This window comes from Neptunomonas sp. CHC150 (assembly GCF_030397555.1).
In the GTDB taxonomy this organism is placed as follows: Bacteria; Pseudomonadota; Gammaproteobacteria; order Pseudomonadales; family Balneatricaceae; genus Neptunomonas; species Neptunomonas phycophila.
Map to the genome: position 1 here is coordinate 1 of NZ_JAPNXU010000012.1, position 115,343 is coordinate 115,343.

The 115,343-nt window shown below is 45.5% G+C and carries 108 protein-coding genes (1 of these 108 running past the window's edge); 63 read left to right on the forward strand and 45 right to left on the reverse strand.

All coding sequences use genetic code 11. The features are described from left to right. Positions 1-47: 47 nt before the first annotated feature. From OW491_RS15860 to OW491_RS15880, 5 genes are all read left to right on the forward strand, one after another. Positions 48-1,379, forward strand: a complete 1,332-nt coding sequence (locus tag OW491_RS15860) for a TonB-dependent receptor (protein WP_290036889.1) — start codon at positions 48-50, stop codon at positions 1,377-1,379. Positions 1,380-1,533: 154 nt separating this feature from the next. After that, positions 1,534-2,100, forward strand: a complete 567-nt coding sequence (gene yeiP / locus OW491_RS15865) for an elongation factor P-like protein YeiP (protein ID WP_290036890.1) — start codon at positions 1,534-1,536, stop codon at positions 2,098-2,100. Positions 2,101-2,357: 257 nt separating this feature from the next. Continuing rightward, positions 2,358-3,719: an SPFH domain-containing protein gene (locus OW491_RS15870; protein WP_075172876.1), complete on the forward strand. Its 1,362-nt coding sequence runs from the start codon at positions 2,358-2,360 to the stop codon at positions 3,717-3,719. Positions 3,720-3,764: 45 nt separating this feature from the next. Beyond that, positions 3,765-4,520 (forward strand): 16S rRNA pseudouridine(516) synthase, encoded by a 756-nt coding sequence (locus OW491_RS15875; protein WP_354669564.1) that lies wholly within the window; start codon positions 3,765-3,767, stop codon positions 4,518-4,520. 98 nt (positions 4,521-4,618) lie between these two features. Beyond that, positions 4,619-5,188 (forward strand): 1-acyl-sn-glycerol-3-phosphate acyltransferase, encoded by a 570-nt coding sequence (locus OW491_RS15880; RefSeq protein WP_075172874.1) that lies wholly within the window; start codon positions 4,619-4,621, stop codon positions 5,186-5,188. 103 nt (positions 5,189-5,291) lie between these two features. Here OW491_RS15880 and OW491_RS15885 read toward each other — a convergent pair whose 3' ends face one another. Next, positions 5,292-6,665 carry a TIGR00366 family protein gene (locus OW491_RS15885; RefSeq protein WP_075172873.1) on the reverse strand — a complete coding sequence of 458 codons (1,374 nt, stop codon included), beginning with the start codon at positions 6,663-6,665 and terminating at the stop codon, positions 5,292-5,294. 215 nt (positions 6,666-6,880) lie between these two features. Continuing rightward, the gene (locus OW491_RS15890) at positions 6,881-8,095 is read right to left on the reverse strand and encodes an aspartate aminotransferase family protein (protein ID WP_290036893.1); all 1,215 of its coding nucleotides are present in this window, start codon (positions 8,093-8,095) and stop codon (positions 6,881-6,883) included. Positions 8,096-8,370: 275 nt separating this feature from the next. Between OW491_RS15890 and OW491_RS15895 the strand changes: the two genes are divergently transcribed. Then, the gene (locus OW491_RS15895; RefSeq protein ID WP_178969146.1) at positions 8,371-9,402 is read left to right on the forward strand and encodes a GlxA family transcriptional regulator; all 1,032 of its coding nucleotides are present in this window, start codon (positions 8,371-8,373) and stop codon (positions 9,400-9,402) included. Here OW491_RS15895 and OW491_RS15900 read toward each other — a convergent pair. Genes OW491_RS15900 through OW491_RS15910 form a run of 3 tightly spaced genes read right to left on the reverse strand, consistent with a single transcriptional unit; the run spans position 9,399 to position 11,282 of the window. Beyond that, a complete protein-coding gene (locus OW491_RS15900) occupies positions 9,399-9,911 on the reverse strand; it encodes a DNA-deoxyinosine glycosylase (protein ID WP_075172870.1) in 513 nt (170 codons plus the stop codon). The two genes, OW491_RS15895 and OW491_RS15900, sit on opposite strands and share 4 nt — an antisense overlap. Before the next feature lie 23 nt (positions 9,912-9,934). Continuing rightward, complete coding sequence (locus OW491_RS15905) at positions 9,935-10,309, reverse strand: hypothetical protein (protein WP_075178482.1); 375 nt, start codon at positions 10,307-10,309, stop codon at positions 9,935-9,937. Beyond that, positions 10,281-11,282: an ATP/GTP-binding protein gene (locus tag OW491_RS15910; protein ID WP_075178481.1), complete on the reverse strand. Its 1,002-nt coding sequence runs from the start codon at positions 11,280-11,282 to the stop codon at positions 10,281-10,283. Before OW491_RS15910 ends, OW491_RS15905 begins: the two co-directional genes overlap by 29 nt. A gap of 272 nt (positions 11,283-11,554) precedes the next feature. Between OW491_RS15910 and OW491_RS15915 the strand changes: the two genes are divergently transcribed. Then, positions 11,555-11,920 carry a VOC family protein gene (locus tag OW491_RS15915; protein WP_338128099.1) on the forward strand — a complete coding sequence of 122 codons (366 nt, stop codon included), beginning with the start codon at positions 11,555-11,557 and terminating at the stop codon, positions 11,918-11,920. Positions 11,921-11,949: 29 nt separating this feature from the next. Here OW491_RS15915 and OW491_RS15920 read toward each other — a convergent pair whose 3' ends face one another. Together OW491_RS15920 and OW491_RS15925 are read right to left on the reverse strand one after the other, a co-directional pair. Continuing rightward, positions 11,950-12,663 (reverse strand): response regulator transcription factor, encoded by a 714-nt coding sequence (locus OW491_RS15920; protein WP_290036898.1) that lies wholly within the window; start codon positions 12,661-12,663, stop codon positions 11,950-11,952. 21 nt (positions 12,664-12,684) lie between these two features. After that, positions 12,685-15,522: a cache domain-containing protein gene (locus tag OW491_RS15925; protein ID WP_290036900.1), complete on the reverse strand. Its 2,838-nt coding sequence runs from the start codon at positions 15,520-15,522 to the stop codon at positions 12,685-12,687. Positions 15,523-15,774: 252 nt separating this feature from the next. Here OW491_RS15925 and OW491_RS15930 point away from each other — a divergent pair, with 252 nt between their 5' ends. Both OW491_RS15930 and OW491_RS15935 read left to right on the forward strand, forming a co-directional pair. After that, positions 15,775-17,406, forward strand: a complete 1,632-nt coding sequence (locus tag OW491_RS15930; protein WP_290037166.1) for an acyl-CoA synthetase — start codon at positions 15,775-15,777, stop codon at positions 17,404-17,406. A gap of 242 nt (positions 17,407-17,648) precedes the next feature. Next, positions 17,649-19,043 carry a solute carrier family 23 protein gene (locus tag OW491_RS15935; RefSeq protein WP_075172863.1) on the forward strand — a complete coding sequence of 465 codons (1,395 nt, stop codon included), beginning with the start codon at positions 17,649-17,651 and terminating at the stop codon, positions 19,041-19,043. Positions 19,044-19,095: 52 nt separating this feature from the next. Here the strand turns inward: OW491_RS15935 and OW491_RS15940 are convergent, their stop codons facing one another. Then, positions 19,096-20,109: an AraC family transcriptional regulator gene (locus OW491_RS15940; RefSeq protein ID WP_290036902.1), complete on the reverse strand. Its 1,014-nt coding sequence runs from the start codon at positions 20,107-20,109 to the stop codon at positions 19,096-19,098. Between the two features lie 325 nt (positions 20,110-20,434). On the opposite strand from OW491_RS15940, the gene fadB reads away from it, so the two are divergent. From fadB to OW491_RS15965, 5 genes are all read left to right on the forward strand, one after another. Further along, complete coding sequence (gene fadB / locus OW491_RS15945) at positions 20,435-22,567, forward strand: fatty acid oxidation complex subunit alpha FadB (protein WP_290036904.1); 2,133 nt, start codon at positions 20,435-20,437, stop codon at positions 22,565-22,567. A gap of 82 nt (positions 22,568-22,649) precedes the next feature. Further along, a complete protein-coding gene (locus OW491_RS15950; RefSeq protein WP_178969142.1) occupies positions 22,650-24,428 on the forward strand; it encodes an acyl-CoA dehydrogenase C-terminal domain-containing protein in 1,779 nt (592 codons plus the stop codon). 58 nt (positions 24,429-24,486) lie between these two features. Continuing rightward, on the forward strand, positions 24,487-25,236 hold the full coding sequence (locus tag OW491_RS15955) for an electron transfer flavoprotein subunit beta/FixA family protein (RefSeq protein WP_290036906.1): 750 nt from the start codon (positions 24,487-24,489) through the stop codon (positions 25,234-25,236). Beyond that, positions 25,236-26,165 (forward strand): FAD-binding protein, encoded by a 930-nt coding sequence (locus OW491_RS15960; protein ID WP_290036907.1) that lies wholly within the window; start codon positions 25,236-25,238, stop codon positions 26,163-26,165. Before OW491_RS15955 ends, OW491_RS15960 begins: the two co-directional genes overlap by 1 nt. A gap of 22 nt (positions 26,166-26,187) precedes the next feature. After that, positions 26,188-27,843 carry an electron transfer flavoprotein-ubiquinone oxidoreductase gene (locus OW491_RS15965; RefSeq protein WP_290036909.1) on the forward strand — a complete coding sequence of 552 codons (1,656 nt, stop codon included), beginning with the start codon at positions 26,188-26,190 and terminating at the stop codon, positions 27,841-27,843. Between the two features lie 52 nt (positions 27,844-27,895). On the opposite strand, the gene OW491_RS15970 is transcribed toward OW491_RS15965, so the two are convergent. Then, positions 27,896-28,795, reverse strand: a complete 900-nt coding sequence (locus tag OW491_RS15970; protein WP_215152377.1) for an AraC family transcriptional regulator — start codon at positions 28,793-28,795, stop codon at positions 27,896-27,898. 188 nt (positions 28,796-28,983) lie between these two features. On the opposite strand from OW491_RS15970, the gene OW491_RS15975 reads away from it, so the two are divergent. The 9 genes from OW491_RS15975 (at position 28,984) to OW491_RS16015 (ending at position 39,473) form a co-directional block, all read left to right on the forward strand. After that, positions 28,984-30,477 carry a CoA-acylating methylmalonate-semialdehyde dehydrogenase gene (locus OW491_RS15975; protein WP_290036911.1) on the forward strand — a complete coding sequence of 498 codons (1,494 nt, stop codon included), beginning with the start codon at positions 28,984-28,986 and terminating at the stop codon, positions 30,475-30,477. Positions 30,478-30,594: 117 nt separating this feature from the next. Further along, positions 30,595-31,752 (forward strand): acyl-CoA dehydrogenase family protein, encoded by a 1,158-nt coding sequence (locus tag OW491_RS15980; protein ID WP_075178471.1) that lies wholly within the window; start codon positions 30,595-30,597, stop codon positions 31,750-31,752. Between the two features lie 53 nt (positions 31,753-31,805). Then, positions 31,806-32,582: an enoyl-CoA hydratase gene (locus OW491_RS15985; protein WP_290037167.1), complete on the forward strand. Its 777-nt coding sequence runs from the start codon at positions 31,806-31,808 to the stop codon at positions 32,580-32,582. A 20-nt stretch (positions 32,583-32,602) separates the two neighbouring features. Further along, positions 32,603-33,703 carry an enoyl-CoA hydratase/isomerase family protein gene (locus OW491_RS15990; RefSeq protein WP_290036913.1) on the forward strand — a complete coding sequence of 367 codons (1,101 nt, stop codon included), beginning with the start codon at positions 32,603-32,605 and terminating at the stop codon, positions 33,701-33,703. Between the two features lie 39 nt (positions 33,704-33,742). After that, entirely contained in the window at positions 33,743-34,663 is a 921-nt protein-coding gene (gene mmsB / locus OW491_RS15995; RefSeq protein WP_290036914.1) for a 3-hydroxyisobutyrate dehydrogenase, read from the forward strand. 109 nt (positions 34,664-34,772) lie between these two features. Beyond that, the gene (locus OW491_RS16000; protein WP_290036915.1) at positions 34,773-36,668 is read left to right on the forward strand and encodes an AMP-binding protein; all 1,896 of its coding nucleotides are present in this window, start codon (positions 34,773-34,775) and stop codon (positions 36,666-36,668) included. Positions 36,669-36,961: 293 nt separating this feature from the next. Beyond that, on the forward strand, positions 36,962-37,267 hold the full coding sequence (locus OW491_RS16005) for a metalloregulator ArsR/SmtB family transcription factor (RefSeq protein WP_139303157.1): 306 nt from the start codon (positions 36,962-36,964) through the stop codon (positions 37,265-37,267). An 84-nt stretch (positions 37,268-37,351) separates the two neighbouring features. After that, positions 37,352-38,416 carry an alkene reductase gene (locus OW491_RS16010; protein ID WP_290036918.1) on the forward strand — a complete coding sequence of 355 codons (1,065 nt, stop codon included), beginning with the start codon at positions 37,352-37,354 and terminating at the stop codon, positions 38,414-38,416. A 133-nt stretch (positions 38,417-38,549) separates the two neighbouring features. Beyond that, a complete protein-coding gene (locus OW491_RS16015; RefSeq protein WP_290036919.1) occupies positions 38,550-39,473 on the forward strand; it encodes a pseudouridine synthase in 924 nt (307 codons plus the stop codon). 5 nt (positions 39,474-39,478) lie between these two features. Here the strand turns inward: OW491_RS16015 and OW491_RS16020 are convergent, their stop codons facing one another. The 6 genes from OW491_RS16020 to gatC all read right to left on the reverse strand — a co-directional run bounded on the left by OW491_RS16020 (position 39,479) and on the right by gatC (position 45,742). Beyond that, positions 39,479-39,898, reverse strand: a complete 420-nt coding sequence (locus tag OW491_RS16020) for a DUF6691 family protein (protein WP_290036921.1) — start codon at positions 39,896-39,898, stop codon at positions 39,479-39,481. Positions 39,899-39,907: 9 nt separating this feature from the next. Beyond that, the gene (locus tag OW491_RS16025; protein WP_290036923.1) at positions 39,908-40,429 is read right to left on the reverse strand and encodes a YeeE/YedE thiosulfate transporter family protein; all 522 of its coding nucleotides are present in this window, start codon (positions 40,427-40,429) and stop codon (positions 39,908-39,910) included. A gap of 154 nt (positions 40,430-40,583) precedes the next feature. After that, complete coding sequence (locus OW491_RS16030) at positions 40,584-42,326, reverse strand: sensor domain-containing diguanylate cyclase (RefSeq protein ID WP_290036924.1); 1,743 nt, start codon at positions 42,324-42,326, stop codon at positions 40,584-40,586. A 180-nt stretch (positions 42,327-42,506) separates the two neighbouring features. After that, the gene (gene gatB, locus OW491_RS16035; RefSeq protein WP_290036925.1) at positions 42,507-43,958 is read right to left on the reverse strand and encodes an Asp-tRNA(Asn)/Glu-tRNA(Gln) amidotransferase subunit GatB; all 1,452 of its coding nucleotides are present in this window, start codon (positions 43,956-43,958) and stop codon (positions 42,507-42,509) included. Positions 43,959-43,969: 11 nt separating this feature from the next. Further along, complete coding sequence (gatA, locus tag OW491_RS16040; RefSeq protein WP_290036927.1) at positions 43,970-45,421, reverse strand: Asp-tRNA(Asn)/Glu-tRNA(Gln) amidotransferase subunit GatA; 1,452 nt, start codon at positions 45,419-45,421, stop codon at positions 43,970-43,972. Positions 45,422-45,454: 33 nt separating this feature from the next. Beyond that, positions 45,455-45,742: an Asp-tRNA(Asn)/Glu-tRNA(Gln) amidotransferase subunit GatC gene (gene gatC / locus OW491_RS16045; protein ID WP_075172842.1), complete on the reverse strand. Its 288-nt coding sequence runs from the start codon at positions 45,740-45,742 to the stop codon at positions 45,455-45,457. Between the two features lie 145 nt (positions 45,743-45,887). Between gatC and OW491_RS16050 the strand changes: the two genes are divergently transcribed. Genes OW491_RS16050 through OW491_RS16075 form a run of 6 tightly spaced genes read left to right on the forward strand, consistent with a single transcriptional unit; the run spans position 45,888 to position 54,462 of the window. Further along, positions 45,888-46,925: a rod shape-determining protein gene (locus OW491_RS16050; RefSeq protein WP_075172841.1), complete on the forward strand. Its 1,038-nt coding sequence runs from the start codon at positions 45,888-45,890 to the stop codon at positions 46,923-46,925. 57 nt (positions 46,926-46,982) lie between these two features. Continuing rightward, entirely contained in the window at positions 46,983-47,882 is a 900-nt protein-coding gene (mreC, locus tag OW491_RS16055) for a rod shape-determining protein MreC (RefSeq protein WP_075172840.1), read from the forward strand. Continuing rightward, entirely contained in the window at positions 47,875-48,363 is a 489-nt protein-coding gene (gene mreD, locus OW491_RS16060; RefSeq protein WP_075172839.1) for a rod shape-determining protein MreD, read from the forward strand. Before mreC ends, mreD begins: the two co-directional genes overlap by 8 nt. Positions 48,364-48,375: 12 nt before the next feature. Further along, positions 48,376-48,957, forward strand: a complete 582-nt coding sequence (locus OW491_RS16065; protein WP_290036928.1) for a Maf family protein — start codon at positions 48,376-48,378, stop codon at positions 48,955-48,957. Between the two features lie 37 nt (positions 48,958-48,994). Beyond that, positions 48,995-50,461: a ribonuclease G gene (rng, locus tag OW491_RS16070; RefSeq protein ID WP_178969792.1), complete on the forward strand. Its 1,467-nt coding sequence runs from the start codon at positions 48,995-48,997 to the stop codon at positions 50,459-50,461. A gap of 23 nt (positions 50,462-50,484) precedes the next feature. After that, a complete protein-coding gene (locus OW491_RS16075) occupies positions 50,485-54,462 on the forward strand; it encodes a YhdP family protein (protein ID WP_290036930.1) in 3,978 nt (1,325 codons plus the stop codon). Between the two features lie 5 nt (positions 54,463-54,467). On the opposite strand, the gene yjgA is transcribed toward OW491_RS16075, so the two are convergent. From yjgA to OW491_RS16140, 13 genes are all read right to left on the reverse strand, one after another. Further along, a complete protein-coding gene (yjgA, locus tag OW491_RS16080) occupies positions 54,468-54,995 on the reverse strand; it encodes a ribosome biogenesis factor YjgA (protein ID WP_290036932.1) in 528 nt (175 codons plus the stop codon). Between the two features lie 4 nt (positions 54,996-54,999). After that, positions 55,000-56,352, reverse strand: coding sequence for a magnesium transporter (gene mgtE, locus OW491_RS16085; protein ID WP_075172834.1), 1,353 nt, complete (start codon positions 56,350-56,352; stop codon positions 55,000-55,002). A 112-nt stretch (positions 56,353-56,464) separates the two neighbouring features. After that, positions 56,465-56,734, reverse strand: a complete 270-nt coding sequence (locus tag OW491_RS16090; RefSeq protein WP_075172833.1) for an HPr family phosphocarrier protein — start codon at positions 56,732-56,734, stop codon at positions 56,465-56,467. Between the two features lie 28 nt (positions 56,735-56,762). Beyond that, positions 56,763-57,617, reverse strand: a complete 855-nt coding sequence (gene rapZ / locus OW491_RS16095) for an RNase adapter RapZ (protein ID WP_075172832.1) — start codon at positions 57,615-57,617, stop codon at positions 56,763-56,765. 34 nt (positions 57,618-57,651) lie between these two features. Next, complete coding sequence (gene ptsN / locus OW491_RS16100) at positions 57,652-58,110, reverse strand: PTS IIA-like nitrogen regulatory protein PtsN (protein WP_290036936.1); 459 nt, start codon at positions 58,108-58,110, stop codon at positions 57,652-57,654. A gap of 25 nt (positions 58,111-58,135) precedes the next feature. Beyond that, positions 58,136-58,426: a ribosome hibernation promoting factor gene (hpf, locus tag OW491_RS16105; RefSeq protein ID WP_075172830.1), complete on the reverse strand. Its 291-nt coding sequence runs from the start codon at positions 58,424-58,426 to the stop codon at positions 58,136-58,138. Positions 58,427-58,471: 45 nt separating this feature from the next. Next, positions 58,472-60,007: an RNA polymerase factor sigma-54 gene (locus OW491_RS16110; RefSeq protein WP_075172829.1), complete on the reverse strand. Its 1,536-nt coding sequence runs from the start codon at positions 60,005-60,007 to the stop codon at positions 58,472-58,474. 37 nt (positions 60,008-60,044) lie between these two features. Then, entirely contained in the window at positions 60,045-60,779 is a 735-nt protein-coding gene (gene lptB / locus OW491_RS16115; RefSeq protein WP_075173548.1) for an LPS export ABC transporter ATP-binding protein, read from the reverse strand. A 4-nt stretch (positions 60,780-60,783) separates the two neighbouring features. Beyond that, the gene (lptA, locus tag OW491_RS16120) at positions 60,784-61,287 is read right to left on the reverse strand and encodes a lipopolysaccharide transport periplasmic protein LptA (protein ID WP_075178456.1); all 504 of its coding nucleotides are present in this window, start codon (positions 61,285-61,287) and stop codon (positions 60,784-60,786) included. Continuing rightward, positions 61,274-61,846 (reverse strand): LPS export ABC transporter periplasmic protein LptC, encoded by a 573-nt coding sequence (gene lptC / locus OW491_RS16125; protein ID WP_075172827.1) that lies wholly within the window; start codon positions 61,844-61,846, stop codon positions 61,274-61,276. The genes lptA and lptC overlap by 14 nt, the downstream gene beginning before the upstream one ends. Continuing rightward, on the reverse strand, positions 61,846-62,382 hold the full coding sequence (locus tag OW491_RS16130) for an HAD hydrolase family protein (protein WP_290036938.1): 537 nt from the start codon (positions 62,380-62,382) through the stop codon (positions 61,846-61,848). Before OW491_RS16130 ends, lptC begins: the two co-directional genes overlap by 1 nt. After that, positions 62,382-63,356 carry a KpsF/GutQ family sugar-phosphate isomerase gene (locus tag OW491_RS16135; protein ID WP_075178454.1) on the reverse strand — a complete coding sequence of 325 codons (975 nt, stop codon included), beginning with the start codon at positions 63,354-63,356 and terminating at the stop codon, positions 62,382-62,384. The genes OW491_RS16130 and OW491_RS16135 overlap by 1 nt, the downstream gene beginning before the upstream one ends. A 31-nt stretch (positions 63,357-63,387) precedes the next feature. Beyond that, on the reverse strand, positions 63,388-64,329 hold the full coding sequence (locus OW491_RS16140) for a calcium/sodium antiporter (protein WP_075178453.1): 942 nt from the start codon (positions 64,327-64,329) through the stop codon (positions 63,388-63,390). A gap of 167 nt (positions 64,330-64,496) precedes the next feature. On the opposite strand from OW491_RS16140, the gene OW491_RS16145 reads away from it, so the two are divergent. The 9 genes from OW491_RS16145 (at position 64,497) to hisD (ending at position 71,166) form a co-directional block, all read left to right on the forward strand. Then, complete coding sequence (locus OW491_RS16145) at positions 64,497-65,321, forward strand: ATP-binding cassette domain-containing protein (RefSeq protein WP_075172823.1); 825 nt, start codon at positions 64,497-64,499, stop codon at positions 65,319-65,321. Then, positions 65,318-66,121 (forward strand): lipid asymmetry maintenance ABC transporter permease subunit MlaE, encoded by an 804-nt coding sequence (gene mlaE, locus OW491_RS16150; protein ID WP_246283248.1) that lies wholly within the window; start codon positions 65,318-65,320, stop codon positions 66,119-66,121. Before OW491_RS16145 ends, mlaE begins: the two co-directional genes overlap by 4 nt. Positions 66,122-66,123: 2 nt before the next feature. Next, complete coding sequence (mlaD, locus tag OW491_RS16155) at positions 66,124-66,585, forward strand: outer membrane lipid asymmetry maintenance protein MlaD (protein ID WP_075172822.1); 462 nt, start codon at positions 66,124-66,126, stop codon at positions 66,583-66,585. Positions 66,586-66,599: 14 nt separating this feature from the next. After that, positions 66,600-67,229: an ABC transporter substrate-binding protein gene (locus OW491_RS16160; protein WP_290036939.1), complete on the forward strand. Its 630-nt coding sequence runs from the start codon at positions 66,600-66,602 to the stop codon at positions 67,227-67,229. A gap of 3 nt (positions 67,230-67,232) precedes the next feature. After that, positions 67,233-67,559: an STAS domain-containing protein gene (locus OW491_RS16165; RefSeq protein WP_075172820.1), complete on the forward strand. Its 327-nt coding sequence runs from the start codon at positions 67,233-67,235 to the stop codon at positions 67,557-67,559. Positions 67,560-67,631: 72 nt separating this feature from the next. Next, a complete protein-coding gene (locus OW491_RS16170) occupies positions 67,632-67,874 on the forward strand; it encodes a BolA family protein (protein WP_075172819.1) in 243 nt (80 codons plus the stop codon). Between the two features lie 39 nt (positions 67,875-67,913). Continuing rightward, on the forward strand, positions 67,914-69,176 hold the full coding sequence (gene murA / locus OW491_RS16175) for a UDP-N-acetylglucosamine 1-carboxyvinyltransferase (RefSeq protein WP_075172818.1): 1,263 nt from the start codon (positions 67,914-67,916) through the stop codon (positions 69,174-69,176). A 32-nt stretch (positions 69,177-69,208) separates the two neighbouring features. Continuing rightward, positions 69,209-69,862, forward strand: coding sequence for an ATP phosphoribosyltransferase (hisG, locus tag OW491_RS16180; RefSeq protein WP_075173546.1), 654 nt, complete (start codon positions 69,209-69,211; stop codon positions 69,860-69,862). Further along, complete coding sequence (hisD, locus tag OW491_RS16185) at positions 69,859-71,166, forward strand: histidinol dehydrogenase (protein ID WP_290036943.1); 1,308 nt, start codon at positions 69,859-69,861, stop codon at positions 71,164-71,166. The genes hisG and hisD overlap by 4 nt, the downstream gene beginning before the upstream one ends. A gap of 114 nt (positions 71,167-71,280) precedes the next feature. Here the strand turns inward: hisD and OW491_RS16190 are convergent, their stop codons facing one another. Next, positions 71,281-72,438: a Do family serine endopeptidase gene (locus tag OW491_RS16190; protein WP_075172816.1), complete on the reverse strand. Its 1,158-nt coding sequence runs from the start codon at positions 72,436-72,438 to the stop codon at positions 71,281-71,283. An 88-nt stretch (positions 72,439-72,526) separates the two neighbouring features. Here OW491_RS16190 and OW491_RS16195 point away from each other — a divergent pair, with 88 nt between their 5' ends. Then, positions 72,527-73,288: a Nif3-like dinuclear metal center hexameric protein gene (locus OW491_RS16195; protein ID WP_178969122.1), complete on the forward strand. Its 762-nt coding sequence runs from the start codon at positions 72,527-72,529 to the stop codon at positions 73,286-73,288. A gap of 118 nt (positions 73,289-73,406) precedes the next feature. Here the strand turns inward: OW491_RS16195 and OW491_RS16200 are convergent, their stop codons facing one another. Together OW491_RS16200 and OW491_RS16205 are read right to left on the reverse strand one after the other, a co-directional pair. Further along, complete coding sequence (locus OW491_RS16200; protein ID WP_290036946.1) at positions 73,407-73,931, reverse strand: DUF1043 family protein; 525 nt, start codon at positions 73,929-73,931, stop codon at positions 73,407-73,409. A 90-nt stretch (positions 73,932-74,021) separates the two neighbouring features. Continuing rightward, positions 74,022-74,768: a FadR/GntR family transcriptional regulator gene (locus OW491_RS16205; protein WP_246283247.1), complete on the reverse strand. Its 747-nt coding sequence runs from the start codon at positions 74,766-74,768 to the stop codon at positions 74,022-74,024. Between the two features lie 189 nt (positions 74,769-74,957). Between OW491_RS16205 and OW491_RS16210 the strand changes: the two genes are divergently transcribed. The 3 genes from OW491_RS16210 (at position 74,958) to OW491_RS16220 (ending at position 77,989) form a co-directional block, all read left to right on the forward strand. Then, the gene (locus tag OW491_RS16210; protein WP_290036947.1) at positions 74,958-75,944 is read left to right on the forward strand and encodes an MDR family oxidoreductase; all 987 of its coding nucleotides are present in this window, start codon (positions 74,958-74,960) and stop codon (positions 75,942-75,944) included. A gap of 88 nt (positions 75,945-76,032) precedes the next feature. Continuing rightward, positions 76,033-76,926 carry a cobalamin-binding protein gene (locus OW491_RS16215; protein ID WP_290036949.1) on the forward strand — a complete coding sequence of 298 codons (894 nt, stop codon included), beginning with the start codon at positions 76,033-76,035 and terminating at the stop codon, positions 76,924-76,926. 364 nt (positions 76,927-77,290) lie between these two features. Beyond that, the gene (locus OW491_RS16220) at positions 77,291-77,989 is read left to right on the forward strand and encodes a choice-of-anchor E domain-containing protein (protein WP_075172811.1); all 699 of its coding nucleotides are present in this window, start codon (positions 77,291-77,293) and stop codon (positions 77,987-77,989) included. 67 nt (positions 77,990-78,056) lie between these two features. On the opposite strand, the gene OW491_RS16225 is transcribed toward OW491_RS16220, so the two are convergent. Both OW491_RS16225 and OW491_RS16230 read right to left on the reverse strand, forming a co-directional pair. Continuing rightward, complete coding sequence (locus OW491_RS16225; protein ID WP_290036950.1) at positions 78,057-78,620, reverse strand: cob(I)yrinic acid a,c-diamide adenosyltransferase; 564 nt, start codon at positions 78,618-78,620, stop codon at positions 78,057-78,059. A 13-nt stretch (positions 78,621-78,633) separates the two neighbouring features. After that, complete coding sequence (locus OW491_RS16230; RefSeq protein ID WP_290036951.1) at positions 78,634-79,548, reverse strand: 2-dehydropantoate 2-reductase; 915 nt, start codon at positions 79,546-79,548, stop codon at positions 78,634-78,636. A gap of 114 nt (positions 79,549-79,662) precedes the next feature. On the opposite strand from OW491_RS16230, the gene OW491_RS16235 reads away from it, so the two are divergent. Then, positions 79,663-80,145, forward strand: a complete 483-nt coding sequence (locus OW491_RS16235) for a YajQ family cyclic di-GMP-binding protein (RefSeq protein ID WP_075178449.1) — start codon at positions 79,663-79,665, stop codon at positions 80,143-80,145. A gap of 246 nt (positions 80,146-80,391) precedes the next feature. On the opposite strand, the gene OW491_RS16240 is transcribed toward OW491_RS16235, so the two are convergent. Together OW491_RS16240 and OW491_RS16245 are read right to left on the reverse strand one after the other, a co-directional pair. After that, positions 80,392-80,562 (reverse strand): hypothetical protein, encoded by a 171-nt coding sequence (locus tag OW491_RS16240; RefSeq protein ID WP_170870342.1) that lies wholly within the window; start codon positions 80,560-80,562, stop codon positions 80,392-80,394. Positions 80,563-80,754: 192 nt separating this feature from the next. Beyond that, the gene (locus tag OW491_RS16245) at positions 80,755-80,976 is read right to left on the reverse strand and encodes a hypothetical protein (RefSeq protein WP_075172807.1); all 222 of its coding nucleotides are present in this window, start codon (positions 80,974-80,976) and stop codon (positions 80,755-80,757) included. A gap of 159 nt (positions 80,977-81,135) precedes the next feature. Here OW491_RS16245 and OW491_RS16250 point away from each other — a divergent pair, with 159 nt between their 5' ends. Next, the gene (locus OW491_RS16250) at positions 81,136-82,398 is read left to right on the forward strand and encodes an AmpG family muropeptide MFS transporter (RefSeq protein WP_075172806.1); all 1,263 of its coding nucleotides are present in this window, start codon (positions 81,136-81,138) and stop codon (positions 82,396-82,398) included. 74 nt (positions 82,399-82,472) lie between these two features. Here the strand turns inward: OW491_RS16250 and OW491_RS16255 are convergent, their stop codons facing one another. Next, positions 82,473-83,234, reverse strand: coding sequence for an SDR family oxidoreductase (locus OW491_RS16255; protein ID WP_215152347.1), 762 nt, complete (start codon positions 83,232-83,234; stop codon positions 82,473-82,475). A gap of 269 nt (positions 83,235-83,503) precedes the next feature. Here OW491_RS16255 and OW491_RS16260 point away from each other — a divergent pair, with 269 nt between their 5' ends. The 3 genes from OW491_RS16260 (at position 83,504) to groL (ending at position 86,144) form a co-directional block, all read left to right on the forward strand. Next, a complete protein-coding gene (locus tag OW491_RS16260) occupies positions 83,504-83,998 on the forward strand; it encodes an FxsA family protein (RefSeq protein ID WP_290036953.1) in 495 nt (164 codons plus the stop codon). Positions 83,999-84,140: 142 nt separating this feature from the next. After that, positions 84,141-84,434: a co-chaperone GroES gene (locus tag OW491_RS16265; RefSeq protein WP_075172803.1), complete on the forward strand. Its 294-nt coding sequence runs from the start codon at positions 84,141-84,143 to the stop codon at positions 84,432-84,434. A 63-nt stretch (positions 84,435-84,497) separates the two neighbouring features. Continuing rightward, positions 84,498-86,144 (forward strand): chaperonin GroEL, encoded by a 1,647-nt coding sequence (gene groL / locus OW491_RS16270; RefSeq protein WP_075172802.1) that lies wholly within the window; start codon positions 84,498-84,500, stop codon positions 86,142-86,144. 109 nt (positions 86,145-86,253) lie between these two features. Here groL and OW491_RS16275 read toward each other — a convergent pair whose 3' ends face one another. Continuing rightward, a complete protein-coding gene (locus OW491_RS16275) occupies positions 86,254-86,745 on the reverse strand; it encodes a MarR family transcriptional regulator (RefSeq protein ID WP_075172801.1) in 492 nt (163 codons plus the stop codon). Positions 86,746-86,964: 219 nt separating this feature from the next. On the opposite strand from OW491_RS16275, the gene OW491_RS16280 reads away from it, so the two are divergent. From OW491_RS16280 to yegQ, 14 genes are all read left to right on the forward strand, one after another. Next, the gene (locus OW491_RS16280; protein ID WP_290036956.1) at positions 86,965-88,038 is read left to right on the forward strand and encodes an aromatic ring-hydroxylating dioxygenase subunit alpha; all 1,074 of its coding nucleotides are present in this window, start codon (positions 86,965-86,967) and stop codon (positions 88,036-88,038) included. A gap of 60 nt (positions 88,039-88,098) precedes the next feature. Continuing rightward, complete coding sequence (locus tag OW491_RS16285) at positions 88,099-89,112, forward strand: TRAP transporter substrate-binding protein (protein ID WP_075172799.1); 1,014 nt, start codon at positions 88,099-88,101, stop codon at positions 89,110-89,112. Positions 89,113-89,286: 174 nt separating this feature from the next. Next, a complete protein-coding gene (locus OW491_RS16290) occupies positions 89,287-89,712 on the forward strand; it encodes a VOC family protein (protein ID WP_290036957.1) in 426 nt (141 codons plus the stop codon). Between the two features lie 165 nt (positions 89,713-89,877). Further along, positions 89,878-91,431 (forward strand): ABC transporter substrate-binding protein, encoded by a 1,554-nt coding sequence (locus OW491_RS16295; RefSeq protein WP_075172797.1) that lies wholly within the window; start codon positions 89,878-89,880, stop codon positions 91,429-91,431. Between the two features lie 88 nt (positions 91,432-91,519). Then, entirely contained in the window at positions 91,520-92,503 is a 984-nt protein-coding gene (locus tag OW491_RS16300; protein ID WP_290036959.1) for an ABC transporter permease, read from the forward strand. Next, positions 92,496-93,449: an ABC transporter permease gene (locus OW491_RS16305; protein ID WP_290036960.1), complete on the forward strand. Its 954-nt coding sequence runs from the start codon at positions 92,496-92,498 to the stop codon at positions 93,447-93,449. Before OW491_RS16300 ends, OW491_RS16305 begins: the two co-directional genes overlap by 8 nt. A 4-nt stretch (positions 93,450-93,453) precedes the next feature. Further along, the gene (locus OW491_RS16310) at positions 93,454-94,452 is read left to right on the forward strand and encodes an ABC transporter ATP-binding protein (protein ID WP_075172794.1); all 999 of its coding nucleotides are present in this window, start codon (positions 93,454-93,456) and stop codon (positions 94,450-94,452) included. Next, on the forward strand, positions 94,449-95,522 hold the full coding sequence (locus OW491_RS16315; RefSeq protein WP_290036961.1) for an oligopeptide/dipeptide ABC transporter ATP-binding protein: 1,074 nt from the start codon (positions 94,449-94,451) through the stop codon (positions 95,520-95,522). Before OW491_RS16310 ends, OW491_RS16315 begins: the two co-directional genes overlap by 4 nt. A 49-nt stretch (positions 95,523-95,571) precedes the next feature. Further along, positions 95,572-96,711 (forward strand): M14-type cytosolic carboxypeptidase, encoded by a 1,140-nt coding sequence (locus OW491_RS16320; protein WP_290036962.1) that lies wholly within the window; start codon positions 95,572-95,574, stop codon positions 96,709-96,711. Positions 96,712-96,748: 37 nt separating this feature from the next. Then, positions 96,749-97,681, forward strand: a complete 933-nt coding sequence (locus OW491_RS16325) for a LysR family transcriptional regulator (RefSeq protein ID WP_075172792.1) — start codon at positions 96,749-96,751, stop codon at positions 97,679-97,681. 38 nt (positions 97,682-97,719) lie between these two features. Continuing rightward, on the forward strand, positions 97,720-99,102 hold the full coding sequence (pepQ, locus tag OW491_RS16330; RefSeq protein WP_290036963.1) for a Xaa-Pro dipeptidase: 1,383 nt from the start codon (positions 97,720-97,722) through the stop codon (positions 99,100-99,102). 119 nt (positions 99,103-99,221) lie between these two features. Next, positions 99,222-100,286 (forward strand): hypothetical protein, encoded by a 1,065-nt coding sequence (locus tag OW491_RS16335; RefSeq protein WP_290036964.1) that lies wholly within the window; start codon positions 99,222-99,224, stop codon positions 100,284-100,286. Positions 100,287-100,380: 94 nt separating this feature from the next. Continuing rightward, entirely contained in the window at positions 100,381-100,941 is a 561-nt protein-coding gene (thpR, locus tag OW491_RS16340; RefSeq protein ID WP_075172789.1) for an RNA 2',3'-cyclic phosphodiesterase, read from the forward strand. Positions 100,942-100,992: 51 nt separating this feature from the next. Further along, positions 100,993-102,345, forward strand: a complete 1,353-nt coding sequence (yegQ, locus tag OW491_RS16345; protein ID WP_277252332.1) for a tRNA 5-hydroxyuridine modification protein YegQ — start codon at positions 100,993-100,995, stop codon at positions 102,343-102,345. A 14-nt stretch (positions 102,346-102,359) separates the two neighbouring features. Here yegQ and OW491_RS16350 read toward each other — a convergent pair whose 3' ends face one another. Next, positions 102,360-103,496, reverse strand: coding sequence for a GAK system CofD-like protein (locus tag OW491_RS16350; RefSeq protein WP_290036967.1), 1,137 nt, complete (start codon positions 103,494-103,496; stop codon positions 102,360-102,362). Between the two features lie 510 nt (positions 103,497-104,006). Between OW491_RS16350 and OW491_RS16355 the strand changes: the two genes are divergently transcribed. Next, entirely contained in the window at positions 104,007-105,515 is a 1,509-nt protein-coding gene (locus OW491_RS16355; RefSeq protein ID WP_075172786.1) for a fumarate hydratase, read from the forward strand. A gap of 93 nt (positions 105,516-105,608) precedes the next feature. Here the strand turns inward: OW491_RS16355 and OW491_RS16360 are convergent, their stop codons facing one another. The 4 genes from OW491_RS16360 to OW491_RS16375 form a co-directional block, all read right to left on the reverse strand. After that, positions 105,609-107,252, reverse strand: a complete 1,644-nt coding sequence (locus OW491_RS16360; RefSeq protein WP_290036968.1) for a CHASE2 domain-containing protein — start codon at positions 107,250-107,252, stop codon at positions 105,609-105,611. A gap of 4 nt (positions 107,253-107,256) precedes the next feature. After that, positions 107,257-108,909, reverse strand: a complete 1,653-nt coding sequence (locus OW491_RS16365; RefSeq protein ID WP_290036969.1) for a FecR domain-containing protein — start codon at positions 108,907-108,909, stop codon at positions 107,257-107,259. An 85-nt stretch (positions 108,910-108,994) separates the two neighbouring features. Then, positions 108,995-110,038 (reverse strand): GTP-binding protein, encoded by a 1,044-nt coding sequence (locus OW491_RS16370; RefSeq protein WP_290036971.1) that lies wholly within the window; start codon positions 110,036-110,038, stop codon positions 108,995-108,997. A 225-nt stretch (positions 110,039-110,263) separates the two neighbouring features. After that, positions 110,264-110,587: a hypothetical protein gene (locus OW491_RS16375; RefSeq protein WP_075172782.1), complete on the reverse strand. Its 324-nt coding sequence runs from the start codon at positions 110,585-110,587 to the stop codon at positions 110,264-110,266. 163 nt (positions 110,588-110,750) lie between these two features. Here OW491_RS16375 and OW491_RS16380 point away from each other — a divergent pair, with 163 nt between their 5' ends. Further along, positions 110,751-111,203, forward strand: a complete 453-nt coding sequence (locus OW491_RS16380) for a flavodoxin domain-containing protein (RefSeq protein ID WP_075172781.1) — start codon at positions 110,751-110,753, stop codon at positions 111,201-111,203. A 1-nt stretch (position 111,204) separates the two neighbouring features. Here the strand turns inward: OW491_RS16380 and OW491_RS16385 are convergent, their stop codons facing one another. From OW491_RS16385 to OW491_RS16395, 3 genes are all read right to left on the reverse strand, one after another. After that, the gene (locus OW491_RS16385) at positions 111,205-113,895 is read right to left on the reverse strand and encodes an EAL domain-containing protein (protein WP_290036972.1); all 2,691 of its coding nucleotides are present in this window, start codon (positions 113,893-113,895) and stop codon (positions 111,205-111,207) included. A gap of 67 nt (positions 113,896-113,962) precedes the next feature. Then, a complete protein-coding gene (gene nfsA / locus OW491_RS16390) occupies positions 113,963-114,700 on the reverse strand; it encodes an oxygen-insensitive NADPH nitroreductase (RefSeq protein ID WP_290036973.1) in 738 nt (245 codons plus the stop codon). Between the two features lie 20 nt (positions 114,701-114,720). Further along, positions 114,721-115,343 carry the 3' portion of an alpha-ketoglutarate-dependent dioxygenase AlkB gene (locus OW491_RS16395; RefSeq protein WP_249263596.1) on the reverse strand. It continues 52 nt past the right edge of the window, so only the last 623 of its 675 coding nucleotides appear in the window; its start codon lies beyond the right edge, outside the window; the stop codon is at positions 114,721-114,723.

The window sequence follows — 115,343 nt, forward strand, 5'->3', positions numbered from 1 at the left end:
GTGTATAAGAGACAGACGATCAACAGCGCAATAATGCAAACAGCCCTATGTGGGGGGCGTTACCATTAACGTATGATGATGGTAGCTACACCGATTATGATGCGTCTACTTCCACAGCGGCGGATTGGTCATACTGGGATACAAAGAAAGAAACCTATTTTGCCCAGTGGCAGCACTCATTTGATAACGGGTGGGAAGCGACGGCAAGCGTAGATCACACGTCCACCAAGCAAGACTCAAAGTTGTTTTATGTCTATGGCTCACCCGTTGCGGGCAGCGATCCGGAAGTAGGGCTTCTCGCGTACCCATCCGCTTATGAGCAAGACTTATCGGTCACCCAGTTCAATGTCAATGCGACAGGCCCTTACACCTTAGCCGGGCGGGAGCATTTGTTAGCCATAGGCGCAACGGCGGCGCGAATGAAAAATAGCCAGTTATCTGGATATGGGTCACGTTTGGGGTATCCCGTTCCAGATTTGAATACATGGGATGGCTCTTTTGAAGAGCCAGATATTTATGGTAACGGGACTAGCGGCGGCACGTTTAATGACCGCTTGCGCAGCACGTACGTAGCGACTCGTATTGATGCTACCGATGCGTTAAATCTCTTTTTAGGGGGAAGCTACACAACGGTTAATACAAAAGGTGACTCGTATGGTAGTGAGCGAGATCGCGATGCATCGGAGGTGGTTCCGTATTTAGGCGCGATGTACAACCTAACCGATGATGTGGGTGTGTATGCGAGCTATACCGGTATATTTAATCCCCAAAATAAGCTGGGTACGGATAATGAATTACTCGATCCAGTAGAAGGTAAGGCGTATGAAGTAGGTGTTAAGGCCAGCTTGTTTGATGATCAGTTACTAGCGACCGCCGCTGTTTTTTACGCTGATCAGGATAACGTAGCCGGCAGTTCGACGGTCGGAGGAAACGGCCAAACTGTTTATACTACCGACGACACCAACTCACGGGGTATTGAGCTGGAAGTTTCTGGCCAACCGACCCCACGGATTAATCTCCTCGCCGGTTTTACACATGTTGATATAGTGGAATCAGGTACGAATGACAAAGTTCGCCTGTTCGAACCACGAAATGTGTTGCGTGTCAGCGGTACTTATCAAGTTCCCGGTGTTGATCAGCTTAAAGTAGGGGGTAGTGTGCGTTGGCAGAGTAAAACAACGACTGACTCCGAACTTTATACGCAAGATGCTTATACACTGGTCGACCTAATGGCGAGTTATGAATTTAATGATAATTGGACGTTGTCTGGCAAAATTAACAACCTTACCGACGAGCGTTATATTAACTCGTTGTATTGGGAGCAAGGGTTCTATGGTGAGCCTCGTAACGCCACTGTTACCCTGACATGGAACTATTAAGTAGTGTTTAGCTATTAGCCATTCAGCAATTTATTAGCCCGCTCTATGCGGGCTTTTTGTGTGTAAAAATAAACACGATGCTGAGTAAATAAGCGTTGTTTGTTAAATCACAGCTCGCATAGAATAGCTTCTTTTCTTGGTTGGAAGCAGGATCATGCCTAAAGCATCAGAGCTTAAAAAAGGCCACGTCGTTGAGATCAACGGCACCTTGTATGTCGTTCAAAAAATAGATGTGCACAGCCCGTCATCTCGTGGTGCACAAACACTCTATAAAGTGCGTTTCAATCAAGTGCCTCATGGTGGGAAGTACGAGGAGACCTTCATCGGAACAGATATGATTAAACAGGCGTCACTGGAACGTCGTTTAGTCTCCTACCTCTACCGTGAAGATGATCTACTGACGTTTATGGATCAGGAAGATTACAGTCAATACAGCTTGAATGAAGTGACCATTACTGACGAAATCGATTTTATTAGCGATGGTATGACAGGCATATTAGTTTTGCTGGTAGATGGTAACCCCATTGGAATCGAGCTGCCCAATACGGTTGTTATGGACGTTGTTGAGTGCATGCCGGGCATGCAATCGGCCAGTGCTACGGGGCGTACTAAACCGGCTAAATGTAGCAATGGCTATGAACTGCAGGTGCCGGAATACACAAAAGAGGGCGATAAAATTAAAGTGAATACCGAAACGGGTAAGTTTATTAGCCGTGCTTAAACTAGCTTATATAAGCTCTTCTTTTTGATGGCTAGGTAAAGGGTGCAACACCTTTGTTTGAGTTAGGTGTTGCCTCTTTATTTTAGGTAGTTCCATCATTCTTTACGCTAAACTGACGAAAACTATGTTTTAGCTTTTTCTTTTAAAAAGCAATAAGTTACTATGCATTAAATGCCTGTATGCCGTCATAAAACTATCTTGATTTTTTGTTAGCATCGCGTGTTTTAATTTTAATCTGAAGGAAATAAGGAAGTTACATGTCTGATGCTCACACACTATTGAAATCTAGTAGCGGCTTAATAGCTAAAGCGGTAGTTGGTGTTATTGTTATTCTCGCGCTGGTTTACGTTATGTCTAAGTCTTTCTTTTATGCAGAGCCGGGTTATATCTACCATGTGCGGACGGTGACAGGGAGTGAGGCTGTAGTCACTGAGGTAGGTTATAAATTTTACCCTTTTGGTCGCTATAACTCTTGGAAGCGAGCGATGACAGTTCAAGCGTCATCTGGGTCGAGTGTTAACGCTATTCGAGCTGAGAAAGACTCCGATAACGAATCCGCGAGCCTTCCTCCACTGAGTATAATGTTTTTAGATCAGGTGGATGCACATGCGGAAGCCACGGTGCGTTTTTCGATTCCTTCAGATGAAGTTTCATTTTTAAAACTAGCGCATGAATACCGTTCGCCAGAAAACTTATTGCGTACGGCTTTACTGCCCGCTTTTAAAGAGACACTGCAAGCAAATGCGTCTTTGATGGCGGCAGAAGAGTACTACGCTGGTGGCCGGACGGAGTTTAACTCTGAGTTCGAAAACCAAATGAGCAACGGTATTTTTCTTGTAAAACGTGAAGAGGTTTCAGTGCGTTCAACCCGCTCTGCTTCGGGTTCTGCTAATGCGGCGCTAGGCACCGAGCAAGAACAATACGGTGAAGATTCAAAAACGGTCTTTCTTGTGAATAAGGTGATAGGTCCAGATGGCCAGCCTCGTCGTAAATCACAACGCTTTACTGATTTTGGAATAACGGTTGTTTCGGCTTTAGTGACGGACATGAAACCAAACCAGAAATTTATTGAGCGGATGCAGCTTAAACAAAAAGCTTCGGCTGACCGTGCAATAGCCCGTGAACAACGTGTTCAAGAGGAAGAACAGAGACTGTTGGCAATCGCGCGTGGTGAACGTGAAGTGGCTGAGCGTCAAGCCAAGGCGAAAGTTGAGCAAATCCAAAAAACGACAGAAGCAGAAACGGATAAGCAGTTAGCAATCACCGGAGCTGAGAAGCTAAAAGCAGAAGCTGCCATATCTAAAGAAACGGCCGAAATTAACTTAGAAAAAGCCCGTGTAGAAGCTGAAACACGCCGCACGCTAGCCGATGCAGAAGCTTATCAAAAAGAAGTGATTCTTCAGGCCGATAACGCGTTGGCCCAAAAGTTAGAAGCCGAGGTGCAAATTCAGCGCTTATGGGCAGAAGCGTTTGCTAAACGTAATGTGCCAACAAATGTATTTGGCGGCGGAAATGGCGGTGCACCTGTGGGTAACGATGCTGAAACTAAAGCGTTCATGCAAATGTTGACCTTGGATGCAGCTAAACGCTTAAACTACGACCGTGAAGTAACCAAATAAGTCAGTAGTGAGCCTTATCGGATACGCTTAGGTGTCCGATAAGGTTTGTTTAACCTAGACTACTTACTTGTTATGACATCAAAAAAGTCCCGCCTAGATCGGTTTCTTAGCCGTCATTTATCCGTTAAACGCTCAGACATTCGCTTAGTGTTAGCGCAAAAGCGCGTGAGTGTTGATGGAGTTATTGCCACCGATATGCAGCAACCTATTGATCAGTTCTCGCGTATAGAGCTGGACGGTAACTTACTGCAAGCACAACAGGCTTGTTATGTAATGATGCATAAGCCGGTAGGTGTCGTCAGTGCCACAAAGGATGATATCCACAAAACTGTACTTGACCTACTCCGTTTAGAGCACCCTGAGCAGAGTTGGGATGATGTCCATATTGTCGGGCGATTGGATCTTAATTCGTCAGGCTTGTTGCTGTTGACCAACCATGGTGATTGGTCGCGTAAAATGATGTCTCCGGATCATAAGGTTACCAAGGTTTATGACGTGACATTGGGTAACCCAGTAGATATAGAACGCTATCGTGAAGCCTTTAAGCAAGGGATGCATTTTGCTTACGAGGACATAGTTACGTTACCTGCCGAGCTGGAACAAATATCTGAATATGTTGTTCGTGTTTGCTTAGTCGAGGGGAGATATCATCAAATTAAACGAATGTTTGGACGCTTTCGTAACCCTGTTATAAAACTGCATCGTATCTCTATTGGTTCGATTCATCTCGACAGAACGCTCTTGCCGGGGCAAAGTCGCCTGTTAACCGATGACGAAGTTAACGCTATTACGCTTAAGTAGTTGTTTTGCTGCCCTAATTGTCGCCTATCCCACATACAGCACGTATTTAAGTCTATAATGCCATTTTTTACGCCGGTTTCCGGTTTTAGGGTTTGGTAATGTTTACATTCTTTTGTCGTTTATGTTTTAAGTTACAGGGGTGGAAAATTGTAGGGGCGCCGCCTGCGGATATATCGCGCTCAGTAATGATTGGCGCACCACATACCAGCAATTGGGACTTTATTTTTACCATGGCTGCCGCTGATATTTTAAATGTGCCACCTCCGCGGTTTACGATAAAACAGGAGTGGATGCGTTTTCCATTCAATTTATTGCTTGGCCCGATGGGTGCGATTCCTATTAATCGCTCTGCACGCAACGACGGCGAGAAAAGGCCTAACATGGTTGGCCAAATGGTAGAGTATATCGAGAAGTCTGATGAGATTACGGTGCTTGTTACACCTGAGGCGACGCGGGCAGCGGTGACTCGCTGGCGTACGGGTTTTTATCAGGTTGCGCTGCAAGCTAACGTACCTATTTTGCTAGGTTATTTGGATTATAAAAAGCGCGAGGCAGGGGTAGGCGGGGTAATTTATCCCAGTGGTAATATCGAGGAAGATTTGCGTAAAATTTGGGATTTTTACAACACAGTGACTCCCAAATTTCCCGAATGCTACACCAAGATGTGAGTGTATTTGCTTACTTTTTGAACAATAACTGATCAAAACAAAGAGGGGGCAATAGGCCCCCTCTTTGTTTGTTATTGGAACGTTTAGTGAGCTTACAGTGCGTTTAGAACACCAGTAAACCTATGGAAATAATTACTCCTGATCCAATTAAAGCCATAACGCAATAGCCCATGACATCTTTTGCTCCCAGGCCTGCAATCGCTAAGGCTGGTAAAGCCCAAAATGGCTGAATCATATTAGTCCACGCATCGCCCCAGGCAATAGCCATCGCTGTTTTGGCTGCATCCACACCCAGTGCTTCACCTGCAGGCATCATAACTGGCGCTTGAACGGCCCATTGTCCACCACCAGAAGGAACGAAGAAGTTAACAATCCCTGCACTTAAAAACGTGAATAGTGGGAATGTTGTTTCGTTAGAAATAGAGACAAACATCTCGGAGATAGCTCCCGCTAGCGATATGCCTGAGTCTCCTGTGGCCGTCATCATTCCCATAATACCGGCGTAAAACGGAAACTGAAGCAAGATGCCCGCGCAGTTGCGAGCGCCTTCGGATACCGAGTTTAATAAGCTTTTAGGCGTGCCATGCAGCAATATAGCGGTAAATAAAAATGTGAAGTTTACAATATTGAGGTTGAGCGCAAACCCGTTTTCTACAAAATAGTAAATAATGTAAGCGTAGCCCAAAATACCCAGCAGCAAAGACAACAAGCGGCTGTTTTCTAAGCGTTCGGCTGGCGTCATATGCTCCTTTTTAGGCGCTTCTTGGTTTTGCTCTTGTAAGAGTGATGGGTCAATAGTGATGGTATCTTGAGGTGCTGGATGCATTAAGCGGTTTAACAATGGAATTGCCACAAACATAGCCGCTAAAATGGCTAAGTTCATGGTAGAAAATAGTGTTTCTGAAGTAGGAATTGCCGCTGTTACGGCGCCGTTAGTTACGGTTTCTATGTTGGTGCCACTAGCAATGGCTAGCGGGATAGAACCGGATAAACCTGCATGCCAGAATAGAAATCCACTGTAGGCGGCCGCAATTAATAATCGATAGTCCACTCCTCTCACTTTAGCGGCTAATTCACGTGCAAAAATAGCACCGATAACTAAGCCAAATCCCCAGTTAATCCAGCAGGCAATTGCACTAATTGCGGTTACCAGCAAGATTGCTTGTCCAGGTGTTTTGGCGACACCAGCCAGCATCGATAACTTGCTTTTGAAAACAGGAGCGCTGGCCATTGCGTGGCCGGTTACGACAACCATCGCCATTTGCATAGAAAAGGTGAGTAAGCTCCAAAAACCGCCAGCCCATGCATTAACCACCTGCATAGGACCTTGGCCTGTACTGGGCATGACAAGGATGAAAACAACCAAGGTAAGTATGGCTGCGAATATAAATGGGTCGGGTAGGTAGCGTTGAATGATGGTAACGAAAAACTGGCTCATGCGTTGCAGAGCTGATCGTTGTTCAGCAACTGTATCCATTGTTTTTTCCTGAGGTATTATGATTATTGTAGGATTACTGACTTGGCAGTCAGAAGTTTAGGGTTTTGAGTATATCAACCCGCCCCACGTTAGGGTGGGAAGTTATTGTTTCCTATTGGAAACAATGTTTTTCCAGTGGTGAGGGCAGTGTTAATAGACTTATACCTCATAAAAAAGGGAAGCGTTATGCTTCCCTTAGTTCATTGCTGAGGCATTTAAGCGGCTAATACTTTACTAATAGCGCGCTCTAGGGCTGCCATGCCCGCTTTAACGTCATCATCTGGGATGATGAGCGACGGAGCCATCCTAAGAACATTAGGGCCTGCAACCAAAATCATCAGGCCTTCTTCACGGGCAGCGGCTAAAAATTGTTGTCCTTTACCGTGCCATTCTTCAATCAACTCAGCGCCCAATAGCAAACCTTTACCGCGCACTTCTCTAAAAATGTGATGTTTCGCATTAATGGCTTCTAGCTCGGATTTAAAGAGAGCGCTTTTGGCTTCTACTTGACCGAGCACATCAGGCGAGTTGATTAGATCGACCACTGTTTCAGCGACGGCGCAGCCCAAAGGGTTGCCGCCATAGGTACTGCCGTGTGTACCAAATACAAAACTGGCAGCTACTTTATCCGTCGTTAACATCGCGCCGATGGGGAACCCGTTACCCAGCGCTTTGGCAGTCGTTAGGATATCGGGCGTCACGCTCAGGTTCATGTACTCATAAAAAGCGCCGGTGCGGCCAACTCCGGTTTGGATTTCATCAAAAATGAGCAGTGCATTATATTGATCGCATAGCTCTCTAACCGCTTGTGCAAAACCTGGTGCCGCCGGGATAACGCCACCTTCACCTAAAATAGGCTCCATTACTACCGCACAAGTTTTATCAGAGATAGCGGCTTTGAGTGAATCAATATTGTTGTACTCAACATGGCTTACGCCTGCTGGAACGGGCTCAAAACCTTCGCGGTATTTTGGTTGCCCGCCAACGGTTACGGTAAATAAGGTGCGGCCGTGAAATGATTGTTTAAACGAGATGATTTCGTACTTATCATCTCCAAAATGATCGTGACCGTACTTGCGCGCTAATTTGAAAGCGGCTTCATTGGCTTCTGCACCGGAGTTGCTAAAGAAAACTTTGTCGGCAAATGTAATATCCGTCAGCTTTTTGGCCAAGCGAAGTGCTGGCTCGTTAGTAAAGATATTACTTAAATGCCACAGCTCATCAGCTTGAGTTTTTAGCGCATCTACAACGGCCGGGTGGTTGTGACCCAATGCGGTGACAGCAATCCCCCCCGTGAAATCGACATACTCATTGCCGGCTTGATCCCATACTCGTGAACCGCGTCCGCGAACTGGCACCATCTGTTGAGGGTTATAGTTGGGGACCATCACCTGATCGAATAAGGCGCGTGTGACGGGTTCTTTATGCATGGGGTGTTCCTCATTTCAGCGGATAAAAAAGGGTATCCGTGACCCAGTGATATAAAAAAGGTGCAAGCTTGTTTTGGCTACTTGAACCTCGTTCTTGTTTTCTATTATCAGTATCGACAAAAAATCAGCGGATAAACAGAGTGTTAATTTCTTTAGGGCGACCTGAAGTTACGCTAAGCTGACATTTAGAAACTAGTTGGGAGTATCGCTTGCTGTTGCAAAGTATGCTGGCGAAAACATCGACCAAGAATAGTGTAGAGATGTATGGTTAAGCAATGGTGAAATCTTTAGAAAAACAAAAAAAATGGATACCAAAACGCTTTGGCTTTTTGCTATTACCTAACTTTTCGTTGATTGCCTTTTCCTCAGCGATTGAGCCGTTACGAATGGCCAATTGGGTGAGTGGTGAAGAGTTATATGAAACTGTACTGATTAGCCACGATGGTGAAGCGGTAGCGAGTAGTTTTGGTGTACAAACGCTAGTTAACTGTAGCCTAGCTAATTTGCCTATGTTAGATGCCGTATTTGTCTGTGGAGCAAGTCCTATCGCGCGTACTGGTAATGAAGCCGTTATTGGTTGGTTGCGACGCCAAGGCATTGGGCCAATGGGGATAGGAGGCATTGGTACGGGCTCTTATATTTTGGCATGTGCCGGATTATTGAAGAATACGCGCGCCACTATTCATTGGTGGGATTTGGCGAGCCTGCGAGAAGAGTTCCCTAGCACGCATGTGACGAATAACCTCTACGAGATAGATAAAAACCGATACACCTGTAGTGGTGGTACAGCGGCAATGGATATGATGTTGTTCTTAATAGGTAAAGAGCACGGCATGGATTTAGCGGCGAGTGTCTCTGAGCAATTTGTCTGTGAGCGAATCCGTACATCTGAAGATCCGCAACGCATACCTTTAAAGGCGCGTATTGGCGCTAGCCAGCCCAAATTGATAGAGGCGGTTACGCTCATGGAAATGAACATAGAAGAGCCTCTGAGTACTGATGATTTAGCCCATCATGTAGGATTATCGCGCCGTCATTTAGAGCGCCTGTTTAAGAAGCACTTACAAACAGTACCTTCCAAACACTATCTAGAATTGCGTTTGGAGCATGCCCGGCAGCTGCTGCGGCAAAGTGATAAAACCATTTTGCAAATTGGTCTAGCATGTGGCTTTACCAGCGCGTCGTATTTTAGTACTGCGTACCGTAATCATTACGGGTTAACCCCGCGGGAAGAACGTAAACGCGAAATCGATGATCCGGCGGCCCACAGCCCATTGTACCAAGGTGACTCTGTGTTAATGCGCTAAGGTTTAGCGTTTAAGATGACCGACCATGCCTTGAGCTTAGCCTCAAAATTTAATGAGGCATGGGCAGGGCTGGTTGAAGGGAGTGTGTAGAATTGAAATGGCTCATTCTCGAGTAGTGCACTGTGGTGTCGTTTAAATAGCTTGGCGGCCGCTTGTCCGTTAAACGCTATAGCGTTAATACTGGGGTATTGGGCCAGTAAAGCCTGTATAGGGTTTGCAATTACACTGTTTTGTTTGATGTTGCTATCCAAGCTGCCCGGGCGAACACATTCTTGCGCAACATCCCACAGGGCTACACCTGCTGCATTGAGCTGGCTGAGCTTTTCTTGGTAGGGGGCATGGCTGTCTAATTGATAGAGGTGCGTCATGATAGGCCAAAAAGCATTTCGTGGATGCGCGTAGTAGGCGTGCTCTTGCAGTGACTTTACCCCAGGAATGGAGCCTAGTATTAGTAAATGCGGATCATCGCCTATGGCAGCGTCAAAGCTTTGTATAGCGGTTTCATTCATCGCGGGTTTTTACCAAGACGGCTTTAGTTTGCGGGCTTTAGCTTATCGGAAGCTTGAGTTAGTTTCGCTATCATTTTAGTGAACAGTGGACGGGATTCTCGTAAAACGCGCTGGGCTTTATGAATCTCGGAACGTTCTGGAAGCAACGCAATGAAAAGTGACGTGTCGTTAACTCGGTAGCACATGAGGCGATAATGACCAATTTGAATATGTGCTTCATCGTAATCAGGATTGGTTTTAGTCGCTTGTTTAAAAATAAGCGTAAAAGCTTGATGCCCAAGTTTTAGGTAGAGCAGTTTGTCTTTAGGAAAGCTAGAAGCAATGGGCTTGGTGCCAGAGAATAGAACGCTGCACTCGCTACCAGAGAGCTTATCCAGCTTGGTCAGAATCTGAGACATTATCACTCCACTGAAGTAAATCTACGGCTTGTTGGCGTATTTGTTGATGTGTCATATTCGCGTTGGCGAGCAGCCCAAGGGATTGATCATGTTCTATAAACAACGCCAGTGTGTCTTGTTTGTAACCGAACAAGGAAATATTACCAATGGCCGGTAATTGTGGCGCTTTTTTGCTAACAGTATCCGCTAAGGCCTTAAGCGTTTTGAAAAGCTCGTGTTGCTCCATATTGCTGAGAGAGTGGTCAATCGTTTGGCTGTTGGCATCAAAATGCAATGCACCTAATATGCCGCGTGATTTGGTGGCTGCTTCAACAATAGACATCTTAGGGACAGGACGACTTTTACGTAACCACTCAAATTGAGGTGAATTTGGGTCTGGATTGCGCTTTTTAAATTCATTCATCGCAACACGGTGTGAAACATCACTCCAATTAACGCTGTCAGCATCATGCATCATGGCAGAGTTGATAATATCCAGCACATGCATTGATTTACGTGCATCAATAAAAATTGTAGGTGCCAGCATGCCGCGCGCTTTTAAATGGTTTTGGTAATCTTCAAGACGAGTTGTCTCATCAAGGTCTGAGCGTGTCACTGCGACCACAAAGTTACGGCCGATGATGTAATCCCAAAACTCATCTAAGTAGAAATCCAAGTCTTTAAGCGGGTAATTACGGGTGTTGTCGACAAGCAAAATAACTGCTGATGCATCTTTTGCAAGATCACTGACCATTAAGTCCCACATGAACTTAAAGCGCTCTTGCCCGGGAGTACCGTATAGATGAAGGCTGGTATCGTCGTTTAACGTTAGTTTGCCGTAGTCCATACCGACAGTGGTCGTACGTTTACGTTTAATTGTAGAGTCCGATACCTTGGTATCAGTGTCAACGACATCAATTTCGCTGATACTGCGTATGGCGGTTGTTTTGCCTGACCCGGGGGAACCTATAAATAGTGCTTTATAAGATTTCATTAACATCCTTATTAAAGAGGGTCTAGAAACTCACTAAATGGTAATCCAGAATGATGGCATTATCGAGAGGCGCCATTAATCATCACTGAATTATATATCTATACAGTCTCTCTATTAATACATTTTCTGCGAAATACTTCGAAAATTGTAAAATGGATAGGTAATAGTACATATTTTTAAATGTATGCTGTCTTTTTACTGCTTAGAAATCCCAAGTTACTTGGGTGTAGAACATAACCAATAAAAAGGAAAAAATGATGTTCAGTCACATAATGGTAGGTGTCAATGATATGCAGGCATCAAGAGATTTCTATGATGCGGTGCTTGCAACCATGGGCCACGCACCCGGAGTAATGGATGATAAAGGACGATGTCTTTACATTACAGATACCGGTATTTTTGCGCTTACAAAGCCTATTAATGGTGAGCCTGCTTTCCATGGTAACGGCTGTACCATTGGTTTTGCGGCAGCTAGCCCGGAGATAGCGGACAAATGGCATGAGGTCGGTCTTGCTAATGGTGGGACCACATGTGAAAACCCACCGGGTAAACGCGAAAGCGGTTTAGGCGATCTTTACTTAGCGTATTTGCGTGACCCCGCTGGAAATAAATTGTGCGCGTTGCATTTGTTGGGGTAGGTTAACTCCATAGTGGGGTGAGAGCTCCACTATGCTTGCCAACTCACTTCGCACGTCAGGATATAGCCTGCTCCATAGATAGTTTTGATGAGCGTAGGATGTTTAGGGTCTGTTTCAACCTTCTTTCGTAAGCGTGACATTCTTACGTCGATACTGCGGTCAAATGGGTCGGCAAAGCCGTGGAGTAATTGGTCACGGGACAGAACTTGCCGAGGGGCTTGCAGCAATCGATTGAGTAGGGTGGCTTCGGCCGAGGAAAGCTCATAAGAAAGAGTTTGTGTTTGGTGGTATAAAGTCAGTGTGTTTGGGTCGTATACCCAATCGGCAAACTGTGCTTTTCGGTCTTTATTGCCGGAATGGCTAACATGGTTAATGTGTTCTAGACGGCGAAACAGGCTGTTAACCCGAGCTACCAACTCTCTTGGTTCAAAAGGCTTTGCTAAATAATCGTCAGCACCAAACTCTAATCCCAAGATACGATCGGTAGTTGACCCGCGGCCTGAGATTATAATGACACCCATCCCAGACGTATCACAGTACTCTTTGACCAGTGATATTCCATCCATATCCGGTAGGCCTAAATCAATGATACATAAATCCGGCTTGCGTCTTTGGATAGCGGCGGACGCTTGTTGCCCCGTTTGAAACGTACGCGTTTCATAGCCATGCTGATTTAACTGTTGGGCTATGATTTGGCAGATATCTGGCTCGTCATCTACGATATAAATTATTTTTTTTGTCATTATCGTTTTCCCGGTACGAATTTACCTGTACTTTACCGCTTGTTGAATAGCGACAAGTAGGTCGTTTTGTGTAAACGGTTTTTGTAAAACGCAATATTCCAATGCTTCGTTTCCGTGGCGTTGCGGAAATCCGCTCATTAACACCACGCGACAGTTAGGTATTTGCTGAGCGATGTGCTTGGCAAGTTGGTAACCATCATGTTGGCCGGGCATTACAACATCTGACACCACTAAACCAATATTGGGTATTGATCCCAACAGGTTGATGGCTTCGTCAGCTGTGCTGGATTCAACCACTGAATATCCCAGCCGAATTAACTGTTCGCGCACTAGCGAGCGCACATCATCTTCATCATCGACCAGTAACGCTAGTCCACCTTGGTCGCAGGCAGAGGTTTGGCTAGGCATGTTTTTATTAGGTAGAGCGCTTGCGACGGGGAGTAGGAGGCTTACAAAAGCCCCGTCGATATGATTTGCTAGCGCAATGTATCCGTTCGACTGTTTAACGAATCCATATACCATGCTTAAGCCAAGACCAGAGGAGTTGGTTGTTTGTTGAGTTGTAAAGAAGGGGTCGAACGCGCGGGATATAGCTAAATCAGAGAAGCCGGTGCCTTCATCTTTAATGGTGATCTCAACATACTGACCAGAACGGACTTCTTCATCAAAATATAACCCGTCGGTTACCGTTCTATTTTTGGCGACAACCGTTATTGTCCCTTTGTCTTTCATGGCATCTCTAGCATTGAGTACGAGATTGACCATCGCATCCTCAAGTTGCCCGCTGTCACACCACGGGGTTGCTAACGAAGCGTCTAAGCTGAGTACTAGATTAATGTCGTTGGGTAGCGAGCCCTTCATGAGGGAAACAAAATCGTCCATAAGTAAGGGAAGGTTGACGGCTGTTGCTCTGAGGGGCTGCCTTCTCGCAAAACTGAGTAACCGACTGGTGATATTGGCCCCTCGTTTGATTGCTCGTATAGCGGGTTGTATGTTGCTCATCAAGGAAGGAGGTGTATTAGGGTTATGCTCGATAGACTGTAAGTTGCCTTGCAAGATGGTAAGCAAGTTGTTGAAATCGTGTGCTAAACCCCCTGCGAGTTGACCAACCGTGTTCATGCGTTGCGCTATTTGCAACCGTTCTTCTGCTTCACGTTCAGCCGTAATGTCGATGGATAGGTTGATCATGCCGTGCACGGTAGCTGAGCCAAATTGCGGAGCAGGGCAAAAAGGAATGAGTGTGCGCTTGGTGATACGTGTGTAGCCCTGTAACTGCATCGTATATTCAAAGCTATTAGTGGCTCCATTGAGCGCTGATAGAACATGTGGCCGAATCTCTTGATACATGTCTTGGCCAATAACGTCCCAAAGAAAACGATCGATAATCTCGTCTTTGCTTAGGTTAAATGCGTCGGCATAACCTTGGTTAACAAATACATAACGCTGATGTTCATCAATATAAGCGATTTGGGCAGGTAGGGTATCTAGAATCAGACGTTGGCGCTCTTCCATTAGTTGAAGGTTATGAGTGGTGTCCTGCACCTGTTGCATGGCAATGCTGAGCTGCCGGTTACGTTTAGATAATTGCGATGTGCGTTTGTTAACTTGGTTATCCAGCTCTTTAATATTTTGGCTTAGTTGGTCAACCATGCGATCAAAAGCACGTGCTAATACTCCTATCTCGTCTTTGCGGTGGATATCTGTAGTTACATTGAGTTCGCCATTGCTAATTCGGTGGGCTGTTTCTGATAAATGCCGCAGTGGGCGGGTGATGTGATAGACAAAAACAATGGCCAGCAAAGAAGCGACGATCAGCGCGATAAGGGCGATGGTTAAAATTCGATCGGCCAGTAATTTAGAACTGGCTTGCAATTCATCAAGGTATACGGATGAACAGATATACCAATTAAACCCAGGCAGAAAACGAACCAGTGATACCTTCTCATAACGGTAGTTTCCTGGATCGGAGGGGCGGTCCCATTTGTAGTAGAGCTCTTTTCCGGTGTCGGCAACATTGATGAGGTCGCGCATGATGTCTCGGTTGGTTACCGGATTTTTTAATGCTCTAAAGTCCACGCCATCGATATTATTGTTGGGATGAACCAGCATTTTCCCCTTTTCATTAAAAATAAACAGGTAGCCCGTCTCGGCAATTTTAATCTCATCGAATGCTTGGCGCAGCTCTTCCAGAGCGGCTTCGCGGCGATTTTTGACCTCGGCCTCTATATCATCGATGTACACGCCAGATCCAAAAACGAGTGACCATTCTGGGAAATACTTAACATACGAGAATTTCTCAATGAGCTCGTCGTCATTGAGTCGACTCCAGCGATATTTATAAAAACCTTCGCCTTCTTTAATCGCCGCTTCTATTACCGAGGGCATAATGGCGTTGCCCTGCTCGTCCAGCATGTCCCGTGTATTTTTACCTTGGAAAGCGGGGTCGGGGTGCGAGATCAATTGGTAATCAGTGTTGGCTACCCATAGGTAATCATCTTCTCCGTATTTGAGTTTCTTGATTTGCTGCAGCACTTGTTCTTTAGCCAATGCAGGCTCGACACCCGATTCGATTAAGAGTGAAAGTTGCTCTTGAAAAAAGAAGGTGGCTGTATCAATGATGGCACGAAGCCTTTCTCGGTTTGACGCGAGCACTTGGGCTTGGTATTCCGCCGTTCCTGCCTGCATTTTGTTAGCCAGCTCAAAGACATTGTTTAAAGCAATATGACTGGCATTGCGTTCGATACCAAAGACAGTGCTTTTTATGAACGGGACAGAATAGATATAAAACGCGATAACTATTGCGGCAACAATAGCCACGATGCCTAAAAGAAAACGATGAGTTAAGCGAGAATACAGCACGTAATTACCTGTGTGGCAGATAGTTTTTTATTATGAATAGGGTTGTGCCTATGGGTGCCTTTTATAATAAAGGAAAAGTCAGCCAATTAGAGTGGGTTGATACATTTCGTAGGATTTGCGCAAAAATGCCGTAAAACTCTTCCTCTATGTTGTTTGCCTAGCCATTGTAGAAGTCACAGCGTTTCCTGTTTGTACAGGTGACAATCAAACGGCTTCTGGGGATATAACAATAAGAGGTCCACTATGTCCAGCATGCAACGCAATCATAAAGAGAGCATTTACGATCTACACTTAGGCCAAAATCAGGCTAATTACTCGGCGTTGACCCCCTTAAGCTTTTTAGAGCGAACGGCGGCTATTTACCCAGAAAGAACGGCAATTGTGTATGGCGATATTCGTCGTACATGGAAGCAAACGTATGAACGTTGTCGTGCGATGGCTTCATCACTTATTGCGCAGGCGATAGAGCCTGGTGATACGGTTTCTATACTTGCAGCGAATATACCAGAGCATTTTGAAGCACATTTTTCTGTGCCAATGTGTGGCGCTGTATTAAACAGTATTAATACACGCCTAGATGCAGAAACGATCGCGTTTATTTTACAACATGCAGAAACGAAGCTCTTTATTGTTGATCCCGAATTTGTCGAAGTGGCTAGCCGTGCGTTACAGATGATCGATAAGCCACCCAGGGTTGTGAATATTGAGGACCCGCTCTTTAGCAATGCACCATTAATTGGTGATATGACTTATGACCAGCTCATAGCCAACGGTGACAGCAACTTTGAAGCTTGTGCTGTAGAGAATGAATGGGGCGCGATCTCACTAAACTATACATCAGGTACCACAGGCAACCCTAAAGGGGTGGTGTATCACCACCGGGGGGCTTACTTGAATGCCGTAAGTAATGTGGTGTCATGGTCGATGAGTGGGCAACCGGTGTATTTGTGGACCCTACCCATGTTCCACTGTAACGGTTGGTGTTTTCCGTGGACGATGGCCTTAACGGGTGGCATTAATGTTTGCTTACGTCAGGTAAGAGTGGACGCTATTTTTGATGCGATAAGAAATGAAAAGGTCGACCATTTTTGCGGTGCCCCTATCGTATTGAATATGATGAACTCGGCGGATGAGGCGATAAAGTCTGGCGTAGACCACGAGGTAAAAGTGATGACTGCTGGAGCACCGCCACCGGCATCAGTGATACAAGGAATGGAAGCGATGGGATTTGATGTGACTCATGTGTATGGGCTCACAGAAACCTACGGCCCTTGTGTGGTATGCGAGTGGCAAGATGAGTGGGGCGATAGCAATGCCGATGCTCAAGCGAAGCTTAAAGCGCGACAAGGTGTAAAAGCTCCTATGTTAGAAGACCTCAAAGTGGTTGACCCCGTATCGCTTGAGGAAGTCCCGTCAGATGGAGTGACGATAGGTGAGATTTTTATACGCGGTAATTTGGTCATGAAGGGCTACCTTAAAAACCCATCTACTACCGATGATGCCTTTGAAGGAGGGTGGTTCCACTCCGGGGATTTGGCTGTGCGTCATCCCGATGGCTATGTTGAAATTAAAGACCGCTCAAAAGATGTCATTATTTCAGGCGGGGAAAACATCTCCAGCATCGAGATTGAAGATGTCCTATACCGACATCCCCTAGTAAGTGAAGCGGCGGTGGTGGCCAAGTCCGACCCTAAATGGGGGGAAACTCCTTGCGCCTTTATTAATGCACGGGATGTGATATCCGCCGAGGAAATCATTGAGTTTTGTCGAGCTAACATGGCGCATTTTAAAGTCCCTAAAACGATTGTGTTTGGCGAACTGCCTAAGACATCAACAGGCAAGGTACAAAAGTATCTGTTGCGCGAGAAAACACGACACCTTTAAGTCGTTGTAGTGAGCATTTTGGTTTCCTCGGCTATTTAATGCTCAGTTTTACACCCTGCTAGCGGTATCTTTCGGCGCTTTTTTAAGCGCCTTTTTTATGCAGAGTGTTTGTTCCCGCATTTTATGAGGGCGTTACATTTGGTTAGATTTGCGCAAAATTTCAGACGTTTTTTTCCTGTTTACTAGGTCGTGTACCTCTGCGTACTGATGTGATTGAGCATACGACAATAAGGAAAAAAACAATGTCTATCATTAATCGAAAGCATGGTGAAGAACAGCCATGTTGGCCCCTTGGGCCATTCAGGATTCGGCTACCGTTTATTCACTACCGCTGGGAATACCCAGAAATGATTCAAGGCTTGATCATGTTTGTGGTCGGCCTCGCTATGATTCCTCTATTAGAAAAGTACCTAGGTATGCCTTACGAGGCCGCTTTGGCGTTTACCTTTGTTGCGGGCGTTGGTTATATTTTACCGGCGTTATTGGGGGTGCCTCTGGTGCCTGGCTGGATTACACCAGCGATCCCCGTGGTGCTATTGTATTTGAAAGGTTTTGAACCCGGCCCCGAAGCGATCAAAGCTTTGTTTGCATTGCAGATTGAAGTGTCACTTATTTTTTTGATTTTAGGCATGACGCGCTTAGGCAGTAAACTGGTAGAAGTGATCCCTAATTCTCTTAAATCAGGCATTATTATTGGTGCAGGTATTGCTGCCCTAATGGGTGAGTTAAAAACAGGTGGACGGGTTGATATCACGCCTATTTCGTTACTGATCGGCTCGATAATTTCAGCGTATATTTTGTTTTCTTTATCCTTTAAAAATGTGGTGAATGAAAGCTCATTGGCGAAGCGTATTGCTAACTTCGGTATGGTACCGGGGATGATAATCGCCATGATTATCGGCTGGGTCAGTGGCGAGTATCCGTTACCAGATATTGAGTGGGGCATTACTCAGCCAGATTTTGGATTAATGTTTCAATATCTAACATTTACAGTTGGCTTCCCTGGTTGGGATGTTTTCTTGTTAGCCATACCAACGGCCATTATTGCTTACGTTATTGCTTTTGGAGACATTATTGTCGGCTTTACCTTAGTGAAGCGCGTTGACCATTTACGTGAAGATGAAAAAATAGAAGCTAACGTGGATAGAGTGCATACCGTTACGGCGTTAAGAAACTTTATTCACGCATTTTTAGCTCCGTGGCCGGGTCTCGCTGGCCCATTGTGGACCGCTGCGCACGCCACGGTAACCGAGCGTTACGCCATGGGGCGCAAAGCGATGGATTCTATTTATAGCGGTGGTGCTACATTCTGGATGACAGGGTTAGTCGCGCTATTTATTTTGCCTTTGGTAACGTTATTTAAACCTGTACTGCCAATAGCGCTGTCGTTGACGCTCATTTTAACCGCTTACATATGCATTATGGTTGGAATGGAGCAGCTGCGAAATCCAACAGAGCGAGGGGTTGCCGGTATTGTCGCCGTTACGTTAGCCATGCCTGACCCTAAATCTACTGTGTATGCTGTTGTTATTGGGTTGGTTTTATACTTCTTAATTGAGCGTCCCAAGTTGCTGGGTAAACACCGGCCCGAAGACGAATTGGTCTTTGCTGATCCCCCTGAGAAAAGCGCAGAATAGCTCATCTATCGCATAAAACGGCTAAACCACTGCTTCAAAGTAGGCAGTGGTTTTATTGTTTAGCTGCTAAACGATATGACGTGGGTGATTCGCCTGTCCATTGTTTGAATGCACGTGTAAAAGCGGTCGGTTCCGAAAACCCCAGTAGCGACGAAACTTGAGCAATCGGTATTGATGGCTGGCTGAGGTAGTGGATGGCTTTATCGCGGCGAACAATGTCTTTTATTTTTTGAAAATTGCTGCCCTCAGAAATCAATTTTCGTCTTAGCGTTCGTTCGCTTAAGTGCAGCGCTTGAGCAATAGCTTCCATAGAGGTTGCTAGGTCATCAGTTTGTTCCAGGTAATCCAGAACTCGGCGGGTGTACACAGGGAAAAAGGCTTGCCGTGTAAACCAATCTAATGGGGCTCTGCGTAAATGGTGTTTTAAGGTTTGTCGTGTTTGTACCACGGGTAACTTTAACCATTCTTTACTGAATACAAATGTGTTGGTGCTTTGCTCAAAATGGGTAGGGCATGGAAACATGAGCTGATACTCAGCGATATGAGCAGGCGGCTTATGTGTAAATCGCACTTCCTTAAGCGGGATGCGTTGCCCTACTAACCAGCTTGGGAATCGATGCCAAAGTAGCATCAAAAATTCGCGTAGCAGTAAATCAGGATCAAGCTTAGGATCAGATAAGCTCATTGACAGTGCTACATCGTCGCCTTCGATATTGAGAGTCAGCCGGATTGATTCATTCACCAGATTATAAAAGCGGCACAGGTGATGGTAGACCGATTCTAGGTCCTTGCAACGAACGGCTTCTTTTGCCATGAGGCTAAAAATTCCGTGGCGGCAGCGCTGTGTTCCCATGCCCAGAAAATCATCATCACTCTCGCGCCAAGCAATTTGCATTAACGTGCTGTATTGCTCCGGTGTAATTCTGAAATGTGGATTATTTAATAATCCTTCATTGATTCCTGCCTCGTGAAGTAACTGGTGTTTATCCAAGCCTGCCTTGTTTGTTGCGTTGATGAGCGCTTGAGCAAAATGGATTGAAATTGAGTAATGTTGAATGAAAGACATAGCTAATTCTTATGGATTGTTTTGTCCGAAATTAGCATAAAAATCCTGTTTGTTGCCAGAATTGTCGTTTTATTCATCCGTCCGTGTCCGAAATTGTCAGCTATTGGTCTGGTTTAGTTATTGTTGGAATTGTGCCAATTGGTAGGATGTTGTTGGTCTGTACAGGGGGCCTAAACGTGCCTTTTCAGTAAAAACTGATGTAGGCAATTTAAGTATTTTGCACCTGTGAACCACTATTTTAGTCGATGTTTGGAATGCCCTTTGAGCCATGGATGGCTCGTTTTTAATTCAAGGGCGGCTGCATGTTTACTGTAAAGGAAAAGCGATGTATTTAGGAAAGGCTGTCAGGCTTAACGCATTAGAGAACGGTATCACTGAGTTGGTGCTAGATCTTAATGGGTCATCTGTTAATAAACTTAATCAGCAGACGTTGATGGAGCTAGAAGCGGTGGTAGAGCGTCTACACCAGCCATCTAATGCAGTAACAGGATTATTAATCCGCAGTGCTAAACCAGCCTTTGTGGTTGGTGCAGACGTAACCGAATTTACTGGTAAGTTTCAGCAATCAGACAATGAGCTGCTAGCTTGGGTGCAAAGTGTTCATTCTTTATTTTGCTCGATTGAAAATTTGCCGTTTCCAACCGTTTCAATGATCAATGGCCTAGCATTAGGTGGCGGCTTTGAGCTGGCTTTGTGTACAGACTATCGAGTGATGGCCGACAGTGCGAAAGTGGGCTTTCCTGAGGTAAACCTTGGCATTTGCCCAGGCTGGGGGGGAACTGTCCGCCTGAGCCGACTTGTCTCTATTGATACTGCCTTGACTTGGCTGGTTACGGGTAAGCCACAAGCAGCGAATACCGCGCTGCAACTGGGCGTGGTAGACCGCATAGCGCCACTAGAAACATGTCGTGATTCTGCTATTAGTCTTCTGAATGATGCAGGCGCTAACTATCAAGAAAAGCGGTTACATAAACGCGCACCCGTGGTTAAAAACACATCATGGGATAACGACTTTGCTGCGTTTGTAGATAGCTACTCATCAAAGCTAGATCCGAATTACCCCGCTGCCACTGAAATAATAAATACCGTTAAATCCCACGTGTCATTGCCGTTTGAGCAAGCGCTAGATACTGAGGCGCAAGCGTTTGTACGTTTGGCGAAAGGAGATGCTGCACAAGCGCTGGTCGGTTTGTTTATCAACGAGCAGCAAATGAAGAAAGCGGCTAAACACTGGATGAAGCAGGCGAAACCCGTCGCAAAAGGGGCTGTTTTGGGTGCAGGAATCATGGGAGGGGGTGTGGCTTACCAGTCAGCGGTGAGTGGGGTTCCCATTGTCATGAAAGATATTCGCGAAGACGCGCTAACGTTAGGTTGCGACACGGCAGCTCATCTCTTAGACAAGCTAGTTAAGAAAGGCCGTTTAGCGGTACAAGATAAGCAGCACATACTCGACTCCATTACGCCAACCTTACATTACGAAGGGTTCCGCGATGTTGATGTGGTTGTGGAGGCGGTTGTTGAAAATGCACAGGTAAAGACATCTGTTTTGGCCGATGTTGAAGCCTATATAGCTCCCGATGCGGTCCTAGCATCGAATACCTCTACCATTTCTATTGATTGGTTAGCCCAAGGTTTAAAGAGACCAGAGCAGTTTTGTGGAATGCACTTTTTTAATCCGGTTCACCTAATGCCGCTTGTTGAGGTGATACGTGGGCGCCATACCAATGACCAGACAATTGCTCGTACAGTCGCTTATGCAGCGGCTATGGGTAAATTGCCTATTGTCGTTAATGACTGCCCCGGCTTTTTAGTTAACCGAGTCCTGTTTCCTTACTTTAATGGCTTGAACCGGTTGCTTGCACAAGGCGTCGACTTTGAGCGAATCGACCGGGTGATGGAGGCTTTTGGTTGGCCTATGGGCCCGGCTTATCTCGCTGATGTTATTGGTCTCGATACCATGGTTCATGCAGATCAAGTTCTTCAAAAAGGTTTTCCGGATCGCATGACACATGATGGAGAGCCTGTAATAGAAGCCTTACTCGCTTCAGGCGCATTAGGACAAAAAAATGGGCGAGGTTTTTATGAATACGAGTCCGGTGCAGGTGGCGGGCGAAATAAAACCGCATCCTCAACGGCACGACACATCATTAATGAGCGCCTACAAGCCAGTGATGAAGTTTCGGACGAAGAAATCGTTGATCGTTTAATGATCCCGTTATGTACAGAGTCCATTCGCTGCCTAGAAGACGGCATTGTCACGAGTGCAGCTGAGGTTGATATGGGGTTAATTGCAGGGCTGGGCTTTCCTCGTTTTCGCGGAGGAGCCTTACGTTATGTTGACTCGATAGGGTTGCAGGCCTTTGCTAAAAAAATTGAAAAGTATCATCAACACGGTGCCTTGTATCACGTAACGGATGGGCTTCGTAAACGCATCGAATCAGGCAGCACATATTACTAACCCTGACTCAGCCGTGCCATAAAGCGGCCCTAAGTGGATAAACAAAGGACGGGCTTAAGGCCTACCTTTACAGGAGATAACCATGAGTGATTATAAACACCCTTATCGAGATGCTGAGTTTATATTGAATGAGTTGGTGGGTTTCGACCAGTTGTGTGCCGATGCTGGACTTGAAGACATTAACAGTGAGCTGGCAGATGTGATTCTAACTGAGGCCGGTAAATTAGGAGCCGATGTATTAGCGCCACTCAATTATATCGGTGATACGCAAGGCGCCACGTTAAGCCCGCAAGGGGTTGTGGAGACGCCGGGGTTTAGTGCCGCCTATGCTCAGTATGTTGAAAACGGTTGGCCGTCTTTAACAGCAAAAGAAGAGTTTGGAGGCCAGAACCTTCCCAACGTTTTAGGCACAGCGGTGAATGAAATTTGGCACACGGCTAATATGTCGTTTGCATTATGTCCCATGCTGACCCAAGGGGCTATTGAGTCGTTAGTGCATCATGGTAGTGATGCATTGAAGCAAAACTACTTACCTAAATTGGTAAGCGGTGAGTGGACCGGCACAATGAATTTAACTGAGCCAGATGCTGGTTCGGACCTGGCGGCCATTAAAGCGCGTGCTACCCCAGAAGGTGATCACTACCGAATTACCGGCCAAAAGATCTTTATCACCTGGGGTGATCATCAAATGACTGAAAATATAGTGCATTTGGTGTTAGCGCGTTTGCCGGACGCACCTGCTGGGGTAAAAGGCATTTCTTTGTTTATCGTGCCTAAGTTTTTGCTGGATGAGCAAGGCAACCCTGCTCAGCTAAATGATGTTAGTTGCGTGTCTTTGGAGCATAAGCTTGGCATTCATGGCAGCCCAACTTGCGTTATGAGTTTTGGAGATAATGGCGGGGCGGTTGGCTATATTGTTGGCGAACCGCATCAAGGTTTATCTTATATGTTCACGATGATGAACCACGCACGCCAAAGTGTGGGTTTACAGGGCGTGGCAATTTCTGAACGCTCTTACCAACTGGCGGTTCAATACGCTAAAGATCGACTTCAAGGCACTCGAAAAGACGGCAGCCGTTTCCCTATTATTGAGTTTCCTGATGTGCGCCGCATGTTAATGCAGATGAAAGCGTCAATTGAAGCCATGCGCGGCCTCGCGTATATCGCCGCCGCAGAAACAGATCGAGTACACAGCGCTACTGATACCTCCCAGGCGAAACATCATCAAGATCGAGTCGATTTGCTGACACCTATTGTGAAAGGTTGGATTACCGAGGTAGCTCAAGAGTTAACTTACTTGGGCGTTCAAGTGCATGGCGGTATGGGCTTTATCGAAGAAACCGGTGCTGCTCAGCATTATCGCGATGCACGTATCCTCACGATTTATGAAGGAACAACAGGCATTCAAGCGTTGGACTTAGTAGGCCGTAAAACGCTTATGAATAAGGGAACGGTATTGTCTGCTTTGCTGGATGAAATAGCTCAGGTGCAACAGGAGTTAGCCGCCTCTAGCGCATTACAAAGTGAAGCGCGCGCACTGGATACAGCATTAACTGCAGCTCATGAGGCGCTGCAATGGTTACTCGATAATGCTGAAAAAGACGCCTCTGTTGCAGGCAGCATTAGCGTTAATTTCATGATGATGATGGGGTATGTGTGTGGTGGTTGGGTGATGGGGCAGTCTGCTCTTAAAGCGCAGGCTCTGCTGAACGCGGGACAAGGTGATAGCGCCTTCTTACACAGTAAATTGATTACCTCGGCTTTTTACTGTGATCACTTGTTGCCTCGAGCAACTGGCTTGCTCGCGGTGATTAAAGCGGGGAGTCAAAGTGTTATGTCGTTACCCAATGATCAGTTCTAAACCTTGCTAGGCCATTCATGTGCAGGGAATTAATTAACCAAGAGTAGAGACGTAAGCGATGAAAGTATTAGTAACAGTGAAGCGCGTTATTGATTACAACGTGAAGGTTCGTGTTAAACCGGATAATTCAGATGTCGATTTGGCCAATGTGAAAATGGCATTAAATCCATTTTGCGAAATCGCTGTGGAAGAGGCGGTGCGTCTTAAAGAAAGCGGAAAAGTGTCGGAGGTCGTTGTGGCTTCGATAGGGCCTAAGGCCTGCCAAGAGCAAATTCGCACGGCTTTGGCGCTGGGGGCTGATCGGGGCATCCACATTGACACTCCTGATATGCCCGAATCGTTAGTGGTTGCTAAATTGCTGGCTAAAGTGGTGGAAGCTGAGGCCCCCGATTTGGTGGTTATGGGCAAGCAATCTATCGATGGCGATAACAACCAGACAGGACAAATGTTGGCTGCTTTACTGGGCCGTCCCCAGGCGACTTTTGCCTCGGTTGTTAACCTAGAAGAGGGGAGGGCCGTTGTCACGCGTGAGGTTGATGGGGGCCTGCAAACATTGTCTTTGATGCTTCCTGCTATCGTAACAACGGACTTGCGTTTGAACGAGCCGCGCTATGCCTCGCTGCCCAATATTATGAAAGCTAAGAAAAAACCATTGGATGTTACGACCCCAGAAAGCTTGGGTGTTGAAATGACCGTGCATACCCGTGTGCTGTCAGTAGAGCCGCCGGCTGAGCGCTCAGGCGGTATTCAAGTGAAGAGCGTAGATGAGCTAATCGACAAACTAAAGAATGAGGCAAAGGTGATCTAATGGCTATTTTGATTCTTACCGAGCACGATAATCAGTCCCTCAAAAGTGCAACGCTTAATGCTGTAACGGCCGCAGAGCAGATAGGAGGCGAAATCCATTTGCTTGTCGCAGGTTTTAATTGCGGCGCTGTTGCAGAACAAGCGGCACAGGTTAATGGCGTGAGTCGCGTGATACTTGCGGATAACCAAGCCTACCAGAATGGGCTAGCAGAAAACGTATCGGCATTAATGGTTGAGTTGGCAGGCGATTATTCTCACCTTTTGGCAGCATCAACAAGCCATGGCAAAAATTGCATGCCACGGGTAGCGGCCTTACTGAATGTCGCTCAAATATCTGATATCTGTGGCGTTGAATCTGCGGATACATTTCGTCGCCCTATTTATGCTGGTAATGCGATCGCCACTGTTCAAGCTTTGGATGAGGTAAAAGTTATTACGGTACGAGGTACTGCTTTTGACCCGGCATTAGGTTCGGGCGCATCTGCCACTATTGATTCAATAACATCGGTTCATTTATCAGAAGCGGTGCAATTCGTTAATGAAGAACTTGCAGAATCGGAGCGTCCTGAGCTTACGGCGGCTAACACCGTTGTATCAGGCGGTCGCGGCTTGGGTAACGGGGAAAACTTTGGCTTGTTGGAGTCTCTTGCTGACAAGTTAGATGCCGCAGTTGGGGCATCACGTGCGGCCGTGGATGCGGGCTTTGTGCCTAATGATATGCAGGTAGGCCAAACGGGTAAAATTGTGGCGCCTAATCTTTATATCGCGGTAGGTATTTCTGGTGCCATTCAACATTTAGCGGGTATGAAAGACTCTAAAGTCATTGTGGCCATTAACAAAGATGAAGACGCTCCCATTTTCCAGATAGCGGATTATGGCCTAGTGGCGGATTTATTTGAGGCTGTCCCAGAGTTAACGCAAAAGCTATAAGTTATTCACACAAAGAAAGGTAATGTCTCATATGCGCGAATCTATGGAGTTTGATGTTGTCATCGTTGGAGCGGGACCATCTGGGTTATCTGCCGCGTGTCGGCTCATGCAGTTAGCATCAGAAAACGCTTATGAGCTAACAGTCTGTGTGGTCGAAAAGGGCTCGGAGGTGGGAGCGCATGTTTTGTCGGGTGCGGTTGTTGAACCCCGAGCATTGGAAGAGCTGTTTCCTGACTGGCAGGACCGCGGCGCACCACTGACCGTGCCTGTTAAAGAAGACCAGTTGTTTATGCTACGTAACGCGACTAAAGCCATTAAGTTGCCAAACATGCTTGTCCCCAAAACTATGCATAATCAAGGTAACTATGTAGCCAGTGTTGGTAATCTAAGCCGCTGGTTGGCTGAGCAGGCAGAGCAGTTAGGTGTGGAAATATTCCCCGGCTTCGCCGCTGCTGAAGTACTTTACCGTGAAGATGGCAGTGTTAAAGGCGTCGCTACCGGCGATATGGGGGTGGCGGCAGACGGTTCTCAAAAAGACAGCTATATGCCAGGTATGGAGCTGCATGCAAAATACACCTTGTTTGCCGAAGGTTGTCGCGGTCATTTGGGAAAGCAGTTGTACCAGCGTTTTGACTTAAGTAAAAATGCTGATGCTCAGCATTATGCTATTGGTATTAAAGAGCTATGGGACATCGATCCCACTTTACACGATCCGGGGCGAGTTATTCACGGGTCTGGTTGGCCGTTAGACAACGATGCTAGCGGAGGCTTTTTTCTTTATCACACCGATAACAACCAGGTAGTGGTTGGGCTGATTGTTGACCTAAATTACGCCAATCCTTACTTGAGCCCCTTTGATGAATTCCAGCGTTTAAAACATCACCCTGTTTTAAAGCAGTACTTAACGGGTGGGAAACGTGTTGCTTATGGCGCTAGAGCTATTGCTAAAGGTGGACTAAACGCCTTGCCAGAGATGGCTTTTCCGGGTGGTTTACTCATTGGTTGTGAAGCGGGCACCTTGAACTTTGCCAAAATTAAGGGCACGCATACGGCTATGAAATCCGGCATGATTGCCGCCGAAACAGTCTTTGCATCGTTAAAAGAAGGGGATCAAGGCAGGCAGGTATTAGCGGATTTTAACGTGGCTTTTAAAGGATCATGGTTGTATGGCGAGCTTTATCAATCACGCAACTTTGGGCCTGCATTGCACAAGTTTGGTACTTATTTAGGGGGCGCATTTAACGTATTAGATCAAAATATGTTGGGCGGTAAGCTACCTGTTACGTTACGCGATCTCAAAGAAGATTATGCTCAAATGCGACCAGCTGCTGAGTTTTCACCTATCTCTTATCCCAAACCGGATGGGGTAATTAGTTTTGATAAGTTGAGCTCGGTATTCCTGTCGAATACGAACCATGAAGAGGATCAGCTGTGTCATTTGACGCTGAAAGATCCAGATATCCCGTTAACCGTTAATCTGCCTGTTTACGCAGAGCCGGCTCAACGTTATTGCCCAGCAGGTGTTTACGAAGTGATTGAAGACGCTGATGGGCCGCGTTTCCAGATCAATGGGCAAAACTGTGTTCATTGTAAGACATGCGACATTAAGGACCCTTCTCAAAATATTGTATGGGTATCACCTGAAGGAGGCGGGGGGCCGAATTACCCTAATATGTAATTTGCTTATGTAGAAGAGAACTAAGAGGACATTGGCGTTGCGCAGACTAAAGCTAGGAAGTGTAAGGAAAGGTTCCCATACGCATGCGTCGATACTGACTAGGTGATATCCCCATGATTTTTTTGAAGATACGAGAAAAGTAATAAGCATCCTCGTAACCCACAGCAAAGCTAATCTCATTGATCGATTTGGTGGTTACATCGAGCAGGTGGCAAGCGCGCTCCACTTTAAGATGGATAAAGTGGTTGATTGGAGTGGTACCTGTGAGCTCCTTATATTTTTTAATAAAATGAAATTTAGACAGGCTAACCGTTTCTGCTAACGCCTCAAGTTCAAGTTGCTCATGTACGCGTGCTTGCATCAAGCTATGTACCCGCTCTAGATCGAAATTGTGGGCCGCTTGCTGTTTGGCTAACGGTTGCAGTTGCGCGATGTGAGTCAGAATTTGACGAAGCAGGCTGGCGGTGTGAACAAACGCATTTATGTTGTAGCTATATTGTCGGCATTCGAGTAATGATTCAAAGTCGCTGGTTAATCTAGAATGGATGCCTAAAGGGAATACGTAGTTATTGCTGTTAATCGCAAGATAGTCAATAAAGTCTTCACTTTTATCCCCTGAAAAATGTACCCAGTAAATAGTCCATGGTGTGGCTTCCGAGGCTTTGTATGCATGCGCTACGCCCTTGGGTAAGCAAATAATATCACCGGCTTTGACAGTATGTATTTGGTTGTTAATCGTTAGTTTTCCCTCCCCATCAAGACAGTAAATCATGAGGTAGTCATCATGCTTATTCCTTGACATTGTGTGGTTTAAAGCTTGTTTGTAGTAGCCTAAACCTAGCGGGTAAAGGTCTTTAGCTAATGGATGCTGGCTAAGCAACGACACCATTTTGCGAGGCACAACAAAGCGGCTGCTATCGGGTGGAAGTGGCCAGTCAGACGGTTGGCTCATCGTGTTAGACCTTTGGATTAAAGGAGTGGTTAAAAATAACAATATAGTCCATTAATTCAGCAAGATTATCAATCCCTAGGCTGTAAGTGCTGTGCTTAAATGGTCTTCAATGTAACGCTAGAGCACGATGTTAAGAATAGCTTTAAGCGGTTATCCACCCTAAAAAAATAAGAAATAAGGTACTTATAATGACTCAACAAGTTGCGCTTTTAATTAATGGTGAGCTGGTCACTAGTCAGTCAGACAACTGGATTCCTGTGACGAATCCAGCAACACAAGAGGTGATAGCGCAGGTGCCATGCGCAACAGAGGCCGAGGTAGAGCTTGCTGTCGATGCGGCAAAAGCGGCATTTACTGTTTGGAAGGAAACTCCGGTAGGTGAGCGTGCTCGTTTAATGCTTCGCTATCAAGCGTTGTTAAAAGATCATCATGACGAGATAGCTAAAGTACTGGCTTTGGAAACGGGGAAAACTTTTGAGGATGCAAAAGGCGACGTTTGGCGTGGCATAGAAGTGGTTGAGCATGCTTGTAATATTGCTTCCCTTAGTATGGGAGAAACCGTAGAAAATGTAGCGCGTAAGATCGATTGTTACAGTATTACTCAACCATTGGGTGTGTGTGTTGGTATTACGCCGTTTAATTTCCCCGCGATGATTCCTTTGTGGATGTTCCCAATGGCGATAGCGTGCGGTAATACCTTTGTCCTTAAGCCATCTGAGCAAGACCCCTTAACCCCAATGCTATTAGCTAAGTTGTTCCAAGAGGCTGGTGCACCCGCGGGCTTGTTGCAAGTAGTCCACGGTACTAAAAATGTTGTTAATCAACTCCTAACACACAAAGACACCCCGGCTATCTCGTTTGTTGGTTCGGTGGCCGTGGGTGAACACATCTACCGTACAGGCACGGATCACATGAAGCGTGTACAGGCTTTTGCTGGCGCCAAAAATCATATGGTTATTATGCCGGATGCCGCTAAAAACCAGGTGATTAATAGCATAGCAGGTGCTTCGGTGGGGGCTGGCGGCCAACGTTGTATGGCTATTTCGGTGGCGGTATTTGTTGGTAATGCACGGGAATGGATTCCTGAGGTCCGAGATGCGTTAGCAAAAGTACGCCCAGGTGCATGGGATGACTCTGGAGCTGGGTATGGTCCACTGATTAACCCGCAGGCCAAAGAACGAGTATTGCGATTTATCCAAGAAGGTAAAGACGCCGGTGCCGAGTGTATTTTAGATGGTTCAGACTGTGTAGTTGATGGCTACCCCAACGGTAATTGGGTAGGCCCTACTATGTTTCGTCATGTGACAACAGATATGTCTATTTATCAAGAAGAGATCTTTGGACCGGTACTGATTGCGTTAGAAGTCGAGACGTTAGATGAGGCTATCAAACTTATTAACGATAACCCTTATGGCAATGGAACCTCGATGTTTACTTCTTCTGGTGCGGCTGCTCGTAAATACCAGCATGAGATTAAAGTGGGCCAAGTTGGGATCAATGTTCCCGTACCCGTGCCTTTGCCTATGTTTTCATTTACAGGTTGGAGAAAGTCTTTTTACGGAGACCAGCATGCCTATGGAAAACAGGCTGTGCGTTTTTATACCGAAACGAAAACGGTTACCGCGCGTTGGTTTGAAGATGATATCGATACTGGAGTGAACACCAGTATTAACCTCAAATAAGAGGCAGGTGCCCACGGGTAAAGGTGGGCACTCATTCACAATCAATTACGATCCCTTGTATTAATAAGAATAAAAGTGAGCAAAGCCCAATATGCTTTGCTAACAAAGGAGAGGCTGATGGATTTTGAGCTAAATGAAGATCAAATTGCATTTTCCGACATGGCGCGTGCGTTCTCACTCAATGAGATGGAACCCTATGCTGCAGAGTGGGATCAGCAGCAGATTTTCCCCGTTGAGGTTTTACAAAAAGCGGGTGAGCTAGGCTTTTGTGGTTTGTATACACCTGAGGATGTGGGTGGCTTGGGCTTGGGGCGATTAGACGCCAGCATCATTTTTGAACAGCTTGCCATGGGGTGTACATCCACGACGGCTTTTATCACGATTCACAACATGGTCACGTGGATGATCGCGGAGTTTGGTGATTCAGAAACGCGACAGACGTGGTGCCCAGAATTAACCGCGGGTACGAAACTGGCATCCTATTGTTTAACCGAACCCAATGCGGGCTCGGACGCCGCCTCGCTGAAGACCTCAGCACGTAAAGAACACGATAGTTATGTACTCAATGGAAGCAAAATCTTTATATCAGGAGCCGGTGCAACAGACGTATTGGTTGTGATGGCGCGTACGGGAGCAGAGGGGGCTAAAGGTATTTCGGCGTTTGCGGTCGATGCGAAAACGCCGGGCATTACTTACGGTCGCAAAGAAGAAAAAATGGGTTGGAATAGCCAGCCTACACGATTGATTACATTTGAAGATGTCAAAGTGCCCGCCCAGTGTTTGCTGGGACGCGAAGGTGACGGTTTTAAGATTGCAATGAAAGGGCTTGATGGCGGGCGCATTAATATTGCGACTTGCTCTGTAGGCACAGCTCAAGCCGCACTTAATCGTGCTGTCCAATATATGGGAGAACGCTCACAGTTTGGTCAATCATTGGAAAATTTCCAAGCGCTACAATTTAAGATATCCACTATGAACACGGAGCTTGTTGCAGCCCGACAAATGGTGCGCCTTGCAGCAAATAAGCTTGATAACAAACACCCCGACCGCTCCACCTACTGCGCTATGGCCAAGCGTTTTGCAACCGACGTTGGTTTTAACGTCTGTGATGAAGCGCTTCAAATTTTTGGTGGCTATGGCTACATCAAAGAGTACCCCATGGAGCGTTACGTTCGCGACAGCCGGGTGCATCGCATTTTAGAAGGCACTAATGAAGTTATGAACGTCATTATCGCCCGCCGATTATTACTCAAAGATGCAGCCCAGATTTTATAAGTGAGTCAGTTTTAGGGGGCTCAAGAGAGAGTTAACAAGGAGTCATTGTAATGATGAGTGACACGCTGATAGTAGATAAAAAAGGGCACATAGCGGTTATCACTATGAATAATCCCCCAGCCAATACTTGGACAGTATCTAGTTTAAACCAATTAGTGTCCATGATTGATGCGCTCAATCAAGACGAACAAATTTATAGCTTAGTGTTAAAAAGCAGCAACGAAAAATTTTTTTGTGCCGGTGCTGATTTAAACCTTTTTGCAGATAGCGATCGAACGATAGCCAGAGACATGGCCCGAAGTTTTGGTAAAGCGTTTGAGGCGCTGTCCCAGTTCCGGGGTGTTTCGATTGCTGCGATTAATGGGTGGGCTATGGGCGGGGGGCTTGAAGTTGCTTTAGCGTGTGATTTACGTGTCGCTGAAGAGCACGTTCAAATGGCATTACCCGAAGCTAAAGTCGGTTTGTTACCTTGTGCAGGAGGGACGCAAAACCTAACTATGCTGGTGGGTGAGGGCTGGGCAAAACGCATGATCTTATGTGGCGAGCGAGTCACAGCGCCCAAAGCGCTAGATATTGGCCTGATTGAAGAGATGGTACCCGCAGGAAAATCGCTGGAACGAGCCATGGAAATGGCTGAGCAAGTGGGTGAGCAAAGCCCCAAAGCTGTTGCCGCCTGTAAACAGCTTATCCAATCCAATAGAACGCGTCACTGGAATCAAGGGTACATGCTTGAGCGTGAGTTGTTCGTCGATCTTTTTCATACACAAGATCAAAAAGAGGGCGTTAATGCTTTTTTGAGTAAACGTAAAGCTGAATGGAAAAACCGTTAAGCAGGAAAGGAGGGTAACGCATGACTCACGTTTTATTGGCTGAGCACCCAACACACCAAGGTAAGCGCATTATGGAGATCTGCCTGAATGCAGAAAAGTCATTAAATGCACTGACCCTAGATATGGTACGCACCATTCAAACCGCCTTGGACCAATATGTAACCGATGATTCGGTTGTCGCCATTATATTGGATGGCAGTGGGGAGAAGGCGCTTTGTGCTGGCGGTGATGTGGTCAGCTTATACCGTTCAATATCCGGAGAAGGCGATGCGAGCTTCCCCGAGCAATTCTTTACTGATGAATACCGACTGGACTATACGATTCACACTTACCCAAAACCAATAATTTGTTGGGGAAGCGGAATAGTTATGGGAGGCGGAATGGGGTTGATGAATGGTTGTAGCCATCGCGTGGTGACTGAATCCACGCTTATGGCAATGCCGGAAGTCACAATTGGTTTGTATCCCGATGTGGGCGGTTCTTGGTTTTTACACAGAACACCGGGGCGTACGGGTCTCTTTATGGGGTTAACAGGTAGTCGAATGAATGCCGCAGACGCTTTGTTTTTGAATTTAGCGGATCGTTTCGTGCTGACAAGTCAGCGAAGTGATTTATTAAGCGGCTTGGGGCGAGCAACGTGGGAAGGCGATTTACATGCAGTCGTTAGCCGAGTTCTGCGAGACCTTGAAGAAAACTCCGCCGCTATGCGACAGAGCATTACCTCGCCAGTAAGCACGCATTTTGATGTGATCCAGAAAGTAACCGATCAAGATTCAGTTGAGCAAATAGTAACCGCACTGCTTTCTTTAGATACCGACGATACATGGTTGCAACGTGCACAGAAATCGATAGCTCATGGAAGCCCGCTTGCTCTTCATATGATTTTTAAACAGCTACAACGAACATTGCACATGTCATTAAAAGAGGTGTTTGAGTCTGAGCTCGCGCTCTCGGTGCAATGCTGTCGTTATCGGGAGTTTCCAGAAGGGGTGCGCGCATTACTAGTGGATAAAGATGGTAAACCGAATTGGACGTTTAGTTCGGTGCAAGAGGTGGATCAAACTGTAGTCGAGTCGCTGTTTGTCTCCCCGTGGGCAACCAGTCCATTAGCGAATTTATAGGCTTAATCGGCCAAGAACAAGCGTTATTGGCAACGTTTTATGACACATAATGATAAAAATAAGGACAAAAAAATGGCAACGATAGGGTTTATTGGTTTAGGCAATATGGGTGGCCCAATGGCCATTAATCTCGTTAACGCAGGCCATACCGTTCAGGTATTTGATTTATCAACGGATGCCGTGTCAAAGGTTGTAAATGAAGGGGCAATAGCCAAAGCCACGGCTGTTGAAGCGGTGGCCGAAGCCGATGTGGTTATTTCGATGCTTCCTGCTGGCAAACACGTTTTGGCGCTGTATGTAGAGGGAGATTCGCCGCTATTTGACCATGTGAAAGACGACGTGTTGATAATTGACTCTTCAACGATTGATGCGAGTACAGCAACACAAGTCGCTGCCCAGGCGCAAAGCCGCGGTATTGGTTTTATTGATGCCCCAGTGTCTGGTGGGGTAGGCGGGGCAAAGGCTGGTACGTTGGCGTTTATGGTCGGTGCGAGTGAAGAACAGTTTGCAAAAGCTAAGCCTTTTTTAGCCTGCATGGGTAAGAATATTTTCCATGCTGGTTCGCATGGCGCAGGGCAAATAGCAAAAGCGTGTAACAACATGCTGTTGTCTGTACTGATGGCGGGTACTTGCGAAGCATTAAATATGGGCGTGAAAAATGGCTTAGATCCCGCCGTCCTATCAGAAATTATGAAACAAAGCTCAGGTAATAATTGGGCCTTACAAGTCTACAACCCTTACCCCGGAGTAATGGAAGGTGTTCCTTCCTCAAATGGCTATCAAGGCGGGTTTCAGGTGGATCTTATGTTTAAAGACTTAGGTTTGGCAATGGAGCTGAGCCAATCTAGCGCATCGCCCACTCCGATGGGATCTCAAGCGCGTGCGTTATTCAATATGCACAAGGTTAATGGTCATGGTGGTTTAGATTTCTCGAGTGTTTTAAAGCTCTATCAAGGTTGATCATCCGAATGAGTTAATTGCCAGTGTGATTGTCTTACCTTGAATAGGGCATCACCTTTTTTAGTCTTTATAAATACACCTTCAATAATAAAAAAAATGAGGTCCTTCGATGTCTTATCAAGAGCATTACCGTCGCGCGTTTGAAAATCCCGCGTCATATTGGGCTGAGCAAGCGAAAGCTGTTAGCTGGTTTAGTCCACCCAAAACCACTGTGTTAGAAACTGAAAGTGGCAGTTATTGCTGGTTCCCTGATGGGGAACTTAATAGCTGCTATCTAGCGGTGGATCTGCAAATAGAACAAGGGCGAGGTGAACAAGTCGCGCTGTATTATGATTCGCCTGCTACCGGTGTTAAAGAATCGATTACCTACAATGACTTGCAACAGCGTGTCGCTCGTTTTGCCGGTGCTATGAAAAATAACGGCATAGAAAAGGGAGATCGTGTTGTTATTTATATGCCAATGATCCCAGAAGCTGCCGTGGCTATGTTGGCCTGCGCTCGATTAGGGGCTGTACACTCGGTAGTGTTTGGCGGATTTGCCGCTAATGAGCTTGCTATACGTATTGATGATGCTACACCAAAATTAATTCTTACGGCTTCGTGCGGTATCGAGTTTGATAAACAAATTCCTTATAAACCGCTAGTGGATAAAGCGGTTGAGTTGGCTGTTCACAAACCTGCGCATACCGTTGTTTATCAACGATCGATGTTAAAGGCGCAAATGCATCCTAGCCGTGATATTGATTGGGACGAGTTTCAGGCACAAGCACAACCGGCAGAGTGTGTCGTTGTGAACGGGAAAGATCCGCTTTATGTACTCTACACCTCGGGTACCACAGGCCAGCCTAAAGGCATTGTAAGAGACAACGGTGGAAACGCGGTCGCACTTCGTTACGCATTTAACCACGTGTACGGCATGAAGGCAGGGGACGTTTGGTGGGGAGCATCTGACATTGGTTGGGTGGTAGGGCATTCATTTATTGTTTACGGCCCCCTAATGGGAGGTGGAACAGCCGTTTTCTATGAGGGCAAACCTATCCGCTCGCCTGATGCTGGAGCGTTTTGGCGCGTTATCGAAGAGTATAAGGTTAATTCAATGTTCTGCGCGCCTACGGCTTACCGCGCTATTCGCAAAGAAGATCCCGCAGGAGAACTCGCTAAAGCGTATGACTTAAGTAGCCTGCGTTGGGTTTTTGTTGCTGGTGAAAAACTGGATTGCTCAACCTATGAGTGGCTCAGTGGTTTGCTCAATGTTCCAGTCATTGATCATTGGTGGCAAACAGAAACAGGCTGGCCTATGACTTCCCCCATGATGGGCTGGGAATCGCCTTCCGAGACGCGCTTGGGCTCAACTAATAAAGCTATTCCTGGCTATGATATCCGGGTGTTAGATGGCACCGGCAATGAATTAGCTGCCAATGAAACTGGCAATATCTGCGTTAAACTTCCTATGCCTCCAGGAGTCGCTTGGAGCATTTGGAATCAGCCGCAGCGCTATAAAGAAGCCTATCTATCGGCTTTCCCGGGTTACTACCACACGGGTGATGGTGGCTTTAAAGATGATGATGGCTATATTTACATTACAGGCCGTACTGATGATGTCATTAATGTATCTGGACATCGCTTATCAACTGGAGAAATGGAAGAAATTGTTTCTGCTCACCCTTGTGTTGCTGAGTGCGCGGTCATTGGGGCAAGTGATTCGCTTAAAGGTCAGGTTCCGGTTGGGCTTGTAGTGCTTAAATCAGATGAGGATATTGATGAGGCGCAGTTAGAAGAAGAGCTCGTTGCGCGTGTACGTGAAGAGGTAGGCGCTTTAGCGTGCTTCCGTAAGGCGGTTGTTGTAGAGCGTTTGCCGAAAACCCGCTCAGGGAAAATTTTACGGGCCGTGCTGCGAAAGATTGCTGCCAATGAGCGTTATAAAATGCCATCAACGATCGATGATGAAACTATCCTGCCTGAAATTGAAGAAATCCTAGCAAGGCGCGGGGTTGTGCGCGTTTGATTATTGAGTCGCTAGTGTGAACGTCTACTGATAAAGAGCTCCTAACGGGGCTCTTTTGCTAAGTTTATCCAGCTCGCTGTTCAGTTGTTTGTGCCCAGTCAGCATAGTGCAACAGACTATCCTGTTTTGCATAGAGAATAGCTAGCCGTAACAGTTAGGCCTCTTTTAAATCAATGCTTTAACTGCTTTTTCTTTGTGGTATTAACTGTCGAGTAACAGATCGTTGCATAAATCCATATTTATATATCGAAATATATAGATATGCTTTTGTCATGTTCTTTGGGTAAATGGATATGACCGATAACGAAGTTGATTTAATTATTAAGGCGTTAGCAAACCCGGTTCGACGGGAGATATTAGTGTGGCTTAAACATCCTGAGTTGGAGTTCCCTAGTTCTCAATGCCCGTTTGAACATGGCGTTTGTGTTGGTCTCATTAATGAGCGCTCTAAACTGTCCCAGTCAACGATTTCAACGCACTTAGCAACATTGCAACGGGCAGGTTTGCTTGAATCAAGACGCCACGGGCAGTGGATATATTATCGCCGCAACGAAACGGTCATTTCTGCATTTACTCAACACATGCAATCGGCATTGTGATTAATTCACGGTGGCTTCCTTACTGATTGCTAAATCCGTTAATAGGCTTGATTGCTGACACAGCAAAGGCTCAAGGAGTTTGAAATGGCAACACTATTTGATCCAGTTCGCATTGGCGATTTCTCATTACCCAACCGTATTATTATGTCGCCGTTAACCCGCTGTCGCGCCAGCGAAGGGCGTGTACCAAATGAGCTAATGGCTGAGTATTATGTCCAACGTGCTGAGGCCGGGTTGATTATTAGCGAAGCAACATCGGTCACCCCAATGGGTGTTGGCTACCCCAATACGCCTGGAATATGGTCTGACGAGCAGGTAGAGGGATGGAAAACAGTCACGGATGCAGTTCATAAAGCAGGCGGTCGTATTGTATTGCAGTTGTGGCATGTAGGGCGGGTTTCCCATTCCATGTACTTAGAAGGGGCGCAACCGGTTGCGCCCAGTGCCATTGCCCCTGATGGTCATGTGAGTTTGGTTCGTCCTATCACGGCCTACGAAACACCACGCGCGCTGGAAGCGGACGAAATACCCGCCATTATCGAGGCATATCGAAAAGGTGCGGAGAACGCGAAGAAAGCAGGCTTTGATGGTGTGGAGGTTCATGGAGCCAATGGCTATTTACTGGATCAATTCCTACAAGATTCAACCAATAAGCGCACTGACGCCTATGGTGGACCTATCGAAAACCGCGCCCGTTTGATGTTGGAAGTGACAGATGCGGCCATTCAAGTATGGGGTGCGGGTAAAGTAGGTGTCCATTTATCACCACGTGCTGATGCTCATACCATGGGCGATACTGACTTGGCTGCTACCTTTGGGTATGTGGCTCGTGAATTAGGTAAACGCAAAATTGCATTTATTTTCACGCGTGAAAATTTCAATTCACCAGCACTTACTCCTGAATTGAAAGCGGCATTTGGCGGTTCTGTAATTGCTAACGAAGCGATGACATTAGAGCAAGGAACTCGTTTGGTGAGTGAGGGGGTTGCAGACGCTATTGCTTTTGGAGTGAAGTATATTGCTAATCCAGATTTAGTGACGCGTTTACAACAAGGTGCAACACTCAATGAAGCTGATCCAGCTACTATGTATGCCCCGGGCGAAAACGGTGATCCGGCGCAAGGCTACACTGATTATCCAACCTCGTAGTAACCCGCTTTAAAGGATCAACGATCGACAAATACATGCGGTTGCAATCTACTGGCTCTGTTTTAGCTGGCAGATTAACTGGGTGGTACACTAGTGCAGGTGTATCATCCGTTTTTTGTATTTAGGGTTATGTATGGGTATTGCGGCACGTCCTTCGTATAAAGTTATTCCCCAAGATGTGTCCTGTACTATGAGTGTGCTGGATTTTTTATGTTCGGCTTTTCCGGCTATTTCAAAAGATGTCTGGGTACAGCGTATCGTCGATGGTCACGTTTTTTGGGAAGACCGATCACTTATCTCCTGTGATAGTGTATGTCGTGCGCAGCAAAAAGTTTTTTATTATCGTGAAGTAGCCACAGAAATACATATCCCTTTTGATGAGAAAATCATATACGAAGACGAGCACAAGCTGATCGTTTGTAAACCTCACTATTTACCTGTTGTTCCATCAGGTCCGTATGTTGATTCATGCTTACTCAACAGGCTTATTAGTCGAACAGGCAACACAGAATTAACACCGGCGCATCGAATAGATCGCGATACCGCAGGCTTAGTGCTTTTCTCTAAAAAACCTTCAGAGCGTGGTTTGTACCATGGACTATTCGCATCCGGAGAGATTCAAAAAACATACCGTGCGGTTGGTGTGCTTAACAGAGTGATATCCGCTCAAGAAATGAAAGCAGGTTGGCGTATCGAGAATCGCATTATTAGAAGCACACCGAGGTTTAGACAGCAGGCTGTTGACGCGACTGGCCAGGACATTAACGCTAGATCACTCATAACTTGCCTTGAACAGAGTGATGGTTTGGGGTTGTTTGAATTAAGCCCGTTAACCGGAAAAACACACCAGCTACGTGTTCATATGGCGGGGTTGGGCTTTCCTTTGTTGAATGATCCTTACTATCCCGTACTTTTACCTGAACAATCCAAAGATGATTTCAGTAAACCTTTGCAGTTATTAGCCCAAGCGATGAGTTTTACTGATCCGGTCACGCAGCAAGCACATCGTTTTATGTCTAGTCGACCACTTCTGTGGCCTCCAGATTCTGATCAATAATAAAGTTAAGACGTTCTTTTTATCCCGCCACCTGCCCATAAACCAGCCAGCATGGCTGGCACAATAATAAGTGCTGGCCAATAGCTGAGTCCTAATCCGACCAGTGCTGGCCCTGGGCAAATGCCTGTTAACCCCCAACCCATTCCAAAAATGACACTCCCTAGTATTAGGCTCAATGTGATGTTTTGTTGGCTTGGTAGTTGGCACTCAAAACTAGGATCAGTTTGAGACCGCCGTAGCGCTATCCGAACACCGATAAAGCTACAGGACACGGCCGTAATCAGAACGACCACTAGTGAGGGGTCCCACTGGCCTGTGATGTCTAAAAATCCATAAATTTTAGTAGGGTTAGCCATGCCTGAAATAATTAGACCTAAGCCAAAAAGAATACCTGCTAAGAGAGCAACAAAGGGATGATTTTTCATGATGGTTTCTTAAATCCAGTGCAGTAAGTAATGAGCAACATAAAAGGTAGCTATTGCCGAGCTGACGAAACAGCCAACCGCGACAAATGATCGCTTTGATAAGCGCGCCAGCCCGCAGACACCGTGTCCGCTGGTACAACCATTAGCTAACCTCGCTCCCAATCCAGTTAAAAAACTACCGCCAGCCAGTAAGCCAAAATATACAAGGTTCATGTTCTCTGACGCAGGATTAGTAGGTAGTGAGGAAGTTGGAGGGCTACCCATTAGCTGAAAGGTTAATGAGTGCAAAAGCGGAGCACTTAGTAAGCCTAATAAAAAAAGTATGCGCCAATTTGAAAACAGCGACACGGGAGCTTCTGCTACGTTGCTGGATGGTTTGTGCGGAATAACTTTTTCGAGCAAGCGAGAAGTAATTCCGCTAATGCCGGCTATCTGGCCGTTTATAACAAGTAAAAGTCCAGCAGAAGAGCCAATTAATAATCCGCCTATCAATGCTTGAATAGGCATGAAGTTAATCCAATCTACCGTCATAATAACCTCTTATATACGTGAATAGTAAACAGTGGAGGCCAAAGACCCGCACGAAATAATTCGATATAAAAAGAGTATAAGCTATTTTTATTAGTAAAATCTAATATAAGTTTGTGCGATAGTTTTGAGGTGAGTAAACATGAGCTGGCGGATATTAAAAGCGGCTTTTATTTACTTTTTTGTATTGGTACATCACTTTGTCGGCACGGCGCAGTAAAGACTCTACATCTTGCCCATGTGCGGGGAATTTTGAGTCACCAATGGAGGCCGTGACATATACGTTCTCTCCGGGTGGTATATCGTGCAAGGTATTTAGCGGAGCTAGTAAAACATCATTGAAACGCTGTTTTATTTTATCAATATGGGTGCGGTGATTTTGCTCTCTAAGGACTGCAACAAACTCATCACCGCCGTAACGTGCTAATAAATCGTCAGGCCCAAGTAGGGTTTTAAAGCGTTGTGCTACTTCAATCAGTGCGAGGTCGCCATTGTCGTGGCCAAAGAGATCGTTTAAGGGCTTAAAGTTATCTAAGTCTATAAAGAGTAACGTAAACGGAACTTTGGTTTCCCCTTGCTTAGCGGGCGCCGTCAGGTTGGTTAAGTGTCTTTCAAGGGCAGCACGATTGGCTACGTTTGTTAATTGATCGGTAAATAAGCCTTTGCGCATATCCATGAAAGAACGAGCTAAAACACCTATCTCGTCTTTTCTGCTTAGTGTGGCAGGTAGGGTATCCTCGGAGTGGTCTGCATCCATTACCGCTCGTGAAAGGGAAGATACATCACTTGCCACTCGGTTTAAGATTCTAAAGCCAAGGCCTATAGCGATTAATACAGCAATGACACCCAACAGCCCGACCATAAAGACTTGCTTGGTTACCCCCGCTAAAATATCACTGCGGGGGACGATAATAATGGCCGTCCAGTCTAATCCTGCTGTATCAATAATGTGCTTATAAGCCATATCCAACGTTTCATTTTCTGTGGATAAGGTTAGGCTTCCGGTGTTCTTACTGCTCTCTTTTTTTAAGAGTGGAACGATATGATCGTATGCCAGTTTAATCATGGGTTCACCCGCATCCGATACGGTAACGCGTTGCATCATGCCGCTGGGTAATTGTCGCACATTGATAGTGTTAGAGGAGGCAAGTAGCTCGCCACTGCTTTCTACTAAAAACGCGAGACCATTTTCACTGACTTTTAAGTCGGCAATAAATTGATTTAATTTTATTAATGAAACATCCGTAGCCACAACACCGCTTAACTGGCCAGAATCCGAGAGTACTTTGCGCGCACGCGTCACGACAAGGTCACTGGTTGCGAAGTCTACATACACGGCAGTCCAAGTGTGGTTTTGTTGTTCGCGTTGCTGGCCTGAGGTAAACCAAGGCCGGATACGAGGATCAAATACGGCATCTTCGGTTTTTACGTAGCTTTGTTGGCCGTTAATACCACTAAAAGAGAAGTACTCTCGTGGTTTACGTGGGTCTAGTTTGATACGGACTTCGGCTTTGTTATTTTCGAGCCGCTTGAGGCCGTACGATTGGCCCAAAGTATTACCGTAATATACATAATCGTTTGGGTCAGTGTGTAGGGTGGTAGCCGTCCAAAAGCGCGTACGCATTTGGTCAATAATAGGCGTAATGTCTTTTGGTGCCGTCATGCCTTTGGGGAAGGCGGCTTCTAATACGGCACTGGAGCCAAACATATGGCGGTCAACCGCCTGGCCTATACGCTCTACCATCTCTAACGATAAGCGTTCAGAGAGCGTCGCTACCATTCGAGATCCAGCCCAGTACGAAATTAAGCCAATGACTAGGGTCAGCATTAGGATTAATGTTACATAAGGAGTGATAAGGGTGCTTTTAAGAGAAACAAATGAGTGTTGCTGGCGCCGCATATTTAGTCCTTGGTAAACGAAAAGATCACTCTGTATAAGGAACCTTAGTCGATAAGTCTCAGAATTGTAACAGTTAATAGCTGAACAGTTTTTAACTAAGGCAAATTGACGCGCCAATACATTGTTTATTATTTTTTAAATAGATCTATGGAGGCAGTCCCCCCATAGATCTAAGCTTTACTAGCAAAGAGAGTCTAACTTTTGTTTTAGAACACCCTGCACCTGACCGGGGTTAGCCTTGCCCCCAGATATCTTCATGACTTGACCCATAAAGAAGCCTAGCATTTTGCCCCGTTTGTCGGGTTCTGCAGCAATATATTGATCCACTTGCGGTTGGTTAGCCGCAATAACTTGATCCACTAGGCCTTCAATTGCACCTGAATCAGTGACTTGCTTCAGGCCTTTAGCTTCGATGATCTCATCGGCTGTACCGCCTTCAGTCCACATTGCTTCAAACACCTTCTTGGCTATATTACCTGAGATGGTGTTGTCTTTAATGCGTTGTAATAACCCGACTAACTGTTCAGCAGTGACCGGCGCTTGAGTGACCGATAGATCGTTTTGGTTGAGTAGTTTAGAGAACTCGCCCATCACCCAATTTGCGGCCAGCTTGGCGTCACTAGCCAGCGTAGCTGTTTGTTCGAAAAAGTCGGCAAGGGCTTTATCGGAGCTGATGACACCTGCATCATATTCAGACAGCTGATATGTTTCGATAAAACGAGTACGACGAGCCGCGGGGAGCTCCGGTAGCGAGTCTTTTACGGCTTGGATGTATTCGTCATCGATAACAATAGGCAGCAAATCCGGGCAAGGGAAGTAGCGGTAGTCGTTGGCTTCTTCTTTGCTACGCATAGAGCGGGTTTGATCTTTGTCAGCATCATACAAGCGCGTTTCCTGGGTGATATGGCCGCCATCTTCTAGGATGTCAATTTGGCGAATAATCTCTCCTTTGATCGCTTTCTCAATAAAACGGAAGGAGTTGATATTCTTGGTCTCAGTACGGTTGCCAAATTCCTCTTCACCTTTGTAACGTACCGAAACGTTACAGTCACAGCGAAATGAACCTTCAGCCATGTTGCCGTCGCAGATACCTAAGCTGGTGACTAAAGAGTGTATCTTTTTAACATACGCCACAGCCTCTTCGGCAGAGCGCATGTCAGGCTCGGACACGATCTCAAGCAGCGGAGTGCCTGCACGGTTGAGGTCGATGCCTGTCATACCAACAAAGTCTTCGTGCAGTGATTTACCTGCGTCTTCTTCAAGATGAGCGCGCGTTACCCCAATGCGTTTGGTGCTGCCATCTGATAACTCTATGTCGACATAGCCTTTACCCACGATAGGGTGGAAAAGTTGGCTTGTCTGATAGCCCTTGGGTAAATCAGGGTAAAAGTAGTTTTTGCGATCAAAAACAGACGTTTTACCAATATCAGCCTCAATGGCAGTACCAAACATTACTGCCATCCGCAAAGCTTCCTTGTTAAAGACTGGCAAGGTCCCAGGTAGCGCTAAATCAACGGCATTTGCTTGTGTGTTAGGCTCAGCGCCAAACGCAGTGCTGGAGCCTGAAAAAATCTTCGTTTTCGTTGCGAGCTGAGCGTGAATCTCTAGCCCGATTACTGCTTCCCATTCCATATGTATTCCTCTTAGCGTGCTTCGGGCTTGCGGGTGTGCCAGTCGGTGGCTTGTTGATATTTATGCGCCACGTTCAGGAGTTTTTCTTCAGCAAAATAATTACCGATGATTTGTAAACCAACGGGTAAGCCATTACTGAAGCCGCACGGAATGGACATGCCAGGCAGTCCAGCTAAGTTGAGTGACAGTGTAAAGATATCTTCCATGTACATCTCTACTGGATCTGTCGTTTTTTCGCCAATGTTAAAGGCGGTAGTGGGTGTGGTTGGACCCATGATGACATCCACATCTGATAAAACGCGAACGAAGTCCTGTTGAATTAAGCGTCGAATTTGCTGAGCCTTCTTGTAGTAGGCGTCGTAAAAACCTTCGGAGAGCGCATAAGTGCCGACAAGAATACGGCGCTTTACCTCTGAGCCAAAGCCCTCGCCGCGTGTGCGTTTGTACATGTCCTCGAGATCTTTGGGGGCGCTGCAGCGGTGGCCGTAACGAACGCCGTCAAACCGCGATAGGTTGGATGAAGCCTCAGAAGGAGCGATAATATAGTACGCAGGCACTGATAAAGCAGTGTTCGGTAAGCTGACTTCTTTAACGGTTGCGCCAAGTGCTTCATATTCTTTGATTGCCGATTGTACAAGTGTTGCAATCTCTGGGTTGAGCTGCTCAGAAAAGAACTCTTTCGGTAAGCCTATCTTTAGGCCACTGAGGGGCTGGTCTAAGGTGGCGGTGTAATCGGCTACTGGATAGTCAGCGCTGGTAGAGTCGTTTCCATCAACACCGGCCATTACGTTCAACATTAATGCACAATCATGCGCTGTGCGGGCCATTGGGCCGCCTTGGTCTAACGAAGAAGCGTATGCAATCATGCCAAAGCGTGATACCCGGCCATAAGTCGGTTTGAGGCCCGTTAGGTTACAAAAAGCAGCTGGCTGTCTAATGGAACCACCTGTGTCTGTACCGGTTGCCGCTGGCGCTAAGCCTGCGGCAACAGCCGCCGCTGAACCACCTGAGGATCCACCAGGTACTCGGGCGGTATCCCAAGGGTTACGGCATGCGCCGTAATAGCTGTTTTCATTGGATGAGCCCATCGCAAACTCATCCATATTGGTTTTACCCAATGTGACGGCGCCGGCATTGTTGAAGTTTGATACAACAGTGGCATCGTATGGCGAAATAAAGTTGTCCAGCATTTTAGAGCCAGCCGACGTTTTTACGCCAAGGGTGCAAAAAATATCTTTATGGGCAATGGGTACGCCCGTCAGCGCGGTTGCTTTGCCTTGCTGTCGACGCTCATCAGCGGCTTGGGCTTGCTGCAGGGCAAGTTCGTCGGTCACTGTGATATAGCTGTTGTACGTTGAATCCTTAGCCTTGATTAAATCAAGGTAGGCTTGAGTCAGTTCTACGCTGCTGAAATCGCCCTGTTCAAGACTTGTGGACAATTCGGCCAGTGTTTTATCTAGCATGTTCGTTGTAATCCTGCTGTAAATAGGGCGTATTTATTCGATAACCTTAGGAACCAGAAACAAACCCTTCTCTACGGATGGGGCAACGCTTTGTAGATGATCACGTTGGTTTGTTTCTGTTATTTCATCCGCACGTAAGCGCTGTATGGCGTCTAGAGGATGATTTAAGGGCTCTATATCGACTGTGTTGATGGATTGCATTTGATCCACTAAGTCGAGGATATTCGTCAAATTTTGCGCATATTCTGGGATATCCGCTTCGTTGATGTTGACGCGCGCCAAATGGGCGATTTTTTCTACGTCAGATTTGTCTAAAGCCATTGGATTCTCGCTGACACATTAAAGTAGGCCTAAAAAAGGGTAACTTAACATATTTGTTTCTTGCTCTAAATGCCTGCCGTTGCTAGAGTTACGTGTTTTTAAAATACGTCAGCTACATCGTAACTCTTTAGGGTCTCCTCTCATCATGTTTAAGAAAATTCGAGGTCTGTTTTCTAGCGACCTTTCTATCGATCTGGGCACCGCCAATACGCTGATTTTTGTTCGCGATAAAGATATTGTTCTTAATGAGCCATCAGTGGTTGCGATCCGTCAGACGGGCAACCAAAAAACTGTCGCCGCTGTAGGTACCGATGCAAAACGTATGCTCGGTCGTACTCCTGGCAATATTACAGCGATCCGTCCCATGAAAGATGGCGTTATCGCTGATTTTCATGTGACCGAAAAAATGCTCCAGTACTTTATCAGTAAAGTACATGACAACAGCTTCCTATCACCTAGCCCTCGTGTGCTGGTGTGTGTACCTTGTAAATCAACGCAAGTTGAGCGTCGAGCCATCAAAGAATCGGCTTTGGGAGCGGGAGCTCGTGAAGTTTATCTAATTGAAGAGCCTATGGCTGCGGCAATCGGTGCTGGTTTGCCGGTAGAAGAAGCAAGCGGTTCTATGGTTGTTGATATCGGCGGTGGTACTACTGAAATCGCTGTGATCTCTCTAAATGGTATTGTTTATGCTGAGTCGGTACGGATCGGCGGCGACCGCTTTGACGAGTCTATTGTTACCTACGTGCGTCGTAACTACGGTAGCTTAATCGGTGAAGCAACTGCTGAGCGCATCAAACAAGAGATAGGTACAGCCTACCCAAGTAACGATGTGTTAGAGATAGATGTTCGCGGTCGTAACTTAGCTGAGGGTATTCCGCGCAGCTTTACGCTTAATAGCAATGAAATTTTAGAAGCATTGCAAGAGCCGCTTTCTTCCATTGTGCAGGCAGTGAAAAGTGCGCTTGAACAATGCCCACCGGAGTTGGCGTCAGATATCGCAGAGCGCGGTATTGTGTTAACGGGCGGGGGTTCTATGCTACGTAATATCGATCGTTTAATTAGCGAAGAAACAGGCTTGCCTGTTATTTTGGCTGAAGACCCGCTGACGTGTGTTGCACGTGGGGGCGGTCGTGCATTGGAACTTCTGGATAAGCACGCGTTCGAACTGCTAACCTTCGAATAAGCAGAGCAGTCGTTTGCTGGCTGAGAGAACCTCCCGTGTCATGACGGAAGTACATTAATGAAACCTATATTTAAAGGCGGTATTCCCCGCCTTTTTTTCCTTATTTTGGTAGTTGTCTCTATTGTTTTTATGATCACGGATAATAGTGATTCAAAAGCACGTGAGGCTAAATCTTACCTTTCCTTGTTACTGACGCCCATTCAGTGGTTGGTCGATCTCCCTTCTCGTATGGCTGATGATGTATCGGATGTGCTTGTTAGCCGCCGTTCATTAGCTAAAGAAAATGAGCAGCTTCGCTCGGATGTGATCAGTTTAGACCAACAAGTTCAACAAATGGCGTCTTTGACGGCTGAGAATATTCGCTTGCGAGAGCTGTTAAATGGCCGTGAGCGGATTCCTAATGAAGTTAAACTGGCCGAACTCATCGGTGTAAATCCGGACCCTTTTCAGCATCAAATTATTTTGGGTAAGGGCTCGGAAGACGATGTATTCATAGGTCAGCCCGTGCTTGATGCCGGTGGTGTACTTGGACAAGTGGTTGAAGTATCACATTATACTTGCCGAGTTATGCTTATCACCGATGCGCGTCATGCGCTGCCGGTGGAAATTATCCGTAACGGTTTTCGTTCGATAGCACTGGGTAAAGGGACAATGGGAGAGCTAGAACTAGAACACGTACCCGATACAGCCGATGTGCGTGAGGGAGACCTGCTAGTGACTTCAGGTTTAGGCAAACGCTTTCCTTATGGTTATCCCGTTGCTCAAATTGTGAGTGTGGTTCGCGATCCAGGACAGCCCTTTGCTATCGTGAAAGCCGTGCCATCGGCTCGATTAGATAAAAGCCGGCACTTATTATTAGTCGAGCCTGCTCCTATTGTGCCTGAAGAGCCTACCGAATCAGAAATGCTCGAAACCCCAGAAGATGTGCAGTCTCAGGAGACGCCAGCAAATGGCTGATCGTCACTCAGGTGGTGTACTCATCGTCGTAGGGACATTAATTATTGGCTTTATACTAAGCCAAATGCCGTTACCAGCCATGCTCGTTTGGTGGCGTCCAGAGTGGGTAGCTATGTTGGTTATCTACTGGGTGATGGCCCTGCCTCACCGTTTCGGGATAGGTTCGGCGTGGATGGCCGGTATAGTGTTAGATGTGCTCAAAGGTAGCTTATTAGGGATGAATGCGCTGTCCTTGACGATAGTTGCACTTATTACGTTAATTTTGCATAAACGATTGCGTATGTATCGTCTGTGGCAGCAAGCGATGATGGTGTTAGTGCTTGTTGGTATTAACCAATTGATTTTTCACTGGATTCAATCCATGGCGGGTACAACAGGCGACAGCCTTATCTTCTTATTGCCAGCCTTAGTAAGTGCGCTACTGTGGCCTTGGGTATTTGTTGTGCTGCGCGGTATTCGTCGTACATTTCATATTCGCTAGTCAGGAGTAATGATGACAACACTCATTTTGGCTTCGGCCTCTCCTCGTCGCAAAGAGTTGTTAGAACAGATTGGCGTGCATTTTAGTTCGTTAGCGGTTGATATTGATGAATCGGTGCGTTCGGGAGAGTTGCCTGCCGTTTATGTCGAGCGTTTGGCGTGTGAAAAGGCCCAGGCAGGTTTTGATAGATCCGGTAACCCTGATGCCTTGGTGTTAGGCTCTGATACCAGCGTTGTCATTGATGACCGTATCCTAGGGAAGCCTTCTTCTGAAGATGAAGCGTTGGCTATGTTGATGTCACTTTCTGGAAAAGAACATCAGGTAATGACGGCTATTGCTGTGGTCGGTTCTGGTATAAAGGCCAGTCAAGTGGTCACAACACAAGTCCAGTTTAATGTACTAGATGAAAAAACATGCCGACAATATTGGGCGACTGGGGAGCCAGCCGATAAAGCAGGGGCTTATGGTATTCAGGGGCTGGGTGCTGTTTTTGTAAAGTCCTTATCGGGAAGTTATACAGGAGTTGTGGGCTTGCCGCTTACTGAAACCGCCGCTCTTTTACAAAAACATGGTATAACTATTTGGCACCGCTAATTTATTTATGAATAAGGAAAGCTCTGTGGCTACAAGTATTGGTGAAGAAATTTTAATTAACTTCACGCCCATGGAAACACGGGTCGCCATTATAGAAAATGGTATGCCACAAGAGATTTATGTAGAGCGTAGTGCGCGCCGTGGTATTGTCGGGAATATTTATAAAGGTAAGGTTGTTCGTGTATTACCTGGTATGCAGGCTGCCTTTGTAGAAATTGGCTTAGAACGCGCTGCTTTTATTCATGTAGAAGATGTTTTACCGCAAAATATTTCCGCTGAAGAAAAGTCTTCAACTACTATTGCTCAAGCACTACGCGAGGGGCAATCCTTAATTGTTCAAGTCACTAAAGACCCTATTGGCACAAAAGGCGCTCGCTTAACCACGCACTTGTCTATTCCATCGCGTTATTTAGTGTATATGTCAGAGAACACTCATATTGGTGTTTCGCAGCGTATTGAGGATGTTGAAGAGCGAGATCGATTGCGGGCACTTTTACAATCATGCCTCGATGAGGATGAAGGTCCCCAAGCCGGTTACATTTTGCGAACGGTTGCAGAAGGCGCCTCTGATGCAGAGTTGATTGCTGATGTAAAATTTTTGCGGCGTTTATGGAAGGCAATAGAACGAAAAATTCAAACGGCAACTGTTCCTTCTATCGTATATGAAGATCTCCCGCTTAATATGCGTGCGCTTCGTGACATGGCGCACTCGGGTATTGAGCGTATCCGAATAGACTCACGTGAGACTTTTCAAAAAGCGCAAGAGTTTACCGAAGCGCTAGTGCCTGAAATTTTTGACCGCTTAGAGTACTACCCCGGTGAGCGTCCCATTTTCGATTTATACAATGTTGAAGATGAGATGCAAAAAGCCTTGGGCCGCAAAGTAGAGCTAAAGTCAGGCGGCTATCTTATTTTTGATCAGACGGAGGCGATGACCACAGTTGATGTCAATACTGGAGCCTTTGTGGGGCATCGCAATCTTGAAGAGACAATTTTCAAAACTAATTTGGAAGCCGCTACTGCAATTGGTCGACAGCTTCGTCTGCGAAATTTAGGCGGCATTATCATCATCGACTTTATTGATATGGAGCTTGAAGAGCACCGACGTCAAGTACATCGCACTTTAGAGAGAATGTTAGAGCGGGACCATGCTAAGTGTAAGGTTACGGGTGTTTCGGAGCTTGGCTTAGTTGAGATGACGCGTAAACGAACACGTGAAAGCCTTGAGCATATTTTGTGTGAAGTATGCAATCAATGCCAAGCGAGAGGGTCTATCAAGACACCTGAAACGATTTGTTACGAAATTTTCCGTGAAATTCTTCGTCAACATCGTGCCTACGATACTGAAACTTATATGGTTTTAGCATCTGAGCGGGTGGTCGAGTACTTAACCGATGATGCGTCTGATCACGTGGCTGAACTCGAAGCTTTTATTAATAAAACAATCCGCTTTCAGGTAGAGCCAATGTATAACCCTGAACAGTATGACGTTGTTTTGCGTTAACCACTTTGTAGTAGATTAGGTCGATGAATCAGCGTCTAAAAAAAGGTTTTACTGGGCTGTGCTTAATAGCTTTTTTTATCGCTTTAGTTGGCTTGATGGTGTTACGGCTCGGTTTTCCCCATCTTCCCCGTATTGCTGATGACATCACACAGTTCATTTCAGAAAGAACCAACTTACACATTGAAATAGGTGCTTTGCAGACGCATTGGCAAGGTGCTTACCCTGTTTTTGATATCAGTGATTTACGCATAACTGATAATAAAGCGCCTTCCCAATTATCTATTGTATCAAGCCGTGTGAACGCAAGCGTGGATCTCTTTCGTTCATTGCGATATTGGCAGCCGATATTTAAATATGCCGACGTCGATGGTTTGAAGGTCAGGCTTGTAGAGCCTGAAAGTGGATGGACGCAGAGCTCTGCTAAAGTGCCGGATGCTCAAACTAGCCGCTTTAACGATGTGTTGAATAAAACAGCAACACTCTTATTTACACAGTCTCATATCGATATTAGTAATGCAGAATTTGAGCTCATGCTGGCTGGTGAGGAGGTAAGACGTTTTTCTCCCGTTACTCTGGCGATAGATAATACGCGTAAGCAACACCAAGTTGTTGGGCAGGCACGTTTAGAAACTGAGCAAGGGAAAAACAGCGAAGCCGCTTTCGTTATCGAAGCTGATCAGTTGTCGCCATCACGCCCCTTAGATGGTGAATTCTCAATTTATGCGAAAGTGAGTGACGTAGGCACTCCTATTCTTGATCTCGCAGGTGAGCTACTGCCCATTGAAATATCACAATTGGATGCCAGCGCTGAATTATGGGCAACGTTATCTAAGCGTGAACTATCTCGCTTACAAGGTCGTGCATCGGTTGATAAGTTGAGTTTTGCTGATGAAAAGTTTGATAACGTCATTGATAGCAGTTTTACTTTTGCGGCTGAGCCAAAAGGCAATAATCGGTATCAGATTCAAGTATCTAGTTTGACGTTGGTAAGCGATCATACGCCGGCCGACACATTAAGCCTACCTTACGTAACAGCGATGATACAGCTGCCAACTCCAAACTCAGAAACAGAGAAGGGAGCTTTGGCACTAAAGCAATTAGCGATTCAATCGTTGCCTCTGCATTCAATTGCTGCTTGGCTAAAAGATAAAGCGTATTTGACAGACTCTTTGAATCAAGCCATCGACTTACTAAACCCGAAAGGGCATTTGGAAAACGTGCTAGTGACTTGGCCTGACGGCGCCGCATTAATTGACTTTGAAGCAGTGGCCGACTTAGTTAGTGTTGGTCTTGATGAGTATTTTGGTTCCCCTTCGGTTGCTAACGTAAATGGACAGTTAGTTTTTAATAAAAACACTGGGCATGTAGATTTAGATACAGATCAGTTTGATTTGTCATTTCCGTCTTTGTTTGAATCAGGTTGGCACTACAGCCATGCAAAAGGTCGGGTTAAGTGGAATATTGAACGTCCCCCCGGGTATGACTTACCTGTAGTTGTTGTTAATAGCGGTTTGTTAACGCTTTCCAAAGCTGCTGAGCAGGGAGAGGAGGCTATAAAGGACTTAGAAGCTTCAGGGCGTTTCCGTTTAATGCTGCCTATTGAGCGTAAGCATCAGAGTGAATTCTCTTTGATGATCGGTCTGCAAAATGGTGAAGCTAGTCAGGCTGCTGGTTACGTGCCGGCCAAAGAAGTTGGTGAATCGCTGCATGCTTGGATTAAACAAGCGGTTAAGTCAGGGACGGTCAAGCAAGGGCTGTTGTTGTTACGAACAGATACCCGTAATTTAGAAGGCCGTACTCCTCCAACAGTTCAGCTCTATTTAGATATCGAGCAGGGAAAAGTCGCTTTCTTAGAAGGGTGGCCTGCTGTCTCTGACACCGATATGACATTATGGCTAGATCAGGAAGGCCTTCGGATCCGATCTGAAGATGCGAATATTATGCGCAGTGCTGGCAATGTGGAAATCACTTCTTCGCCGGATGTTAGTCGTTTATCCATAAAAACCCACCTTTCGGGTGCAGCAAGTGATATACAGCAAATATTAAATACCCCAGATATTCGTCAAGTCGTTGGTGATGGGCTAGAGAGCTGGCGTATTAGCGGTTCGCAAACCACCGATGTGAGCGTTGATATTGCTCTTGAAGGCCAGCAGCCTCCAAAAGTTCAAGTAGTCTCGTACCTAAAGGGTGGTTCTTTTAAGGATAAGGCGCAAACACTCGCGTTTACGAAGATTAATGGAACACTTCGCTTTTCCTCGGCGGCAGGCTTGTCGGCAAAGGGGCTTAAAAGCGAATTTCTAGGTAGCCCTGTTGTCGGGAATATAGAGACAGTTGCGGCCACGTCAGAATCTCCAGCAATTACCAGAGTCTCACTCAATGGAACGTTATCAGCAGCGGCTTTACATAAATGGACAGGCTTGAGCTTCCTCAATAGTGTTAAAGGCGCTGCGGCTGTTGCTGGGCGGATGGATATTTGTGATGGCTCTCCGCTGTGTAATAAATTAGTGGTTAATACTGACCTAAAAGGTGTTGAGTTGCTTCTGCCAGCGCCTTACGGAAAGTCATCTTCTGAAACTAAATCTTTGCAGCTAGTCGGTCAGTTAGGTATTAATGATCCGGTTTGGCGGTTCAATTTGAATAACCAGTTGCGTGGGGTCACCAAAATGATGGGAGACCTTGCGGGGACTCGTATTTTTTTAGGCGATACAAGACCGCAAGAACCGAGCACGCCGGGTGTTTGGGTAGAAGGGCGGCAAGGCACCATTGATCTTGATGAGTTGTCGGCTTTGCTCAAGCGTAATGAATGGGTATCCGGAGCTTCGGCAGATCCAGCACAGACGCAAAGCCAAACAAGCAATGTCCCGGTTACTGTTTCATTAATGGTCGATCAAGTTCTCTATGAAAATATGCGCTTACCTCGTGTAAACGTAGTTTACCACTCACCCGTCAATGGCCGTGCGACTATTGGTGTGATTAGCCCGGTTGTTACTGGCGATATTAAAATTCCGGAGGATGATCAACAGCCTTATCAAATATCTTTGAAGCATCTACGGCTCAATACACAAGGTAAAGGCGCTATCTTCTTGAACCAGCCGGAATCGTCAAGTTCTGAAGCGCCGTTAATTGATGTTTCTCAGTGGCCAAAGATGAATGTGGTTATTGATGAGTTGCGTTTGAATAGTCATGAGTTGGGGCGCTGGCAAGCCGCACTTGTGCCAAGTTCTCAGGGGCAATTCACTGTATCGAGCATTACTGCAGATATAGGTTCTTATCACCTAACGGGAGAAGCAGGTTGGAGCGTACAAAACAAAGCGCCTCAAAGCTACCTTGATTTGAGCTTTGCCGGTGGTGATTTAGGAAAGGTCATCGCGCAATGGGGTTATTCGGGAGTCATTGAGTCGACTAAAGGCAATCTTAGTGCAAAGTTAAGTTGGCCGGGATATCTATGGGGATTCACACCGGATGATCTGAGTGGTAATTTCGTCATGTCATTAACTAATGGACGTATTGTCGAAAGTGGAAATTCCGCTAATATTTTACGCCTCTTTGGTATCCTTAACTTTAATACGATAGTGCGTCGCTTAAAGTTGAATTTCACCGATTTGGTAGAAAAAGGGGTGGCTTACGATACCCTAGATGCGAGCTTTTTAATCAATGATGGCATAGCCTATACGGACAAGCCTTTAAGCCTAGAAGGTCCTTCGGCCGATTTGAAGTTAAATGGCGAGTTGAATTTAGCGCAGCAAACTATTAATGCGAAGATGGATGTTGTTTTACCGTTAACGAGCAATGTGCCAATCGCGGCAGTGTTATTAGGCGCGCCTCAAATAGCGGGTGCTGTTTTTATTATTGATAAGTTGATAGGTGATAAGCTTGAGAAGGTTAGTACGTTGACCTATCAACTTAATGGGCCGTGGGCTGAACCTGAAGTAGATACCGTGGTGTCTGAAAAGGAAAAACAGCGTAACGATCCATTTAGAATGGACCGTAATGATAAATAATGCTGTTACGCTTGTTTGCTCTCTTCTAGTTGGCGCAAGTATTTAAAGAGTTTGCGTGAAGCGGCTGGCGCTTTATTGTCTGCCTTTTCTTTTTGAGCGTTTCTGACTAGCTGGCGCAAATGTTGTACATCAATAGTGCTGTATTCATTAATGATGACATCTAGCATACCGCTCTCATTTGCGATCAAACGATCACGCCATTTTTCGAGCTTATGAAACATTTGGTTATGCGCTTCAGATGTCGAATCAAATCGATCTAGCTGTGCTTGTATAGCGTCCCCATCTTCATGGCGCATGAGTTTGCCAATATATTGCATTTGGCGCTTTAGCGCGTTGCGTGAGCTTAGCCGTTTAGCTTCCACAATAGCGTCGTAAAGTGTTTCATCAATAGGCATGCGCTTAAGTTGATCTGGGCGCAAATCAATCATTTTAGTGCCTATGTCCTGAAGTGCTTCAACTTCTCGTTTACGTTGCGAACGACTGACAAAGTCATCATCTTCATAGTCGGTGTCATGTGTATCGATATTGCTCATTAAGTTATCCGTAGAAATAAGTGGCTAGGCCAAGGAAGGCAAAAAAACCTACCACGTCGGTAATTGTAGTCAGTAAGACACTGCCTGCCAATGCTGGATCGATCCCCCACGCTTTTAATACGAGGGGAAGTAGGGTGCCGGCCAGTGCTCCGACAATTAAATTGATGACAATAGCTAACCCAATAACGATACCGATAGTTTGGCTGCTGAACCAGACCATAGACACCGCTGCCACGACCCCGGCCCATATGATCCCGTTTAATAAGCTGACTAACAGCTCGCGGTTAAGAAGCCAGCGAGCGTTTGAACGCTCGACATGTCCTAATGCTTGACCACGTATCATCAGAGTTAAGGTTTGGCTGCCTGCTATACCGCCCATGGATGCCACAATGGGCATTAGTACGGCCAGAGCAACTACTTTATCAATGGTGTCTTGGAAGAGTCCGATCACAGATGAAGCAAGTAACGCTGTTAGTAAGTTAATACCCAGCCAAACAGCGCGACGGCGCGTAGTTTTTAAGAGTGGAGCAAAAGTATCTTCATCTTCATCCAGACCCGCCATGCTCATTAAGGAGTGGTCGGCATCTTCCCGTATAACGTCGACTACATCGTCGATAGTGATACGTCCCAATAATTTACCGCTCTTGTTAATAACAGGGGCAGAGACTAGGTCGTGCTTTTCAAATAGAGAAGCAACCTTATCATCAGGCATGTCAGCAGGTATGGGCTTAATATCGGTATTCATTATTTCCCGAATTGTAATTTCGGGGTCACTCACCAACAGCTTGGTAAGGGGAAGTGTGCCTATGTATGAATTCTTTTTTCGGCTTACTACAAAAAGGCTATCCGTCATCTCTGGGATTTCATTATGGCGACGAATATAGCGCAAGCACGTTTCTACCGTTATATCGGGGCGGATAGTAACCGTGTCGGTATTCATCAAGCCGCCAGCGGTATCCTCTGGGTAAGCCAAGATCTCTTCGATGCGCTCGCGATTTTGCTGATCCATAATTTGGAGCAGCTCGCGAGTAATACGCTCTGGGAGTTGTTGTAAAACGTCGGCTACATCGTCGGTATCTAATGTTTCCGTAATCGCTAATAAACGATCAGCATCCATTTTGCTTAAAATGTCGGCCTGGATATCATCAGCAAGGTATTGCAGTACCTTACCTTCATTCTCTGGATGGATTAGGTTCCAAAGAATTTGGCGCTCTTTTGGGGGCGACTTTTCGAGTAAATGTGCGACTTCTACAGGACGTAATGTGCTGTTAAGGGTGAAACGGACTTGTTGAAATGCGCCGCTATTGAGAGCGCTATTTAGCTTGTCTAATGCTGTGGTATCTTCTTGAGCCGTCATAAAGTCCTTAGGTGCTCACTGTCAGCGTCAGGATAGAGTAGGGGCGCCTTGGTGGCGTAGGCGCTAGTATAACGGATAGTTCTTAAGCCTACAGTAGATCTGTTGGCTGATATTACTCTTCTTCGTCAAAGCGGTTATTAATTAACGCTTCTATCGCGCTCAGGGCTTCATCTTGGTCTTCGCCTTGAGTTTTTACAGTAAGTTCGGTGCCTCGACTTGCGGCAAGCATCATAACAGACATGATACTTTTCCCATCCACTTCTCGGTCATCTTTTTCTAGGCGGACGTCGCACGAAAAGCGCGAGGTTGTGTTGATGAGCTTGGCGGCTGCGCGGGCGTGTAAGCCGAGCTTATTTATTATTGTGATTTTCTTTTCTAGCATGCGCTTATTCCTGATCTTAAACTGGCACTTAGTGCAGTTCTCGGTGGCGTATGTTCACCGTATCCATGAGTGATTTAAAATAGCCCGTTAGCTTCTCCGCAAGAAAAACGGACCGGTGCTGGCCGCCGGTGCAGCCAATACCTACCGTGACATAACTGCGGTTATTGTTGGAAAACTCAGGCAACCACTTTTCAATGTAACCGCGAATATCCTGGTACATTTCATCGACCAGAGCCTCGTTACTTAAAAAGTCGATGACAGGCTTGTCCTTGCCCGTAAATTTACGTAATTCAGGAAGCCAATAAGGGTTTGGCAGTACACGGACATCAAATACCATATCGACATCCATTGGAACGCCATGTTTAAAGCCAAACGACTCAAATTGGAGTGATAACGTTTGCTGTTTACGCTCTGCTACACGTAATTTAATCGTGTCACGGAGGTCGTATAGTGACATATGCGTAGTATCGATTCTTATATCGGCAATTTCGGCGATCGGCTCAAGGAGCTTTTTTTCGTACTCAATTGAGTCAGTTAATCCACTAAACAATTCTGACATCGGATGTCGACGTCTAGTTGAGCTGTAACGGTTGAGTAAGCTTTCAAGTGACGCGTTAATAAACACGAGCTCGGCGTTAATGTCGCTGTGTTCGTTAAAATCACGCCAGATCTCGGGGAGTCGCTCTAAATTACTCGATAAGTTACGAGCATCGATACAAACGGCTATTTTTTTGAATTGAGCATCGGCTTCTAGATGCTTAATTAAATCCGGCAATAGCATAGCCGGTAAGTTATCAATGCAATAAAAACCCACATCTTCCAATGCCTGCAAGGCTGAGCTTTTTCCTGAGCCGGACATCCCGCTAATGATTACCAATTTCATGAGAGCTCTCTTATTGCATTAGGCTGATGTCACTTTATTGGAATAAGCGCATCGCTGTAGCCAATAGGTTTTCATTGCTGTCGGCTTTTCGAAGGGCGACACGGCATTCATCTTGGCTAAAGACTTCTGCTAATTTTGCTAAAGTGCCGAGGTGCTCATCACAGGCCGCTTCAGGGACTAGCAAAAAGAACAGTAAATCTACAGGACGGCTGTCGATAGCATCAAAATCGATAGGCTCTGCTAAGTGAATCAGCGCTCCTATCGGTGCTTCGATACCCGCTAATCGGCAATGGGGTATAGCAACCCCTTCACCGATGCCGGTACTGCCCAGCCTTTCTCTGCCAATTAGGCCGGTGAAGATAAGTTCGTGTGTGACTTCTTCACCGACTGATTCAGCAATGAGTTTGCTTGCCATTTCTAGCACGCGCTTTTTGCTGCCGCCCTCTACTGCTTGTAGAGTGCGGCTAGGTGTTAACAGAGAAATTATGGGCATATGACTTCAATTAGTTATTAGAAGGTTATTTATGGCTCTTGAGCTTTTCTTTATGTTTGATGATTTGACGGTCTAGCTTATCCGTCAGGGCATCAATGGCCGCATACATATCCGGCTGCTCACTGGTTGCAAATATTTCGCCTCCAGCAATATGCATGTCAGCTTCGGCAATTTGCCGCTGTTTATCAACACTCAAGGTCACTTGTACGTTAGTGATGTTATCGAAATGGCGTTCTAGCTTGTCAAACTTAGTGTGTACATACTCGGACAGTGCTTCAGTCAGTTCTACATGGTGACCTGTGATATTGATCTGCATAGATTGTCTCCTTAGCACGACTCTTCAGTCGTATGCGTATCGTTATTAAACCAGACGCTTGCGTTCATTAGAAGGAGCGATTCCCATCGCTTCGCGATATTTGGCGATCGTCCTTCGAGCGACCTGGATTCCTTCTTCATCGAGAAGTTGAGCAATTTTACTATCACTTAAAGGTTTAGCAGGGTTTTCGGCAGCTATCAGTTTTTTTATGACCGCTCGTATGGCTGTTGATGAGGCTGCGCCACCATCGCTGGTGTTGACATGGCTTGAAAAGAAGTACTTTAGCTCAAATATTCCGCGAGGTGTGTGCATGAATTTTTGTGTCGTCACACGTGAGATAGTGGATTCGTGCATCTCAACTGCTTCGGCAATGTCATGTAACACCATGGGCTTCATAGCTTCTTCACCATGCTCAAGAAAATCTACTTGCCTTTCGATAATTTGACTTGAAACTTTTAGCAGAGTTTCATTTCGGCTGAGTAGACTCTTAATAAACCAGCGTGCTTCCTGTAAATGGTTTTTTAAATAGGTGTTATCCGCGCTGGAGTCCGCTCGGCGAATCAAATCAGCATACTGAGTGTTGATCCGTAAATTAGGTGAAGCTTCAGAATTCAAGCGCACGGTCCAAACACCTTTGAGCTTTTCCACAAAAACATCTGGAATCACATATTCAGCTTTTGAAGGTGAAATCATTGCTCCCGGCTGCGGGTTTAGCGTTTGAATGAGTTCAATAATAGCCTGTAATTGTGGTTCTTTGATGCGTAGCTTGCGCATCAATTGTTTGTAATCATGGTTACCCAGTAAGTGGATATAATGTTGGCACAAGTTCAACGTTTGCGCTAACAAAGGAGGCGGCTCAGGTAATTGTTTTAATTGTATGCACAGGCATTCACCTAAGTCGCGGGCCGCTACACCGGGCGGATCAAACTGCTGTACGCGATGCAATACGGCTTCGAACTCTTCCAGTTCTGCTTCTTGGAAGCGTTCTGGTTCTTGGCGTTTAAAGTCTTCAAGCAGCTCTTCAATGTTAAGGCGTAAATAGCCTTCGTTGTCGATCGCATCGATAATGGCTTCAGCAACTAAACGGTCGTCTGCGGACATCCTTGTTAGGTTAAGTTGCCATAGCAAATGGTCTTGGAGACTCTCCTCGGCACTATCATTCGATTCAAAAAAGCTGTCATCGTCACGATTACTTGTGCTCGATGTGTTGCTGCTAGTTTGGTAAGTGTCGTCCCAAGATGAATCGGTTGATAACTCACTGGGGATGTCATCGTTCCACTTGTCGTCAAAAGAGTCGGGTTCTTGGTCGTCAGATTGTGTCGATTCTTGTGTTGTTTGCGCCGTGTATTCCGATGGGGTTTGATCTGAATTGCTAGGCTGCTCGCTCTGTGTAGAGTTGTCCTGCGGAGCCGCATTGTCTTCACTGTCTTCATTAGTTTCCAGCATGGGATTGCTGTCTAATGCAGATTGAATCTCCTGCTGTAGATCAAGTGTCGATAATTGCAGTAAGCGAATTGCTTGCTGTAATTGTGGGGTCATCGTGAGATGTTGCCCCATTTTTAACTGTAATGACTGCTTCATAAATTACAAGTAGACTCCAGAAAACACGAGGTGTTGCTTATAGTCGAAACGATTCGCCGAGGTAAGCAGCACGAACTTTTTCATTTGCCAGTATATCGCTTGGCTCGCCTTCAGCTAGGATAACACCTTCACTGACTATGTAGGCTTTCTCACAAATGTCGAGTGTTTCTCTGACATTGTGGTCCGTTATTAAGACTCCAATACCTTTTGATTGTAGGTGTTTTATCGTCTTTTTAATATCATTTACAGAGATTGGGTCAACCCCTGCAAAGGGTTCGTCTAACAAAATAAAAGCGGGCTCGGAGGCTAGGGCACGCGCTATTTCGACTCGGCGTCGTTCTCCACCAGACAAGCTCATGCCTAGACTATTTCGTATGTGCGTAATGTGAAACTCTTCTAGCAACTCTTCCATTTTGGCTTTTTGTTGATCAACTGATAGCTCTTTTCGCATTTCTAAAATGCCAAGTAAGTTATCTTCAACACTGAGCTTTCGAAAAATAGACGCTTCTTGAGGTAAGTAACCAATTCCTTTGCGTGCGCGTTGGTGCATAGCCAAAGGGGTAATCGTTTCTTCGTTGATAGCTATTGAGCCGTTATCAGCTTTGACCAAGCCCACAATCATGTAAAAGCAGGTAGTTTTACCGGCACCATTGGGACCCAGAAGTCCTACGATTTCACCGCTATTGACCGAGAGGGATACATCGCGAACGACATTACGTTTTTTGTATGATTTTGCTAAGTTGCGAGCGTGTAAAGTGCTATCCGGCGTCATCATATTATTTCGCTTTTGGTTGGATAATCATTTGTACGCGCTGTCCTGAGTTGCCTTCACCGCTATAGGCATTAACGAGAGACTTTTCCATCTGATAGACAATGCGTTCGCCGCTGAATTGGTTCTTGTCTTGTTCTACGCGAGCGTTGCCGGTGATTGTGATGGTTTGTTGATCAACTTGATATTCTAAACGTTGACCAAACGCGTCGGTAATAGCTTGGTTTGCTGATGCTTGTTGGCTAAAGCTTGCTGGACTACCCGTGGCGACAATGCGGTTTACGTCATTATTTTTTTGATAAAGGTTAACCTTAGCGGCTTTTATTTTCATAGTACCCTGGGTAATAAGCACGTTGCCCGTATAGGTAGTAATTCCGCTATTTTCATCAATCTGAGCGCTATTAGCGGCGATATGGATAGGCTTCTTGCGGTCGTCAGGTAACGCAAAGGCAAGCTGGGTAGCGAATAGGCATGTGCAAGCCAACAGGGATAGTTGTTTAAGGTTCGACATAAAAAGTGCCTTTTACGTCCGATAGTAAATCGGAGGTCCGCGAATTAATGTTGATCGTCATGCCAGTTGCTGTCGTTTCAAACTGTTGGTTTGTTATTTTGACGGGTAGGTCTGTGCTCGCGATACCACTGCGGCGGTCAAAATTTAACGACGACGTGGTTAGTAAACTGGCATCGGGCATGTTGGGATTATGCGTGACGCGTACGTCTTCATCAAGCGTCATGCGGTCTTCATTATCAAATAACGTGCCAGTTTTGCTGGTGAGCGTGACAGGTGTTCCTTTTTCATCCTGCATTTCGACGGATGGAGAAAGTAGTCTGGATAATGCTTGATCGGGAAAGTGAGTTAACTCAGCGGCTGACAGTGTCGCTTTAAGCTTCCCTTGTTCATCGAACTCTTTTACTTTGCTGCCTTTTAGGTAGTAATCCGCACCCTGTGATAATGCGCTTTGTGTCGGTGTCTCTTGCACGTCATCAGGGTTAATAATCCAGTAAGCGAGAAGCGGTAACAAGAGAATACTTGCAACGGCTACTCGCGCTTTGCTTTGGTTCAGTAGCATTAACGGAACCTCTGGTACGCCTGTGCTAACAAGCCTTTGGCTTGTAGGATAGTCTCGCAAAACTCACGAGCGGCTCCATACCCCCCTGTTCGTTCAGTTACCCAACTGGCCTCTTCTTTTACAAGAGGGTGCCCATTGGGAACTGTTGCACCAAAAGCAACGGCTGTAATAGCGGATAAATCAGGTAGGTCGTCGCCAATATAGGCGGTTGTCTCTTCGCTATGAGCTGTTTTGTCTAGTATTTCACGCAGGGCGGTAAGTTTGTCATCCCGTCCTTGGTGCAGGTATGTAATTCCCAGTGCTTTGACACGCATTTCGACTTGCGGTGACTTTCGGCCAGTAATGATCGCGGTTTCAATCCCCATGTCATGCAGCATTTTGAAGCCTAGGCCGTCTAGGGTGTTAAACATTTTGACTTCTGAACCATCTGCAAGGAAATGTAAACTGCCGTCAGTTAAAATACCATCCACGTCAAACACTGCTAGCGTGATGTTTGCGGCGCGTTTTGCAAGTTCAATATTGTCGATAGTGCGCATTAAATCACTCCTGCTTTTAACATGTCGTGCATATTCAGTGCGCCAGTAGGGCGACCTTGGTCATCGCAAGCAATCAGCGCGTTGATTTTTTTAGTTTGCATGATGTGAAGGGCTTCGGCGGCGAGCATTTCTTCGTTAACGGTTGTTGATTGGCGTGTCATGACTTGTTCTATAGGTGTTGATTTGAGGTCAAGGTTCAAATCAAGCGTTCGTCGCAAGTCTCCATCGGTAAATATACCGACCAGTACACCGTCTTTGTCGACAACTGTTGTCATGCCTAAGCGCTTTTCTGTAACTTCTATGAGAGCCGCGTTAACTGATGTGCCGAGTTCGACGGTAGGTATGTCGTCGCCTGCGTGCATAATGCTTTTAACTTTGAGCAAGAGCTTGCGGCCGAGGCTACCACCAGGGTGAGAAAAGGCAAAGTCTTCGGCGGTAAAACCTTTGGCTTCAAGTAAGGCGATTGCAAGTGCGTCTCCCATCACCAACTGCGCAGTCGTACTGGATGTAGGTGCTAAGTTGAGAGGGCATGCTTCTTCGGAAACAGAGATGTCTAAATTGACATTAGCTTCTTGAGATAATGTGGATGCAGGGTTACCTGTAATACTGATTAGCGGAGCTGCCATCCGTTTAATGAGCGGCAATATAGTCACAATCTCAGCGGTTTCACCTGAGTTGGATAGCGCAATGACCACGTCTTCTGGTGTGAACATCCCCATATCGCCATGGCTGGCTTCACCTGGGTGAACAAAGAAGGCCGGAGTGCCTGTGCTGGCTAGTGTTGCTGCAATTTTACAGCCAATGTGACCTGACTTACCCATACCTGTGACAATGACACGTCCTTTGCATTCGATCAGCAATTCGCAGGCTGCTTCGAATCCGGCATCTAAATGCGGAATAAGTTCTAGTACTGCTTCGGCTTCTAATTTAATAGTACGAATAGCAGATTCTAAGAAAGGTTTGCTTTGTTCCATAATAAAACTTACTTATTTCCGTTTGGGTTAATCAGGATGCAACAGTGTACAGCAGGTAGAGATATCCCGCATAGGCGGCGGTTAGCAGGCCGCCCTCGATACGTGAGATTCGGGCGGGTCGCTGCCACAAGCAAAAGGCGACAAGCAGTATTGTGACGGCAAGCATGGCCATGTAGTCGCGGGAGAACGCGTCTGCCTCAATGCTAATGGGAGACACTAGGCCCGGAATTGCCATCACAGCACCTAAATTGAAGATGTTAGAACCGACAATGTTACCTAATGCGATATCGTGTTGTTTTTTTAGTGCACTGGCTACGGTAGCCGCTAATTCCGGTAGGCTGGTGCCGATGGCTACAATCGTCAAACCAATAATGAGTTCGGAAACGCCCATAATTGTGGCGATTTCAACAGCGCCCCATACGAGTAATCTTGAGCTTGCTATTAAAAGAGCAAGCCCTATTAGCAGCCAAAAAATAGCTTTAGGTGTTGTCAGTTCGGGGATTTCTTCATCATCCGAACCTTCTTCCTCTTGTTGGTATTTTGCAAATAAATAGAGACAAACAATCAATCCAACAAATAAGATAATACCGTCGGATAGTGAAAGCGTCAGATCCCATAAGCAGTAGCCAGCCAGTAACGTTATACCCACTAATAGAGGGATCTCTTTTTTGATAACCCCTGATTTTACCGGCATAGGAGCAATCATTGCGGTTATACCAAGTACTAAAGCAATGTTGGCAATATTAGAACCAACCGCGTTACCGACCGCCAAGCTTCCCGAATCATTGATGGAGGCCATAAAAGAGACCAGCATTTCGGGGGCGGACGTGCCAAAAGACACGATCGTCAAGCCTATCAATAACGGTGACATACCGAAGTTTTTGGCGGTAGCGGCGGCACCGTTTACGAAGCGATCTGCACTCCACACGAGCACGATTAATCCACCAAGTATCGCTAAAATGGGATAAAGCATAGAATAGTAAATCCGAAGGTAAAAAGCGGTATTAAATCAGAACTGTTATGTTACGCAAGTGAATTGGGATTATTCATGTTTTCTTGCACTAGTGGTATATTGTGCGCCTTAATTTTCCGTTAATATAGGTTAGCGGAATATTTTACGGCAGAGGATACGCCCTACGCATGTCAAAACAGTCTAATGAAGATAGCGTCATTATTGTTGATGATCTTCATTTCAGTCGTGGTAATCGCACTATCTTTAACGGTGTCAATTTGCGCATCCCTCGCGGTAAAGTTACGGCGATAATGGGGCCATCAGGCACGGGTAAAACCACCTTGCTTAAATTGATTGGCGGACAGCTGCGTCCCGACGCTGGCCGGGTTTTAGTGGATGCTAGCGATGTCCATCGTTTACCTCGCCATGATCTTTTTTTGTTGCGTGAGCGAATGGGAATGCTGTTTCAAAGCGGTGCTTTATTTACTGACATGTCAGTTTTTGACAATGTCGCGTTTCCACTTAGGGTACACACGAAACTGCCAGAAGACATGATCCGCGATATAGTGTTGTTAAAGCTAAATGCGGTTGGCCTAAGAGGTGCGCATCCTTTAATGCCGAGTGAGCTTTCTGGTGGTATGACTCGTCGTGTTGCCTTAGCCAGGGCAATTGTTTTAGATCCCGATATTGTGATGTATGACGAGCCGTTTGCCGGTCAAGACCCCATTGCTATGGGTGTCCTTGTAAAATTGATTAGTGCTATGAACAAAGCATTAGGGCATACCAGTATTATCGTATCGCACGATATAAAAGAGACTATGAGTATTGCAGATCATATTTTCCTCATTTCAGGAGGAGAAGTGATTGCGCAAGGGACTCCTGAGGAATTATCGAAAAATCACCTGCCGCAGGTTGAGCAGTTTATGCAGGGGCAGCCTGATGGTCCTGTTCCGTTTCATTACTCAGCCCAGCCGCTTTTGGATGATCTTGGCTTGGCAGAGGGTGTGTCATGAAAGGATTGATACTCGCGTTGTTGGACTTTGTTGCCTCGATTGGTCGCACCGGTTTAGACAGGGTTGCAGCATTTGGCCGTTCGGGGTTGATTGTTTTTCAATCACTGGTTGCGCGCCCGCAGCCAATGATCATGACGCCGCTTGTTATACGTCAGTTATACTCAGTAGGTGTCTTATCTTTAATCATCATTCTCGTATCAGGCTTGTTTATCGGTATGGTAATCGGTCTGCAAGGTTATACGATCTTAGTTGATTACGGCTCTGAGCAAGCAGTGGGTCAAATGGTGGCGCTAACCTTGGTACGTGAGTTGGCGCCGGTTGTGACCGCGTTATTGTTTGCCGGACGGGCGGGTTCTGCATTGACCGCAGAAATAGGCCTTATGAAAGCAACTGAGCAGTTGACGAGTCTAGAGATGATTGGGGTTGATCCTTTGCGTAGGATTATAGCTCCTCGTTTATGGGCCGGTTTTATTTCTATGCCTTTGTTATCCATGATCTTTGCCATTGTGGGTGTTTGGGGTGGTTCGCTAGTGAGTGTTGATTGGTTGGGGATTTATGAAGGCTCTTTCTGGTCCAACATGCAAAGCGCTGTCAGTTTTTCAGAAGACGTTGTTAATGGTTTGATTAAAGCGGTTGTGTTTGGTGTGGTTGTAACTTGGATAGCTGTTTTTCAGGGTTATGATTGTGTACCGACTTCCGAGGGGATTAGTCAAGCAACAACGCGCACGGTAGTTTACGCCTCGCTTGCTGTTTTGGGCTTGGATTTTGTTTTAACCGCATTGATGTTTGGAGACTTTTAACAATGCGTACACGCTGGATTGAAGTGAGCGTTGGTCTATTTATGCTGCTTGGCTTGCTAGCCATTTTAGGCCTCGCAATAAACGTAAGCGGTTTGAGTTTGAATTCTGCTGCACAAGATACTTACCGTTTGGAGGCCCGCTTTGAAAATATAGGGGGGTTAAAGGCTCGGTCTAAAGTGACTTTATCTGGCGTGCAAGTTGGAGAAGTCAGCCGGATTACCATTGATACTAAGCGCTTAGTCGCTTTGGTCGAAATGAATATAAACTCTAGCGTAGATTATTTGTCCAAAGACACATCGGCACAAATTTTGACATCTGGCCTGCTAGGTGAGCAGTACATAGGGTTATCTGTTGGTTTTGAGCCAGATACACTCAAGAACGGCGATACTATTGCTGATACGCAGTCAGCTATGGTGCTAGAAAACCTTATCGGCAAATTCTTATTTAATAAGGTTAGTGAGTAGGAGAATACCTCACAATGAAACAAGTTATATCTAAAGTGGCAATCACATGTGCTGCTTTCTTGCTAAGCTTTAGTGTAATGGCTTCATATGATGAAGCGAAGGCACAGGTTGATGCATCAATCAAAGACATGATTGCTGTGGTAGATAAGTACCATGACCAACAAAACCCTAATGAAGACGAGCTGGCAAAGGATATTGCTGCCATCGTGGACCGTGATGTAGATTTTACTTACATTTCCAGCTGGGTAATGGGTAAATACTATCGTCAAGCGACTGAGGAGCAACGCGCTAAGTTTGCGGTTGTTTTTAAGCAAACGCTGATTAAGACATACGCTAAATCATTAGTCGGATTTGATATTAAAGAGTATTCGATTTCCCCACCAACGTCGCCGAGCCCTGAAGATGATAAACAAATTGTAACGGTGGATGTCACGTCTGGTGATGGTACTGTTTACACGTTGGTGAACTATATGGTGAAAACTGACGAGCATTGGAAGTTGGTGAACGTCATTATGAATGGTATTAATTTCCGTATTACGTTCAAAAACCAATTCTCAGACTTGATGCAGCGTAATAGCTATGATGTTGGCAAAGTGGTTGATGCATGGCAATCGCAGATTAATCCACCTGCTACACAGGGCTAGCCGATGAGTGCATCACTGCAGCTAATTGACATTGCTGAAGGCGGGCAGCGGATTTTTATTGAGTCTGACTTGCTTTTTTCTAGCGTGATTGCTGTCCGCGAAGCCGCCGAAAAAGCGATCAGTGATGCTCAGGCAGATTGTGTCATTGATTTCTCACGCGTTAACCAAGCTGACAGCTCAGCCTTGTCGTTTTGTTTATGTTGTATGCGTTTAGCTAAGCAATTGAATAAAACTTTGGCATTTGAATGTCTGCCAGCGGATATGGCGTCTATTTCGGACTTGGTTGGGCTGGATCACTTCTCTTCTAATCAGGCGGAATCCGGCTATTAATTTCGCCTTTTTGTGCTCAATTCGGTATCATTCCGCTCCTTAATCGAATTAATGATGTAATCGGAGCACTTCATGCAAGCTGAAGAAGTTAAACAGATTATTGAATCGCATCTCTCGGATGCCGAAGTGATGACCGCTGGTGAGGGGTGTGATTTTCAGGTAACTGTAATCAGCCCTCAATTTGCGGGTCTTATGCCCGTTAAAAAGCAACAACTCGTCTATCAGTGCCTGAATGAATATATTGCCAACGGCACCATTCATGCGCTGACAATTAAAACTTATACTCCTGAACAGTGGCAGTCCCTTCAGGGCTGAATCGTGTCAGAACGTGATCAAAACGGTCGGAATTCCTGAATGGATAAATTATTAATTGAAGGTGGTGCTTGCCTAAATGGCGAAGTACGCATCTCTGGCGCAAAAAACGCCGCTTTGCCTATATTAGCCGCAACATTGCTAGCGGATAAACCTGTAACTATCTGCAATTTGCCGCATTTGCACGACATTACTACGATGCTTGAGTTGTTACGTCGTATGGGTGTAGAAGTTACTGTTGATGAAAAGCTTAGTGTCGAAATTGACGCAACAACAATTAAGAGCTGCCATGCTCCTTATGATCTTGTTAAAACCATGCGGGCCTCTATTTTGGTACTAGGTCCGTTACTGGCACATTTTGGCGAAGCGCAGGTTTCGCTGCCGGGTGGTTGTGCTATTGGTAGTCGTCCAGTTGATTTGCACATTCGTGGTTTGGAAGCCATGGGGGCAGAGATTTCTGTTGAAGGCGGATACATCCGTGCTAAGACGAACGGTCGCTTACAAGGCGCAAAAATTCTGTTTGATGTTGTTACGGTTACTGGTACTGAAAATATCTTGATGGCTGCTGCATTAGCGCAAGGGCAGACTGTCATTGAGAATGCTGCACGTGAACCTGAAGTTGTTGACCTAGCTGATTGCTTGATTGCAATGGGCGCAGATATTACAGGTGCAGGCACAGATACGATCGTAGTCAATGGCGTTGAATCGCTGCACGAAGCGCGTTATTCAGTTATGCCTGACCGTATTGAAACTGGCACTTTTTTAGTGGCGGCTGCGGCAACGCGCGGATATGTGAAGGCTAAAAATACTCGACCGGACATTCTTGATGCAGTTTTACTCAAGCTCAAAGAAGCCGGAGCTAAAGTCGAGGTTGGAGAAGACTGGATTTCACTTGATATGGAAGGCCGACGCCCTAAATCAGTGAATATTACCACGGCTCCTTATCCTGCTTTCCCTACTGACATGCAGGCACAGTTTGCAGCGTTAAACGCGGTTGCCGAAGGCGTTGGTCACATTAAAGAGACGATTTTTGAAAATCGTTTTATGCACATGCAAGAAATGATTCGTCTAGGTGCTAATGTATTGATTGATGGTAACTCGGCGACCATTGAAGGAGTAGAGCGTTTGCGCGGTGCTCCGGTTATGGCAACGGATTTGCGAGCTTCTGCAAGTTTGGTAATAGCTGCCTTGGTTTGTGATGGTGAGACTCTGATTGATCGAATTTATCACATAGACCGTGGTTACGAGTGTATTGAAGAAAAATTACAGGCGATGGGTGCTCGCATCTGTCGTGTTGCTGGTTAAATACGTAATAAGTGATATCCATGAATAGTATGATGAAAAAGCAGCAGCTCACCATTGCGCTGTCGAAAGGGCGAATTTTAGAAGAAACGCTTCCTTTGCTTGAAGCGGCTAACATCACGCCTGCGGAAAATATTTTTAAAAGCCGCAAGCTCATTTTCGATACTAACCATGACAACATAAAGTTAGTTGTTATTCGTGCTACTGATGTACCTACTTATGTAGAGTATGGTGGGGCTGACATGGGTATTGCCGGTAAAGATGTCTTGATGGAACATGGAGGCGAAGGCCTGTATGAGCCTTTAGACCTCGAAATCAGTAAATGTAAACTGATGGTGGCTGGCTTAAATAATGCCGGCCCTGTAGAAGGGCGCATGCGTGTAGCCACCAAGTTTGTTAACGTCGCTCGTCGGTTTTTTGCTCAACAAGGCCGCCAAGTCGATATTGTTAAGCTGTATGGGGCGATGGAATTAGCGCCTATTATGGGCTTAGCTGACCGTATTGTTGATATTGTTGATACAGGAAACACTTTGCGGGCTAATGGCTTAGAGCCTATGGATTTTATTGCGGATATCAGTTCTCGTTTGGTGGTTGGCCAAGCGGCCATGAAAATGAAGCACCGTCAAATTCAACCTATTCTCGATATGATGTCCGACGCTGTAATAAAACGTAGAGAGGGTTCCGAATGAGTGAGTTGTCTATTACACGTTTAACGACGAGCGATGCAGACTTTGATCAGAAGCTAAACGCGCTTCTAGCTTGGGAATCGGTCTCGGATAAGTCGGTTAATAAGATCGTTGATGATATCTTACTCGACGTAAAAAACCGTGGTGATGAGGCTGTTGTTGAGTACACAAACCGATTCGACAATACTTCTGTTGAGAGTGTGGCCCAGCTAATGCTTACGCAGACGCGTTTACAGCAAGCGCTTGATGGCTTGCCAACAGAGCAACGTAACGCATTAGAAAAAGCCGCTGAACGTATTCGCCGCTACCACGATAAACAGCGGGGCGAAAGTTGGAGCTACACTGAAGACGATGGCACTATGCTTGGCCAACAGGTAACGCCATTGGATCGTGTGGGTTTATACGTGCCAGGTGGTAAGGCTGCCTATCCGTCATCAGTACTGATGAATGCTATTCCGGCTAAGGTAGCCGGTGTTGGCGAGTTGATAATGGTCGTCCCGACGCCTAATGGTGAATTAAACGAGCTGGTGTTGGCTGCCGCTTGCTTGGCGGGTGTGGATAAAGTGTTTACCATCGGCGGAGCACAAGCGGTTGCTGCGCTTGCATATGGCACACAGTCTGTCCCTAAAGTGGATAAAATTGTGGGTCCTGGCAATATCTTTGTGGCAACAGCTAAACGCGCCGTATTTGGGGCCGTGGGCATTGATATGATAGCGGGCCCATCTGAGATATTGGTCGTATGTGATGGAAAAACAGATCCCGATTGGATTGCAATGGATTTGTTCTCACAAGCTGAGCATGATGAAGATGCGCAATCGATTCTAGTTTGCCCTAATGCTGAGTATTTAGATGCAGTAGAAGCAAGTATCAGCAAATTGTTACCAACTATGGAACGCCAAGCTATTATCGAAGTGTCTATGCGTGAGCGCGCAGCCCTCATTCATGTCGTTGATATGGATGAAGCGGCAGAGGTGAGTAACCGTATAGCGCCTGAACACTTAGAATTGTCGGTTGAAGACCCTAAAGCAATGTTGCCAAAAATACGCCACGCTGGGGCTATTTTCATGGGCCGCTACACGGCAGAAGCGTTAGGTGATTATTGCGCTGGACCTAATCACGTTTTGCCTACATCAGGAACGGCTCGTTTTTCGTCACCTTTGGGTGTATATGATTTCCAAAAACGTTCTTCTCTGATTATGTTTTCGGAAGATGGTGCCTCAGATACAGGAAAAATTGCTTCTGTTTTAGCGCGAGGCGAGAGCTTAACAGCGCATGCGCGATCGGCTGAATACCGCATAAAGGACTGAGCGCCAACGCTTGTGCGTGGATGCTATAGACCGTTATAAAAAAAGACCCATTAAGGGTCTTTTTTTATGTGACTTTATTTACTCTTTCCATCGTAAAATGTTGCGACGATAGTGCTAATTCAGTTTAGTAGGCGGGCGTTCACCAACAGTAACCGTAGCATTTAGCTTTTTACCATTGCGCATATATTCAACCACCAATGTATCCCCTGGGTTGAGGTCCGCTACGCTTAGCATAGACTGATAGGCATCTACAGGCTCACCGTTTAGTGTGACCATGATATCCCCAGGCTGTAATCCGGCTTTATGAGCTGGGCTATCACGATAGACCCCTGCGATAATAAGCCCGCTAGTCATCTCAATATCAAAGGACTCTGCTAGGCTTGGAGTTAACTCCTGGCCTTCGATACCCAGCCAGCCACGAATAACACGCCCGTGTTCGATCAGATCCGCCATTACTTTTTTGGCTAGACTAGATGGAATAGCAAAACCGATGCCTTGTGATCCACCCGTTTTTGAGAAAATAGCGGTATTAATACCTATGAGGTTTCCGTTGGCGTCTATGAGTGCACCACCAGAGTTGCCTGGGTTAATCGCGGCGTCTGTCTGTAAAAAGTCCTCATAAGTATTTAGGCCTAGCCGGTTGCGGCCTGTAGCACTGACTATACCCATAGTGACAGTCTGACCTACACCAAATGGGTTGCCGATTGCTAATACGACATCACCTACCCGCAAGTTTTCTGAAGGGGAGAGGGTGATGGTGGGTAAGTTATTCATTTTAATTTTTAAGATAGCTAAATCGGTTTCAGGGTCCATCCCAATCACGCTAGCTTCAGCTTCGCGGCCATCATGTAAAGCAATGATGATTGAATCAGCTTCGGCAATAACATGGTTATTCGTAATGATATAGCCTTGGCTATTAATGATGACGCCTGAGCCAAGACTTGAACGAACGCGTTGGCGTTGTGGTTGATCACCGTTTTCATAGAAGCGTCGAAACAGCGGGTCATTTGCGCGGGCTTCGTTATCTTTTTCTTCAACTTTTTTGCTGGAGTATATATTAACGACGGCAGGCGCTGCTTTTTGGACAGCGTCAGAATAAGAAACAGGGCCGTTGCCTAACCCTTGGCCAATTAGGTTAGTCGGTAGCTGTGTTTCTTTAATTTCGACTGTTGTAACGGGCGGCGCCAAAAGGTTAGGAAAAAACTGCAATAAAATAACAGCTATCAGCACACCTGTAACAATTGGCCAGCCAAGAAAGCTGAAATTACGCATCTAAATATCCGCAAAGCTGGTGTAAAAAAAAGGATTACGTAGAATTATACGTTTACTGCATCACCGTGGCTAATAGGGAGTTCATTTTATGTCAGTTTCGTTAACAAGTCTGGTTAATTATTGTGAAGAATTGTTAAACGTAAAAGAGTTTAAAGATTACAGCCCTAATGGTCTGCAGGTACAAGGCAAAGAAACAGTCCAGCGTATTGTAACGGGCGTGACAGCTTCGCAGGCGTTGCTTGATGCGGCTGTGCAGTACAGTGCTGATTTGGTCTTAGTTCATCATGGATACTTTTGGCGTGGTGAAAGTGAATGTATTACAGGAATGAAAAAACGTCGTTTAGCAACATTATTAGGAAATGATATAAGTTTGCTAGGTTTTCATTTGCCTTTAGACGCACACCCTGAATTTGGCAATAACGCTATGTTGGCAAAAAAAATGGGCTGGCAAATTACCGGAGGGCTCGATGCTCCCTTGGGCCGTGCTATTGGTATGGTAGGTGAGTTGCCCGAGCCGATTTCAGGAGGGAGGCTAGCCGAGCAATTAGCGGCTGTATTAGAACGAACACCATTGCACATACAAGGTATTGGGCACCCGATTAAGAAAATAGCTTGGTGTACAGGGGGAGCGCAGGGTTATATAGATAAAGCGCTGGCAGCAGGGGTCGATGCCTATATATCCGGTGAGGTATCCGAGCCGACATACCATTTTGCTAAAGAGATGGAGATTGATTATTTTGCCGCTGGTCACCATGCGACAGAGCGATATGGAGTACAGGCATTAGGGGAGCATTTGGCGAGTAAGTTTGGGATTGAGCATCGCTATATAGAGATACCTAATCCAGTATAAACCTGTGATGGTTTAGTGATTAGAGCCGGTTATCCATTGTAGTTTTCAATGGATAACCGGGTGAGCTTATATTGGATTATTGATGTAACCTCGTATAAAGCTCGGTAGAGAGTGACTGCTATTCACTTTTTTCTGGTTTTTTCTCTGCTGTTTCGACTTCGGGTGTTTCACCAACTTCGGCTGTTGTTTCTTTAGCATTTTTCAAACCGTAACTTTCGGACAGGGTCCCTTGTTCGTCAGGCTTTTTGGGGGCGTAATCACGAGGCGGTTCTACATCGCTCTCTGTGGCCGTTAACGCCTCTTCAGAAACCTCTTCTTCTTGTTCTACTTCCTTCGCCTCAGTGAGTTGCGGGACTAAGGTTGATGTAATTGCGGCAGCTGTGGTTGCATCACACAAAGTGGTTGCACTTGTAGCAAGGTGCTTATAAACATCGCGATAGGATTCGGTCATTTTATTAACGAGGTCAGCAGTCTCCTCAAAGTGGCCTGAAACTTGTTTTTTGTAGCTATCTAGCTCTTGCTGTACTTTATCTAGCTCTTGTTGCTTAACACTGCGTCCACCAGAGCGACCGACCAAAAAGCCAATTATTGCACCAATGACAAGCGCTACAATGCTAAAAATCCAAAGTGTATTATCTTCCACCGTTATTCCTCATAGCCGTACTAATTTTAAAATTATGAAAGTAGCATAAATCAAAAAAACAATAATGCCCACAATCTAAAGGTCACTGATTTATGATTGATTCGCCTGATTATGTGCCTTTCGAGCATCTGACAATTGCTGAGCCATATAGTTTACTTGCTCATCCATGACTGATGCTGCTTCTTCTTCATGCTGATCAATAATGGCATCCAAAAGGCGACGATGTTGATCATAAATAACCGCATGTGAACGATGCCTAAACGCGGCTAGATTTGTGGCGGGTTGTAAAGCCTCAATCACGCTCGACATGAGGTAGCTCATCATTTTGTTGCCTGTCGCGTTAGCTATTTGACGGTGGAATTGGACATCTGAAACGCAGAGTTCCTCTGCACTCAAAGCTTCATTCGCTTGTGTTTTCAATGTTGCCTCAAGTTGCTCAATGTCCTTTTCTGTTCGTTGCGCGGCAGCTAATCGAGCACAGGTCTTTTCCATTTCTAAACGCGTTTGTGTGACCTCATCCCATGTGAAGCTTTCAAAGCCAACTAGTAATGTTGTGGTGCTGGCCAGTGATTCGCTTAAGGCTAATAAATCTGGCGTTTGAATAAAGGTCCCACCGGTGGGACCGCGCTTAGAGCGAACTAGATTTTGCGCAGCTAGTCGTTTAAGTGCTTCGCGTATCGTCGGTCGTGATACGTTAAAGCGCTGTGCGAGCTCGCCTTCAGTAGGCAAGCGATCATCTGCTCGTAAGGAGCCCTCTAAAATGGCGTTGCGGATCTGGTCGGCAATTTGCCGAGAGAGGCTGTGTGCGCTAACGGGGTTAAACGGTATTTCTTTCACAATGTCGCTCGTAAATTGCATAGTGGTCAAATGAGTATTTCATATTTTTGCCTATTTGTTAATTTGCTTTACAAATACATAAATCAATAATATCTTAAATGTTAAATTGTAAGACAAATTGTTTTATCAATACGCCGCTTAGCCATAGGCATTAATGAATGGCTCAATAAATCTAAAAAGGAGCAGGGTATGTTTAAAGCACTGGTATTAGATCAAATTGATGGAAAAACAAAGGCTGAAGTTCGTGATCTTGAGGTAAGTGATCTGCCAAATGAGCCGTTACTTGTCGATGTTGATTACTCATCAATTAATTATAAAGATGGTCTGGCGATCACAGGAACCGGGCGTATTGTGTCGCAATTTCCCATGGTTCCGGGGATCGATCTAGCAGGTACTGTCACTGAAAGTCATTCGGATGAGTTCAGCGTAGGCGATACTATTATTATGACCGGCTGGAGTGTTGGCGAGCGTTTCTGGGGTGGTCTATCAGAAAAAGCACGGCTAAAACCTGAATGGTGTGTTCCGCTTCCGCCTGGAATGACCAGCCATGATGCAATGGTTATAGGCACGGCGGGGTTAACCGCCATGTTATGCGTCATGGCACTGGAGGAAGCCGGAGTGACACCTGAGTCGGGTGAAGTTGTCGTTTCAGGAGCCGCCGGTGGTGTAGGCTCGGTTGCACTGCGTTTACTGGCTGCATTAGGCTACGAGGCTGTAGCGATAACAGGGCGGGCTGAGATGGAATCGTATCTGATTGCTATGGGCGCTAGTCGAGTTATTAGCCGAGACTCCATGCAAGAACCTGCTAAACCATTAGAAAAACAGCGTTGGGCGGGTGGTATTGATACCGTTGGAGATACCGTTTTAGCTCGAATGCTAGCCGAAACCCATTATGGGGGGGCTATTGCGGCTTGCGGCCTAGCTGGGGGGTATAAGCTGCCTACAACAGTTATGCCGTTTATTCTACGTAATGTTAGGTTGCAAGGGGTTGATTCTGTCATGTGTCCTAAAGAAACGCGTACCGTTGCTTGGCAGCGCTTACAACAGTTGTTATCAAGCGAAGACTTGGCTGAGATGAGCCAAACGATTTCTCTGGAAGAGGTGCCTGAATACGCCGAGAAAATCGTAAACGGTCAAGTAAGAGGCAGAACCTTGGTTAAGCTGACAGCCCAATAGCTTTTTAGCGTGAAGTACGGGTTACCTATGAAGCTCTGCTCTAGTCGTTAGCTGGTTTATACTAAGTTATCGACTAGAGGCTTTTGTTATGTATTTTTTTACCGATTACTTTTCCCACATTCGTTTGCCTTCAATAGTGAAGGTTCTTTTGGGGATTTGTTTAGGTTTAATTCCTTCCTTGTTATCCATTTCGTTTGCTCATGCTAGTTCGTCACAGCGGATTGTTACGCTAGCGCCACATGCTACTGAACTGCTTTATTCGCTGGGTATTGGAGACCGAATTGTAGCGACAGTAGAGTACAGCGATTACCCTGAGCAGGCTTTATCTATCCCACGCTTAGGTCGTAGTGATGAAGTCAGTATCGAGGCTATTGTTGCTTTACGGCCTGATTTGGTTATTGCATGGGAAGGTGGTAACTCTCCAGAGTTATTAAATACCTTAGAACAATTGGGTATAGAGGTTTATCGCTCTGATACTCAAGGGCTGGAGAGTGTCTCTCGGGCATTAAGAAGCTTGGGGAGGCTTACCGGTACTCAAAAAAAAGCAGATCAGTTAGCACGGCAGTTTTTGCAACGGCTGTCTGAGTTAACCGTTGAGCCTATACAGGATCCGCCACGCGTATTTTTTCAGCTATGGGAGTCTCCTTTAATGACGGCTAACCACTCTCAGCCTATTAATGACATTATCGAACGTTGCGGCGGCGTCAATCTCTTTAGTCGATCGCTAGAAGTCGTCCCCCAAACCAGTGTCGAGAACGTTGTTCTTCTCAATCCTGATGTGATTCTTGCTCCGACACAGGGGTTGTCGGGGCATTGGCGTCAGCGCTGGGAGGCCTGGCAAGAGATTCGAGCTGTAAAGGCCGGCCACTTATATACCGTTGATGCCGATTTGATCTCTCGTCCTACATTGCGGATTTTAGAGGGTATGGAGGTAGTCTGTCGCTTGTTAGATCGACCTGCTCATACTGATACTAACAGCTAGGTGTTTGATTTTTTTACACTGATAGAGCTTTTTAAATGGAAACTTTAAGTTAAGCGTCTTCATTATGAGACTTTTGTCTTTGTTGTTCATTTTTCGTTAATTTAAAACGTCTGTTTTAAAAGACAGTGTAGAATTGCTAGTGGTGACTTGTCGATAATGTTTACAGGTCAGAACGCTGAATTTATAAATCCTATTTAAATTAATTTGGCATTCATGTTTCTCAGGTTTTTGTTTTGTTTTAGAGACCTTTTTTGTTTTATCGTACTGTATTTGTTATGTATTTCTAGATTGGCCTACTCTTTGCTTCGTTTGGTTTTGACTTTCCGTGACAGGAAGTCTCTACGAAACCACAAGGAGTTTTTACATGTCCCTGATTAAAAAAACGCTAGCGGCGGCTGTTTTATCAGCAACTGCTATGTCTGCTTCTGCAGCGCTAATGGAAGTGCAATCTCAAACCCAGACATACAATGATTTAACGGTTTGGACGCAAAACTTTACTTTCGACCTATACAACCCGGCTTTAGAAGGCGGTAAAGCTCTAGAGAAAGTAGTATTGTCTTTGTATGGTGATGTGGTTACGACTATCTCTTTTTCTTCAGTAACTGATACTTATGTTAGCGGATCAGCTGGTGCATTAGTGTTGGCTACTAACAGCGCTACTGGCTCAACTGTTTCATTGGACGTTTCTCCAGCGGATTCATTTGGTAATACATTACCAGGTGAGTTGGTAGCAGCGGGTACGACTGTTGAAATTGGTCCATTGTCTGGTGACGATATGGCTGATTGGGAATCAACAGATGCAGCAGACTTACTCGCTTTTACGGGTCCAGGTACGTTTGATGTTGATTTGTCAGCGTTTGGTACACTGGATTTAACTCAAGTTGGCGGTAATGTTTCAAGCCAGCAAGAGACAGTGGCTACGGGTACTTATACTGTTACATATTTTGTAGATGATGCCGCTGTAGTAACGCCTCCGTCTGCAGTACCGGTTCCTGGTACTCTGGCGTTGATGGGTCTTGGCTTGTTAGCTCTAGGCGCTCGCAAACGTAGTAAATCTGCTTAATCAAAAAAGTAGTTAATGCCCAAAAGCCTGCTTACTGATTAGCAGGCTTTTTTGTTTCAAATGCCTTTTATTGGCATTGTGCTGGCTTCCAGTAAATTTCTTGCCCTCCATTTTCTCTTGCTAGGCTTCTGGCCGCTACAAAGAGTAGATCAGATAAGCGATTTAAATATTTGTTGCCAGTATTGGCGTCAGTTTTTTCGTCTTGATTCATTAATATCATGCTACGCTCGGCTCTTCTGCATAGCGTGCGAGCTACGTGACACTGCGCGGCAGGGCGGTTTCCACCGGGAAGTATGAACTCTTTGAGCGGAGGTAGCGTTGCGTTCAGGTTATCTAATGCTTGTTCTAATTGTGTAATAGCGCTGTCTGTAATCGCCACATAATTAGGATCGGCCATGGCAAGCTCTCCACCCAAATCAAATAAATCATGCTGAATGCGCTCGAGCAGAGGCCTAAGGTTATGTTCTTTTGTGATCTCACAAAGTAATAAGCCTAAGGCAGAATTTAGCTCATCAATATTGCCGAGCGTCTCTATTCGAGGCGCACTTTTCGAAATACGTGTACCGTTTGCAAGCCCTGTTGTGCCCGAATCGCCCGTGCGAGTGTAAATTTTAGTGAGTCGATCAGCCATGATGGCTCCTTAGTTATGAGTGTGGTTTGGCTTGAATGCTAGTTATCAACTGCTTGTTAAACGGGGTATCTAACCCCTTCAAAGCCGATTGAGCTTGGATAAAACCATTGATGTAATCAATTTCAGTTTTACGTTTGTGAGTTACGTCTTGATGCATCGATGAAAAATTATTTGCTGTGAGTTCGGCAACGCTAAAAACGTGCTTTTCTAATGAATCTTCAAAAAGAGGTTGGTGCAAGCTTTCAGCGATGGCTTCTATCTCTTTACAGATAATCGAAACTTTTTTTCGGTAAGTGGGGACAGAGCTCAAAGCGCCGTTTCTACAATCTAATAGAGCGGTAAGAGGGTTGATTGCCGCGTTGATAGCTAACTTTCTCCAAAGGTAGAGCGAAATATTTTGTGTTAAGTGAACGGTTAAATCATCCATTTTTTCTGGGAGTAATAACGGAAAGTCGCTGAGTCTATTATATTGCGATAGTAAGCCAATTATTGTTTCCCCTTTGCCTGCTCTCGTTACGTGAAAAGGTGAAGTGAGATAGGCGCCATCAGTGCTGCTAGCCCCCCAAACATGGCAGTGTGGGAGCTGATTACACACTTGTTCGTGTTGCCCCATACCGTTTTGTAATAGAACAATGTGTGCGTTGTCTACAAGGCGGTGGCGAATTGAGTCGATAGCGTCTTGCGTGGAAAAGGCCTTAGTTGTGATGAACAAGCGCGTGATAGGGGCGGCATCGCTAGGTAGCTCTGCTTGTGGAAATGAATGGCTTTTGCGTGCATCCATATCGGTATAATGCAACCGAGAAGTGGCTTTATAGGTATGTAAGTGCACTTCGTTACGTAAGATTATTCGAACATCTTGTTTCGCTTTGATTAAGCAGTGAGCCCATAAACAGCCGATAGCTCCTGCCCCTAGAATATGCCATTGCATGGATGGTCGCGTCTTTTAAGTTAGGGAAGTGCTAATATGATAGCGGTAGTCAGAGATGGATGAAAACCCTAAACAGGTCCGTTAAAATAGCGCCAAATAGTTGAGGAGTAGAGTATGCCATCGTTTGATATTGTATCTGAACTTGATAAGCACGAAGTAACTAACGCAGTTGATCAAGCGAAGCGAGAGTTAGAAACCCGTTACGATTTCAAAGGGGTTGCTGCTAGCATCGAGCAAAAGGGCGAGAGCATTATGCTTGAGGCCGAGGTCGATTTTCAGCTGCGTCAGCTGATCGATATTATTTACGCCAAGTTAGTCGCGCGTAAAATTGATATTAAATGCATCGAAGAAAAAGACCCTGATCTTACTGGTGTTAAAGCGCGCCAAGAGCTGGTACTTAAACAGGGGTTAGATCAACCAATATGTAAAAAGATCACCAAGCTTATTAAAGAAAGTAAATTGAAAGTTCAAGCGCAGATTCAAGGCGAAAAGGTGCGTGTAACAGGGAAAAAACGGGATGATTTACAGCAAACAATGGCTTTGTTAAAAGACTCAGATATTGACATGCCATTGCAATATAATAACTTCCGTGACTAAGGCTTCACGGCTGTGGGTTATATAAAAAAGAAACGCTCAAAGGTGAGCGTTTCTTTTATTGCTAATATTACTTAGCTTTTTTTAGTAACTTTTTCAATTTTTTCAGCTTGCTTTCGTGCTTAGCGATTTTAGCTTGACGCTTTTTGATATCTTTTTTAACTGCTTTAGCTTTTACTGTAGCCATGGGGCATCTCCGTTGTATGTCAGTTAATTAGCCGGGGCTGGGCACAATAAAACATTGCTGCTTTATCCCTGATTGGGCGTTTCATGCTCAGCTATAAAATCCCGAATAAAACGACGTACCTCTCGTGCCGCACTCGTATCCAGCTCATCACACAAAGAAACAAAGCGTTCACGCTCCGTATCATTAATACGTATAACAAGCTGGCTATTCTTTGCCTTTTTTTTATCGCCCATACCTTACGGCTCCGAACAAAAATAATATGTAAAGAATATCCAAAATTAATTAGGGGTGCAGCAGTAATTCACAAATGATTATTTATCATAGGCGGTTACATTTATAAGTACATCGTTTGTATAGTCACTGTATATCCTAGAGGTTTGTCTGTCGAGTTTTACATAAAAATTTAATATTAATGTAATAAATTATTAATGAATATTATCCAAGCACGACAGTATAAACAGTTCCTTTATAAGCTCTTGTTCGTTGGTATGTGTGTCGATGAAATCAAATGGACATAATGTTCCCTGAGCGATCATCTCCTTTACTTGGCCGCTCGACCATTCAAGCACTGGGATTTTCCGTTCCTTATGGATAACTCGAATGTAGGGGTCGGGGCGTTCTAGCCATGCATCGATCATATAAATCATAGTTATATTCTCCTTGATGAATAGAGTTAGCCTATCGGATTAATAAATAAATGTAAATGATAATAATTATCATTACGATAACTTTGTTTTTCTGTGCAATCCGCTCAAGGCTGGTAGACTAGCCTCACATTAAATATCTGTCTGTGGGTTGAGGGTGTAATGGAAGAAGGCCAACGTTCGGCTAAGTGGTACGAGTCTATTTTAAACCGCCGTACTATGATTTGTGTGTTCACAGGCTTTGCTTCCGGCATGCCTTTGTATGTTTTGTTTCAGTTGTTACCTGCCTTCCTTAGAGACCAAGGAGTTGGCTTAAAAGAAATCGGCTTATTTGCGTTGGTAACATTCCCCTATACGTGGAAATTTGTATGGGCCCCTTTCCTCGATAGTTATGCGCCTCCTTTTTTAGGTCGACGCCGTTCTTGGATGTTGATAACCCAAGTCCTTCTTCTGGTATCTATTGCTTGCTTAGGTAGTTTAAACCCCGAATTTAGTATTGGGATGATTGCGTATCTTGCGTTGGCAGTGGCTTTCTTTAGTGCGAGCCAAGACGTGGTGATAGATGCTTATCGCCGTGAAATCCTTCCCGATGAAGAGCTCGGTTGGGGGAATTCAGTGCATGTTCAAGCATACCGAATTTCAGGTTTGGTGCCAGGGGCGCTAGGGTTAATTCTGGCTGATATCATGCCTTGGAGCAGTGTCTTTGTCGTTGTCGCATTGTTTATGCTGGTGGGCATTGGCATGACCTTGGTAATAAAAGAGCCTGATACAGCAGCCCGCTTACCCACTAGCCTAAAAGAAACCGTTACCCAGCCATTCATTGATTTTATTAAACGCTTTGGATGGAAGCCAGCAATAACAGCGCTATGTTTTATGTTTCTTTATAAGCTTGGCGATAACATGGCGACAGCTTTGTCGACGCCGTTTTACATCGATCTAGGGTTTGAGTTGACCGAAATAGGCGTAGTAGCCAAAAGCTCAGCTCTTTGGGCCTCAATTGTTGGTGGTATCTTAGGGGGGCTGTGGATGATAAAGCTGGGTATTAATCGGGCTTTATGGATTTTTGGCGTGGTGCAAGTGGTCACTATTTTAGGGTTCGCTGCCTTGTCTGAAATAGGGGCGAATTCGTGGGTGCTCGCTATTGTGATCAGTCTGGAGTACTTAGGAGTAGGGTTGGGAACGGCAGCCTTTACCGCTTATATAGCGCGCTCAACAAGTGTCGCTTTTGCTGCTACTCAGTTTGCCTTATTTACAGCATTAGCCGCTTTACCCCGAACGTTTGCCAATGCGACGACAGGCTATATTGTAGAAGCAGTCGGATGGACTGACTTTTTCTTAATTTGCGCGGTGTTATCGTTACCCGGAATGGTGTTGCTATGGTGGTTGGCACCATGGAGAGGAGATAAAAAAATAGAGGCCGTGTGACGCAGGTGAAACCAGTTGTATAGAGCGGAAGCGTTTGTGTAACGGTTCACTTGCCGCTCTGCTTTGGCTTGGCTTTAGACGCGTAAACCGCCGTCTACTTCAAAGCAACGACCACTGATATAGTCATTTTCTAGGATGAAAGTGACCGTTTTAGCGATTTCTTCCGGCTTTCCTAATCGTTTAGCAGGTATACCCGCCTCTACTTTTTCTAGGGCTTCGGGTTTCATGCCTAATACCATTTCGGTGCCTATATAGCCCGGTGCTATTGAAGCGGCTCTGATATTATACCGTGCCAATTCTTTAGCCCATGTAACAGCCATGGCCTCGACGCCAGCTTTGGTTGCAGAATAATTGGTTTGTCCCATGTTACCGGCCCGAGATATGGATGAAATGTTAATTAGGCATCCAGCACTTTGGGTTTCAATCATTTTAATGGCGGCTTCACGAGCACACAAAAAACTGCCAGTTAGGTTGACGTCCATGACTTGGTTCCACTGATCAATGGACATTTTCTTGATGACCTTTCCGTCTTTTACTTTGACAAAAAGTCCATCACGCGTGATACCCGCATTATTAACTAAGCCATTCAAAGCGCCAAAGTCACGAATTATATCGTTGAATAATGATTCTACTGCTTGCTCATCGGCTACGTTTGCAACGTAACTTTTTGCCTCTACACCTTTTTCGCTGCATAGACCGACTGTCCTCTCTAAGTCATCTTCGCTCAGGTCGACTAAGGCTAATTTAGCACCTTGATCGGCTAGTTCTAATGCCATGGAGCGGCCTAATCCTCGACCTCCACCTGTAATAACGATTACTTTGTCTTTTAAATTCATTTTACCGTTCCAGTCTGAGTTGTTCTTTTTAGGGGTAATTATTTATTGCGGTGCAACAAAATTAGGCGCTTTACAGAAAATCGTCCATGCTTCATTAGTGGTATTTGCAAAGGTACAAGGAAGTAGAGTTTGTGCGAGAGAAAACGGCATGCTTGGGTGTGAACGGTTCTATTATTATGTGAGTGTTCAAATAAGCAAGGCACGAGTTTGCTTGCGATTTTTAGAGGCATCTGGTCTCATTTAAAGTAAAATCCAGTTGAAGAGATGTTATGCCTATTCTTTTTGTTCTTTTTATTCTCATTCCCATAGTTGAAATTACCGTCCTTATAAAAGTAGGTGAGGCCATTGGTGCGTGGTACACCATAGGCCTAGTTCTATTGTCGGCTTTCATCGGGGTTAACATGTTACGCATTCAAGGTCTATCTACTCTGGCTAGAGCCCAGCAGCGGATGAGTCAAGGAGACATGCCCGGTCAAGAAATGATTGAGGGCATTGTATTGGCTGTTGGTGGCGCTATGTTAATTACACCTGGGTTCGTGACCGACTTTTTTGGGTTTTGCTGCCTTATCCCGTTTACGCGTAAGTGGATAATTACACATGCGTTGTCCCGTTTTACCGTTGTGACTACGCACCAGACTGGGGACAGCTTTCATGAAGCACCGAGTGATCCTTTTCCTCCTGAGTCATCGCCCTTCAAATCATCTAGAAAAGATATCCCACGCCAAGGGGACATAATTGATGGTGAGTATCGTCGAGAGGACTAAAAAAAAATGATTTTTTTTAGTTCTTAGCTATTGAAATTCAGATAGTCGGCCCCATCAAGCTTTCAACCGGTAACCAGATGGTTACGGCCATTGACATATCATTAGCTTATGCCTTTTGATCAACCATCAGGAGATAGATCAGATGAAAATTCGTCCACTTCACGATCGTGTAGTCGTTCGCCGCAGTGAACAAGAAAAAACAACTGCAGGGGGCATCTTGCTGCCAGGTTCGGCTGCTGAAAAACCTAATGAAGGTGAAATTGTTGCTGTTGGCCAAGGTCGTGTTCTTAACAACGGTGAAGTCCACCCGTTGGCTGTAAAAGTTGGAGATAAAGTTCTGTTCGGTCAGTACGCAGGTTCAAACGTCGTTAAAGTTGACGGCGAAGAGCTACTGATCATGAACGAAAGTGAGATTTTCGCGGTACTAGAAGGCTAATTGACATCTTTTTAATGTCTTCTTGCGATTAACCAGAATTAACTAGTTACAGGATTAATAAAAATGGCTGCTAAAGACGTATTATTTGGTGATGACGCGCGTCAGCGCATGCAAGCGGGTGTAAACATCCTAGCGAATGCAGTGAAAACAACATTAGGCCCTAAAGGTCGTAACGTCGTACTGGATAAATCATTCGGCGCACCTACCGTAACTAAAGACGGTGTATCTGTTGCTAAAGAGATCGAACTTGAAGATAAGTTCGAGAACATGGGCGCACAGATGGTTAAAGAAGTTGCATCACAAGCTAACGATGCGGCTGGTGACGGTACAACCACTGCGACTGTTTTAGCTCAGGCAATTGTCAACGAAGGCCTTAAATCAGTAGCTGCGGGTATGAACCCAATGGATCTGAAGCGTGGTATCGACAAAGCAGCCGCTGCTGTTGTTGAGCAAATTCGCGCGATGGCCGTTCCTTGTGCTGACTCTAAGTCTGTTGCACAAGTAGGTACTATCTCTGCAAACTCTGACTCAGTCGTGGGTGAGTTGATTGCTGAAGCAATGGAACGTGTGGGTAAAGAAGGTGTAATTACCGTTGAAGAAGGCTCCGGTCTTGAAAACGAACTAACCGTTGTTGAAGGTATGCAGTTCGACCGTGGTTACTTGTCTCCTTACTTCATCAATAACCAAGACAACATGTCTGTAGAGCTGGACCAGCCTTACATCTTATTGGTTGATAAGAAAATCTCTAGCATCCGTGAATTGCTTCCTACGCTAGAGCAAGTAGCTAAATCTTCGCGTCCATTATTGATCATTGCTGAAGATGTTGAAGGCGAAGCGCTGGCAACATTGGTCGTTAACAACATGCGCGGCATTGTTAAAGTTGCTGCTGTTAAAGCTCCAGGCTTTGGCGATCGTCGTAAGGCTATGTTGGAAGACATCGCTATCTTGTCTGGCGGTACGGTGATTTCTGAAGAAGTTGGTCTAAACCTAGAAACAACGACACTGGAACATCTTGGTCAAGCAAAACGCGTTACGATCACTAAAGATGTTTCGATCATTGTTGATGGTGCTGGTGATGCCGCGACTATCGAAGGTCGTGTTAACCAAATCCGTGCTCAAATCGAAGAGACTTCTTCTGACTATGACCGCGAAAAACTTCAAGAGCGTGTTGCTAAACTGGCTGGCGGTGTCGCTGTCATCAAAGTGGGTGCCGCTTCAGAAGTAGAAATGAAAGAGAAAAAAGCACGTGTTGAAGATGCGTTGCATGCAACTCGCGCAGCGGTTGAAGAAGGCGTAGTTCCTGGTGGTGGTGTTGCTTTGATCCGTGCGCTTCAACGCGTAGAAGGTTTGGAAGGTGATAACCACGATCAAACGATCGGTATCCAATTAGCACTACGCGCTATGGAAGCACCTATCCGTCAAATCGTTTCTAACGCCGGTGGTGAAGGTTCGGTTGTTGTATCTAAGATTCGCGAAGGCGAAGGCTCTTTTGGCTACAACGCTGGTAACGACACATATGGTGATATGTTAGAAATGGGTATCCTTGACCCAGCTAAAGTAACTCGTTCTGCGTTACAAGCAGCAGCGTCTGTTGCTGGCTTAATGATCACAACCGAAGCTATGGTTGCTGATAAGCCACAAGAAGGCGGCCCTGCAATGCCAGATATGGGCGGCATGGGTGGAATGGGTGGTATGGGCGGCATGATGTAAGCGCCTTTTCCCGCGATGGTAAAAGCCTTTTAGGTTTTTATCAGAATCTAGCCCGCAAGCTCTGTGCTTTGCGGGCTTTTTATTGTCTAAAAGAAAAAACAATCATGTATCAGTTACTGTCTTCAGGAACATAAGCATTAACTACCTCAACTCGCGCATTGAGCTTTTGAAGCAGATGGATCAAAGAGGACTTTTCGTCGGGTGTTAAGTCACCCAATAACAGGTCTTCACGTTTGAGAGCTACCGTAAGTACCTGGTCATGACGCTCTTCGCCATGTGCTGTTAAGCTGATGATTGTTGATCTTCCGTCTTGTTCATCTTTGGCAAACAAAACCAGCTCTCTCTTATGTAAACTTTTCAGAGCACGGCTTACGGCGGCTTTATCAAGCCCTATCACTTGGCAAATTCTATTTGCGGTTATGCTTCTTTCAACTCTTAGCAGTGCCAATATTCTCCATTCGACAACACCAATATTAAAATGCTTTCGGTAACAGTTTGAAGCTCCGCTAGATAGTTTATTGGCAAGAAATGTTACTAATGCGGGTACATAGACCTTCAGATCTAATTGGGTGGTCTTATCATCATCAGGGTGATTTGGCATCTAAAGTCTTTCTCAGTTCTGCTTTCATATAAGGCACAAAGCCGTCAATTACTGAGCATAATACAGTAATTAAAGGTTAAGTGATTATAGGGTGTATGCATGAAAGGCTGGTAGATTAAGTTGACATGTCAACTTAATTGTTTGTATTGTTGATATGTCAACTGTATTGAGTCGTAAACTAGGGCGTGCAAATTAGAAAATAAAAATAAGAGGTTAATAATGACAGTACAATATTTTAAGAATGATGGAATTCGAGACAGCCGTGAAAATAGCGTTTCTGCGTACCCTTTAGATATGTGGTATGTGGTTGCTTTAAGTAAAGAGTTGTCCTCAGTCCCTATTGCTCGAATGGTGCTTGATAAGCCTATTGTGATTTATAGGACTCCAGATGGGCAGGTTAATGTGCTTGAAGATCGTTGTTGCCATCGGGATTTACCCTTGTCCTCTGGAACCATTGAAGAACAAGGAATACGCTGTGGGTATCACGGTTTGTTGTACGACGGTTCCGGAAAATGTATTGAAGTTCCCGGGCAAAAAAAAGTGCCTTCTAAAGCGAGGGTCTCGTCTTATCATGTTAAAGAACAAGATGCTCTGGTGTGGGTTTGGTTTGGGGCTGAAGAAAACTCAGAGCCTTTAAGCCAGCCGCCAAGGTATGAGGTTCATAACGACGAAACGTATGTGTATGACGGAGATGTCTATCACTATGATGCGCCTTACCAATTGATTCATGATAACCTCTTAGATTTGAGTCACCTAGGGTATGTGCATCTTCATACCATAGGTGGGGATGCCAAAATACACATGAATGCTGAAATGAATGTAATCAGTGAAGGGAACACTGTCAGTGTTAAACGGTATATGCGTAATTCGAATCCACCGCCAACATATTTAGCGGCTTACCCATTTAAAGGTAAGGTTGATCGTTGGCAAGAAATTGAATTTTGCCCTTCTCATCTAAAAATTTGGACTGGGGCTGTAGATGTTAATACCGATGCGGTTGATGATCCTAACCGTGGCGGTTTTCATATGCGAGGGCTTCACTGCATCACCCCAGAATCATCCACTAGTTCTCATTACTTTTGGACGATGGCGACTAATCCTATTGATAATGTTGAAGACATAAAGGCAAAAGTTATTGAGCAAACCGCTTTAACTTTTGATGAGGATAAAGTTGTTATAGAAGCGCAATATGCAAACATGAAGCGTTTCGAAGGGAAGCCAATGATTGATATTCATGTTGATGTAGCTGCTAACAAAGCTAGAAGGATTATAGAGAGTATGAAATCCTCGTAAGTGCATCGTTGCTCTAGCTGATAATCACCATCTTTAAATATCAATAACAAGGATGAAGTTATGAAATTTATGAAAGTTTTTTTTGTCATGCTGCTAAGCATGGCAATGGCAGCGAATACCTATGCTGATGTTTATAAATTACGTCTTGGCCACTTTTGGCCTGCAGGTTCAAGTGTCGATCAAGTTATTAATGACTGGGCTGAAACTATTAAGACAGCGTCTAGTGGTGAATTAGTCATTGATATATACCCCGCTCAAACACTAGCCAAAGCGGCGCGCAGTTATTCGGCAGCAGCAAGCGGAATTGTAGATATAACCATCACGGCGCAAGGCTATATGGCTGGGCGCTTTCCTGTAACTCAAATCATTGAGCTGCCAGGGATCGTGGAAACGGCCGAAAATGCCAGCTGTGTTTTGCAAAAGCTTTATGATGAAAAGCTAATTAGTAGTGAATATCAGGATACGCACCCACTTTTCTTTTTTGCACATGGACCTGGGCATATACATACAAACGGGAAAAATATTTTATCACCTGAAGATCTTAATGGTTTGCGCATCAGGCGTGCGACAACAGTGGTAGCGCAAGCCCTCGCTAAACTAGGCGCGCAGCCGGTTGGCATGCCAGCTCCTGAAACTTATACAGCCGCTCAACGCAAAGTCATAGATGGTGTAGCATTTCCGTGGCAGGCTATGAAGGATTTTCGCTTGAATGAACAGCTGGATACGCATACTGAGCTTGCGCTTTATACACTTTCATTTATTACCACAATGAATACCGAGTCTTATGCTCGATTGCCGAATCATCTTCAAACAGTCATTGATGAAAATAGTGGTATGGAGTGGGCCCGAATTATGGGACAAAAGCTGGATAACCTTGATGCCGCTGGCCGCGCTGAAGCCTTAGAAAAAGGACACACCATTAATACAATCAGTGGACTGGCTGAAAATCCAGAATGGAAGCCTGTATTAGACCAAGTAGTCAGGGGGTATTTAGAGACGGTGAATACCCAACATCTAGAAGCTGGTAGGGTGTATGAGAAAGCGCTTGAGTTTAAAGAGAGCTGTGCTGCGTAGAATTTAGTGGTGATAGGTATAACAAGAAAAATTGTAACTACTCAAGTTAAGCACCGCAAACAAGCTACTGCCTAACGGTAGCGACATTCATAAAAAAAAATGTACAGTAATCTTAGAAAAAGTATCGTATTACTTAATCTGTTTTCTAATCACATATAAAAGAGAGCTAATAATATGAGCATACAGCCTTTTCATCTAGCGATTCCTGTATTTGATGTGCCCTTGGCGCGTGCTTTTTATCGAGATGTTTTTGGCTTAGAAGAAGGTCGATCATGTGAAACGTGGGTTGATTTTAACTTCTATGGCCATCAACTCGTTATCCATCACCACCCAAAAACCCCTTCGCAAGAAGAGGCGGTAACTAACCCAGTTGATGGTCATGATGTACCCGTGCCTCATTTTGGTGTGGTATTAAAGTGGGATCAGTGGGAGGCACTCGCCGAACGGTTAAAATCGCTGGATACACCGTTTGTAATTGAACCTTATATTCGATTCAAAGGACAAGTCGGCGAGCAAGCGACGATGTTTTTATTGGATCCATGTGGCAATGCACTTGAGTTTAAAGCGTTTAAAGATATGAGCCAATTATTTGCAAAGTAAAACTAGCCGTTTAAATGTAGGCCTTTGGTAGGTGCGCTTAATGCACAATAATGGTCATACGTTTAGCGTATAGCTACCAAAGGAATTTAAATTGTCCCTGTTTGGTGGTCTGAGTAGTCTTAATAGCGAAACAGATGAACCTGTTAATTGCTAAGGGACTGAATAATGAAAAGAACACTATCGTTTTTAAGCAGTGCTGTTTTAGCGCTGAGTGTAATGGGCGCGCAAGCGGCTTCATTAAAAATGGCGTACGATGCTGATCCAGTTTCTTTGGATCCTTATGAGCAGTTGTCAGGTGGTACTATCCAGCTGTCACATATGACGTACGACCCTCTGGTGCGATGGACACAAGATCTGGAATTTGAACCCCGCTTGGCTGAGAAGTGGGAGCGGATTGATGAAAACACCATGCGCTTCCACCTTCGAAAAGGTGTGAAATTCCATTCAGGTAATGATTTTACTGCTAAAGATGTCGTGTTTACCTTTAAACGTTTACAAGAATCACCTGACTTTAAAGGGATTTTTTCGCCGTTCAAAGAAGCGGTGATGATTGATGATTACACGGTGGATATGGTTACCAAGGCACCGTTTCCACTCATGCTTAATAATATGACATACATTTTCCCAATGGATAGTGAGTTCTTTTCCGGCACGGATGAAAATGGTAACCCTAAAGATGCCATGGTAAAGCACGGAGATAGCTTTGCTTCTCGTCATATTTCTGGAACAGGCCCGTTTACTGTTGATTATCGAGAGCAAGGTGTGCGCGTCGAGTTTAAGCGTAATCCTAACTACTGGGATACTACTTCGCCGGGCAATGTGGATAACATTACACTAACACCCATCAAAGAAGGGCCTACACGCGTAGCCGCGTTGCTATCGGGTGACGTTGATTTTATTGCACCTGTTCCGCCGAGTGATCATGAGCGCATTAAAAAGAACGAAAATGTCGAGCTGGTTACGATGAGTGGCACGCGGATCATCACCTTGCAATTGAACGGTGAACGCGTCGAAGCTTTCAAAAACCCTAAAGTACGCATGGCTATTAACTATGCCATTAATCAACAAGGCATTGTTGATAAAATAATGAAAGGGTTTGCGACCCCAGCCGCTCAGTTTTCACCTGCCGGTTACCTGGGACACAACGAGTCCTTAACGCCGCGTTACGATCTTGAAAAAGCTAAACAGCTAATGAAAGAAGCTGGCTATGAGGATGGTTTTAGCATCACCATGATGGCACCTAACAACCGTTATGTGAACGATGAGAAAATTGCGCAAGCGGCGGCATCCATGCTGGCTCGGATCAATATTAAAGTGGATCTGAAAACTATTCCTAAAGCTCAATACTGGCCAGAATTTGATAAGCGTTCGGCGGATATCATGATGATTGGTTGGCACTCAGACACAGAAGATACCAATAACTTTTTTGAGTTTTTGTCGGCATGTCCTAATACAGAAACCGGTATGGGGCAATACAACAGTGGCAACTACTGCAACCCTGCTGTTGATAAAATGATGGTAGAAGCTAATAGCGAGACTGATACCGAAAAACGTGCCGCACTTATGCAATCGATGGAAAAAGCAGTATACGATGACGCTGGATTTGTCCCTTTGCACTGGCAAAATTTAAGCTGGGGAGCACGTAAGGGCGTAGAGGCCGAAGCGGTTGTCAACGTGCTGAACTTCCCGTACTTGGGTGACCTAGTCGTCGAGGAGTAATCCTCCTATTGAGTCAAGCCGCTTGATACAAGAAGGGGGAGTATCAAGTGGCTTGTTCGTTGTTTGTTCTGATGATTGGACTTTGCCCATGATTGCATTTTTTATAAAGCGTTTTTTCCAGGCTATAGTTGTGATGTTTGTTATTAGCCTGATTAGCTTTTCTATACAAGAGAACCTCGGCGACCCTTTACGTGAATTGGTTGGGCAGCGTGTAACAGAAGAGCAGCGCCAAGCATTGCGTGAGGAGATGGGGCTGAATGACCCATTTTTAATTCAATATGCACGCTTTGCAAAAAAAGCTATTCAGGGAGATTTAGGTAACTCCTATTTCTTTAAAGAGCCAGCACTAGAAGTCATCCTTAAAAAGTTACCCGCCACGTTAGAATTAGTGTTTGGTGCTACCTTAATCATTGTTTTATTTTCAGTTCCTGCTGGTGTTTATGCCGCCATCCGTCCTAAAAGTTGGTTGTCTCGGGCCATTATGGGGCTGAGTACAATAGGGATCTCTATTCCTGTATTCCTGACAGCTATCGGTCTTATTTACGTCTTTTCAATTGAGCTGGGGTGGATGCCCTCCTATGGCCGGGGTGAAACGACCTCTGTTGTGGGTAGCTGGGAGACGGGGTTGTTGACAGCTGACGGTCTGATGCACCTGATCTTACCGAGTTTCACACTGGCATCTATCATGCTGCCATTATTTATCCGGCTAATTCGGTCGGAAATGATGGAAGTGTTGCAATCAGAGTATGTGAAATTTGCATGGGCAAAAGGGATTTCCCCTTGGCGTATCTATTTTGTACACGCTCTTAAAAACACTATGCTTCCCGTGATTACGGTGGGAGGCGTGCAAATAGGCACGATGGTGGCTTACACGATATTAACCGAGACGGTTTTCCAGTGGCCGGGAATGGGGTTCTTATTTTTGGAAGCGGTAAACCGGGTAGATACACCGTTGATCGTGGCTTATCTCATCGTAGTTGGCGGCATTTTTGTAGTCACTAATACCGTAGTCGATCTAATTTACGGGCTTGTTAACCCCACTGTTAAATTAGCAGGTAATGCACATGGCTGATTCTCTTTTTGATGGCACAGTTGAGCAACCAAGCCGTTGGCAGCGTTTTTGTGAATCTCATCTTTTCCATAGTTTTAAAACTGATCGTATCGCACAGGTCAGTTTAATACTGTTTACACTGTATGTGCTGGTGGCTTTATTAGCGCCACTTATTTCACCCTTTAACCCTTATGATCCGTCAACTATCGACATTATGGACTCAGAGCTACCTCCTGTTTGGCAGGACGGAGCGGATGGTCGCTTTCTTTTAGGGACAGATGCTCAAGGTAGGGATATGTTGTCGACCATTCTTTACGGTACACGAGTGTCCTTATTGATTGGTTTGTGCGCTGTTTTATTGCAAGCCACCTTAGGTATTGTTATCGGCTTGTTAGCTGGCTATGTAGGGGGGCGAATTGACAGCTTTTTAATGCGTATGGCGGATATCCAACTGTCGTTTTCTACCATGATGGTTGCCATTATCGTACTGGCTGTTTTTCAAGCGTCGTTTGGAACAGAGCTTTATCAGCGTTTAGCCATGCTCATGTTAATTTTGGTGATAGGTATTGCTGAATGGCCGCAATACGCACGGACTATTAGAGCTTCTGTATTAGCCGAAAAACGTAAGGAGTACGTCGATGCGGCTCGCGTAATGGGTTTTGGACAGATACGCATTATGTTTAGGCATATATTGCCCAATACCTTATCTCCTATTCTTGTGATTTCGACTGTTCAAGTCGCCAATGCCATTATTTCGGAGGCCTCTTTGTCTTTCTTGGGGCTGGGTATGCCGGTGACTCAACCGTCATTGGGCTCATTAATAGCCAGCGGTTTTGAGTATATTTTTTCAGGTGTATGGTGGATCACTGTGATTCCTGGATTGGTGCTAATTGCATTAGTACTAGTGATGAACCTGCTGGGGGATTGGCTGCGTGATGTGCTTAACCCTAAATTGTACAAGGGGTAGTGACATGGCGTTATTAGAAGTCAAAAATCTTGAGGTGTGTTTTGGGCTACGAAGTGGCACCGTAACCGCGTTAAACGATATTAATTTTACTCTCGATCGTGGTCAGCGTTTAGGCATTGTGGGGGAATCTGGAGCGGGTAAATCGGTTTTAGGGTTCTCTATTTTAAACTTGATCGCGCAGCCCGGTTATATTGCGGGTGGTCAGGTTATGTTTGAGGGAAATAATCTACCAAGCATGTCGGCCGCCGCCTTGCGAAAAATCAGGGGCAATCGAATATCAATGATTTTCCAAGACCCGATGATGACTCTCAACCCTGTCTTAACAATAGGCGACCAGATGGTTGAATGCTTAAAAGCTCATCGTCGAATATCATCACGCGATGCGCGTCGTATTGCATTACAAAAGCTACAGCAAGTCCAAATCCCTTCGCCTGATAAAAGGCTGGATCAATATCCGCATGAGTTGTCAGGCGGGATGCGTCAGCGGATTGTTATAGCAATCGCTTTATTACTTGATCCGGATATCATCATTGCCGATGAGCCTACAACGGCATTGGATGTAACCATTCAGGCCGAAATTATGGAACTTATGTTAGATTTGTGTGAGCAGCATAGTGTGGCATTAATCTTAATTACACATGATTTGGGTGTGGTTTCTCAGGTTACTCAACACATGTTGGTAATGTATGCCGGACGCGTGATTGAGCAGGGGCCAACCAAGGAAATCATCAATGATGCACAGCATCCCTATACTCAAGGTTTGATGAATGCATTACCGCAAATGGCCATCCCCGGCCAGCATCTAAATCAGATTCGTGGCGCCATGCCCGCTCTTCAAAATATCCCGACAGGCTGTGCATTTAATCCGCGTTGCGATTATGCCAACCCTATATGTAGTGAAGCGTTACCGGGTTTTACTCGATCGGGTAATTGTCAGGTTGCCTGTCATATGGTGGCCCAAATGAAAAACGATTTAATGTTAGCGGAGAGGGCTGAGCTATGAGTCAAATAATAAACTCTGTGTCGCCTTCTACCGATGTTGGCGTCTTCAATGCCGCTCCGACAAAAGAAACGTTGGTTCAAGTGCGTGATTTGTATAAACGCTTTTCACTGTCCGGAGACTTTTTAGATCAGCTACGTTTTAAAAAAGGCCGAATTGTTCGTGAGCAGGCGCACGTGCATGCGATCAATGGTGTAAACCTAGAGGTGTTCGCCGGTGAGGCTCTGTGCGTAGTAGGGGAGTCGGGTTGCGGAAAATCAACCGTTGCGAGAACGGTAATGGGCTTATTAAAGCCGACTAGCGGCGAAGTGGCCTATCGTGGAGAGCGTATTGATCATCTGAGTGATAAGCAGGTTCTACCCTATCGAAAAAAAATGCAGATGATTTTTCAAAACCCCTATGCGTCATTGAACCCTCGAATGACAATTTTAGAAACCCTTAAAGAGCCGCTTCGGTTTCACAATCCAGCGATGAGCCCTTTTGAGGTGCGTGATAAAGTGGCTGAGGTTATGCAATCGGTGGGTGTGGATCCAAGCTGGGGCGAGCGCTATCCGCATGAGTTTTCTGGGGGGCAGCGTCAACGAATAAGCATCGCCCGCGCATTAGCAGTAGATCCAGAGTTTATTGTGGCAGATGAACCGATATCAGCGTTGGATGTGTCGATTCAAGCTCAGGTCCTTAATTTGATGATGGAGGCACAGCAAGATCGTAACCTAACGTATCTTTTTATAACGCATGATCTCGCTGTGGTTGAGCATTTTGGCACGCGAGTAGCCGTCATGTATTTGGGCACTGTGTGTGAGCTAGCCCCAACTAAAACATTGTTTGATACCCCGCGCCACCCCTACACACAAGCATTAATGTCGGCGATTCCACGGTTAGAAGATGACCGCCCAGAGTTCATTCGTTTATCCGGCGAAGTGCCTACGCCTGTTAACTTACCCGCGGGCTGTGTATTTCATGGGCGTTGTCCACATGCAAATGAGCGCTGTAAATCAGAAGTACCTGTGTTAAAAGGTCAGATAGACGGTAGCCAAGTGGCTTGCCATGCTGTTGAAGAAAACCGAATTTAAAAGTAATGAATCGCTTATTTGTTTCCTCTGTTTGTACAGGAGCTAGAACGTGAAGATTAGTAGCCGGTTTGATGCCGGAAATATCGAAGTCATTTCGGCGGACACCGCTAGTGATATTCAGCTGTCCATTAAACCAGACAACGGATCAGATTTTTTCCAATGGTTTTATTTTCGCGTGCAGGGCGCTAGCCGACAAGCATTAACCATGCGCATTACTAATGCAGCAGATGCCGCTTATGCTGAAGGTTGGGATGGTTATCAAGCGGTAGCTTCGTATGATCGACAGTGTTGGTTCAGAGTGCCTACTCAATATGAAAAGGGGGAACTCATCCTTCAACACGAACCGTCACAGGCGAGTATTTATTATGCTTATTTCGCACCCTATAGTCATGAGCAGCACTTAGATCTTGTGGCTCGTGCGCAGCAGTCGCATCGTTGCCAGTTAATCGATTTAGGTAACACTATTGACGGGCGTGATATAGAGTTACTTAAACTATCCAGCACGGCTCATTGCTCAACTGATCAAGCGATAAATATTTGGGTTACAGCACGTCAGCATCCTGGTGAAACGATGGCTGAGTGGCTTGTAGAAGGGTTGCTAGAGCGTCTGGTGGATCAGCATGATGCGCTGTCGCGTCAATTATTAGAGCGATGTGTATTTTGGGTCGTGCCGAACATGAACCCAGATGGTTCAGTACGAGGGCATTTACGCACCAATGCGGTCGGTACTAACCTGAACCGTGAATGGCATGACCCAACACCCGAGAAAAGTCCAGAAGTGTTGGTTGTTCGGGAAAAAATGAAAGAGACAGGCGTAGATTTGTATCTAGATATCCATGGTGATGAAACATTACCGTGTAACTTTATTGCTGGGCAAGCAGGTTCACCACTTGTCAGCGATGATATTCTGACAGCCGAACGGATTTTTAAAGAAAACCTTGCCCGCATTAACCCCGACTTCCAAGTGGAAAGAGGCTATGAGCCAGGAAAATTTGGCCAAGAGACACTCACCATCGCTTCATTTTGGGTAGGAGAAACCTTCGGTTGTCCTGCCATGACGTTAGAAATGCCTTTTAAGGACTACGATAAACGACCTGATCTGGCCTACGGCTGGTCTCCTGAGCGATCTAAGCAATTGGGTAAAAGCTTGTTGCATCCTATAGCTGAATGGTTAGAACAACATGCTTGAGCGCGTTAATGAGCAACAGATAGGCCGAGTGCGTTAAATGGAAACTCGCTGGTTGGATGATTTTATTGCGCTAGCCCACACGCGCCATTTTTCTCGTGCAGCAGATGAGCGCAATATTACTCAGCCGACATTGAGCCGTCGGATAAAAATGCTGGAAGAAGAAATGGGGGTTACCTTAATTGATCGTAACACCCTGCCATTAGGGCTAACGCCAGCCGGTGAAATATTTTTGGCCAGTGCACAGCAAATTGCACGTTTAGCTAAAGATACGCGTGCTCAATGCAAAGAAATCAAAAAACAGGAAGAAAACCGCCTGCGCTTTGCTACAACACAAACATTGTATTTGATGTTTTATCGTAATTGGTTGCAGCCATCTGCTCAAAAGCACAATGTCGAAGTAGAGTTAGACCTGTCTTCAACAACATGGGCGGCGAGTGACTTTGTTAATGCGCTTACCCAGGGGCAATGTGATTTGCTCCTGTGTTATTGGCATCCCCAGATTACTTTTATAGAAGCATTGGATGATACCCGCTTTGAATACCAAGTTGTGTGTGAGGAAGCGCTGGTGCCTGTTTCGGCGATGAATGAACAGCAGGCTCCTTTGTTTCAGCTACCTGGTAAAAAACGGGAGCCATTACCTTATATCAGCTATCATCCTAGCTCTTTTCTTAGGCCTTTAATTGATCATGCCCTATCCAGTGGGCTAGAGCCGCCGCATTTAACGACCGTTAATGAAAATATGTTGTCGGTTAGTGTTAAAGCCATGGTTAAAGAGGGTTTTGGAATTGGCTGGTTACCACAACGGCTTATTAACGACAGCGTGAATTATGGTCAGTTAGCTATAGCAGGCGATGAGCGCTGGCAAATTCCTTTGCAAATTCGCCTTTACCGCTTACGCGATAACCATCGCAGCCAACTCGATGTTTTTTGGTCAGGTTTAGCAAACGATGGGATGCAAGTGGGTGTGTAATTGGATTCATTTTATTTTTTAGTTAGGTTGTTGGCGTAATGATAGCTTTCTCTCTTTTTGAAACTCACATATCAAGTTTGCAGCAGCAGGTGGAGCAAGCGCTAAGTCAACATGATTTTGATGCTTTACTCATTGGCTCGGGCCACACAAAAAAACATTTTTTAGATGACACGCATTATGCCTTTAGAGCCAACCCTCATTTTGTTCGTTGGGTGCCTTTTTTACATGAGTCTGCCGATTGTTGGTTATTGATACAAAAAGGTAAAAAACCGGCTCTTTACATCTATGCTCCTAATGATTTTTGGTATCAAAGCACGCCATTACCTGTTGATGAGTGGGCTGGATTGTTTGATATAAGCCTAATTACGGACCCAGCACCTGCACTGATGACACAGGAAAACCAGCGCTATGCCGTAGTTGCAGAGGAGCCGCTGCATAACTTTTCAAACAAGTTTGAATGTAATCCTGACGCTTTACTTAATACGCTGCATTTTGATCGGGCGATTAAAACATCATGGGAAATAGAGTGTATTTTTCGGGCGAATTGTTGCGCTGTAAAAGGTCACGCAGCGGCCAAAGCGCTTTTTCAGAAAAGTATCGTTCAAAGCAATGAAAGCAGCCTTACCGAACGTGCATTACATAATCGATATTTGCAAGCCACAGGACATTTAGATCACGAGCTACCCTACAACGTTATTATGGCATTAAATGAAAATGCGGCGACCTTGCACTATCAGCATAAAAGCCGCTCTCCATTGCCTGTTGCTCGCACGCTACTGCTGGATGGGGGAGCGAGCTATCTTGGATATGCTGCGGATATCACGCGCACCTGGTCAGCTTCCGCTGTTGATATGCCTCAAGCAGAGCAAGCCATCGCTACTGTATTTGCCGCTATCGTTAAAGCCGTAGATCGATTACAACTGAGTGTTATCGAACAGATTAAGCCAGGGTTGGATTATATTGAATTGCATCGTCTAGCCCATCAGTATTTAGTGGATGTGTTGTTATCAACAAAATTACTGGCGCAGTGCCCGCCCTCTGATGAAGTAAAAGAAGTGATTACTCGAACGTTTTTTCCGCATGGTTTAGGGCACTTTTTAGGCATTCAAACGCATGATGTGGCTGGTTTTCAACAAGACAGCCAAGGCACAGTTAAAGCGCCGCCTGCCTCCCATCCTTTTTTGCGTTTAACGCGTGTGCTGGAAGAAGGTATGGTTCTGACTGTTGAGCCGGGTTTATATTTTATTCCGTCGCTATTAGAGAAACTGCGCACAGTTGCCGCTGGCTCGTTTGTTAATTGGGACCTTGTGGATCAGCTTAAGCCTTGGGGAGGGGTTCGTATTGAGGATAATATTCTTGTTACAGCAACCGGAGCGCGGAACCTCACGCGGGAGGCATTTGCTTTATTGGATGCAAATTAATCTTATGAATACAATCAACATCTAAGCGATGCTTAATAGTCTATTTGAGCCGCTTTAGTCTTACTCATAAAACTGGTAACGTGAGACGAGTTTTAGTGTTCAGGTAGGGTTAAAGCTGAATGAGTCGTGATAACGAAGAAATAAATGTCCCTCTAATGGGGCCTGCAGATCCAGATGAGCTAAAAGAGTCCAATAAATCTTCGGCGGCTTCCGCAGGGAGTAAAAAAAGCACGGCTAGCTCGTCTGTAAAAGCAACCAACCGCCAAGGCGATAGCTGGGTTACTACGCTTATTTTAGTGTTGCTAACGGCAGGCTGTGGAGTATTGGGTTATCTTGCATTTGGAATGCAATCTACCTTAATGGAGCAGCGTGCGTTATTAAGTGAAGCTCAACAGCAGGTGTCTGCTTTAGAGGAGCGCTTGCAGCAAACCAGTGAGTCGGCGTCGCAGTCTGGGGAAACGTTGCAGCAGCAAGTTGAAGGTTTGCAGCAGGCCTTAGATCAACTAACGGCACAACAGTTGGCCACAGTCGATCAAAACACACAGTTAGAAGCATCTATTATCCAATTAGAACAAACCACTCAGGCGTTGGCGGAGCAAGCAACCGATCGTTCAGAGCAAATAAATCGTATGTTGGATCAGCAAACAACTGATCAGGAACGTATAGGGGTATTGCTCGCGTCCAGTGAAACGGTAGTAGAATCTGTTAACCAAATAGCTCAGATGAAAGAGCAGCTGTCTGAGGTAGCAAAAGAGCAAGCCTTAATCCTGAAAGCGAATTCTGATCAGCAGCAATCGTTAACTGAGCTTGAAAGCTCCCAGCAGTCCTCGACCGATACTGCTAATCAGGCCATTCAAGCATTAGCACAGCGTCTGGATAGCTTAGATCAGCTTTCATTACAGCTACAAACGCAATTAGCTATATTTGATGAAACCAGTGTAGATCGAGCTAACCAGCAGCAAGCCAAATTGGCTGCTTTGGATAAGCGTGTAGCTAGCCTTGATAGCTACACAAAACAGTTAGCTAAAGTTGCTGGTAGTGTAACGGACACCCGGTTAACTCGTCGCGTGGCAACTAACGAGCAGGCGATAGCGGCTATTGATGGAACGCGTCGTCAAGTAAATAGCGAGTTGTTAAATATTCGCCAGCAACTAAATGCTCTGTCTCTCAAGGTAGGGCGTTAATAGACTGATCTTTGTCACCATAAAAGCATTGCGCTTGGTCCAGCTGATGTGCAAAATGACTTGTTTGAACTGAATAGGTACACAAAACGAACCCATGAGGATTCGAACATTTTTTGCTTTGCGATTAGCAGAGCCCGTTGTGCGACAGTTAGCTGACCAAGCTGATGATTTATGCGCAAATGATAGAAACCTAGAAGTTGATTGGGTTGATTCCGATCACTATCATTTGACCCTTTGTTTTATTGGTGACACAGCGCTGGACACCGTAGATCAGTTAGAGGCGCTGGCTAAAGAACACTTATGCAGTGAAACGTCCTTTCAAATTTGCTTGGATCGCATAGAGTACTATCCAATCAATCCCGAACTGTCCTTAATTGCAGCGTTGCCGCCTGAAAACGAGCATCTTGAAAATTTCCAAAAGAAAGTGGCCTCTGTGGTTGAAGCGGCTGGCGTGAAAAGTGATCCGGCAGATTTTAGGCCGCATATTACTTTAGGGAAATTGCCTCGAAAGAATAAATTCCAACCCCCTGAATCTTGGCCGTCACTCGATTTGTACAGCTTGGCGGATTCAGTTGTATTGTTCCAGAGCAAGCAAGGAGAGCACGGTTCCGTATATACTCCTCTGTTTGAAGTAGATCTGCAGGACCTGTCCTGAATATCTCGATCTATTACACCTAACGAACCCTAACTTGTATTGAGTCCACCCATGATTAGCCCAGAGTTACTTTCGCCCGCCGGCACGTTAAAAAATATGAAGTATGCATTTGCTTATGGTGCCGATGCTGTCTATGCCGGCCAGCCACGTTATAGCCTGCGTGTGCGTAATAATGACTTTAATATGGATAACTTGGGTGAAGGGATCCAGATAGCACACCAGCTAGGAAAAAAGTTTTTTTTAGCCAGTAACATCTTGCCTCACAACAGCAAGTTAACGACTTATATCGATGATTTGCGGCCTATTATTGCGATGGGGCCTGATGCGATCATTATGTCCGATCCTGGTTTGATCATGTTGGTTAAAGAAAACTTCCCTGACATGCCGATTCATTTATCGGTTCAAGCAAACACGATGAACTGGGCGGCCGTTAAGTTTTGGCACCAAGCTGGGGTTGAACGCGTTATTCTTTCGCGGGAGTTGTCATTGGATGAAGTGGCTGAAATTCGTCAGCGCTGCCCCGAAATGGAAATTGAAGTATTTGTACATGGCGCCTTATGTATAGCCTACTCAGGTCGTTGTTTATTGTCGGGCTATATTAATAAGCGAGACCCAAATCAAGGCACTTGTACTAATACATGCCGCTGGAAATACGATGCACATGAAGCCAAAGTCGATGACTCAGGAGATGTTGTTCCTGTACAAACTTTCGATCCAGTCGACGCGATGGCTCAAGACCAGCCCGATTTAGGGCAAGGCAAACCGACTGACAAAATCTTTTTGTTACAAGAAGAAACGCGCCCCGGCGAATACATGCCTGCTTTTGAAGATGAGCACGGCACCTACATAATGAACTCTAAAGACCTGCGCGCTATTCAACATGTACATCGCTTAGCCGAAATGGGTGTCGATTCGTTAAAAATTGAAGGCCGAACTAAATCACATTATTACGTTGCGCGAACAGCGCAAAGCTATCGCAAAGCGATTGATGATGCGGTGGCTGGTAATCCGTTTGATATGTCATTGATGGATGAGCTTGAAAACTTAGCTAGCCGTGGTTATACGGAAGGTTTTTATCGCCGCCATGTGCATGATGAGTATCAAAATTATCAAAATGGTAATTCGGTCGGTGTCCAACAGCAGTTTGTTGGTGAAATTTTAGGGCGAAATACTCAAACTGGCATGATGGAAGTGGATGTGAAAAACCAATTCCAGCTAGGCGATACGTTAGAATTAATGACTCCGCACGGTAATCATAAGTTTACGCTTGCAGAAATGCTGAACAAAAAAGGAAAATCAACTGACCGCGCGCCCGGTTCTGGGCATGTTGTTCAAATTCCAATGAGTCTAGACGTTGATATGGATTATGCGTTATTGATGCGGGACTTACCGAGCCGCACTTGATAAGAGCGGCCAGCCTAGCTGGCCATATCAACGAGGGTAGTGGATAGCTTAGTCGGGCAGTAGTGTGGTTGTGCCAATGAGCTTGCAGGATCGACTAGGCTTTCTTTTGTTAAGGATAAGCCTAGTTTCTTTAATTGCTCTTCTTCTAATGCCGTTAGTGGTGTGTATTGAGGATCGAATAAGACGGTACTCAGTACATCAGTAACAGGTGAATCTTCGCGAGCTAAATATCGGATTAGTAGCAATACTCGATCGTACAATGACATGTGAGGAACTTCGGGATCTATTCCAAGAGAAGGAACAAAGACCTTAGGGCATTGGACATGGCTAATTTGCTCAATCATTCCTTGAGGAAGTAAGTTAGCCACTAGGCTGCTGTAAAAACTTCCAGGTGCATAACAAATTAGATCACTGGTGCTGACTTTGCGCAGCACATCCGTTTTGGCTCGGCAATTGACTCTTTCGACTATTCCATTCTTCATATCTTCATCAACGTGACAAAGAAATAGGCTGTTAATAGAGTGCTTAAGTGCTGGAAGTTCTTTACCGGTTATTCGATGCTGGCCTACGACGTAATCACCGTTAGTAAGGTGGGCAGCAAGGTGTAACGGGGTATCGCAGCCCGTGTTGACGTAGCCTTGCACATTTACTAATCGGCAAAACCGCTTTATCACGGGATCTAACTGGCATTGGTTTTCTAGATAGCCGCCTGCAATCATTAAATTGCCTAAGCTGGCTCCTCGTAGATCAAAATCAACAGGCATGTCAGCTTTAAAGCGGGCTATATCTCGGCATATAACTTCTTGCCACGCCTTCGGAACACCCCTGTTTAAAGAATGAGTACCCGTAATAACACTTTCTAATTCGCGCGCTGAAGCTGATCTGGCTTGCGTTTTAGGTAGGCGGTAATTTAACAGTTTGTAAGTGGCGTAGTTACCAGGCTGGCTTTCGTCCGCTAAGGCTAATAATCGACTGCGAAGGTCGCCAATTGCTGGCATGTTAAAGGCATCTCGTAGCGTGGCAGAGCTTCCACCTGAATCAAACGGGGTCACAATATGCACCGAACGACGAGTGTATTTTTTAAGTGTACGGCTTGTATCTTTAAGAGCTGAACCACCCGAAAAAAATGTAATTTGAGGCTCATTAACCATAGTGAGTCATATTCCGGTGACTAGCCATAGAATGATAAATATTAATGGCTCTTATGTTATGCACGATAAGTACTTCCTGTACTGATAAAAAGCGGGAGGTTCCCGGGTTTGGTTCGATATTTCGTGAACAAGTTTATGTTTTATTGGCTTTATTACATCTTAATGACCCTGGATGCCTTGATAACATAATAGCGGACTTTTATGCATCTTTTCACCCGCTTTAGCTTAGCTCTGTAATGGGTAGGGAAGTTTGTACTTTAACTAATACGTAAAAGATAAATGTGTGTGAGTAAAGTTAAACCAGTTGTTGCCCCGCAAGGCATCAAAATTAATGTAGCGTAGACGTATATCTGTTTGAGTAATCTATTAAGCGATTTTCGACTAACGACACATGCCGCGGGTGCGGAATTTTGGTGTATAATCGCTGCAATTGGACCACCCTAGAGTCCTAATCTTTGATGTAGAACCTTAATCAACCTGTGACTTAATACAGTTAAGTGGAGAGCCTCAATGAGCGTTATTCGCCAAGATGATTTCATTAGCAGCATTGCTGATGCACTGCAATTTATCTCCTATTACCATCCGGTAGACTTCGTAAAAGGTGTTCATGAAGCCTACCAAAAGGAGCAAAATCCAGCGGCGAAAGATGCCATGGCTCAAATCCTTATCAACTCGCGTATGTCAGCCGAAGGACATCGACCTATTTGCCAAGACACTGGCATTGTAACCGTATTCTTAAAGGTCGGGATGGATGTTCAGTGGGACGCTAAAATGAACGTCACGGACATGGTCAATGAGGGTGTGCGCCGAGCCTATAATCACCCAGATAATGTGTTGCGTGCGTCGATCTTGGCGGATCCTGCAGGCAAGCGTCAGAATACCAAAGATAACACACCAGCCGTCATCCATTATGAGATTGTTGAAGGTGGCGAAGTTGAAGTTCACGTGGCGGCCAAAGGCGGCGGTTCCGAGAACAAGTCAAAAATGGTCATGTTAAACCCGTCTGACAGTATCGTTGATTGGGTGGTTAAAACCGTTCCAACCATGGGAGCGGGGTGGTGCCCTCCTGGTATGCTTGGTTTAGGTATTGGCGGTACGGCAGAAAAAGCGGCCGTGCTGGCAAAAGAGTCTTTAATGGAGCCTATTGATATTCATGAACTGCGCGAGCGAGGCCCGCAAAATCGTGTTGAAGAGCTGCGTTTAGAAATTATGGATGCGGTTAATGCTCTGGGTATAGGTGCTCAAGGCTTAGGTGGTTTAACCACAGTGCTTGATGTGAAAATCATGGATTATCCAACCCATGCGGCTTCGTTGCCTGTGTGTATGATTCCAAATTGCGCTGCAACACGTCATGCGCATTTCACATTGAAAGGTGATGGCCCAGCAATCCTGACTCCTCCAAGTTTAGATGATTGGCCGGAAATCACCTTTGAGGTAGGGGCGAATACACGCCGTGTTAATCTCGACACCATTACGCCTGAAGAAGTGCAAGATTGGAAAGTAGGTGAGACGGTATTATTGAGCGGTAAGATGCTAACAGGTCGTGATGCTGCGCATAAGCGTATGATCGAGATGCTCAATAATGGTGAAGAATTGCCGGTCGATTTAAAAGGTCGTTTCATTTATTACGTAGGGCCGGTTGATCCTGTAGGGGATGAAATTGTTGGTCCTGCAGGCCCGACTACGTCCACACGTATGGATAAGTTCACCCGTCAGATTTTGGATACAACAGGTCTGCTAGGTATGATTGGTAAGTCTGAGCGTGGACAGGTTGCTATTGATGCTATTAAGGACTACAAAGCAGTCTACTTAATGGCAGTAGGTGGTGCAGCGTACCTTGTTTCCAAGGCTATTGTTGGTTCAAAAGTAGTTGCTTTCCCTGAAATGGGCATGGAAGCAATTTATGAATTTGAAGTGAAAGATATGCCAGTGACCGTTGCGGTTGATGTGAACGGAGAGTCTGTTCACACCACAGGGCCAGCCAAATGGAAAGATATTATAGCAAAACAAGTGGGTTAACTTGTTGAGTCACCATTGAAAAAAGCGGCCTAGGCCGCTTTTTTTATGCTCCAATAATGGAGTAGCACGCTATCTCTTAATGGTATCTATCTATTATGCACTGGCGTTAGCTGAGCTTGAAGAAGGTGCGCAATTAGCCGAGTAGTTTCCATTATTTGCCATGGCAGTATTTAACTGCTGATACCCCAGTTTTATCCAATCTTGTAATTCAAGAGATTCAGAAGTTGAAGTAGTAATTATGCTTGTGGATATCGTGATCACTTGATGTGCTTTAACGTGCTCTATTTGCAATGACTCCACGTCGCTACGCATTTTTTCAGCTAATGAGTAAGCAATCGCATTAGGAGTTATTGGTAAAACAACGGCAAATTGAGCAGAACCTGTACGTGCGACCAGATCGCGGCTGCGTCTTTGGTGGTTTTGAAGTATGTGCCCAACCCGTGCTTGCACCCAGTTGGCACGCTCAGGCCCAAAGGTCTCAGAGAACCGCTTAAACTGATCTATTTCAATAAGGATAACCGATAGGGGCGTTTTTTTGCGTATCGCTTGCTCCCATTCAAGAGACAGCGTTTCGTCAAACATTCGCTTACTAGACAATGAGGTTATTTGATCTGTTCTTGTTTTGTTATTGTGAGCATACATGGCTTTTAAAATAATAAACCCAACCACGACAATGGCGCCCACTAATGATGCTCCAATAGGCAGCCAGTAGCCCAGATAAACGGCCAGCGGAGGGAGGGCCAAAAATATCACAGACAAAACGGCCGATAGCGAACGTATAACAATGCTTTTTTCAAGCAAGATAAATGTGGCGTACAAAAGCGCGGTTAATATGATGGCATAGCACAAACCCCAAATAGGCAATATGGGGGTGAGTACCGCATGTTGAACAAGTGCTTGATATAAATTGGCATGCAGAACAGTACCGGAAACCATGTTTAGGTTAGAGTCGCCTGCAAGAAGAAAGCGGGCTTCAAGGCCAGCAGCTTGAATGCCAACAAATACAGGCCGCCCATTAAAGATATTGCTCGGTATGCCTTTTTCTAATACATCAATGAAACTAAAGCGCTGGAAGCTTACCGCTTGCGGGGGTCTTGGAATCAGTACTTCTCTATCACGACTCCATTTGCGGTTAACCCCCATTCGATGATGAGGTGCTCGTGTACCGGGAAAAAACGTATTTAGTACAGTTGTGTTATCTAACATAGCAAGCCCAAATGCTGGCCAGTTAGGTTCATCAATCCCAGCTTTAAGAAATGTACGGCGCACCCGCCCGTCGCTATCGACATCAACCTCTACATGCCCTAGTTGGCTACCATTGGGTATCTGTGGATTACGAAACGGGTAGACTGTTGTACCGCTTTCGCCAAATACTGGGAGCACGATGTTCGCGCTTTTGCTGATGGCTTCTCGTAAGCGCAGATCGTTGAGCGGCTCTTCTATATCAGGGTCAACAAATGCGATGTTGTAACCGATTACCTGAGCCCCCGCTTGGTTTAGAAGATCGATCATTTCGGCATGTAAGTGTCTTGGCCACGGCCAACGGCCTAATGCTTCTAGGCTCTTGTCATCAATATCAATAAGAATGGGGTCAGGAGAGTCGTAGCTATCACGGCTGATAGTAACTCGGTCAAACAATGTATTATCGATTACGGCTTGTAAAGGCGTTAGTGCTGTGCCTAACACGAGTATTAGGCATAGCAGAAATCCCGCATCCTTGTGTTTAAGCAAATCCATAAGCTTACAAAAATAAAATCACAGTAAAGGCCGTCCAAATAATAGCGGGTAGGTAAGAGTCGAGTGGTACTTCTATTTGTTGCGTGGCAGACCAGCCGCCGGCAAAATTATCACTGTCAAAACCCCGCACTCTGAAATAGTAAGTGCCCATTTCTGGTTTCTGTAACACAGCACTTGATTCTGGCACTGTAACATCTTGCAGAACTTCTTCAAAGGAAGGATCGTTAGACAGCTGTACTTGGTAACTCACGGTTATATCATCCGGTTGCCAGCCAAAGCCTAGTGTGTCTTCGCTTGTTACTGGCGCTTCTAATTCGGGTGTTGCCGGTACAGGTTTTACTGTAAGTGGGTACGTATGTCCTTTAGGGCCAACCTTGCCTTGGTTGTCTTCACTGGTCACTCGCCAAAAATATTGACCTGGTTGCTCTAGGGTAAGGGTTTGCGTGTGTTCTGTGGTTGGTTCAAAAATAGCAACGGGCGAAGTAAATTGCTCATCTGTTGCGATTTCAAAATGATACTTAACGACATTTTCAGGTTGTGTCCAATTAAAGTTAACTTCACCGGCATAGACTTGATCTGTCGATAAAGGCGCTTGAATAACTGGAGGGAAGGGTCGGGCATCGATCGTGAAAGGCTTCACGGTACTTAAACCCTGTAGGTCATTATTATCGATACCTCGAACACGTAGCCAGTATTGTCCGTCGGGCAGTTCTACAGGGATATTTAATTTAGCGACTGGGCTTTGAGTATCCAGCACGATACGCGAAAAATCGGCTTGATCTGATATCTGAGCTCTGTAATTAACGGCTTTATTCAGTGTCTGCCAAGATACGCGTGCAGGCAGGTAGCGGATATCATCTGGCGCTTCTAGGTCTGGCTCGGATAATAATTTAACCGGCTTGCGAGGAGCTTCATTTTTGTAGGCTAATGTTCCAAAGCGTTTTGGGACACGGGTGTTACCTAAGGCGTTTGTAACATCAATTTTACCTTGGGTTACTTCGGCAGCCGTACTGTCGTCATTGGCTCTTACACGATATACCGTGCCGCGAGTTGTTGCGAATGCGGTGGGTGTCTGGATAATAAAACGAGAGCCGGATTGCTTGTTCGGGTTGGCGTGGATCTCTGCCTCACCTTTGTTGAGCTTAACGTTAATGTCTGTAAAGTTGTTATCGCTGCCAATAACTTGGGCTTCATCAATCACTAATTCACTATTAGGGGTGATGAGTATTTCGGTTTGATCCTCAAATTTAATGAGGACGCTACCGTTTTCGCCGGTGGTAATGACGTCTCCGGCTAGCACAATGGCATCGTCTATTTCTTTAGTGGCTCCTGTTTGGCTGATGAGTGAAACAGGGCCTGAAACTTCTACGAGCTGGACTGCGGCAGGGCGCTCTTGAATGAAGTCTCTTGGAATCTGAAGCAGAGTACCCGCTGCCATGATACGATCGTTGCTGACGTTGTTAAGCTCAGTAATCTCTTGCCATTTTCTCCAATCAGTTAGCAGCTCATGGGCAATGGTCCATACATTGTCGCCTTGTTGCATTTCATAGGTCCAATACTCATCATCCTGAGCGTAAGCCGACGGTGAAGCTGCCGAAATGCCTAATGCGAGTGCGATAGAAATGCCTAATATTTTAGCGTGCTTAATGTGCGACATTGTATTCCAAACTAATTGCTGATTGTCTATTAAGAAAGTCTACAAAACACAAGTATAACAAGCTTTTGATATCTAGGTGTAAGTCTTATTCGTTGTGACTCTTGTCTGCCAGCGATCTTAAAAGTTGCTCTTCAATGTAAGCCCAGTCTAGTTTTGTTTGCGAAAGTATTTCCATGCGAGAGTCTCGCCGCCAAGCAATGGGAGTTATGGAAAGCTCGCCAGAAACGTTATTAAAGAAGACTCTATCCTTAGATGTCCTGAAGACACCCTTCAATCTGAGTACTGGGCTAATTGAATTAATTAACGTTAGTAACGCCTCGTAATCAAATATGTCATCGCGGTGAAACACCCAACCGCAGCTATAGATATCATTTGAGAAACCCGTCTTCATAATCGGTTTAGCTGGCTCCGTCAGCATCAAGGGCTGCAAAGGAGGCGTAACCAGTAAGCTACGAGTGTGTTCCGCTTCGTGACTTAATGGGAAACTAGCGCTGAATTCGTCGATATGCTGTGTATTTAATACTTCGATAGGTACCTTACCGTATGCCATTTTCAAAATGGCTTGCTTTGGGGGGTACATGTTCTCCGCCAGCTTGAGTGCTTGGTCTAACAGGGTGTCACTGGCTACATCGGTTTTGTTGAGCACAATATAATCAGCCAGGTTGAGTTGGTCTATGAAGGTCTCATGGCTAGTGGTTCTTGGATCATCCATTGCTCGTGGGTCGAGTAAACAAATGACACTATGCAGAGATAGAACCGAGCAAAAGGACTCTCCCTGAATGATATCAATGAGACCCGAGGGGTGTCCCAACCCTGTTGGCTCTATAAGAATACGGTCAGGTTGTATTCTTCGGATGAGCATGGCTAGGTTAATTGTTAAGGCTGGCCCTAATGCACAGCACACACAACCGCCGGCAATTTCTTTTATGTGGATATCATCTTGTGTTGGGATAGCTGTTTGGTCCACCCCTATTTGTCCAAATTCATTAATGATGACAGCCCACTTTTCGTGGGCAGGCTTTTGGCTTATCAGGTGGTTGATGGCTGTAGTTTTGCCCGTGCCCAGAAAGCCGGTAATGATGTGGGTCGGAATAAGCGGGGTGTTTTGCTGTAATTCACTCGATTGCATGATGGCTCTTTAAAATAGATAACTCAGATGCTGGCTTAAACAAGCACGTGTGTCCTAATTATTATAGCTTTCGGAACAGTGATAACGCTGGCCGATAGCCAGGAAAAGTAAGGAGAAGTGTATTACAGTAATGAAATGTTATAAAGTAACATTTTTGGTGTGCGTTAGTTTGGTGTTAGGTCAGGCCGAGGTGATCGCTAAAAAACCTCGGTAGCCTATGGTTGTTTATCCCGCTTTATTGAGTATGTTTTTTTGTGCGGCTAAATACTTTGGCATAGGGCCAACATCTTCGTAGATTTCTTCACCGTCTTCTACTCGAATAACTTTGTCACCTTCGATATAGGGCATAGTTGCTTCTAATTCGTTCAGTGCTTCATGAAGGAGGGAGGCGATGACTTCGTGCTCGGGGAGTTTATAAATTTGCGAGAGAGCGGTAATGCGGATGAGATCGGATTTAAACAGCGAGATTGATGTCTCTGTTAGGTCATTGGCTTTTGAAGCGTTGGTCTCCCACGTATTCAAAAGCTTGGAAAGGCTTTCTTTACCCATCTGAAAACTCCTTTTAAACATGTCTAGTGTTAGTGTAGACCTTGAGCGTTGATTCGTCAGCAAAAAATAAGATTTTCAGAGCGTTAATTGATTCAATCGTTTATATCTAAAAGTTTTCGCTATAGTATGCGTTTCACATTGAGAGTTCGGTATAAGGTTCGTTATGGCATCAGTTTTATTTTTAGTGGGTTCTACATACGGTAATGCACAGCAAGCAGCAGAAGATGCCGCCGATCTATTAGTTAAAAGTGGCCACAGCGCAACGGTTAATGATAGTCCTGAAGCTGACGATTTGATTCTGAGTGATGCAGATATTGTAGTGGTATGCACTGCCACAATTGGCGAAGGAGATATTCCTGATAATTTGCTGCCTTTGTATGAAGATGTCTTTGATCAAAAGCCAAGGTTAGATCATATAAAGTACGGGTTAATTGCCTTAGGTGATAGCTCGTATGAGGAGTTTGCAGGGGCAGGGTACTTATTTAAGAATTTGTTACATTCTTTAGGCGCTAAGCCTGTCTTGCCTATGCTAGTTATTGATGCAATAGAAACGCCCGACCCAGAAGAGGCTGTCGCTGATTGGGTAGCCTCCTTAGAAGCCAGCCTTGCTAGTTGATTTAAGGTGATGATCCAACATTGTTATTAAGCAAGTGAGCTTGTTGAAGCATCCAGGAATTAAGAGCTTCAGCAGGCACAGGGCGGCTGATAAGGTAGCCTTGCAGTTGGTCGCAACCTTCACGCCTTAGAAAAATCTGATGCTCTTTTGATTCCACGCCTTCTGCGCATACACATAAATTAAGGCTGTGTCCTAATGCAATTACGGCACGCGCTATAGCTTCATCGTTTGAATCCGTAGGGATGTCTCTGACTAAAGACTGGTCTATCTTAACCTTTTGAATAGGTAGCATCTTTAAATAACTGAGCGATGAATAGCCTGTGCCAAAGTCATCAAGGGCTAAGCTAATCCCCATATCTTTAAGTGCATTTAGAACTGGCGTTACTTCATCAGCATGTTTGACCACAATGTTTTCGACAATCTCTAGCTCTAATTGAGCGGGGCTAATGTCGTATTTTGTCAGCATTTGGCTCACCCAATCTACCAAGCCTTTGGTGAGTATTTGTTGTCCGGCAATATTAACGGCCACTTTAAAATACGGAAAGCCGGCTTTTCGCCATTTAGCGGCTTGTGCGCAGGCTTGTTCGATCACCCAACTACCGACCTTTACCATTAGACCAAGTTCTTCGATGATAGGTAAGAACTCGCCTGGGGACATAAGCCCTTGGGTTGGATGCTCCCACCTTAATAAGGCTTCAACACCCGAGAGCTGGCCTGTCATTGCATCAATTTGAGGTTGATAAAACACACGGAACTGATCTTGAGATAATGCTTGGCGTAGATCGGGTTCTAAACGCATCCACTGTTCGAAAAATTGCGAGTGCTCTTTGCGGTAGCACGCGTATTTGTTACGCCCGCTTTCTTTGGCTTTGTGAACAGCGGTATCAGCATTTTTTATTAGTGTAGTGCTATCAAAGCCATGATCGGGATATAGCGCCATACCTATACTGGCGTTGGCATAGATCTGATGGTCTTTGAGCCGGAAGGGTTGTTCGAGCGTAGAGATAACCGTTGAAGCGATTCTTTCTGCTTCGCCTTGATGGCTACAGGGGCTGATCATAATGGTGAATTCATCTCCACCCACCCGTGCTAGTAACCCTTTATCGCCTAGCGCTTTGCGTACGCGTCGGGATACCTGAATTAAAAGCTGGTCACCTTCTTGATGTCCAAAGGTATCGTTGATGTATTTAAAGCGATCTAAATCGATCATCAAGACCGCAATACGCTGAGAATTACCGGCTTCACTAATCGCGTGATCAAGTAGCTTTTTAAACAGGTCTCTGTTGGGCAAGTCCGTCAATGTATCGTGCTGAGACATATAACGCAGGCGGGCTTCAGACTCTTTTACATTTGAAAGGTCGGCAGCCACGCTCACAAAGTGGGTAATGACGCCGTGTTCATTGTAAACCACTGTGATGTTCAGCCATTGAGGGTAATGCTCGCCTGTGCGGCGCCGCCCCCAAACTTCGCCCTGCCAATAGCCGTCACTGAGTAAGGTCTCAAAAATGGTATTAAATTTTCGCCGGTCGCACGCGCCAGTACTAAAAACAGAGGGCGAACGGCCCAATAGCTCGTGCGCTTTAAAGCCGGTCATCTCACAGTAAGCACGGTTTATATTTACAATGCGATTTTTGTTATCCGTTACCATTATGCCTTCACTGGTAGAAGCAAAAGCAATACCGGCTAGCTCTAACTGGGCTTGTGTTTCTTTCTCCTGAGTGACATCTAGCAGGATGCTGTTGATTTTAACCAGTGAACGATTTTCGCTCCACTCCGGTGTGGAGGCTATGTAGATCCATTTTTGATTGCCCTGTACATCGGTGAGGCGGCATTCAGCTGTCCATAACTTGTTTTTTGCGTGCGTCGCTCGCCGATAAGCTCTCAGTGTGGACTGTGCATCATGGTGGAGATGATCCCAAACGAGATCGAATTGATTCATCGCTTCCTGTGCGCTAATTCCAAACAACGGCTTGATACCATCACTGACGTATGAGAAATAAGGCCTACGTTCCTCATCAAACTCCGTTTGCATGACGACGCCCGGTATGGATGAGACAATGTTGGAGAAACGACTTTCTGAGGCTTGTAAAAATTGAGTGTGCTGATGTTTAGATAAGGCAATGCTAGCTATATGCGCAGCGCTTTCATGGATCCGTGCTTCTAGTGGGGAGGGAAAGCCTAGCGGAGTCCGCAAAATAGTGAAGCTTCCTGACACTTGGTCCGCCGATTCGTATAAAGGATAAGACCAGCAACTTTGTGCTTTTAAACGTTCAAAAAGGGAGTAGCCAGCCTTTTTGGGGCGGTTCGAGGAAGTATGTGATTCAAATTCAGGCGCTTTTACAAAAACCGCACGTCCCCAAGGAGGTGCATTAGGGTCCACACGTTGGTTACGTAGGTGGATATGGTATTGAGGTTTAATCGTTGGCGCGCAGAGTAGAGTCATGGACTGGTCTGCATGGCTTTTCATAACAAAAACATGTGACTCGGGTATCAGCTTTTCTACTTCGCTGCATAAGCTGTTTAGAATGGTTTCAAGTGGTTCGAGCAGCGCTATACGGCTCAAAAGGTCGCGCTGCAATTGCAGTAAGCGATTGAGGTCTTGGGTGCCCGGTTGCTCGTTGTTTACGGGCGGTTGGCCCGTAACCGAGACTAGACTGTTTTTTTCACTTGATAGATCCGATACCGCTTCCATGAGTGCGTACATTTCTCGCAAATGACTAATAAAATGAATAACTCATGTATTAGTTATGATTGTTAAATCAACGCTTTATAAAACCACGCTCTTGTAAGAACGGTAACATGTGCGGACGAGCCTCTTTTACAAGCATGCCCGATATTTGGTCCGTCCAGCCCGTTTCTTTCAAGTTGCTACCGCGGCTTTGGTAATACGTTTTTACATGACTATCGTAATCGGCCAAACGTTCGCGATCTTTAGTATCGTCATAACTATCCTGCTTGAGTACCACAGACAATGGTAAACGAGGTTTAACCTCAGGGTTCTGATCAGGAACACCGATGCACATGCCGAACACGGGGTAAACTAAGTCAGGTAAATCAAGAAGCTTGCTGACATCTGCAATCTTATTTCGTAGCCCGCCAATATAAACGATGCCCAAATCGAGGGACTCTGCTGCTATGGCCACGTTTTGGGCAAAGAGCCCGCAATCAACGGTTGCAGTAATGAATTGCTCTGTGAAGCCACTTTGCATTTGTGCGTCATTCATCTCGCAAGCCAGTTGATGGCGTTTCATATCAGCACAAAAAACGAGGAAGGTCGGTGCTGTTTCAACGTAGCTTTGTCCGCCTGCCATTGTGGCTAATTGCTGGCGTTTTTCTGGGTCATTTACCTGAATGACTGTGCACGCTTGAATAAAGCTTGAAGTGGCTGCCGCTTGTCCTGCTTCTACGAGCTCATTAATAGTCTCTTGAGCGATAGGCTGGTCTTTAAATACACGAATAGAGCGATGAGATTTGAGCAAATCAATAGTGGAGTTCATGTTCTTCCTCGGTTTTACTGCTAATTGATAACACTACGAAATGTTAAATTGATTCGAGGTGTAAATATACGTCGGCTAGCGGGAACAGCGTGTTGCCAAAAGTGCTGTGTGGTTCCTTGCATGATCAATAAAGAGCCATGAGGCAATACGAGTTCTACCTTTGCTATGTCAGTATCGTATTTATGTTTTAGCACAAACTTACGTGCAGTTCCTAATGTAACAGAAGCAATGACCGGGTTGGGCCCTAGCTCGGGTTCATCGTCACTATGCCAACCCATTTTGTCATTACCATGACGGTATTGGTTGAGCAAAACAGAGTTAAATCGATAATTGGTTAGCTCATAAATAAGTGCTTTTATAGCATTAACCTGTGGGTGCCAAGGTTGGGAGTTGAGAATAAGATCTGAATACTGATACCGGATACCAGCGTCACCCTGAAAGTGTTGGAGGCGGGGGATTTTGTGCGTTTTACCAAAAACACGGATTTCATCTTGCTGCCAAGGGGTATCGTGTAACAGTTGGTTTAAATAGTGATCAGCCTGTGCTGGGGCGAGGAAGTGTGGGTAGAGTAAAAGGTCAGCCTGTTTGTGTTGTATGTGCTGAGGCTCTGCTATTGTATTTTGCTGATCAAACAGCGACGGTG

Excerpts from the sequence above, each read along its gene's own strand:
- OW491_RS16130 (WP_290036938.1), bottom strand. The coding sequence starts at position 62,382 with ATGCGCACTATCGACAATATTGAACTTGCAAAACGCGCCGCAAACATC.
- OW491_RS16140 (WP_075178453.1), bottom strand. The coding sequence starts at position 64,329 with ATGCTTTATCCCATTTTAGCGATACTTGGTGGATTAATCGTGCTCGTG.
- OW491_RS16210 (WP_290036947.1), top strand. The coding sequence starts at position 74,958 with ATGTTTAAAGCACTGGTATTAGATCAAATTGATGGAAAAACAAAGGCT.
- OW491_RS16075 (WP_290036930.1), top strand. The coding sequence starts at position 50,485 with ATGAATCAGCGTCTAAAAAAAGGTTTTACTGGGCTGTGCTTAATAGCT.
- OW491_RS16090 (WP_075172833.1), bottom strand. The coding sequence starts at position 56,734 with ATGCTAGAAAAGAAAATCACAATAATAAATAAGCTCGGCTTACACGCC.
- yeiP (WP_290036890.1), top strand. The coding sequence starts at position 1,534 with ATGCCTAAAGCATCAGAGCTTAAAAAAGGCCACGTCGTTGAGATCAAC.
- mlaE (WP_246283248.1), top strand. The coding sequence starts at position 65,318 with ATGAAAGGATTGATACTCGCGTTGTTGGACTTTGTTGCCTCGATTGGT.
- yjgA (WP_290036932.1), bottom strand. The coding sequence starts at position 54,995 with ATGAGCAATATCGATACACATGACACCGACTATGAAGATGATGACTTT.
- OW491_RS16365 (WP_290036969.1), bottom strand. The coding sequence starts at position 108,909 with ATGTCGCACATTAAGCACGCTAAAATATTAGGCATTTCTATCGCACTC.
- OW491_RS16215 (WP_290036949.1), top strand. The coding sequence starts at position 76,033 with ATGTATTTTTTTACCGATTACTTTTCCCACATTCGTTTGCCTTCAATA.
- OW491_RS16190 (WP_075172816.1), bottom strand. The coding sequence starts at position 72,438 with ATGCGTAATTTCAGCTTTCTTGGCTGGCCAATTGTTACAGGTGTGCTG.
- OW491_RS16275 (WP_075172801.1), bottom strand. The coding sequence starts at position 86,745 with ATGCCAAATCACCCTGATGATGATAAGACCACCCAATTAGATCTGAAG.
- OW491_RS15885 (WP_075172873.1), bottom strand. The coding sequence starts at position 6,665 with ATGGATACAGTTGCTGAACAACGATCAGCTCTGCAACGCATGAGCCAG.
- OW491_RS16010 (WP_290036918.1), top strand. The coding sequence starts at position 37,352 with ATGGCAACACTATTTGATCCAGTTCGCATTGGCGATTTCTCATTACCC.
- OW491_RS16245 (WP_075172807.1), bottom strand. The coding sequence starts at position 80,976 with ATGATTTATATGATCGATGCATGGCTAGAACGCCCCGACCCCTACATT.
- OW491_RS16065 (WP_290036928.1), top strand. The coding sequence starts at position 48,376 with ATGACAACACTCATTTTGGCTTCGGCCTCTCCTCGTCGCAAAGAGTTG.
- murA (WP_075172818.1), top strand. The coding sequence starts at position 67,914 with ATGGATAAATTATTAATTGAAGGTGGTGCTTGCCTAAATGGCGAAGTA.
- OW491_RS15950 (WP_178969142.1), top strand. The coding sequence starts at position 22,650 with ATGAGTGATTATAAACACCCTTATCGAGATGCTGAGTTTATATTGAAT.
- OW491_RS15895 (WP_178969146.1), top strand. The coding sequence starts at position 8,371 with ATGGTGAAATCTTTAGAAAAACAAAAAAAATGGATACCAAAACGCTTT.
- OW491_RS15930 (WP_290037166.1), top strand. The coding sequence starts at position 15,775 with ATGCAACGCAATCATAAAGAGAGCATTTACGATCTACACTTAGGCCAA.
- OW491_RS16050 (WP_075172841.1), top strand. The coding sequence starts at position 45,888 with ATGTTTAAGAAAATTCGAGGTCTGTTTTCTAGCGACCTTTCTATCGAT.
- rapZ (WP_075172832.1), bottom strand. The coding sequence starts at position 57,617 with ATGAAATTGGTAATCATTAGCGGGATGTCCGGCTCAGGAAAAAGCTCA.
- gatB (WP_290036925.1), bottom strand. The coding sequence starts at position 43,958 with ATGGAATGGGAAGCAGTAATCGGGCTAGAGATTCACGCTCAGCTCGCA.
- OW491_RS15980 (WP_075178471.1), top strand. The coding sequence starts at position 30,595 with ATGGATTTTGAGCTAAATGAAGATCAAATTGCATTTTCCGACATGGCG.
- OW491_RS15975 (WP_290036911.1), top strand. The coding sequence starts at position 28,984 with ATGACTCAACAAGTTGCGCTTTTAATTAATGGTGAGCTGGTCACTAGT.
- OW491_RS16160 (WP_290036939.1), top strand. The coding sequence starts at position 66,600 with ATGAAACAAGTTATATCTAAAGTGGCAATCACATGTGCTGCTTTCTTG.
- OW491_RS16315 (WP_290036961.1), top strand. The coding sequence starts at position 94,449 with ATGAGTCAAATAATAAACTCTGTGTCGCCTTCTACCGATGTTGGCGTC.
- OW491_RS16385 (WP_290036972.1), bottom strand. The coding sequence starts at position 113,895 with ATGGAAGCGGTATCGGATCTATCAAGTGAAAAAAACAGTCTAGTCTCG.
- OW491_RS16380 (WP_075172781.1), top strand. The coding sequence starts at position 110,751 with ATGGCATCAGTTTTATTTTTAGTGGGTTCTACATACGGTAATGCACAG.
- pepQ (WP_290036963.1), top strand. The coding sequence starts at position 97,720 with ATGATAGCTTTCTCTCTTTTTGAAACTCACATATCAAGTTTGCAGCAG.
- lptB (WP_075173548.1), bottom strand. The coding sequence starts at position 60,779 with ATGACGCCGGATAGCACTTTACACGCTCGCAACTTAGCAAAATCATAC.
- OW491_RS15905 (WP_075178482.1), bottom strand. The coding sequence starts at position 10,309 with ATGTCTCAGATTCTGACCAAGCTGGATAAGCTCTCTGGTAGCGAGTGC.
- OW491_RS16280 (WP_290036956.1), top strand. The coding sequence starts at position 86,965 with ATGACAGTACAATATTTTAAGAATGATGGAATTCGAGACAGCCGTGAA.
- OW491_RS16360 (WP_290036968.1), bottom strand. The coding sequence starts at position 107,252 with ATGGATTTGCTTAAACACAAGGATGCGGGATTTCTGCTATGCCTAATA.
- OW491_RS15965 (WP_290036909.1), top strand. The coding sequence starts at position 26,188 with ATGTCTCATATGCGCGAATCTATGGAGTTTGATGTTGTCATCGTTGGA.
- mgtE (WP_075172834.1), bottom strand. The coding sequence starts at position 56,352 with ATGACGGCTCAAGAAGATACCACAGCATTAGACAAGCTAAATAGCGCT.
- OW491_RS16135 (WP_075178454.1), bottom strand. The coding sequence starts at position 63,356 with ATGGAACAAAGCAAACCTTTCTTAGAATCTGCTATTCGTACTATTAAA.
- lptC (WP_075172827.1), bottom strand. The coding sequence starts at position 61,846 with ATGCTACTGAACCAAAGCAAAGCGCGAGTAGCCGTTGCAAGTATTCTC.
- ptsN (WP_290036936.1), bottom strand. The coding sequence starts at position 58,110 with ATGCCCATAATTTCTCTGTTAACACCTAGCCGCACTCTACAAGCAGTA.
- mreC (WP_075172840.1), top strand. The coding sequence starts at position 46,983 with ATGAAACCTATATTTAAAGGCGGTATTCCCCGCCTTTTTTTCCTTATT.
- OW491_RS16300 (WP_290036959.1), top strand. The coding sequence starts at position 91,520 with ATGATTGCATTTTTTATAAAGCGTTTTTTCCAGGCTATAGTTGTGATG.
- OW491_RS16260 (WP_290036953.1), top strand. The coding sequence starts at position 83,504 with ATGCCTATTCTTTTTGTTCTTTTTATTCTCATTCCCATAGTTGAAATT.
- OW491_RS15920 (WP_290036898.1), bottom strand. The coding sequence starts at position 12,663 with ATGACAAAAAAAATAATTTATATCGTAGATGACGAGCCAGATATCTGC.
- OW491_RS16310 (WP_075172794.1), top strand. The coding sequence starts at position 93,454 with ATGGCGTTATTAGAAGTCAAAAATCTTGAGGTGTGTTTTGGGCTACGA.
- OW491_RS16020 (WP_290036921.1), bottom strand. The coding sequence starts at position 39,898 with ATGAAAAATCATCCCTTTGTTGCTCTCTTAGCAGGTATTCTTTTTGGC.
- OW491_RS16370 (WP_290036971.1), bottom strand. The coding sequence starts at position 110,038 with ATGCAATCGAGTGAATTACAGCAAAACACCCCGCTTATTCCGACCCAC.
- OW491_RS15910 (WP_075178481.1), bottom strand. The coding sequence starts at position 11,282 with ATGAAATCTTATAAAGCACTATTTATAGGTTCCCCCGGGTCAGGCAAA.
- OW491_RS16145 (WP_075172823.1), top strand. The coding sequence starts at position 64,497 with ATGTCAAAACAGTCTAATGAAGATAGCGTCATTATTGTTGATGATCTT.
- nfsA (WP_290036973.1), bottom strand. The coding sequence starts at position 114,700 with ATGAACTCCACTATTGATTTGCTCAAATCTCATCGCTCTATTCGTGTA.
- OW491_RS15970 (WP_215152377.1), bottom strand. The coding sequence starts at position 28,795 with ATGAGCCAACCGTCTGACTGGCCACTTCCACCCGATAGCAGCCGCTTT.
- OW491_RS15935 (WP_075172863.1), top strand. The coding sequence starts at position 17,649 with ATGTCTATCATTAATCGAAAGCATGGTGAAGAACAGCCATGTTGGCCC.
- hisD (WP_290036943.1), top strand. The coding sequence starts at position 69,859 with ATGAGTGAGTTGTCTATTACACGTTTAACGACGAGCGATGCAGACTTT.
- OW491_RS16255 (WP_215152347.1), bottom strand. The coding sequence starts at position 83,234 with ATGAATTTAAAAGACAAAGTAATCGTTATTACAGGTGGAGGTCGAGGA.
- OW491_RS16355 (WP_075172786.1), top strand. The coding sequence starts at position 104,007 with ATGAGCGTTATTCGCCAAGATGATTTCATTAGCAGCATTGCTGATGCA.
- OW491_RS16335 (WP_290036964.1), top strand. The coding sequence starts at position 99,222 with ATGAGTCGTGATAACGAAGAAATAAATGTCCCTCTAATGGGGCCTGCA.
- OW491_RS16195 (WP_178969122.1), top strand. The coding sequence starts at position 72,527 with ATGTCAGTTTCGTTAACAAGTCTGGTTAATTATTGTGAAGAATTGTTA.
- OW491_RS16375 (WP_075172782.1), bottom strand. The coding sequence starts at position 110,587 with ATGGGTAAAGAAAGCCTTTCCAAGCTTTTGAATACGTGGGAGACCAAC.
- OW491_RS15880 (WP_075172874.1), top strand. The coding sequence starts at position 4,619 with ATGTTTACATTCTTTTGTCGTTTATGTTTTAAGTTACAGGGGTGGAAA.
- OW491_RS16220 (WP_075172811.1), top strand. The coding sequence starts at position 77,291 with ATGTCCCTGATTAAAAAAACGCTAGCGGCGGCTGTTTTATCAGCAACT.
- OW491_RS16305 (WP_290036960.1), top strand. The coding sequence starts at position 92,496 with ATGGCTGATTCTCTTTTTGATGGCACAGTTGAGCAACCAAGCCGTTGG.
- OW491_RS16265 (WP_075172803.1), top strand. The coding sequence starts at position 84,141 with ATGAAAATTCGTCCACTTCACGATCGTGTAGTCGTTCGCCGCAGTGAA.
- OW491_RS16285 (WP_075172799.1), top strand. The coding sequence starts at position 88,099 with ATGAAATTTATGAAAGTTTTTTTTGTCATGCTGCTAAGCATGGCAATG.
- gatC (WP_075172842.1), bottom strand. The coding sequence starts at position 45,742 with ATGGCTTTAGACAAATCTGACGTAGAAAAAATCGCCCATTTGGCGCGC.
- OW491_RS15870 (WP_075172876.1), top strand. The coding sequence starts at position 2,358 with ATGTCTGATGCTCACACACTATTGAAATCTAGTAGCGGCTTAATAGCT.
- OW491_RS16350 (WP_290036967.1), bottom strand. The coding sequence starts at position 103,496 with ATGGTTAATGAGCCTCAAATTACATTTTTTTCGGGTGGTTCAGCTCTT.
- OW491_RS16240 (WP_170870342.1), bottom strand. The coding sequence starts at position 80,562 with ATGGGCGATAAAAAAAAGGCAAAGAATAGCCAGCTTGTTATACGTATT.
- mreD (WP_075172839.1), top strand. The coding sequence starts at position 47,875 with ATGGCTGATCGTCACTCAGGTGGTGTACTCATCGTCGTAGGGACATTA.
- OW491_RS16325 (WP_075172792.1), top strand. The coding sequence starts at position 96,749 with ATGGAAACTCGCTGGTTGGATGATTTTATTGCGCTAGCCCACACGCGC.
- OW491_RS16030 (WP_290036924.1), bottom strand. The coding sequence starts at position 42,326 with ATGCGGCGCCAGCAACACTCATTTGTTTCTCTTAAAAGCACCCTTATC.
- mmsB (WP_290036914.1), top strand. The coding sequence starts at position 33,743 with ATGACACATAATGATAAAAATAAGGACAAAAAAATGGCAACGATAGGG.
- thpR (WP_075172789.1), top strand. The coding sequence starts at position 100,381 with ATGAGGATTCGAACATTTTTTGCTTTGCGATTAGCAGAGCCCGTTGTG.
- fadB (WP_290036904.1), top strand. The coding sequence starts at position 20,435 with ATGTATTTAGGAAAGGCTGTCAGGCTTAACGCATTAGAGAACGGTATC.
- OW491_RS16015 (WP_290036919.1), top strand. The coding sequence starts at position 38,550 with ATGGGTATTGCGGCACGTCCTTCGTATAAAGTTATTCCCCAAGATGTG.
- OW491_RS16250 (WP_075172806.1), top strand. The coding sequence starts at position 81,136 with ATGGAAGAAGGCCAACGTTCGGCTAAGTGGTACGAGTCTATTTTAAAC.
- OW491_RS15900 (WP_075172870.1), bottom strand. The coding sequence starts at position 9,911 with ATGAATGAAACCGCTATACAAAGCTTTGACGCTGCCATAGGCGATGAT.
- OW491_RS16025 (WP_290036923.1), bottom strand. The coding sequence starts at position 40,429 with ATGACGGTAGATTGGATTAACTTCATGCCTATTCAAGCATTGATAGGC.
- OW491_RS16000 (WP_290036915.1), top strand. The coding sequence starts at position 34,773 with ATGTCTTATCAAGAGCATTACCGTCGCGCGTTTGAAAATCCCGCGTCA.
- hisG (WP_075173546.1), top strand. The coding sequence starts at position 69,209 with ATGAAAAAGCAGCAGCTCACCATTGCGCTGTCGAAAGGGCGAATTTTA.
- mlaD (WP_075172822.1), top strand. The coding sequence starts at position 66,124 with ATGCGTACACGCTGGATTGAAGTGAGCGTTGGTCTATTTATGCTGCTT.
- OW491_RS16290 (WP_290036957.1), top strand. The coding sequence starts at position 89,287 with ATGAGCATACAGCCTTTTCATCTAGCGATTCCTGTATTTGATGTGCCC.
- OW491_RS16005 (WP_139303157.1), top strand. The coding sequence starts at position 36,962 with ATGACCGATAACGAAGTTGATTTAATTATTAAGGCGTTAGCAAACCCG.
- OW491_RS16110 (WP_075172829.1), bottom strand. The coding sequence starts at position 60,007 with ATGAAGCAGTCATTACAGTTAAAAATGGGGCAACATCTCACGATGACC.
- groL (WP_075172802.1), top strand. The coding sequence starts at position 84,498 with ATGGCTGCTAAAGACGTATTATTTGGTGATGACGCGCGTCAGCGCATG.
- OW491_RS15860 (WP_290036889.1), top strand. The coding sequence starts at position 48 with ATGTGGGGGGCGTTACCATTAACGTATGATGATGGTAGCTACACCGAT.
- OW491_RS16230 (WP_290036951.1), bottom strand. The coding sequence starts at position 79,548 with ATGCAATGGCATATTCTAGGGGCAGGAGCTATCGGCTGTTTATGGGCT.
- lptA (WP_075178456.1), bottom strand. The coding sequence starts at position 61,287 with ATGTCGAACCTTAAACAACTATCCCTGTTGGCTTGCACATGCCTATTC.
- gatA (WP_290036927.1), bottom strand. The coding sequence starts at position 45,421 with ATGCTAGATAAAACACTGGCCGAATTGTCCACAAGTCTTGAACAGGGC.
- OW491_RS16295 (WP_075172797.1), top strand. The coding sequence starts at position 89,878 with ATGAAAAGAACACTATCGTTTTTAAGCAGTGCTGTTTTAGCGCTGAGT.
- OW491_RS15985 (WP_290037167.1), top strand. The coding sequence starts at position 31,806 with ATGAGTGACACGCTGATAGTAGATAAAAAAGGGCACATAGCGGTTATC.
- OW491_RS15915 (WP_338128099.1), top strand. The coding sequence starts at position 11,555 with ATGGTAGGTGTCAATGATATGCAGGCATCAAGAGATTTCTATGATGCG.
- OW491_RS15940 (WP_290036902.1), bottom strand. The coding sequence starts at position 20,109 with ATGTCTTTCATTCAACATTACTCAATTTCAATCCATTTTGCTCAAGCG.
- OW491_RS16170 (WP_075172819.1), top strand. The coding sequence starts at position 67,632 with ATGCAAGCTGAAGAAGTTAAACAGATTATTGAATCGCATCTCTCGGAT.
- OW491_RS16225 (WP_290036950.1), bottom strand. The coding sequence starts at position 78,620 with ATGGCTGATCGACTCACTAAAATTTACACTCGCACGGGCGATTCGGGC.
- OW491_RS15890 (WP_290036893.1), bottom strand. The coding sequence starts at position 8,095 with ATGCATAAAGAACCCGTCACACGCGCCTTATTCGATCAGGTGATGGTC.
- OW491_RS15960 (WP_290036907.1), top strand. The coding sequence starts at position 25,236 with ATGGCTATTTTGATTCTTACCGAGCACGATAATCAGTCCCTCAAAAGT.
- OW491_RS15990 (WP_290036913.1), top strand. The coding sequence starts at position 32,603 with ATGACTCACGTTTTATTGGCTGAGCACCCAACACACCAAGGTAAGCGC.
- OW491_RS16165 (WP_075172820.1), top strand. The coding sequence starts at position 67,233 with ATGAGTGCATCACTGCAGCTAATTGACATTGCTGAAGGCGGGCAGCGG.
- OW491_RS15955 (WP_290036906.1), top strand. The coding sequence starts at position 24,487 with ATGAAAGTATTAGTAACAGTGAAGCGCGTTATTGATTACAACGTGAAG.
- OW491_RS16235 (WP_075178449.1), top strand. The coding sequence starts at position 79,663 with ATGCCATCGTTTGATATTGTATCTGAACTTGATAAGCACGAAGTAACT.
- hpf (WP_075172830.1), bottom strand. The coding sequence starts at position 58,426 with ATGCAGATCAATATCACAGGTCACCATGTAGAACTGACTGAAGCACTG.
- yegQ (WP_277252332.1), top strand. The coding sequence starts at position 100,993 with ATGATTAGCCCAGAGTTACTTTCGCCCGCCGGCACGTTAAAAAATATG.